The sequence below is a fragment of the Ancylobacter sp. 3268 genome (genome assembly GCF_031456575.1).
GTDB lineage: Bacteria > Pseudomonadota > Alphaproteobacteria > Rhizobiales > Xanthobacteraceae > Ancylobacter.
Genome location: NZ_JAVDUX010000021.1, coordinates 1 through 104990 on the forward strand (window position 1 = coordinate 1; position 104990 = coordinate 104990).

General features: G+C 66.9%; 92 protein-coding genes and 3 pseudogenes. 39 read left to right on the plus strand and 56 right to left on the minus strand.

All coding sequences use genetic code 11. From position 1 onward, the window contains the following. Positions 1 to 885: 885 nt before the first annotated feature. Positions 886 to 2163, minus strand: coding sequence for an MFS transporter (locus J2X65_RS23395; protein WP_310206934.1), 1278 nt, complete (start codon positions 2161 to 2163; stop codon positions 886 to 888). Between the two features lie 98 nt (positions 2164 to 2261). After that, positions 2262 to 2663, minus strand: a complete 402-nt coding sequence (locus tag J2X65_RS23400; protein ID WP_310206673.1) for a MarR family winged helix-turn-helix transcriptional regulator — start codon at positions 2661 to 2663, stop codon at positions 2262 to 2264. A 220-nt stretch (positions 2664 to 2883) separates the two neighbouring features. On the opposite strand from J2X65_RS23400, the gene J2X65_RS23405 reads away from it, so the two are divergent. Next, a complete protein-coding gene (locus J2X65_RS23405; RefSeq protein ID WP_310206676.1) occupies positions 2884 to 4380 on the plus strand; it encodes a DMT family transporter in 1497 nt (498 codons plus the stop codon). Between the two features lie 77 nt (positions 4381 to 4457). Here the strand turns inward: J2X65_RS23405 and J2X65_RS23410 are convergent, their stop codons facing one another. From J2X65_RS23410 to J2X65_RS23435, 6 genes are all read right to left on the minus strand, one after another. After that, positions 4458 to 6068, minus strand: coding sequence for a thiamine pyrophosphate-dependent enzyme (locus tag J2X65_RS23410; RefSeq protein ID WP_310206678.1), 1611 nt, complete (start codon positions 6066 to 6068; stop codon positions 4458 to 4460). A gap of 17 nt (positions 6069 to 6085) precedes the next feature. Next, positions 6086 to 6859 (minus strand): class II aldolase/adducin family protein, encoded by a 774-nt coding sequence (locus J2X65_RS23415; protein ID WP_310206681.1) that lies wholly within the window; start codon positions 6857 to 6859, stop codon positions 6086 to 6088. A gap of 31 nt (positions 6860 to 6890) precedes the next feature. Beyond that, the gene (locus tag J2X65_RS23420) at positions 6891 to 7556 is read right to left on the minus strand and encodes a nitroreductase (RefSeq protein ID WP_310206684.1); all 666 of its coding nucleotides are present in this window, start codon (positions 7554 to 7556) and stop codon (positions 6891 to 6893) included. A gap of 32 nt (positions 7557 to 7588) precedes the next feature. Then, a complete protein-coding gene (locus tag J2X65_RS23425) occupies positions 7589 to 9187 on the minus strand; it encodes an amidohydrolase (protein ID WP_310206687.1) in 1599 nt (532 codons plus the stop codon). A 2-nt stretch (positions 9188 to 9189) separates the two neighbouring features. Continuing rightward, positions 9190 to 10194 (minus strand): arginine deiminase-related protein, encoded by a 1005-nt coding sequence (locus tag J2X65_RS23430; RefSeq protein ID WP_310206689.1) that lies wholly within the window; start codon positions 10192 to 10194, stop codon positions 9190 to 9192. Positions 10195 to 10315: 121 nt separating this feature from the next. Further along, positions 10316 to 10903: a helix-turn-helix domain-containing protein gene (locus tag J2X65_RS23435; protein ID WP_310206692.1), complete on the minus strand. Its 588-nt coding sequence runs from the start codon at positions 10901 to 10903 to the stop codon at positions 10316 to 10318. 317 nt (positions 10904 to 11220) lie between these two features. On the opposite strand from J2X65_RS23435, the gene J2X65_RS23440 reads away from it, so the two are divergent. The 5 genes from J2X65_RS23440 to J2X65_RS23460 all read left to right on the plus strand — a co-directional run bounded on the left by J2X65_RS23440 (position 11221) and on the right by J2X65_RS23460 (position 16008). Beyond that, positions 11221 to 12135: a polysaccharide deacetylase gene (locus J2X65_RS23440; RefSeq protein ID WP_310206696.1), complete on the plus strand. Its 915-nt coding sequence runs from the start codon at positions 11221 to 11223 to the stop codon at positions 12133 to 12135. Between the two features lie 61 nt (positions 12136 to 12196). Beyond that, positions 12197 to 13042, plus strand: coding sequence for an ABC transporter substrate-binding protein (locus J2X65_RS23445; protein WP_310206699.1), 846 nt, complete (start codon positions 12197 to 12199; stop codon positions 13040 to 13042). Between the two features lie 41 nt (positions 13043 to 13083). Next, on the plus strand, positions 13084 to 13923 hold the full coding sequence (locus J2X65_RS23450; protein WP_310206937.1) for an amino acid ABC transporter permease: 840 nt from the start codon (positions 13084 to 13086) through the stop codon (positions 13921 to 13923). Then, entirely contained in the window at positions 13920 to 14705 is a 786-nt protein-coding gene (locus J2X65_RS23455; protein ID WP_310206702.1) for an amino acid ABC transporter ATP-binding protein, read from the plus strand. Before J2X65_RS23450 ends, J2X65_RS23455 begins: the two co-directional genes overlap by 4 nt. Positions 14706 to 14772: 67 nt before the next feature. Continuing rightward, on the plus strand, positions 14773 to 16008 hold the full coding sequence (locus J2X65_RS23460) for a Zn-dependent hydrolase (RefSeq protein ID WP_310206705.1): 1236 nt from the start codon (positions 14773 to 14775) through the stop codon (positions 16006 to 16008). A 27-nt stretch (positions 16009 to 16035) separates the two neighbouring features. On the opposite strand, the gene J2X65_RS23465 is transcribed toward J2X65_RS23460, so the two are convergent. From J2X65_RS23465 to J2X65_RS23505, 9 genes are all read right to left on the minus strand, one after another. Beyond that, on the minus strand, positions 16036 to 17583 hold the full coding sequence (locus tag J2X65_RS23465) for a PLP-dependent aminotransferase family protein (RefSeq protein ID WP_310206708.1): 1548 nt from the start codon (positions 17581 to 17583) through the stop codon (positions 16036 to 16038). 86 nt (positions 17584 to 17669) lie between these two features. Then, on the minus strand, positions 17670 to 18500 hold the full coding sequence (locus tag J2X65_RS23470; RefSeq protein WP_310206710.1) for an ABC transporter permease subunit: 831 nt from the start codon (positions 18498 to 18500) through the stop codon (positions 17670 to 17672). Next, a complete protein-coding gene (locus J2X65_RS23475; protein ID WP_310206713.1) occupies positions 18500 to 19375 on the minus strand; it encodes an ABC transporter permease in 876 nt (291 codons plus the stop codon). The genes J2X65_RS23470 and J2X65_RS23475 overlap by 1 nt, the downstream gene beginning before the upstream one ends. After that, a complete protein-coding gene (locus tag J2X65_RS23480) occupies positions 19372 to 20448 on the minus strand; it encodes an ABC transporter ATP-binding protein (RefSeq protein WP_310206719.1) in 1077 nt (358 codons plus the stop codon). The genes J2X65_RS23475 and J2X65_RS23480 overlap by 4 nt, the downstream gene beginning before the upstream one ends. A 66-nt stretch (positions 20449 to 20514) precedes the next feature. Continuing rightward, the gene (locus J2X65_RS23485; RefSeq protein WP_310206721.1) at positions 20515 to 21735 is read right to left on the minus strand and encodes an extracellular solute-binding protein; all 1221 of its coding nucleotides are present in this window, start codon (positions 21733 to 21735) and stop codon (positions 20515 to 20517) included. A gap of 126 nt (positions 21736 to 21861) precedes the next feature. Then, positions 21862 to 22803, minus strand: a complete 942-nt coding sequence (locus J2X65_RS23490) for an aminotransferase class IV (protein ID WP_310206724.1) — start codon at positions 22801 to 22803, stop codon at positions 21862 to 21864. A gap of 294 nt (positions 22804 to 23097) precedes the next feature. Next, the gene (locus J2X65_RS23495; RefSeq protein ID WP_310206727.1) at positions 23098 to 24333 is read right to left on the minus strand and encodes a biotin/lipoyl-binding protein; all 1236 of its coding nucleotides are present in this window, start codon (positions 24331 to 24333) and stop codon (positions 23098 to 23100) included. A gap of 1 nt (position 24334) precedes the next feature. Beyond that, complete coding sequence (locus J2X65_RS23500) at positions 24335 to 24748, minus strand: hypothetical protein (RefSeq protein ID WP_404977789.1); 414 nt, start codon at positions 24746 to 24748, stop codon at positions 24335 to 24337. Positions 24749 to 24896: 148 nt separating this feature from the next. Then, entirely contained in the window at positions 24897 to 25382 is a 486-nt protein-coding gene (locus tag J2X65_RS23505; protein WP_310206734.1) for a hypothetical protein, read from the minus strand. 560 nt (positions 25383 to 25942) lie between these two features. Between J2X65_RS23505 and J2X65_RS23510 the strand changes: the two genes are divergently transcribed. The 3 genes from J2X65_RS23510 to fabI are packed head-to-tail and all read left to right on the plus strand — an operon-like array spanning position 25943 to position 30000. Then, positions 25943 to 28189: a DUF3141 domain-containing protein gene (locus J2X65_RS23510; RefSeq protein ID WP_310206737.1), complete on the plus strand. Its 2247-nt coding sequence runs from the start codon at positions 25943 to 25945 to the stop codon at positions 28187 to 28189. Between the two features lie 6 nt (positions 28190 to 28195). Beyond that, positions 28196 to 29164 carry a phosphate acetyltransferase gene (locus J2X65_RS23515; protein ID WP_310206741.1) on the plus strand — a complete coding sequence of 323 codons (969 nt, stop codon included), beginning with the start codon at positions 28196 to 28198 and terminating at the stop codon, positions 29162 to 29164. Positions 29165 to 29214: 50 nt separating this feature from the next. After that, on the plus strand, positions 29215 to 30000 hold the full coding sequence (gene fabI / locus J2X65_RS23520; protein ID WP_310206744.1) for an enoyl-ACP reductase FabI: 786 nt from the start codon (positions 29215 to 29217) through the stop codon (positions 29998 to 30000). A gap of 217 nt (positions 30001 to 30217) precedes the next feature. On the opposite strand, the gene J2X65_RS23525 is transcribed toward fabI, so the two are convergent. Both J2X65_RS23525 and J2X65_RS23530 read right to left on the minus strand, forming a co-directional pair. Next, the gene (locus J2X65_RS23525; protein WP_310206747.1) at positions 30218 to 31279 is read right to left on the minus strand and encodes an aldo/keto reductase; all 1062 of its coding nucleotides are present in this window, start codon (positions 31277 to 31279) and stop codon (positions 30218 to 30220) included. A gap of 30 nt (positions 31280 to 31309) precedes the next feature. Further along, positions 31310 to 32398, minus strand: coding sequence for a LacI family DNA-binding transcriptional regulator (locus J2X65_RS23530; RefSeq protein ID WP_310206750.1), 1089 nt, complete (start codon positions 32396 to 32398; stop codon positions 31310 to 31312). A 502-nt stretch (positions 32399 to 32900) separates the two neighbouring features. Here J2X65_RS23530 and J2X65_RS23535 point away from each other — a divergent pair. The 6 genes from J2X65_RS23535 to J2X65_RS23560 all read left to right on the plus strand — a co-directional run bounded on the left by J2X65_RS23535 (position 32901) and on the right by J2X65_RS23560 (position 39414). Then, on the plus strand, positions 32901 to 33896 hold the full coding sequence (locus tag J2X65_RS23535) for an ABC transporter permease (RefSeq protein WP_310206753.1): 996 nt from the start codon (positions 32901 to 32903) through the stop codon (positions 33894 to 33896). Between the two features lie 110 nt (positions 33897 to 34006). Beyond that, positions 34007 to 34978 carry a substrate-binding domain-containing protein gene (locus tag J2X65_RS23540; RefSeq protein ID WP_404977790.1) on the plus strand — a complete coding sequence of 324 codons (972 nt, stop codon included), beginning with the start codon at positions 34007 to 34009 and terminating at the stop codon, positions 34976 to 34978. A gap of 104 nt (positions 34979 to 35082) precedes the next feature. Beyond that, entirely contained in the window at positions 35083 to 36693 is a 1611-nt protein-coding gene (locus tag J2X65_RS23545) for a sugar ABC transporter ATP-binding protein (RefSeq protein WP_310206759.1), read from the plus strand. After that, positions 36690 to 37721, plus strand: coding sequence for an ABC transporter permease (locus J2X65_RS23550; protein ID WP_310206762.1), 1032 nt, complete (start codon positions 36690 to 36692; stop codon positions 37719 to 37721). The genes J2X65_RS23545 and J2X65_RS23550 overlap by 4 nt, the downstream gene beginning before the upstream one ends. A 41-nt stretch (positions 37722 to 37762) precedes the next feature. Continuing rightward, complete coding sequence (locus J2X65_RS23555; RefSeq protein ID WP_310206765.1) at positions 37763 to 38764, plus strand: dihydroxyacetone kinase subunit DhaK; 1002 nt, start codon at positions 37763 to 37765, stop codon at positions 38762 to 38764. 11 nt (positions 38765 to 38775) lie between these two features. Beyond that, on the plus strand, positions 38776 to 39414 hold the full coding sequence (locus J2X65_RS23560) for a dihydroxyacetone kinase subunit L (RefSeq protein ID WP_310206768.1): 639 nt from the start codon (positions 38776 to 38778) through the stop codon (positions 39412 to 39414). Positions 39415 to 39521: 107 nt separating this feature from the next. On the opposite strand, the gene J2X65_RS23565 is transcribed toward J2X65_RS23560, so the two are convergent. Continuing rightward, on the minus strand, positions 39522 to 40325 hold the full coding sequence (locus tag J2X65_RS23565) for an inositol monophosphatase (protein WP_310206771.1): 804 nt from the start codon (positions 40323 to 40325) through the stop codon (positions 39522 to 39524). 297 nt (positions 40326 to 40622) lie between these two features. Here J2X65_RS23565 and J2X65_RS23570 point away from each other — a divergent pair, with 297 nt between their 5' ends. The 10 genes from J2X65_RS23570 (at position 40623) to J2X65_RS23615 (ending at position 50953) form a co-directional block, all read left to right on the plus strand. Further along, positions 40623 to 41972, plus strand: coding sequence for a sugar ABC transporter substrate-binding protein (locus J2X65_RS23570; protein WP_310206773.1), 1350 nt, complete (start codon positions 40623 to 40625; stop codon positions 41970 to 41972). Between the two features lie 122 nt (positions 41973 to 42094). Beyond that, the gene (locus J2X65_RS23575) at positions 42095 to 42649 is read left to right on the plus strand and encodes an SIS domain-containing protein (RefSeq protein WP_310206776.1); all 555 of its coding nucleotides are present in this window, start codon (positions 42095 to 42097) and stop codon (positions 42647 to 42649) included. A gap of 72 nt (positions 42650 to 42721) precedes the next feature. Further along, positions 42722 to 43624 carry a sugar ABC transporter permease gene (locus J2X65_RS23580; protein ID WP_310206778.1) on the plus strand — a complete coding sequence of 301 codons (903 nt, stop codon included), beginning with the start codon at positions 42722 to 42724 and terminating at the stop codon, positions 43622 to 43624. After that, on the plus strand, positions 43624 to 44433 hold the full coding sequence (locus J2X65_RS23585; protein WP_310206782.1) for a carbohydrate ABC transporter permease: 810 nt from the start codon (positions 43624 to 43626) through the stop codon (positions 44431 to 44433). Before J2X65_RS23580 ends, J2X65_RS23585 begins: the two co-directional genes overlap by 1 nt. Then, on the plus strand, positions 44430 to 45344 hold the full coding sequence (locus tag J2X65_RS23590) for a TIM barrel protein (protein WP_310206786.1): 915 nt from the start codon (positions 44430 to 44432) through the stop codon (positions 45342 to 45344). The genes J2X65_RS23585 and J2X65_RS23590 overlap by 4 nt, the downstream gene beginning before the upstream one ends. A gap of 12 nt (positions 45345 to 45356) precedes the next feature. Next, positions 45357 to 46331: a sugar-binding transcriptional regulator gene (locus J2X65_RS23595; protein WP_310206789.1), complete on the plus strand. Its 975-nt coding sequence runs from the start codon at positions 45357 to 45359 to the stop codon at positions 46329 to 46331. 49 nt (positions 46332 to 46380) lie between these two features. Next, complete coding sequence (locus tag J2X65_RS23600) at positions 46381 to 47463, plus strand: sn-glycerol-3-phosphate ABC transporter ATP-binding protein UgpC (RefSeq protein ID WP_310206793.1); 1083 nt, start codon at positions 46381 to 46383, stop codon at positions 47461 to 47463. Positions 47464 to 47501: 38 nt separating this feature from the next. After that, on the plus strand, positions 47502 to 48539 hold the full coding sequence (locus tag J2X65_RS23605; RefSeq protein WP_310206940.1) for an NAD(P)-dependent alcohol dehydrogenase: 1038 nt from the start codon (positions 47502 to 47504) through the stop codon (positions 48537 to 48539). A gap of 78 nt (positions 48540 to 48617) precedes the next feature. Then, positions 48618 to 49346, plus strand: a complete 729-nt coding sequence (locus J2X65_RS23610; RefSeq protein WP_310206795.1) for an SDR family oxidoreductase — start codon at positions 48618 to 48620, stop codon at positions 49344 to 49346. Positions 49347 to 49348: 2 nt separating this feature from the next. Further along, complete coding sequence (locus J2X65_RS23615) at positions 49349 to 50953, plus strand: FGGY-family carbohydrate kinase (RefSeq protein ID WP_310206798.1); 1605 nt, start codon at positions 49349 to 49351, stop codon at positions 50951 to 50953. Between the two features lie 71 nt (positions 50954 to 51024). Here the strand turns inward: J2X65_RS23615 and J2X65_RS23620 are convergent, their stop codons facing one another. The 11 genes from J2X65_RS23620 to J2X65_RS23670 all read right to left on the minus strand — a co-directional run bounded on the left by J2X65_RS23620 (position 51025) and on the right by J2X65_RS23670 (position 63326). After that, positions 51025 to 52626 (minus strand): gamma-glutamyltransferase family protein, encoded by a 1602-nt coding sequence (locus J2X65_RS23620; protein WP_310206800.1) that lies wholly within the window; start codon positions 52624 to 52626, stop codon positions 51025 to 51027. 4 nt (positions 52627 to 52630) lie between these two features. Further along, a complete protein-coding gene (locus J2X65_RS23625; protein WP_310206802.1) occupies positions 52631 to 53506 on the minus strand; it encodes an amidohydrolase family protein in 876 nt (291 codons plus the stop codon). Then, positions 53503 to 54492, minus strand: coding sequence for an NAD(P)-dependent oxidoreductase (locus tag J2X65_RS23630; protein ID WP_310206804.1), 990 nt, complete (start codon positions 54490 to 54492; stop codon positions 53503 to 53505). The genes J2X65_RS23625 and J2X65_RS23630 overlap by 4 nt, the downstream gene beginning before the upstream one ends. A 1-nt stretch (position 54493) precedes the next feature. After that, complete coding sequence (locus J2X65_RS23635; protein WP_310206806.1) at positions 54494 to 55639, minus strand: aromatic ring-hydroxylating dioxygenase subunit alpha; 1146 nt, start codon at positions 55637 to 55639, stop codon at positions 54494 to 54496. Between the two features lie 16 nt (positions 55640 to 55655). Then, the gene (locus J2X65_RS23640) at positions 55656 to 56609 is read right to left on the minus strand and encodes an arginase family protein (protein ID WP_310206809.1); all 954 of its coding nucleotides are present in this window, start codon (positions 56607 to 56609) and stop codon (positions 55656 to 55658) included. Further along, positions 56606 to 57373: an ABC transporter ATP-binding protein gene (locus tag J2X65_RS23645; RefSeq protein ID WP_310206812.1), complete on the minus strand. Its 768-nt coding sequence runs from the start codon at positions 57371 to 57373 to the stop codon at positions 56606 to 56608. The genes J2X65_RS23640 and J2X65_RS23645 overlap by 4 nt, the downstream gene beginning before the upstream one ends. Before the next feature lie 5 nt (positions 57374 to 57378). Then, positions 57379 to 58161, minus strand: a complete 783-nt coding sequence (locus J2X65_RS23650) for an ABC transporter ATP-binding protein (RefSeq protein WP_310206815.1) — start codon at positions 58159 to 58161, stop codon at positions 57379 to 57381. Then, the gene (locus tag J2X65_RS23655) at positions 58158 to 60185 is read right to left on the minus strand and encodes an ABC transporter permease subunit (protein WP_310206818.1); all 2028 of its coding nucleotides are present in this window, start codon (positions 60183 to 60185) and stop codon (positions 58158 to 58160) included. The genes J2X65_RS23650 and J2X65_RS23655 overlap by 4 nt, the downstream gene beginning before the upstream one ends. 306 nt (positions 60186 to 60491) lie before the next feature. Then, positions 60492 to 61613: an ABC transporter substrate-binding protein gene (locus J2X65_RS23660; RefSeq protein WP_310206820.1), complete on the minus strand. Its 1122-nt coding sequence runs from the start codon at positions 61611 to 61613 to the stop codon at positions 60492 to 60494. Positions 61614 to 61697: 84 nt separating this feature from the next. Then, positions 61698 to 62192: a RidA family protein gene (locus J2X65_RS23665; protein WP_310206823.1), complete on the minus strand. Its 495-nt coding sequence runs from the start codon at positions 62190 to 62192 to the stop codon at positions 61698 to 61700. A 237-nt stretch (positions 62193 to 62429) separates the two neighbouring features. Further along, entirely contained in the window at positions 62430 to 63326 is an 897-nt protein-coding gene (locus J2X65_RS23670) for a LysR family transcriptional regulator (protein ID WP_310206827.1), read from the minus strand. A 315-nt stretch (positions 63327 to 63641) separates the two neighbouring features. Here J2X65_RS23670 and J2X65_RS23675 point away from each other — a divergent pair, with 315 nt between their 5' ends. Continuing rightward, positions 63642 to 70115, plus strand: coding sequence for an autotransporter outer membrane beta-barrel domain-containing protein (locus tag J2X65_RS23675; protein ID WP_310206830.1), 6474 nt, complete (start codon positions 63642 to 63644; stop codon positions 70113 to 70115). A 324-nt stretch (positions 70116 to 70439) separates the two neighbouring features. Here the strand turns inward: J2X65_RS23675 and J2X65_RS23680 are convergent, their stop codons facing one another. From J2X65_RS23680 to J2X65_RS23710, 7 genes are all read right to left on the minus strand, one after another. Further along, positions 70440 to 71333, minus strand: coding sequence for a polysaccharide deacetylase family protein (locus tag J2X65_RS23680; RefSeq protein WP_310206833.1), 894 nt, complete (start codon positions 71331 to 71333; stop codon positions 70440 to 70442). A gap of 10 nt (positions 71334 to 71343) precedes the next feature. Further along, positions 71344 to 72867, minus strand: a complete 1524-nt coding sequence (locus J2X65_RS23685) for an amidohydrolase family protein (protein WP_310206836.1) — start codon at positions 72865 to 72867, stop codon at positions 71344 to 71346. Next, positions 72864 to 73616, minus strand: coding sequence for an aspartate/glutamate racemase family protein (locus J2X65_RS23690; RefSeq protein WP_310206840.1), 753 nt, complete (start codon positions 73614 to 73616; stop codon positions 72864 to 72866). The genes J2X65_RS23685 and J2X65_RS23690 overlap by 4 nt, the downstream gene beginning before the upstream one ends. After that, positions 73613 to 74734, minus strand: a complete 1122-nt coding sequence (locus J2X65_RS23695; protein ID WP_310206843.1) for an ABC transporter ATP-binding protein — start codon at positions 74732 to 74734, stop codon at positions 73613 to 73615. Before J2X65_RS23695 ends, J2X65_RS23690 begins: the two co-directional genes overlap by 4 nt. Before the next feature lie 5 nt (positions 74735 to 74739). Beyond that, positions 74740 to 75846 (minus strand): extracellular solute-binding protein, encoded by a 1107-nt coding sequence (locus J2X65_RS23700; RefSeq protein WP_310206846.1) that lies wholly within the window; start codon positions 75844 to 75846, stop codon positions 74740 to 74742. Between the two features lie 80 nt (positions 75847 to 75926). After that, positions 75927 to 76730, minus strand: a complete 804-nt coding sequence (locus J2X65_RS23705; protein ID WP_310206849.1) for an ABC transporter permease — start codon at positions 76728 to 76730, stop codon at positions 75927 to 75929. Next, positions 76730 to 77713: an ABC transporter permease gene (locus tag J2X65_RS23710; RefSeq protein WP_310206852.1), complete on the minus strand. Its 984-nt coding sequence runs from the start codon at positions 77711 to 77713 to the stop codon at positions 76730 to 76732. Before J2X65_RS23710 ends, J2X65_RS23705 begins: the two co-directional genes overlap by 1 nt. 146 nt (positions 77714 to 77859) lie before the next feature. Between J2X65_RS23710 and J2X65_RS23715 the strand changes: the two genes are divergently transcribed. The 8 genes from J2X65_RS23715 (at position 77860) to J2X65_RS23750 (ending at position 84848) form a co-directional block, all read left to right on the plus strand. Then, a complete protein-coding gene (locus tag J2X65_RS23715) occupies positions 77860 to 78594 on the plus strand; it encodes a GntR family transcriptional regulator (RefSeq protein ID WP_310206856.1) in 735 nt (244 codons plus the stop codon). 259 nt (positions 78595 to 78853) lie between these two features. Beyond that, positions 78854 to 79714, plus strand: a complete 861-nt coding sequence (locus J2X65_RS23720; RefSeq protein ID WP_310206860.1) for a DUF2189 domain-containing protein — start codon at positions 78854 to 78856, stop codon at positions 79712 to 79714. Between the two features lie 52 nt (positions 79715 to 79766). Beyond that, positions 79767 to 80600, plus strand: coding sequence for a cytochrome c oxidase subunit II (locus J2X65_RS23725; protein ID WP_310206862.1), 834 nt, complete (start codon positions 79767 to 79769; stop codon positions 80598 to 80600). 30 nt (positions 80601 to 80630) lie between these two features. Further along, entirely contained in the window at positions 80631 to 82403 is a 1773-nt protein-coding gene (locus J2X65_RS23730; RefSeq protein ID WP_310206865.1) for a cbb3-type cytochrome c oxidase subunit I, read from the plus strand. Beyond that, entirely contained in the window at positions 82400 to 83107 is a 708-nt protein-coding gene (locus J2X65_RS23735; RefSeq protein ID WP_310206868.1) for a cytochrome c oxidase subunit 3, read from the plus strand. The genes J2X65_RS23730 and J2X65_RS23735 overlap by 4 nt, the downstream gene beginning before the upstream one ends. A gap of 27 nt (positions 83108 to 83134) precedes the next feature. Beyond that, the gene (locus tag J2X65_RS23740; RefSeq protein ID WP_310206872.1) at positions 83135 to 83872 is read left to right on the plus strand and encodes a heme-copper oxidase subunit III family protein; all 738 of its coding nucleotides are present in this window, start codon (positions 83135 to 83137) and stop codon (positions 83870 to 83872) included. A gap of 5 nt (positions 83873 to 83877) precedes the next feature. Further along, positions 83878 to 84207 (plus strand): cytochrome C oxidase subunit IV family protein, encoded by a 330-nt coding sequence (locus J2X65_RS23745; protein ID WP_310206875.1) that lies wholly within the window; start codon positions 83878 to 83880, stop codon positions 84205 to 84207. Between the two features lie 77 nt (positions 84208 to 84284). Continuing rightward, positions 84285 to 84848 (plus strand): methylated-DNA--[protein]-cysteine S-methyltransferase, encoded by a 564-nt coding sequence (locus tag J2X65_RS23750; protein ID WP_310206878.1) that lies wholly within the window; start codon positions 84285 to 84287, stop codon positions 84846 to 84848. A gap of 226 nt (positions 84849 to 85074) precedes the next feature. Here the strand turns inward: J2X65_RS23750 and J2X65_RS23755 are convergent, their stop codons facing one another. The 3 genes from J2X65_RS23755 to J2X65_RS23765 are packed head-to-tail and all read right to left on the minus strand — an operon-like array spanning position 85075 to position 87814. After that, positions 85075 to 86427 carry an NAD(P)/FAD-dependent oxidoreductase gene (locus tag J2X65_RS23755; protein WP_310206882.1) on the minus strand — a complete coding sequence of 451 codons (1353 nt, stop codon included), beginning with the start codon at positions 86425 to 86427 and terminating at the stop codon, positions 85075 to 85077. Positions 86428 to 86441: 14 nt separating this feature from the next. Beyond that, positions 86442 to 86864, minus strand: coding sequence for a DUF3830 family protein (locus J2X65_RS23760; RefSeq protein ID WP_310206885.1), 423 nt, complete (start codon positions 86862 to 86864; stop codon positions 86442 to 86444). Positions 86865 to 86887: 23 nt separating this feature from the next. Beyond that, positions 86888 to 87814 carry a dihydrodipicolinate synthase family protein gene (locus tag J2X65_RS23765; RefSeq protein ID WP_310206888.1) on the minus strand — a complete coding sequence of 309 codons (927 nt, stop codon included), beginning with the start codon at positions 87812 to 87814 and terminating at the stop codon, positions 86888 to 86890. Between the two features lie 205 nt (positions 87815 to 88019). Between J2X65_RS23765 and J2X65_RS23770 the strand changes: the two genes are divergently transcribed. From J2X65_RS23770 to J2X65_RS23785, 4 genes are all read left to right on the plus strand, one after another. Then, a complete protein-coding gene (locus tag J2X65_RS23770) occupies positions 88020 to 88829 on the plus strand; it encodes a transporter substrate-binding domain-containing protein (RefSeq protein ID WP_310206891.1) in 810 nt (269 codons plus the stop codon). 91 nt (positions 88830 to 88920) lie between these two features. Continuing rightward, positions 88921 to 89595 (plus strand): amino acid ABC transporter permease, encoded by a 675-nt coding sequence (locus J2X65_RS23775; protein WP_310206894.1) that lies wholly within the window; start codon positions 88921 to 88923, stop codon positions 89593 to 89595. Then, complete coding sequence (locus J2X65_RS23780; protein WP_310206943.1) at positions 89595 to 90290, plus strand: amino acid ABC transporter permease; 696 nt, start codon at positions 89595 to 89597, stop codon at positions 90288 to 90290. Before J2X65_RS23775 ends, J2X65_RS23780 begins: the two co-directional genes overlap by 1 nt. Then, positions 90262 to 90999 (plus strand): amino acid ABC transporter ATP-binding protein, encoded by a 738-nt coding sequence (locus J2X65_RS23785; protein ID WP_310206897.1) that lies wholly within the window; start codon positions 90262 to 90264, stop codon positions 90997 to 90999. Before J2X65_RS23780 ends, J2X65_RS23785 begins: the two co-directional genes overlap by 29 nt. Before the next feature lie 170 nt (positions 91000 to 91169). On the opposite strand, the gene J2X65_RS23790 is transcribed toward J2X65_RS23785, so the two are convergent. The 3 genes from J2X65_RS23790 to J2X65_RS23800 all read right to left on the minus strand — a co-directional run bounded on the left by J2X65_RS23790 (position 91170) and on the right by J2X65_RS23800 (position 94172). Continuing rightward, the gene (locus J2X65_RS23790) at positions 91170 to 91835 is read right to left on the minus strand and encodes a GntR family transcriptional regulator (RefSeq protein ID WP_310206900.1); all 666 of its coding nucleotides are present in this window, start codon (positions 91833 to 91835) and stop codon (positions 91170 to 91172) included. Next, on the minus strand, positions 91832 to 93256 hold the full coding sequence (gene hydA / locus J2X65_RS23795) for a dihydropyrimidinase (protein WP_310206947.1): 1425 nt from the start codon (positions 93254 to 93256) through the stop codon (positions 91832 to 91834). The genes J2X65_RS23790 and hydA overlap by 4 nt, the downstream gene beginning before the upstream one ends. 199 nt (positions 93257 to 93455) lie before the next feature. Next, positions 93456 to 94172, minus strand: coding sequence for an SDR family oxidoreductase (locus J2X65_RS23800; protein WP_310206903.1), 717 nt, complete (start codon positions 94170 to 94172; stop codon positions 93456 to 93458). Between the two features lie 133 nt (positions 94173 to 94305). Here J2X65_RS23800 and J2X65_RS23805 point away from each other — a divergent pair, with 133 nt between their 5' ends. After that, positions 94306 to 95211 carry a LysR family transcriptional regulator gene (locus J2X65_RS23805; RefSeq protein WP_310206905.1) on the plus strand — a complete coding sequence of 302 codons (906 nt, stop codon included), beginning with the start codon at positions 94306 to 94308 and terminating at the stop codon, positions 95209 to 95211. A gap of 183 nt (positions 95212 to 95394) precedes the next feature. Here the strand turns inward: J2X65_RS23805 and J2X65_RS23810 are convergent, their stop codons facing one another. The 12 genes and pseudogenes from J2X65_RS23810 to J2X65_RS23865 all read right to left on the minus strand — a co-directional run. Continuing rightward, positions 95395 to 95916, minus strand: a complete 522-nt coding sequence (locus tag J2X65_RS23810; protein WP_310206908.1) for a GNAT family N-acetyltransferase — start codon at positions 95914 to 95916, stop codon at positions 95395 to 95397. 66 nt (positions 95917 to 95982) lie between these two features. Further along, a pseudogene (locus J2X65_RS23815) lies at positions 95983 to 96108 on the minus strand (molybdopterin-binding protein); the annotation flags it as partial. Positions 96109 to 96122: 14 nt separating this feature from the next. Beyond that, complete coding sequence (locus tag J2X65_RS23820) at positions 96123 to 96704, minus strand: TetR/AcrR family transcriptional regulator (RefSeq protein ID WP_310206912.1); 582 nt, start codon at positions 96702 to 96704, stop codon at positions 96123 to 96125. A 168-nt stretch (positions 96705 to 96872) separates the two neighbouring features. Next, a pseudogene (locus J2X65_RS23825) lies at positions 96873 to 97207 on the minus strand (IS3 family transposase); the annotation flags it as partial. A 17-nt stretch (positions 97208 to 97224) separates the two neighbouring features. After that, positions 97225 to 97920 (minus strand): flavin reductase family protein, encoded by a 696-nt coding sequence (locus J2X65_RS23830; protein ID WP_310206950.1) that lies wholly within the window; start codon positions 97918 to 97920, stop codon positions 97225 to 97227. A 2-nt stretch (positions 97921 to 97922) separates the two neighbouring features. Next, complete coding sequence (locus J2X65_RS23835) at positions 97923 to 98705, minus strand: GntR family transcriptional regulator (protein ID WP_310206917.1); 783 nt, start codon at positions 98703 to 98705, stop codon at positions 97923 to 97925. Positions 98706 to 98735: 30 nt separating this feature from the next. Continuing rightward, a complete protein-coding gene (locus J2X65_RS23840) occupies positions 98736 to 99245 on the minus strand; it encodes a nucleoside deaminase (protein WP_310206919.1) in 510 nt (169 codons plus the stop codon). A 45-nt stretch (positions 99246 to 99290) separates the two neighbouring features. Further along, positions 99291 to 100373 carry an ABC transporter ATP-binding protein gene (locus J2X65_RS23845; RefSeq protein ID WP_310206922.1) on the minus strand — a complete coding sequence of 361 codons (1083 nt, stop codon included), beginning with the start codon at positions 100371 to 100373 and terminating at the stop codon, positions 99291 to 99293. Position 100374: 1 nt separating this feature from the next. Beyond that, positions 100375 to 101193, minus strand: coding sequence for an ABC transporter permease (locus tag J2X65_RS23850; protein ID WP_310206925.1), 819 nt, complete (start codon positions 101191 to 101193; stop codon positions 100375 to 100377). Next, on the minus strand, positions 101190 to 102119 hold the full coding sequence (locus J2X65_RS23855; protein ID WP_310206928.1) for an ABC transporter permease: 930 nt from the start codon (positions 102117 to 102119) through the stop codon (positions 101190 to 101192). Before J2X65_RS23855 ends, J2X65_RS23850 begins: the two co-directional genes overlap by 4 nt. Positions 102120 to 102145: 26 nt before the next feature. Further along, positions 102146 to 103276, minus strand: coding sequence for a spermidine/putrescine ABC transporter substrate-binding protein (locus tag J2X65_RS23860; protein ID WP_310206931.1), 1131 nt, complete (start codon positions 103274 to 103276; stop codon positions 102146 to 102148). A gap of 502 nt (positions 103277 to 103778) precedes the next feature. Then, positions 103779 to 104897: pseudogene (locus J2X65_RS23865) on the minus strand (heavy metal translocating P-type ATPase); the annotation flags it as partial. Positions 104898 to 104990: the final 93 nt, after the last annotated feature.

The window sequence follows — 104990 nt, forward strand, 5'->3', positions numbered from 1 at the left end:
CACCGGCCACAGTCCCCGCCGCCTAGCCCTTCCCGCTCCCGCCGCGCCAGACAAATACCTCGTCCGGCGCAAACCCATCCCGGTCATAGCCGGCGCCGCAGAACGTCCCCCCCTGGTAGCGAGACGACACCGGGTCCGATTCCGACGCCCCAGACACTACCACCCCGGCAAAGGCCTCCGCCTCATCCACCGGCTCGCCGCCGATCACCTCGTTGCGCCGCTGACCTTCCTTGCTTCTGCATGCTGAGACGAAATCTCCCTGCCTTCGAGCGCTTCGAAATGAGAGCATCCGAGGGGCGAGTGGCGCCGGGGAGTGCTAAGATTGCGGCTGTGCAGAACTCCCTTCGCACCCACGTTTACCCCTAGGGATGCCCGCGGCGTCGATGGTCGGAACGACAATCTCCACGGCAACTCGCCGGGCCCGCAGGCGGTAACCCAGCGGCCAGATGTGCTGGAACGTGGTGTGCTCGATGTGGATCGGTAATTCAATCTTCCAGAACAGCAATCTGTTGCTGATCGCCAACCAGGTGTCGAACCTGCATATGCCCTACCGTCAGCCGGTGACGGTGGTCCTGTTCGACTGATCGAGGACCGGTGAAATAATTCGCCGTTCGCCGTGGTGGCGCCGTTGGCAGCTGGGTTGATCGATCAGCGATCCCGCGCCTTGGCTGCGTGCTGCCGCCGCTCTTCCTTTATCGTCCGGACGAACTGGACGAGAAATTTCGCCGCGCCATGCTGGTAGCCTATGGCGACGCCATGAACTTCGTCCATAAGCCGGTTGGCCTGACGCCTTTGGCCGTGCCGGCTGCGCTCGTTCTCCTCGCAGTGCTGCCATCGGTGTCCCGCTGCCGGGAGGAGATGTTCGGGGGAGCAGGCCGGTGCGGCTCAGCGCGCCGCCATAGCGCGGCGTGGGCTGCGCTCGCGCACCGCGACGATGGCGAGCGCAGCTGCCAGGCACAGCACGCCGGCGACGAAGAAGGCCGGCAGATAGGTCGCGTAAAACGTGCGGCTGAAGCCGGCGCCATAGGCGGCGGAGGCGGCGCCGAGCTGGTGGCCGGCGAAGATCCAGCCGAATACCAGATTCGCCCGGTCGCCGAACTTATCAGCCGCGAGCTTCACCGTCGGCGGCACGGTGGCGACCCAATCGAGGCCGTAGAATACCGCGAAGATCGACAGGCCGTAGAAGCTGAAATCGCTGAACGGCAGGTAGAGCAGTGACAAGCCGCGCAGCCCATAATACCAGAACAGCAGCCAGCGGCTGTCGAAGCGGTCGGACAGCCAGCCTGAGCCGACGGTGCCAATGAAATCAAACACCCCAATCAGCGCCAGCATGCCGGCGGCGGTAACCGCCGCCATGCCGTAATCGCCGCACAATGATACGAAATGGGTCTGCACCAGGCCGTTGGTCGAAGCACCGCAGATGAAGAAGGTGGCGAACAGCACCCAGAAGGTGCGCGACTTCGCAGCATCGCGCAGCGCCAGCAGCGGCGAGGCGAGCATGGCCCTGAATGTGGTGGGATGGGCGAGGTGGGGCGGCGGCTCGCTGGCCCCATAGGGAAGCAGCCCAATATCCGACGGCCGGTCACGCAGCAGGACGAGTACGGCTGCGGCGGCCACCAGCAGCATGGCGAGCACGATCGAGAGGGCGCTCCGCCAGCCGAGCGTGTCGGTGAGCTGGGCGAGCAGCGGCAGGAAGACAAGCTGCCCGGTGGCGGTCGAGGCGGTGAGCAGACCCACCACCAAGCCACGCCGCTGCACGAACCAGCGCGTCGCCACCGTGGCGCCGAGCACCATGGCGGTGAGCCCGGTGCCGAAACCGACCACCACCCCCCAGAGCAGCATCAAGTGCCAGATCCTGGTCATGAAGAAGGAGCCGAATACCCCTGCACCGATCAGGCCGAGGGCGACGGTGGCGACCGGGCGCAGTCCGAAGCGGTTCATGAAGGCGGCAGCGAACGGGCCCATCAGCCCGAACAGCACCAACCGGATGGCAAAGCCGGAGGAGATGTCGGCGGTGGCCCAGCCGAATTCGCGTTCCAGCGGGCCGATGAGTATACCGGGCGCGCCGACGGCGCCTGCCGTCACCAGCATGGTGAGGAAGGTGACGGCGACCATCACCCATGCATAGTGAATGCCGCGCCGGGCGAAGAACGCCGGCACCATCGGGGCATCGGCGGCAGAAGTGCCGGCCGCGGAGGAGCCGGTGGACTGAAAGCTCATGGCATTGTTCTCCGGGTATATGCCCGTATATCGGCGCAAAGTCAGATGCAATCGAGGAGGGTGCGTAACGTATCGATCTTGCCGGCGCCGAGTTTCGCCTCGATGTCGCGCTGGCAGTTCTCCCAAGCCGGAAACGCCCGGTGGATGGTGTCGGCGCCCTGCGCGGTCAATAAGACGACGGCTTCGCGCTGGTCGTCCTCGCTCCTGCGGGTGACCACCAGGCCGAGCTTTTCCAGCACCCGCACATTGCGTCCGACCGTGGAACGATCGAGCTCGGTGCGGCGCCCCAGCGTCGTCAGGCTCAGCGGCTGCTCGCGCGCGATCGCCCGCAGCAGCGAATATTGCGCGATGTTGATGGCGAAAGGCTCCAGCGCCAGGTCATAGACCGCGCTCAGCTTGCGGGTAGCCCGGCGCAGAATGGTGCAATGGCAAAGCGTCGACATAGTACGTGTATATGCCCGCATATAGCCTTTGTCCAGCCGGCTTTGTCGCGTGTCGAGGAAACCGCGGCGAGGATCGTGCCGATCCCCATTGACGACGAAAGATTCGCAAAGCAAACTCCAAAAATAGAGTTGGATATAAATTTCATCGGCCCCATTCGTGGGAGCTGCCGGTCCTGCGGATTGGACGCCCGTCGATGAGCACGTCGGAAGGATATGCCGAATGACCGCCGGTCGCGCGCAACGCGGCGGGACCGCTGCTGCACCCGCCGTCGGGGGCGTCGCGTTCCTGTTCGCGGTCGGCTGCGTCATGGCCGCCAATGTGCTGCTGCCGTTGCAGGACGCGCTCACCAAGCGCTTCATCGAGGAGCTGCCGGTGGCGCAGGTGTTGCTGGTGCGCAGCTTCACGGTGATGGCGCTCGCCCTCGCGCTCGGGCGCGGCAAGGTAGCGGGACGGGTCCTTCGGTCGCGGCTGAAGCGGACAATGGTGATCCGTGCGCTGGTGATGTTCGCCGCTTGGACCGCGTTTTACCAGGCGTTGGCGACGCTGCCTCTGGCCCAGGCAGTGACGCTGTACTTCGTCTCGCCGATCTTCGTCGCTGTCGCCTCCGGTCCAGTGCTCGGCGAATGGCCGAGTGGGCGGCACTGGCTGGCGATCGGCGTCGGCTTCCTTGGCGTGGTGCTGGCAAGCGGGATGGTGCGCTTCGAGCTCTCTGCCGCGGTGGCGCTGGCGCTCACCTCCGCCGCGCTGTGGGCGGCCGCACTGCTGATGCTGCGCTCGATGGCGAGCGAGGAGAGCAGCCTGGTGCAGGTGACGGTGGTCAATGGCGTGTTCGTGCTGGCGGCGGCGGCGCAGTTGCCTTTCGCCGACTGGCAGCTTTCGGCGGCTGATATTTTCGGCATCGCGCTGATCGGCATGATCGGCGGCGTCGGCCAGTTCACCCTTTATGAGGCAGCACGGCGCATCCCGGCGCATCTCATCGCGGTGCTGGAATATGCGGCGCTTATTCCGGGCTTCGTGCTCGGCTACCTGATGTTCGGCGACGTGCCGACCGCGCTCGTCACCCTCGGCGCGGTGCTGGTCGTCATTTCCGGCGTGCAGGCGGTGCTGCTGGAGAGCCGCCGCGCCGCCGCTGCCGCCGGCACCTCCGCCGCAGGGGAGTTGTCCCCCGGCGAGCTGGCGGCCCTGCCGGCGCTTCCCTTCGCCCCCTTCCTTCCCCCTTCGCAACAGGAGACAAGCATGTCGAAGGAAACCCACGACCTCGTGGTGAACTACATCGCCAAGTACCGCTTTCCCTTCCCGGGCCAGACCACCTGGCCGGAAGGCTATGTCACCACCACCAACGTGCCGGAAGCCAGGATCGCGATCCCGACCCCGGCCGGCGACCACTATCCGGACATCGTCATCACCGACAAGACCGGCCGCGTGCGCGAGCTCGGCGAGGTGGAGATGAATATCGGCCCGCAGGCGCTGCCCTATCTCAAGGCCGGCTCGGAGCTGACCGACAACGACACCCCCACCCATGTGAAGCACTTCTTCGTCTATGTGCCGGCCGGCCAGGAGGATGTGGCGCAAAAGCTGCTCGAGGACAACGCCATCTCCTATGCCGGCGTGCGCGGCTTCACGGTGACCGCCGACGGCACGGTGAAGGTGGTGCCCTCGGTGACCAAGGGCGACCCGTACGACCACCAGGTAACCGATCCGGCGGCGGCAGCCTGACGCGCGACGGCCGGGCCCGCGAGTGGCCCGGCCATTTTCGTCCGCGTGGGAAGCCTTCCGCAGCACTCTTGACGGGATCAGGGTTCGAGCAGGTCCCACGGGTCGGGGAACGTCGCCACAGGCACCTCGATTAGCGTCGGGCCGGTCTCGGCCATCGCCCATTCCAGCGCCGCGGCGAAGGCTTCCGGGCCTTCGGCTCGGCGCGCCCTGGCGCCGAAGCTCTCGGCATAGCGCACGAAGTCCGGGTTGGTGAGGCCGGTTGCGACAACCTTGCCACCATAAAGCTCTTCCTGCATGCGCCGGACATTGCCATAGGCGCCGTCGACGAACACCACCCCAATGGCCGCGATGCCGTGCTGTACGGCGGTGGCGAGTTCGTTGCCGGTAAACAGGAAGCCGCCATCGCCGCACAGCGCCACCACCGGCACCTCGGGATTGGCGGATTTGGCGCCGAGCGCGGTGGCATAGGCGAAGCCGAGCGTGCCCTGATAGCCCGGCGTAAGCAAAAGGCGCGGCGCCGCGACGTCAAAGGCGGCGGTGGAGACGTAGCCGATCTGGGTGTAGTCAGCGACGATGCGGGCATCGGCCGGCAGAACCGTGCGCAGCGCCCGCACATAAGCCATCTGCGGTGCCAGGCGGGTGGCGAAGGCCTGGGCGATCTCCGTCTTCAGCGCGGCGATCGTCTCGGCGCGCCCGCTCTTCGCCGGGCCGGCGGCGACCGCCTCGCCGAGGGTGGCTAGGGTGAGTGGGGCGTCGGCCTCCATGGCGATCTCCGGCGGGAGGCCGCGGGAAAATTGCGCCGGGTCGGTGTCGACGCGGATGACGCGCAGCCCGGCACGCTCGCCCCAGTTGCGCCGCGCTTCGTGGAAACGGGTGCCGATAGCGAGTACCACATCGGCCTCGGCCCAGAGCTTCTGACCCTCTGCGAAACCGACCGCCAGCGGATGCGTACTGGGTAGCACGCCGCGTCCCTGCAGATGGGCGACGACCGGCGCTTCCAGATGTTCGGCGAGGCGGGTGAGCGCCGCCTCGCCGCCATAGGCGCCGGAGCCGACGACGATCAGCGGCGCCTTGGCCTGCGCGAGCAGGGCCGCAGCGCGGGTGACGGCATGGGGGATGGGCGCGCGCGGCGGCGCGGCGACGGCGGGCCGGGCCGGCGGCAGCTCGGCCGCCGCCTTCAGCACGTCGGCCGGCAGCTCGACCGCTACCGGCGCGATGCCGGCCTTCAGCTTGGCGAAGGCGGTCTCCATCAGCGCCGGGATCTCCTCCGGCGTGCGGGCGATGCCATTCCAGCGCGTCAGTCCCTTCACGATGGCGGTCTGGTCTGGCAACTCGTGCAGCTCGCCGCCGCCGACCCCGATGGCGGTGGAGGCGATCTGGCCGATCAGTGCCAGCACCGGTGCGCGCACCGCATAGGCTGTGGACAGTGCGGCGGCGGTGTTGAGGAAGCCGGGGCCGGGCACGCAAACGTAGACACCCGGTTCGCCGGTCGACTGCGCATGGCCGAGCGCCATGTAGGCGACGCCCTGCTCGTGGCGGGCATTGACGATGGTCAGCCAGTTCTGCACGCCATGGAGCGCGTTGAACAGATGGTCGAGCTGGATGCCGGGAATGGCGTAGAGCGTCTCGACGCCATTGGCCTTCAAGGCGTCGACGACAGCCTCGCCGCCGGTCATGCGCGCCGTCACGGGATCGCCTCCGGCGCTCACGAGCGGTAGTCCGGCTGGTCGCGGTCGAGCTTGCGGCGCAGCGCCTGCCAGGGCAGCCAGCCCTTGTTGGTCTCGCCGCCGAACTGCTTGGCGGTGCGTGCCACCACCTGGGTTGGCGGAATCGACAGCGGTACGCCGGTCGATTGCGCCGCCACCTGGATACGGCAGGACTGTTCCAGATAATACATCCAGTAGAACGCTTCGGCGACGGTGGCGCCGACGGTGAGCAGGCCGTGATTACGCAGGATCAGCGCATGGCCGGTGCCGAGGTCGCGCACCAGCCGCTCGCGCTCGCTCAAGTTGTCGTCGGCGGCGATGCCCTCGTAATCGTGGATGCCGACCTCGTCGTAGAACTCGATGCTCATCTGGTTGAGCGGCAGGAGTCCGCCCTGCTGCGCCGCCACCGTCATGCCTGCCAGCGTGTGGGTGTGCATCACGCAGGCAGCGTCGTGCCGCTCGCGATGCACCGCCGAGTGGATGACGAAGCCGGCCGGGTTCACCGGCCAGGCGGTGGCCTGCGCCGGCTCGCCATCGGCGTCCACCACCACCAGCGAGGAGGCGGTGATCTCCTCGAACAGCAGGCCATAGGGATTGACCAGGAAGCGGTGGCCATCGCCCGGCAGCCGCACCGAGAGATGGGTAAACACCGTGTCGGACATGCCGAAATGGGCGATCAGCCGGTAGGCGGCGGCGAGGTCCTCGCGCAGCTCCTGTTCGGTGGGCTGATGGTCCGGGGTGGGCGGGACGGGCGGTTGGGCGGGGATCGGCATGGGCGGCTCCGAGGCAGGCGAGGGCGGCGGGTCAGCTTATGGCGAAGGCGGCGAGCGGGTCGTCGCGCTCTGTGCGGACAAAATTCTCCGGGCGGTTCGGATCGGCATGGCCGATGGCGATGCCGCAGATGAGCATGAGGTCGGGCGGCGCGTCCAGAAACGCCGCGACCGTCGCCGCGTACATCGCCCAATCCGCCTGCGGGCAGGCATCGAGCCCGGCCTCGCGCAGAAGCAGCAGCACGGTCTGCAGATAGATGCCGAGATCGATCCACTGATACGGCGTCGAACTGCGCTCGATGAACAGCAGGACGCCCGCGGGGGCGCCGAAGAACTGGAAATTTTCATCGATCCACGCCTTGCGGGCGACCGGATCGCGGCGGTCGATGCCGAGCGCGCCGTAGAGGATCTCGCCATTGCGCCGGCGGCGGGCGAGATAGGCGGGTTTTAGCGTCGGCGGGTAGAAGCCATGCGCCATCGGCTCGCCGTCCGGCAGCTCGGCGACGCGGGCGCGCATCCGCGTCTTCAGCGCAGCGATCTCCTCGCCTTCGACGAGGCGTGCCAGCCAGGGCTGGAGATTGCCGCCGGAAGGCGCTCGCGCCGCCCGGCGCAGAATATCCTCGACGAGGGTGCGAGGCACCGGCCGATCGAGAAAAGCGCGGGCGGAGACGCGGCTGTCGACTGCCTCCGAGACGCTCATCCGCACGCTCGTCCCCGCCGGAGGCCGCGCCATCAGGGCACGCTCCATTCCCGCCCGCGCGGGGTGTCGACATATTCCGGCCAGCGATAGCCGATGGGCGCCGCGAAATCGGCCGGCAGCAGCGGTGCCACCCATTTGGTGCCGCCGACACCGCCGCCGGTGCGCTCGCGGAACTCGGCCTGGATCGCCGCCAACGCCGCCGGATCGGTCATCAATTCGAGGATGGTGGTGGCGATGACCGCGGCGGCCTTGCTCCACATCGGATCGATGCAGGCCGGCACTCCGCCCATGGCGTTGCGGGTCCATTCCGGGTAGCGGTAGCCTGGCTCCGGCGGCTGCAGGGTCGGGCGCGCTACATAGAGCCGCACCGTCGGCGCGTGCCAGGTGTAGTCGACATAGTCGTCGGCGGCGTAGTTCAGCTGCCAGGCCGGAAGCTGGGCGCGGAATGCTTCCTCCGCCTCCCAGGGCGGTGTCAGCTTTTCCATGCCGGTGAGGAACGGCTCGTCCATCGGCTCGAGCCCGAGCCCGGCTTGCAGCTGGCGGGCGAACTCCTTCGCCTCCTCGCTCCACACCGGCGCGCCGAGCTTTTCGAAATTGCCGAAGGTCAGCTTCGCCATCGCGGTGTTGGGCAAGCCGGCGCGGGTCTTGGTGATCCACGCCTTGGTGACAGTGCAATGGGTCATCGCCGCGATATGGTCGGCGTTGCGGTCCAGCACCGCGAAGGCGGCTTCGCACATGGCGAGGTTCGGCGCACGCATGGAATACTGGATCTGGCCAATGCCGGGGGCGATATTGTCGGCGGTGGCTTGCCCGGCGATGGGGATGAACTCGTTGAGCGTCCACGAGCCCGAATGGGGCAGCATGGATTCCTTCATCATCTTCGAGTTGGTGTACATCAGGCACACCGCGTCGATGGCGCCCGGCGCCCGCGCCATGGCATGCACATGGCTCACCGTGCCGCCGGCCGCCTCGTTCTGCCACATCTCCGGATTCTCACACTCAAAGGTGTAGACGCGGCTCCAATAGGGAGCGCTTGTGGTCTCCCAGAAGCAGCCATTGGTCAGCGCCGGGAAGCTGTGCGGGTGGAAGCTGAAGGAGGCGTCCAGCCCGTCATAGAAGCCATGCGCAGCATGCACCGGCTTGGCGCCGCACATCTTCTCCGCCGGCTCGCCGAAATAGACCAGCGTGCCGCCGATACCGTGCAGCTCCATCGCCCGCTTGGCGGCAAGGAAGCCGGCAAAGGACCCCATGCCCAGGGCCGAATGTGGATCGGTGTGGCCGGCGGCGCGCGGGCTCTCGCCGGGGCGCGGGGCGCGGTAGGGCACCGGCGCCTGAGTCTGGCCGGGCACCGCGTCATATTCGGCATAGCCGGCGATCACCGGACCCGGCCCGTTCGACCAGTGGGCGCGGAAGGCGGTCGGCATGCCGGCCGTGCCGCGCTCCACCGTGAAGCCTTCCGCCTCCAGCCGGTCCATGTACCAGGCGGAGGACTTGTACTCCCGCCAGGACGGCTCGTGCAGGTTCCAGATGGTCATGTGGTCGGCGGAGAAATCCGCCTGCTTCTCGTGGAGATAGGCGAGGGCGGCCGCCTGCGCCGCGCTCCAGTCGCCAGCCGGGTGGTGATCCGCCATAGTCACACCTCGTCGCGGATCAGCGGAGCTGTCGAGCAGTGCAGCCCGCCGCCGCCGGAGATCACCTTGTCATAGGGCACGGTGATCACCTCGACGCCGGCCAGCGCCAGCCGGTCCATGGTGTAGCCGGAGACTCCCTCCGGCATCATCATGCGGTAGGGGGCAATGGCGAGCGAGTTGATGATCGCGCCATCATCCTCGTGGTGGATCTCGATCAGCCGGATGCCGAGTTCGTTCAGCCGCTCGATGAACCAGTAGGGCAGCAGGGTGAAGTTGGCGATGGCGAGGTCAGGGCCGATCATCACGAACAGGCCGTCTATGTGCAGCCGGTAGCCGGTGAGCGGCACCTTGATCAGCTCGACGCCCTGCGAGCGCATCACTTCCTCGATCTGCCGCGCGCCCTCGTCATTGGTGCGCGAGGAGACGCCGGTGGCGGCGACCTTGGAGTTGAGCCAGCAGAAGCTGCCGCCCTCGGCGACGCCGGTGCCGGAAATGGTGCGCAGGATCGGGCAGCCGATCTTGGCCAGCGTGCGGGTGGCGGGAAGCTCCTCGCCGCGGCGGATGCGCGGCCCGAGCCGCATCACCATGGCGCCGCCGCCGATGCCGACCACCGCGTCGCGGGTGTAGCAGGTCTTCATCCGGCCGGGCGCCGGCGCATCGATGAACACCACCTCGACGCCCTCGGCGCGTAGCGCCGCGACATAGCCGTCGTGCTGGGCCTGCATCGCCGGCAGGTCCGGCGGCTCGTCGCCGCGCCAGTACCAGCCGGCCTGGGTGTCGCCGAAGGCGTTGCTGTCGAGCCGCCTGGCGGTGTCGACGACGTTCACCTCCTCGCCGGGCCGGTGCATCAGCACCACCCGCAGCTTGCCGACATCGTTGGTGCAGCCCCATTTGCGCCCCCACCAGCGGGTCAGCTGCTCCTCATCCTCGAAAGCCGGCTCGGGCTCGGAAGGGAACTGCTTGATCAACTGGTTGTAGCGCCATTCGTTCTCGGTGATCGCACCCACGTCAGGCTCCCGGCATCGTCATGCTGTCACGCACCGCAACGGCGCTCGGGTAGGAAGCCTAGGAGCGGGGCGACCGCGTTGCAATATAAATTTAGAGTTGACTCCAAATTTATCCGAGGCCTTACACAGGATCGGCAGCGGGCTCGCGGAGGATTTGGCTGAGGATGAAGCGGATGTTGCGCGCGCCCTGTGCCAGCATTTCCTCCACCGTGCCGCTCGACCGGGCGACGAAGTTGCCGAAGTCGAAGGTGGTGACGCCGACGATCAGGTCCGACAGCGCGATGGGATCGACGCTGGGATCGAGGCGGCCGCGCTGCTGGTAGGTGCGGATCAGGCGGATATAGTGGCGCTTGATCAGCGTGTTGAGCCGGGCGCCGGTGCGGCTGGCGCGACCATCCGGCTCCAGATATTGCGCTGACATGATCACCCGCCAGCACTCGCGCGAGAGGTGGCGCATCGCCTGCTCGGCCAGTAGCCGCTCGAAGGCGAGGATGCCCTCCACCGGGTCCTCCGGCAGGTTGCGAATGAAGCTGCGCCGCTCCGGCAGCGCGGCGTGCACATGGCGCAACGCCAGCTCCATCAGCAGGTTCGGCTTGGTGGCGAAGTAGTTGTAGACCGTCGCCGGCGCCACTGAGGCCTTTTCGGCGATGGTCTCGATCCGCGTGGCTTCGTAGCCCTTCTGGCTGAACAGCCGCTCTGCCGCGTCCAAAACTTGTTCAGCCCTGCGCCGCTTGTGCTTTTCTCTTAGGCTGCCGCCGGCCATTTTCTCGACCTTTCCCGAAACGTCGCTCTTTTTAGCCGAGCCGCACCGCCGTGGCGATATATATTCTGCTCTAAAAATAGAGTTGACGATAAAATTCCTAGACCGAATTATACGACGTGCCGGTCGGGTGGCCATGGGCTTCGTGAGACCACGGGTCCGGTCCTCGCTGCCGGCGGCCGTTCGGTCGCAGCCGGCGTTTGGCGGGCACAGGTCGATCTCCCCCTGCCAGCGCGCCCGGCGCGCCGTGATCTCGAGTGTGGTGCATGCTTCAGCTGATCGACAATCCTCCCCCCTGGCCGAACGGCGCCCGTTGCGCGGTGTGCTTCTCGTTCGACTTCGATGCCGAAAGCCTGCTGCATCTCTACTACCCGCAGGATTCCGCCCGCCGGATCAGCCTGTCCTCCTCGCTGCGTTATGGCGCGCGAGTGGCGGTGCCGCGCATCGCCCGGATCTGGAAGCATTTCGGCATGAAGCAGACGGTGTTCGTACCCGGCTGGTGCATCGAGACCTATCCGGCCGCCATCGAGGCGCTGCTGGAGGAAGGCCACGAACTCGGCCATCACGGCTGGCTGCACGAGCGGCCGAACCAGCTGGCGGCGGCGGACGAACGCAAGGTGCTGGAGCTCGGCATCGCCGCCATCGAGAAGGTTACCGGCAAGCCGCCGGTCGGCTATCGCTGCCCCTCGGGCGCCTTCTCCGAGCACACGCTCGACCTGCTGATCGAACACGGCTTCACCTATGACGCCTCGCTGCCCGGCGACGACGTGCCCTATCTGCTGGAAGGTGCCCGCGGGCGCCTGCTCGAGCTGCCTTCCGACCATCCGCTCGACGACTGGCCGCAATACGTCAACCTCAAGGAATTCAACATGGGGATGACGATTCAGTCGCCGGCGCGGGCGATGGAGGTGTTCCGTGCCGAGTTCGACGCTGCCTGGAACCATGGCGGCCTGTGGGCGGCGATCTGGCACCCCTTCGTCTCCGGCCGCCTGGCGCGCGCCGAGGCGATGGTCGAGCTGATCGAGCACATGCAGGCCAAGGGTGGGGTGTGGTTCGCTACCCTCGCCGAGATGGCGGCGCACATTAACGAGGTGATCGCGCGCGGCGAGTGGACGCCGAGCGTCGAGCGCCTGCCCTTCTGGCCCGAGCCCGTGCCGCAGGCGGTACGGCCGAGCCGCTGAGTGCCGAACCCTTCCTTCCGAACAAGGCCAAAGGCCACCTTCCAGACAACAGGGGACTTCGATGCTTAATAGGACCATCCTTACAGTGCTCGCGACGCTCGGTCTGGTCGGCCAGGTCGCGGTCGCCTCGACTGCCTCGGCACAGGCGCTGCCGCCGGAGATCGCCAAGAGCAAGGTGGTGCGCGTCGCCATCGAGGCAGCCTACCCGCCGCTCGAGGTGCGCAACACCGCTGGCGAGCTCGAAGGCTTCGACATCGACCTGATCCGGGCGATGGGCAAGGTGCTCGGCGTCACCATCGAGCATCAGGACGGCGCCTTCGAACAGATGACGCCGTCGCTGCAGTCGGGCCGCGTCGACATGATCATGAGCGGCTTCTACGACACGCCCAAGCGCCGCGCGATGTTCGACTTCATCGACTATCTCAAGGCCGGCGCGCAGTTCTATTCGCTGGCCGACAACAAGGAGGTGCAGAAGCTGGAGGACCTGTGCGGCAAGACCGTCTCCAGCGTCCGCGGCACCTCCTATCCCGACACCATCAAGGCGTTCTCGGACAAGATCTGCGCCGGCAAGGAGCCGATCACGGTGATCCTGGACACCAATCTCGGCCAGCAGATCACCAATCTCAAGACCGGCCGCATCGTCGCCGGCGTGCAGGGCCTGGAAGCGGTGCCGACCATCGTGCAGACCGAGCCGGGCACCTTCATGATCCTCGGCGAGCCGATCTCGCTGGCGCTGATGGGCATGGCCTTCAACAAGGGCGAGACCGACGTCGTGCTGCGCGACGCCTTCGTCTACGCGCTGAAGCAGGTGATCGCTGACGGCACCTATGACCAGCTGATCAAGAAATGGAAGCTCGACATCTCCAGCTACAAGGACGTCACCGTCAACGCCGGACCGCAGCCGTGAGCGCCACCCCCCTCGCCGATATCGCGCGCGGGGGGCCGACCATGGCGGAGGAGCTTGACATAGCGCGCCTCCGCCATGTCAGGCGCCCGCACTACGGACGGATCGCGGCCATCGTCGCGATCCTCTTTCTCGCCTTCCTGCTGGTCCGCGCTTTTGCTCACGGCAAGATCGACTGGGCGACGACGTGGGAATTCCTGTTCTGGCCGACCATCTTGTGGGGGCTGTTCAACACGGTGTGGATGTCCTTCGTCTGCATGGCGGTGGGCATCGCCATCGGGCTCGCCTGTGCGGTGGCGCATGCCTCCGCCAATCCGGTGCTGAAGAGTGCGGCGATCTTCTACGCCTGGTTCTTTCGCGGCGCGCCGGTGATCCTGCAATTGCTGATCTGGTTCAACTTGGCGCTGGTATTTCCCGTCATCGGCATTCCCGGCCTCATCGAGTTCAAGACCGTCGTGATCATCACCCCGGCGGTGGCGACCATATTGAGCCTCGGGCTCAATGAGGGAGCCTACGTGTCGGAGATCATCCGTTCCGGCATGCTCGGGGTCGACCGCGGGCAATATGAAGCTGCCAAGGCGATGGGCATGACCAATGGCACGGCGCTCCGGCGTATCATCCTGCCGCAGGCGATGCGCATCGTGGTGCCGCCGCTCGGCAACGAGTTCATCGGCCTCGTGAAGATGACCGCGCTGGCCTCGATCATCGGCTTCGGCGACATCGTGCGCAGCGCCCAGGACATCTACTACTCGAATGCCAAGGTGATCGAGCTTCTGATGGTGCCGACCTTCTGGTTCCTGGTGGTGGTGACGGTGCTCACCCTCGGCCAGCGGGCGTTGGAGCGGCGCTTCGGGCGCGGCTTCGGCAGCGGAGGCGCGCGATGATCGATGTGAGCCTCACGCCCATCGTCTCGGCGGTGAAGGTGGGCAAGAAATTCGGCGGCCACCAGGCGCTGGCCGATGTCACCATGGACGTCATGCCGGGCGAGGTGGTGTGCATCATCGGCCCTTCCGGTTCGGGCAAGACCACCTTCCTGCGCTGCATCAACCAGCTGGAGAGCTTTGACAGCGGCGGTTTGTGGCTGGACGGCGAACTGCTTGGCTATCGCCGGGTCGGCGACGCGCTGCATCCGATCAACGACAAGGAGATCGCCCGCCAGCGACGCAAGACCGGCATGGTGTTCCAGCGCTTCAACCTGTTTCCGCATATGACGGCGCTGGAGAACGTCACCGAGGGCCCGGTGCAGGTGCTGAAGCGCCGGCGCGACGAGGTGCACGACGCCGCCATGCTGCTGCTCGACCGGGTCGGGCTGGCCCACAAGGCGGGCGCCTATCCCTCCGAGCTGTCGGGCGGCCAGCAGCAGCGCATCGCCATCGCCCGCGCGCTCGCCATGCAGCCGAAGCTGATGCTGTTCGACGAGCCGACCTCGGCGCTCGATCCCGAACTGGTCGGCGAGGTGCTGGCGGTGATGCGCGACCTCGCCGCCAGCGGCATGACCATGATTGTCGTCACCCATGAGCTCGCCTTCGCCCGCGACGTCGGCGACCGGGTGGTGTTCATGGACCAGGGGCGGGTGGTCGAGACCGGCACGGCCGAGGCACTTATGAGCGATCCCAAGGAACTGCGCACCCGCAACTTCCTCAAGACCGCCTTCCCGCGCGGCTGACGCCGCCAACCGCTATGCTCCGGAGATTCGGAGCCGCCCGCGACCGAGCCTGCCAGGGAGCCCTACCGTGTCGAACCTGACGATCGACGCCGACCGCCTGTGGTCGAGCCTGATGGAAACTGCCCGCTTCGGAGGCACGCCGGATGGCGGCATCCGCCGCCTCACCCTCACCGAGGAGGATCGGCAGGTGCGCGACTGGCTGCGAGCGCAATGCGAGGCGCTCGGCTGCACCGTCACCGTGGACGCGCTCGGCAACATGTTCGCCACCCGGCCGGGTGGCGATCCCGATGCGCTTCCCATCGCCATGGGCAGCCATCTCGACACCCAGCCGACCGGCGGCAAGTTCGACGGCGTCCTGGGCGTGCTCGCCGGGCTCGAAGTGCTGCGCACGCTTGACGCCGCCGGCTACGTCACCCGCCGGCCGCTGATGCTGGTGAACTGGACCAATGAGGAGGGCTCGCGCTTCTCGCCGGCGATGATCTGCTCCGGCGCTTATGCCGGCGCGTTTGCCGTCGAGGACGTGCTGAAGCGGCCGGATGCGCAGGGCATCCGCTTCGGCGCCGCGCTGGAAGGCATCGGCTATGCCGGAACGGCACCGGTCGGCTCGGTGAAGTTCGCCGAGATGTTCGAGCTGCACATCGAGCAGGGTCCGGTACTGGAGCACGAGGAGACCACCATCGGCATCGTCACCGGCGTGCAGGGCATGCGGTGGTACGATCTGGTGGTGGAAGGCGTCGCCGCCCATGCCGGCACCACGCCGATGAAACTGCGCCGCGACGCGCTCGCCACCGCTGCCGAGCTTGTCCTCGCCTTCCGCCGTATCGGGCTCGCCCATGGCGGCGTCGCCACCGTCGGTGAGATCGGCGTCGTCCACGCCTCGCGCAACGTGGTGCCGGGCGAGGTGCACCTCACCCTCGACCTGCGCCATCCCGAGGCCGCCGCCCTCGAGGCGATGGAGCGGGCGGTGGAGGCCGAGCTGGCGCGACCGGATCTGGCGGGCACGCCGGTGCGGCTCACCCGGACATGGGACAGCCCGCCGGTGGTGTTCGACGCCGGCTGCGTGGCGGCGGTGGCGGCCGGCGCCGCGGCGGCGGGTTATTCCGCGCGGGAGATCGTCTCGGGGGCTGGGCACGATTCGGTCTATGCCGCCCGCGTGGTACCGACCTCGATGATCTTTGTGCCATGCAAGGACGGCCTCAGCCACAACCCGGCCGAGAGCGCCACCCCGGCTGATTGCGCCGCGGGTGCGCAGACCCTGCTCAACGCGGTGCTGGCGCGGGCCGACCGGACGGATCCGGAATAGGCCGCGCCGCCGGCCGGTGCTGCGGGTTTAGTCTCGTGCTGTCAGGCCGGCGAGCACGCCGCGCAGCCGCTCGACGCCGTCGTCGATCTGCCGCGCGGTGAACGGGCTGAAGCCGAGGGTGATGTGGTCGTCGACATCCACCTCCACCTCGGGGCTGCGGGCGAGCAGCGACAGCGGCATGATCTCCAGCCCCTCGCGCGCCGCCGCCTTGGCGAGCGCCCGGGCGCTGATGCCGGGGGCGAGCTGGGCAACGATTTCCATGCCGGTATCGGTCGGGCGGGTGGTCATGTAGGCGCCGAGGAGGGACGCCACCGCCTCCAGCAGATACTCCTGCCGCTGGGCATAAAGCTTGCGCATTTTGCGGACATGGCTGGCGAAGTGGCCCTCCTTCATGAAGCGAGCGACCAGCACCTGCTCGAGGATCGGCGAATAGCGCCCCACCACGGTGCGGGCGGAGACGAACGCCTCCACCAGCGTCGCCGGCACGATGGCGAAGCCCAGCCGCAAGGCGGGGAACAGCGTCTTGCTGAAGGTGCCGAGATAGATCACCCGGCCGGCGCGGTCCATGCCGTAGAGCGAGGGCAGTGGCCGGCCGGCGTAGCGGAACTCGCTGTCGTAATCGTCCTCGATGATCCAGCCATCCGAGTGCACCGCCCATTCGACCAGCCGATGCCGGCGTTCGAGCGACAACGCCATTCCGAGCGGGAACTGCTTGGAGGGCGAGACATAGGTCATGCGCGCATCCGGCGCGCGGGCCAGCGCCGCATCGATATCGAGCCCGTCGGCATCGACCGCCACCGGCACCGGCACCCCGCCGGTGGCGATGGCGGAGGCGTAGATGCCGTCATAGCCGGGATCCTCGCACACCACCTTGTCGCCCGGCATCAGCAGCAGCCGGCAGGCGAGATCGACCGCCTGCTGCGCCCCGGCGAAAATGATGACGTTTTCCGCCGTGCATTCGATGCCGCGGCCGAGAAACACATGCTCGGCGATCGCCGCGCGCAGCGGCTGGTAGCCCTGCGGATCGCCCTCGCCCATCAAATGGTTGGCGGTGTTGGCGTCGAGCTTGCGATAGAGATCGGCGGCGAGCTTTGCCCATAGCTGCACCGGAAACGCATCGAGCGCCGGGAAGTTGGAGCGGAACGGCACCGGGCGGCGCATGTGGCGCAGGGTTTCCGGCGCATGGGCGAGGGAGACGCCGAGCTCGACGCCGACCTCTACAGCGAGCCCGGCACTGAACTCGGCGCTGCGGTCGAGACTGCCGGCGGCCCGGATCGCCGGATTGATGCGCGGCGGCGAGGGCTCGACGATCTCGGCCGGCGGCTGGCGCGAGACATAGGTGCCGGAGCCGGACAGTCCTTCCAGATAGCCCTCGGCAGCCAGCTGCTCGAAGGCGAGCATGATGGTGTTGCGCGAGACGCCAAGCGCTTGGGCGAGGTCGCGGGTCGAGGGCAGGCGCTGGCCGGGCTTGATCGATCCGCCGGTGATCTCGGCGGCGAGGCCGTGATAGATCTGCCGATACAGCGGGGCGTCCGGCCGGCGTTCCAGGTTCAGGCCCAGCGCATCGAGCAACACGTCCGCAACTCCGCGATCACCGTTCTCGCGCGCGACGACGCAATAGCCATGCCAATCCTGCGACCTCCGATCCTGCCGCTCCGGCTTCAGACCGCGCGCTCCCGCTCGGGCCGGTGGCCGAAGGTGGCCTTGCCGGTGAACATCAGCACGAACATGATGCCGAGCCCGAGAACCACGACGAGGTTGACCGCGGTGGCCAACGCATAGAGCTCCGGCTTGACACCGTAGCGCAGCGCGCCCCAGGCGACCGAGGGCAGGGTCGGCGTCGCGCCGAGCAGATAAAACGAAATCTCCAGATTGTTGAAGGCCATGATGAAGGTGACGATGAAGGCGCCGAGCAGGCCCGGCCAGATCAGCGGCAGCGTCACTTCGAAGAAAGTGCGCAGCGGCGAGGCGCCGAACACCATCGCTGCATCGTCGAGACGCCAATCGTAGCGATAGAGCTGCGTCGCCATGATCAGCAACGCGTAGCTGAAGCAATGCACCGCATTGGCGAGAATCGCCGAGACGAGGTTGCCCTGCAGTTCAAGGAACAGTCCGTTGAAGATCAGCGAGGCGATGCCGACCAGCACCTCGGCGACGAACAAGGGCGCGACGAACAAGGTAAGCAACAGCCCGGTGCGCCGGCCGGCATGCCGGATCAACCCGAGCGTCGCCGCTGCCGCCAGCAAGGTGGAGAGTGCCCCGGCGCCGATGCCGAGCATCAGGCTGTTGAGGAAGGCGCCCTGGTACAGCGAGTTGCCGAACAGCCGGCCGAATGTGTCGAGCGTCCAGCGCGGCGGATAGGGGAAGTTGGCGTTCTTGGCGAAGGCGGCGAGGCCGATATGCAGGATCGGCAGATAGAGGAAGAGATAGGACAGCGCCAGCGTTGCCAGCAGGGCGTATCGGGTGGCGGCTTTCGCCAGTCTGCCGCGCATCAGCCCCTCCCGAAGCCGGTGAAGCCGGTGCGGCGCAGATTGACCCGCATGCCGATGGCGAGCACCGCCAGGATGGAGGTGAGGAACAGCACCACCCCCATCGCCGCGCCGAGTGCCCAGGTGCCGGATTCTCCGAATTGCTGCGCCATCGCCATGCCGTAGAGCGTGCCGTTCGGCCCGCCGAGGAAGCGCGGCGCCAGCGTCGCCGACAGGCAGGGGATGAAGCACAGCGCGAAGCCGATCAGGGTGCCGAACAGGTTGAGCGGCCAGGTCACCTCGAAGAAGGCGCGCAGCGGGCTGGCGCCGAAGATCTTGGCGGCGTCGATCAGCCGGGCGTCGAAATTGAGCAGCGACAGGTAGATCACCGTCACCACGATCGGCAGGTAGAGATAGACGAGGCCGATGGCGCTGGCGATATTGGTGTACATGATGAAGCGCAGCGGCGCGGCGCCGAGCGCCATCAAGACGCCGTTGATCAGCCCGAGCGGCCCGAGCAGGCCCTGCAGCGCGATGACGCGCAGCACCTCGCCGGTGAGGAAGGGCACCGCGAAGGCGAGGGTGAACAAAAGCCGGTAGCGTCCGCCATACAGGATGATGGCGTAGCTCACCGGCCAGGCGATCACTATCGAGATGACTGAGACCACGGTTGCCATCACCAGCGAGCGGATGAGGAAGGTGACATAGGGCCCGCCGGTGGCGAGAGTGATGTAGTTGCCGAGGTTCCAATCCTGGACGATGTGGTAGTTCTCGGTGCGCCAGAAGCTCAGCACCACCATCGAGGCGAGCGGCACCACGAACAGCGCCAGCAGGAACAGCGTCGGCACGCCGAGCAGCAGCGGGCCGGCGGCGCGGGAGGCGAAGTTGCGCCGGGTCATGCCGCCTGCTCTCCCTTTACGTCGAAGACGTCGATGTCGCCCGGCTCGAAGCTGGCCAGCACCGCTTCGCCGGCGAGGAAGCTGCGCTCGGAGCGCGGGCGGCTGGCATTGAGCTCGCGCGCGCCGAAGGCGAGGATGTAGTCGGCATAGGCTCCGCGTAGGATCACGTCCTTCACCGTGCAGGCGAGGCGGTTGGGTCCGCTTGCCGCGCCGACGCCGGCCGCGTCCAGCCGCAGCTTCTCGTTCTTGACGAAGGCGAGCGCGGGGCTGCCGGGGGAAAGGACCGGCGCCGGCAGCGCGAGGCTGGCGCCGCAATGTGTGGCGAGGCCGTGCCCACCGGCATCGGCCGTGCCCTCGAAGCGGTTGGAGCGGCCGACGAACTGGGCGATGAAGGCGGTCTTCGGCCGGTCGTAGATCTCGGTGCGGGCGGCGAAATCCTCGATGCGGCCCTTGCGCACTACCGCGATGCGGTCGCTCATCGAGAGCGCCTCTTCCTGGTTATGCGTGACATAGATGAAGGGGATGCCGAGCGCGGTCTGGTGCCGGCGGATCTCCACCTCCATCTCCTGCCGCAATTCGCGGTCGAGATTGGCCAGCGGCTCGTCGAGCAGCAGCGCTTTCGGCCGGCCGACCAAGCCGCGGCCGAGCGCGACGCGCTGCTGCTGGCCGCCGGAGAGCTGATTGGGGTAGCGCTTTTCCAGGCCGCCCAGCGACAGGATGCCGACCACCCATTGCACCCGCTCCTCGATCTCCGCCGCCGGCAGCTTGAGCATGCGCAGCGGGAAGGCGAGGTTTTCCCACACCGTGCGATGGGGAAAGAGCAGGAACTCCTGGAACACCATGGCGACGCCGCGCTTGTGCGGCGGCAGTTCTGTGACGTCGACGCCGTCGATCAGCACGCGGCCCTGGCTGGGGCGTTCCAGCCCGGCGATGATGCGCAGAAGCGTGGTCTTGCCGGAACCGCTAGGACCGAGGAGCGAGACGAACTCGTTCCTGGCGATTCCCATCGTCACGCGGTCGATCGCCCAGACGCTGCCGTACTGGCGCGAGACCCCGTCGAGGGTAATGTACACTGTTGAAGGCTCCCGGATTCAGCTCGAAGGATCGGCGGCGGCCGGGCGAACAGGCCGCCGGCCGGCTCAGGCGGCCTGCATCCGCGACCAGACCCGTTCCCATTTTTCGGTCGAGGAAGGCTGGTCGAACATGTACATGCTCGCGAGCTCGCCGGTGCGGTCCATAAGGTAGAGCTTCTGTTCCTCCGGCGTCGACAGGCTGCGGATGTCGATGGTGGTCGAGCAGCCGCTGGCCAGCGCGATCTTCTTCATCGTCTCCTTGGAGGTCATGGTGTCGATGAAGCTCTGGCAGACATCGAACTTCGCGCCATCAGCCACGCCCGACGACACCAGCCAAGTGTCGACCCAGCCGAGGCCGCCCTCTTTCGGCACCAGCGTGTGGGCGAAGGTGGTGTCGATCTCGCCCTTGGCCTGCTTGTTCAGCAACTGGCGGTAGACCTGCGCGAATTCCGGCGCCGCCACTACCGCGCCGCTCTCCAGCAGCTGCGCCAGCGTCGCATTGTCCTGGTAGCGGGTAAGCAGCAGCTTTTTCTGCTCGATCAGCAGCTTCTCGACGCCGTCCAGCTCCTCGTCGGTCAGCACGTAGGGGTTGAACGGCTTGCCGTCCGGGCGCGGCTTGTCCTTGGTGCCCAGACGGGTGGCGACCAGGATGCCGGTGAGGGCGATGTTCTCCTCGAAGCGGGCGCTGGTGGAGAGCTTGCCGCCGAAAGCCGGGTCGAACAGGCACTCGATGCTGGCCGCCTTCTCCGCCGGCATCTGTGCGGTGTTGTAGGTGATGCCGTAGCTGCCCCAGCAGAAGGGTACGCCGAACTGCACCCCGGTCGCGTCGTCGGTGAGCAGCTTGTACTGATCCGGCTTGAACACCGGAAACAGCTCCTGCGTGCTGGGGATCTTGGCGTAGTCGACGGCCCGGATCAGCTTCTCGCGGAAATACAGGCTCGGCCAGAAACCATCGGCCTGCACCAGGTCGAAATCCTTGGTGCCGCCGACGCGCAGCTTGTTGTAGGCCTCGGAGTTACCGTCGAAGAAAGTCGGGGCGAACGTGACCTTGTGCTTCTCCTCGAAGGCGCCGATTACCTCCGGCAGCAGATAGCCTTCCCACATCAGCGCGCGTAGCGACGACGGAGCGGCCGAAGCCGGGCGGATATACGGCGCGGCCACCGCCATGGCGGTGCCGGCGGCCAGCGTCTTGAGCATCCGGCGGCGGTCGATGCCGCCACCGGACCCGCCGGAAGCCTGCGTTGCGGAAAGCCGGTCGGCGGCCGGATTGGATCCGTGCGGTTTCATCTACCTGTCCCCTTTGTCGTTGTGACGTTGGCCATCGGCCGGAACCGCCCGTCCTGTCGTCTGTCCCCTGGAGACGGCCCCGGGCTGCATCGGCCCGGGGTCCGGCATGCCCGTGCGTCACCGCGCTCAGGCGGCGGCGCTGAACGGGTTGTCGGCGTCGGCATAGTTGACCGGCGTCATGTGCCAGCCTTCCTTGTGCTTGCGCCAATAGGTGTCCTTGATCTTCGCGCTGATCGGACCAGGACGGTCATTGCCGTAAATGCGGTCATTGACGCGGGCGCAGGGCATCACGCCGCCGGCGGTGGTGGTGGTGAACACCTCGTCGGCGTCCATCAGATCCTCGAAGGTGATCGGCCCGACGATCGGCTCCAGCCCGAGCTCGGGGCAGAGGTCGAGCACGGCGAGCCGGGTGATGCCCCGCAGCGCGCCGCGATCCGGCGTGATCACCTTGTTGTCCTTCACGATGAAGACGTTAAAGCCCGCGCCCTCGGTGAGATAGCCCTCGCTGTCGAGGAGCACGGCGGTGTCGAAGCCCTTGTCCTTGGCCTCGAACATGCCGCGGGTGAAGTCGCGCCACATGTAGTTCTTCAGCGTCGGGTCGAGCGAGTTCTGCGAGATGCGCGGCACCGAGGCCACCAGCAGATGTGCGCCGCGCTCCTGCACGTCCGGCTTGATCACATCGACCCACGGCACCGCATAGGCGATGAAGGTGTTGTCGCAGTCGGCCGGATCGCGCGAGCCATAGACGCGCGGCACGCCGCGGGTGGAGATCATGGCGACGAAGGCGTCCTTCAGGCCGGACAGCGCCACCACCTTGCCGAGGATGGCGCGCATCTCCTCGCGCGTGACGCCGGGGTCGAGCCGGTAGCCCTCCAGCGAGCGGTGGAAGCGGTCGAGATGATCCTCCAGCCGGAAGAAGCCGCCATCGGTGACGTGAACCACGTCATAAGTGACGTCGGAATGAGTGAAGCCCCAGTCGCCGACCGGAATCTTGGCCTCGGCAATCGGCACGTACTGGCCGTTCATATAGGCGGCGCCTTTCGAGAAGTCGGGTTTCGCCTCAATCATCGCATGCACTCCAGGCAGTGATCGGTTGCTCCATTGCGACGCGAGGGTGGCGCAAAGGCGAAGGTGCCAAAAGTGCCGTTTGCCTGGAAAATGACAGTGCCAATTTGAATGGCAGCGTGCCGGCCTTGTCGCCGCAACGGTGTTGCTGCGCGGGCGGGCGCTGGTGGATGGCCGGCCGGCGGGTGCAAACCCGCTCAAGCGGTCGCGCCCCGCCGGCGGCCACGAGCCGCTGCGTGCGGTGCGTGGCCGACGTGCCGGCCGGCCGGACCGATCACGGGCCCACTCGGCTGCGGGTCAGTGGCCGCCGCTGAAGACCAGGGTCTGGATGGGCAGGATCAGTGCCTGGAGGCGCAGCAGCAGCGCATGCACCAGCGCCACTGTGTCCACCATGTGCAGGTACAGCCATTGGGCCGGGCCGACGTCACCGGCGGCCAGGCGGTCATGATTGCTGGAATAGGCGTTGGCGATGCAGCTCGATCCCGGCGGCACGCCGTCGAGGCCGCCGGGATAGAGCGGCTCGAGGATAACGGTGATGGTGCCGGGCTGCATCACCTGCTGGGCGTCGAGAAGCTGTTCGCCGGCACGGAACTGGCCGGCGGCGATGAATTCCTGCACTCCGGTGACCACCATCGGAATGATCGTCCAGGGTTTCGATATGCAGGTGGCCTCCGCCACCATTCCCGGCTTCATGACCTGTGCTTCGATCTGGCCGAAGCCGGCGACCAATCGCTCACGGCCGGCATCGTCGGGAATGAGCAGGCCGGCGGAGCGGATCATTGGATTGACGAGATCGCCCACCTGCAGGGTGAACTGCTCGACACGTCCATCCACCCCGGCGCGAATCACCGTCTTGGCGAGCGCCGCATCCGCCTCGGCGAGCGCGGCCTGGGCGCTCGCCTTCTGCGCCGGTAGCAGCGCGGCGAGACGGGATTGCGCACCCTCTCGGGCCGCGAGCGCAGCGGCGAGGCCGCCCTCGCGGCCTTCGACGACATTTTGCAAGCGCTCGATCTCGCGCCGCGTCACCACGTCGGCATTACGCGTGACGAGCTCCTGCTTGGTCTGCAATTCGTCGCGCGCCTGTTGCAGCGCTTCGGTGGCTTGGGTGATCTGGCCTTCGGCGGCGGCGACGTCCGAGCGCGCCACCACCATCGCCGCGTCGGTCTCTACGATGCGCCGGCGGGCGGTTTCGACGGCAGCCTGCTGCGCGCTGCTGTCGAGGCGGAGGATCGGCTGGCCTTTGGTGACGTGGTCGCTCACCCCGGCATAGACCTCCGCCACCCTGCCGGTGGCTTCCGGCAGGATGGAGACGGTGCGGAAATAGGCGGTGACGTTGGTGGAGGAGGGATGGTTGTAGAAGATGATGGTGATCAGCGAGACCGTCAGCATCAGGCAGGTGGTGATGCCCCAACGCAGCTCGTACCAGACGGAATAGAGCGTGATCTCGTGGCCGAGCCGCTTGCCCTGACCGAAGCGGCGGTAGAGATAATCCGGCAGCACGGTCAGCATGGAACACAGCAGCAACTCGAGCATGTCAGGCTCCCGTCGAGGTGCTGGGCGCGGCGGGATGCGGCGCGGCGGGGCGTTCGGGCTCGGGCGGGGGTAGATCGGCGAGCTTCTCCGAGGCGCGGGCGATGCGGTTCAGCGGTGCCAGGAAATCCGGCAGGTCGATGAAGGCCAGCAGCAGCGCCGCCACCCAGAACAGGTGCACATGGGTGAACAGCGCCAGCAGGCACAACACCGCGACGATCTCGAATTGCAGCTTCTGCCCCTTATGCGCCAGGCGCTCGGGCAGGGAATGCACGGTGAGGAAGATCACGCCGGCCAGCAGAACCGCGCCGATGAGCGTCACCACGGCGATGACCATCAGTACGTCGGTGTCGCCCGGAGCGGTGATGAAGAACGGCAGATGGCCGGGGGCGGACGGGTGGGCTTCGGTCATGATCATGCTCTTTCACGAGGCCCTGCCGAGCCGCTTTCAATCAGGCTCTTCACTCGCCCCCCTTAACGTGCCGGCGCCACACCGTGCAACTGCCGCCCGGGCCGGGCCGGCAGCCTGCCGATTCTGGCACTGCTCGCGGCGTCCCGGCGTCCGGCTATTTCGGGCTCCAGCTCAGGAAGAAGCCGACATCGCCCGGCATGCCGTTCGGCCAGTCGACGATCATCGCCTTCAGCCCGTAGCCGGCCGGCTTCAGCCGGTCCCGCCAGAGTTCATAGGCCTGGCGCGGGCGCCCGGTGAGCGTATCGGGCCAGCCTTGCAGAGTGTTGTTGATGGCACGGCCATGGTCGGTACACAGCAGGTTGGGGAAGCGCATCACCATGATCTCAGTGTCGCCCCGCTCCGCCGCGGCGCGTAGCTTCACCTGCAGGGAGGCAGTGATTTCCTCCAGCTTCTGCGGCGTCAGCTCCATCGGCTCGGACAGCGTCTTGGCGAGCTGTTCGCGCGCCTGGGTGGCGCGGTCCATGGCTTCCAGCGCCTCGTTGGCATGGGCCATGGCGACCTTGTCCATGTAGTTCCGCAGATCCGCCGCGGACATGAAGGTCTCGTCCGCCAGGGTGGCGTGGTTGGTGGTATCGGTCATAGTCTCCCTCCATGCGGATGCGTTGTCACACGACCGGGCGCTCGGGCAGCGTCTCGGCGCGCCGCATAGCTGCGGCATTCATGCCGTCTGGCCGTTCGTGTGGCATCTCAGTTGGCTGTTTGCCAGCGCTGCAGAAGGCGCGGTCACGCCTGCAGGTTCTGGCGTCACGGAACGTGTGAAAGTCTTCGAAAGACGGATCGGCAGCCGGTTTGGAAGCGTTCCCCGCCGCTACGGATGTGCCCCTCGGCGATCCGCAAGCGAGGCGATGCCGTTCGAGATTTGTACGCCGTTCCTGGGCAAACTTCCCGTTTAGACGCATAGGGCACCGTTGCCGCCGCCACCCGATCCAGCACTGAACATCCGGATCGCTGGTACAATCCTGCGTAAGTCTGCGCCAGACTCGTAGCTGCCGCAAGAGCTTGTCGCAGGTATCCGGATGCATGGCAGGCGCCGACACTCCGTCGCGGCCATTGCGTTTGACACCGATCAAGCCAACGGCCAGTGTCATTGGGCATACTTGGAAGCAGGACTACCATAACCGCAATTTTCCGGAGGGTGTCATGTCCAGTGCTCCAAACATTTTTGCCGACGCTGGGGCTTATCTGGTCGATGCGGCGCAGCGGTGGACGCTGTTTCTCGACGCCATGCACCGCCGCGGGCTGCAATATGAGCAGCACATGGCCGAGCCGGCGCCGAACGTGCTGGACTACCAGGCCGAGCTCATGTGCGACGGGCGCAGCCTGTCGCGGCCGGTCAACTATCTGCTGGCACGGATCGTGCCGCCGGAAGGCCTCGCGGTCGATGAGGTCAAACGTCCTTTCGTGATCGTCGATCCGCGCGCCGGGCACGGTCCGGGCATTGGCGGCTTCAAGGCCGACAGCGAGATCGGCGTGGCGCTGGCGGCAGGCCATCCCTGCTATTTCGTCGGCTTCCTTCCCAGCCCGGTTGCCGGCCAGACCATCGAGGATATCGGCCGCGCCGAGGCACGATTCCTGGAAATCGTCGCGGCGCGCCACCCGCTGGCGGAGGGCCGGCCCTGCGTGATCGGCAACTGCCAGGCCGGCTGGGCGGTGGCAATGGCGGCGGCGGTACGGCCGGAGCTGTTCGGGCCGCTCATTCTGGCTGGGGCGCCGCTGTCCTACTGGGCCGGCGTGAAGAGCGTCAATCCGATGCGCTATTCCGGCGGCCTGCTGGGGGGCAGCTGGCTCACCGCGTTGACCAGTGATCTCGGGGCCGGCGTGTTCGACGGTGCCTGGCTGGTGCAGAACTTCGAGAACCAGAATCCGGCCAACACGCTGTGGACCAAGCAGTACAACCTCTATTCCAAGGTCGATACCGAGACGGAACGCTATCTCGGCTTCGAGAAATGGTGGGGCGGTCATGTCACGCTGAACGGCGAGGAAATCCAGTTCATCGTCGACCAGCTGTTCATCGGCAACAAGCTGGCCTGCGGCGAAATCCGAACTTCCGACGGCTTGCAGGTCGACCTGCGCAACATCCGCTCGCCGATCGTGGTGTTCTGTTCGCGCGGCGACAACATCACCCCGCCACAGCAGGCGCTCGACTGGATCCTTGACCTCTACGACAGCGTCGACGAGATCCGCTCCTACGGCCAGACCATCGTCTATGCGGTTCACGACACCGTCGGCCATCTCGGCATCTTCGTCTCGGGCAGCGTCGCCAAGAAGGAGCATGACGAGTTCGCGTCCAACATCGATTTCATCGACGTGCTGCCGCCCGGCCTCTACGAGGCGACCTTCACGCCGAAGACCGGGGCGGATAGCGACCCGGAGTTGATCACCGGCGAGTGGATCATGCGTTGTGAGGCCCGCGACCTCGACGACATCCGGGCGCTGGGCGGCAACGACATCGCCGACGAGCGCAGCTTCGCCGCGGCGGCGCGGGTGTCGGAGATCAACCTGTCACTCTACCGGGCGCTGGTGCAGCCGGCGGTGCGGGCGATGGCAAATCCGGCCGCCGCCGAAACGCTGCGCAAGCTGCATCCGCTGCGGCTTTCCTATGAAATGTTCGGCTCGCGCAATCCAATGCTGGCCTGGCTCGACGCGGCGGCCGAAAAGGTGCGCGAGGACCGCCAGCCGGCGGCGGCGGACAATCCGTTCCTCAAGGCGCAGGAACAGGTTTCCCGCCAGATCGTCGAAAGCCTGGAGGGCTGGCGCCAGGCGATGGAGCACCAGGCCGAGCTGGTGTTCCGCACCGTCTATGGCTCGCCGGTACTGCAGGCGGCGGTCGGCGTCGATTCCACCTCCGGCCAGCGCCCGCGCAATGCCGCCAAGAGCCCGCTTCATGCCGAGCTTCTGGCCAGAAAGATCGAGGAGCTGCGCGCCGGCTTCGGCCGTGGCGGCCTGCTGGAGGCGGCGATACGGGGTCTGCTCTATGTCGGCAGCGCCCGCGGCGGTGCCGACGAGCGCAGCTTCCAGGCGATCAAGCGGCTGCGCCGCAGCGCCGAACGCGCCGGACGGCTGACGCTCGGCGAGTTCAAGGCGCTGGTGCGCGAGCAGTTCTTCATGCTGCGAATCGACCGTTCCGCTGCCCTGCATGCGCTGCCCGACCTGTTGCGGACGCAGGACAGCGAGGCGAAGGCGGCGGCGTTTGCGATGATCGAGCAGATATTGGCGGCGAGCGGTGCGCTGCAAGACGAGGCGGCCGAACGTCTCGCCGAGGTCCGGCGGCTTTTCAGCCTCGATGCCGTGCCGGCACTGGCGGCGGAAGAGCAGCCCGCGCAGGAGGCGCCGGTGGTGGACAAAACGCGCGGCAGGCTGACCATCGCCACGCGCCGCGAGGGGTAGGAGTGCATGCCAGATACGCGGACCCCGACACCGGACCCGACGGCACCTTCCAAATATGACCGGTTGATCGCTGCCGCCCGCGCGGAGACCGCGGCGATCACCGCGGTGGCGCATCCGTGCGACGAAACGTCGTTGCGCGGCGCGTTGGAGGCGGCAGAGGCGGGATTGATCGTGCCGATCCTTGTCGGGCCGGAAGCGAAGATTCGCGCCCTCGCCCAGCAGCACGGGCTGGACCTCGCCGGCATCGAGATCGTCAATGCTCCGCATAGCCATGCGGCGGCGGCGAAGGCGGTGGAGCTGGTACGCGAGGGCCGCGCCGAGCTGCTGATGAAAGGTAGCCTGCACACCGACGAATTGATGAAGGAGGTGACCGCCTCCGCCACCGGGCTGCGCACCGAGCGGCGTATCAGCCATGTGTTCGTGATGGATGTGCCCGGCCACGCCGAGACGCTGTTCATCACCGATGCGGCGATCAATATCTTTCCCGACCTCGATGCCAAGCGCGACATTATTCAGAACGCCATCGACCTGTGGCGCGGGGTTGGGCTCGGCACGCCGAAAGTCGCCATCCTCTCGGCAGTGGAGACGGTGACCACCAAGATCCCCTCCACCATCGAGGCGGCGGCCTTGTGCAAGATGGCCGAGCGTGGGCAGATCACCGGCGGGCTGCTGGAAGGCCCGCTGGCCTTTGACAATGCGGTGGATCCCGAGGCGGCCGCCATCAAGGGCATCGTCTCGCCGGTGGCGGGCCACGGCCAGATCCTGGTGGTGCCGGATCTCGAGGCCGGCAACATGCTGGCGAAGAACCTCACCTTCCTGTCGCGGGCCGATGCGGCGGGCATCGTGCTCGGCGCGCGGGTACCGATCATCCTGACCTCCCGAGCGGATTCGGTGCGCACGCGGCTGGCTTCCTGCGCCGTCGCGGCTCTCTATGCCGGCCGCCGTCGCCATGCCACTCCCGCCGTCGCCGAATAGGCTGCGTGCCGCGATCCCCGTCCCCGCCTGCCGTTGAAGGAAGCGTCGCGATGCCCATTCCCGCCGTGAAGGCGAAGCTGCTCGAAGGCAAGAAAGGTCTGATCGTCGGGATCGCCAATGACCGTTCGATCGCGTGGGGCTGTGCGCGGGCGTTCCGCGCCTTCGGCGCCGATCTGGCGATCACCTATCTCAACGAGAAGGCGCGCCCCCATGTCGAGCCGCTGGCGACCGAGCTGGGCGCGCCGATCTTTCTGCCGCTGGACATGGCCGTGCCCGGGCAGGTCGAGGCGGTGTTCGAGGCCGTCGCGGCAACATGGGGCAAGCTCGATTTCGTGGTGCACTCCATCGCCTTCTCGCCGCGCGACACACTGGCCGGTCGGGTGACCGATGCGTCGCGCGACGGCTTCCTGACTACGATGGAGATTTCCTGCTGGTCGTTCCTGCGCATGGCGCAACTGGCCGAGCCGCTGATGACGGACGGCGGCACGCTGTTCACCATGACCTATTACGGATCCGAACGGGTGGTGGAGAACTACAACATCATGGGCGTGGCCAAGGCCGCCCTGGAAAGCGCGGTGCGCTACATGGCCGCCGAACTCGGGCCCAAGGGCATCAGGGTGCACGCGATCTCGCCCGGCCCGCTGGCGACGCGTGCGGCCTCGGGCATTCCGGAGTTCGACGCGCTGCTGGAGAAGGCGAAGACCAAGGCGCCGGCGCGCGAGCTGGTCTCGATCGACGATGTCGGCGCCGCCACCGCCTTTCTGGCCCATGATGCCGCCCGCCTGATCACCGGGCAGGTGCTCTATATCGACGGTGGCTATCACATCATCGATTGAACATCGCCTGACGCCTCACGCGATCCGAGAGGGGGGCCTTGCAGCCAGCGCCGGCGAAGGCCGGCCGCTCGCGCACCTCCCGACGCACGGCGCGTATCGTCGTCTGTTCGCCGGTGTCCCGAAGGATCGCCGCGGCCGTCCAACAGGCCGGGGAGCAGGCCCATCCGCACACGCCGCCGGAAGGGAGGGAGCAACGGGCCGGTGTCCGCGGTGGGGCTCAGATCTTGCCGAGATCCTCGTAGCTGGCATGCAGTGCCCAGTCGCCGGGGCTGAAGCGGTCGCGGGCGAAATTGTGCTGGTGCCAGTAGGGGTAGATATAGGGCGGGCGGCTGACGAGGTTCAGCCGCTCCAGTTCCTCGACGGTCAATTCGAGATCGACGGCGGCGATATTGTCGCGGAAATGAGCTTCTTCGGTGCCGCCGACCACCAGCGAGGCGATGCCGGGGCGCGACAGGGTCCAGGCGATCGAAATCTGCGCCGCCGTCACCCCGCGCGCGGCGGCGATATCGTCGAGCACGTCGACGATGGACCACAGGCGCTCGCTGTCGCGGATCGGCGGCTCGGTCCAGCCGGCGGCCTGGCGCGAATCGGCCGGGAACTTATCGCGGCCGAAGCGCCCGGACAGCAGGCCGGCGGCGAGCGGGCTCCACACCATCACCCCGACCCCCTGGTCGACGGCGATGGGGAGCAGTTCGTATTCCGCTTCGCGCGCCTCCAGCGTGTAGTGGATCTGCTGGGTGACGAAGCGCGGCAGGCCCTTTGCCTCGGCGATGCCGAGCGCCTTCATAACGTGCCAGCCGGAATAGTTGGAGCAGCCGATATAGCGGATCTTGCCCGCCCGCATCAAAGCGTCCAGCGCCGAGAGTGTCTCCTCGAGCGGCGTCGCCCCGTCCCATTCGTGCAGGAAATAGATATCGATATGGTCGGTGCGCAGGCGCTTCAGGCTGCGCTCGCATTCGCGGATAAGGTGGTAGCGCGACACGCCCTCGTCATTCGGCCCGTCGCCGATGCGCATGCGCGCCTTGGACGACAGCAGCACCCGCTCCCGCCGACCCTCCAGCACCTCGCCGACGATCTCCTCAGAGCGGCCGAGCGAATACATGTTGGCGGTGTCGAGCACGTTGATGCCGCCGTCGAGGCAGACATCCACCAGGCGCTGCGCCTCGGCGACGCCGTGGCTGGCTACCTTGGCGAAATCGCCGACCCCGCCGAAGGAGAAGGTGCCCATCGAGAGCGCCGAGACCTTGAGGCCGGAGCGGCCGAGCGTGCGATACTTCATGAAGGCATCTCCCAGGGCATGACGGCGTGCTCAGGCGGTTTCGGCGATGCCGCGCCGGCGGACCGCCTGCGGCGCCGGCCCCGGCTCGCCCGGACCGCGATCGCTGGCGCGGGTGACGAGGCGGGCGCCGACGAGAATCTTGACCGGCGGCTGCGGCTCGGCGGCATGGATCAGGTCATCGAGGACGGTGACGGCGAGATCGCCGATCTTGCGCTTCGAGACATCGATGGTGGTCAGCGCCGGCTCCATGGTGGCGCTGAGCGGCAGATTGTCGAAGCCGATCACCCCGACATCCTCCGGGATGCGGATGCCGAAATCGCGCAGCGCCTTGATGAAGCCATAGGCGATCACGTCATTGGTGCAGAAATAGCCGTCCGCCAGCGCGATGCCTTCGCCCAGAGCCTTCAGCGCGTCGGCATGGGCGCCGTCATGCGTCGATTCTACCGAGAGGATATGCGCGGGATCGATGGGCAGGCCGAGCCGGCCCATGTTGCGGTGGAAGGCTTCCTGCCGCAGGCGGAAATTGGTGGTGTCGACATGGCTCGCCACGAAGCCGATGCGCTCGAAACCCTGCTGGCGCAGTCGTGCCAGCACCTGATGGACCGCATCCTCGTTGTTCATGTTGACGAAGTTGGCTTCCACCACGTCGTAGAAGGTGTCGATGAACACGATGGGGCGGCCGACGCCCTGCAACACCCGGATGTCGGTTTCCGATATCTCGGTACCGAGCGCGATGACGCCGCTCACCGGCGCCACCGCCAGCGTATCGGCGACGGAAATGATGCTCTGGCCCTCGTGGCTCACCACTTCCAGCGTGTAGCCGCGCCGGGTCGCCTCGGCCGACATGCCATCGATGTAGTCCGAGACGAACACGCTGTGGTCGCGGTTCACCGTGTGGCCGTGCTTGGCGATCTTCAGGAAGCGGATGGTGCCGGCCGCCTCGATCCGCGGCCTGGCGAGGCGCGGCACGTAGTTGAACCGCGCGGCGGCCTCGAGGACGCGGGCGCGGGTGACTCCGGAAATCTCGCCCTTGCCGTTCAGCACGAGCGAGACCGTCGCCGGCGATACGCCCGCCGCGCCGGCAATGTCCCGGATGGTGAAGGACTTCTTTTCTTTCATGGCCCGACGCGTGTCCTCACGGAGCCGATGGTGCGCCTGAAGGCACTTTTTGTTTAGTAAACATTGAGGCTCCCTTTTGAGGGTTAAGCCAAAAGAATCGGGCTGGCAACTGCCCTGCAAGAGCAATGCAACGCCGACGGGCGATGACGGCGATAGTGCCCGGAATTTGCGCGAAATCCGATGTGAAATCGGGCGTCCGTCCGATGCGGCAGGCGTGCGCTTTGCCGCGGCGCACACCCCGATCTGTGGCTCATATGAGTGAGAAGTGCTGTCCTATAAGGGCTTGGTATTATGAATGCCGGGCGCCGGCTTGCCGTCGCCGTGTCCGCTCGACCTGGCGCGATTTTAATCGTCGCCCTGCACGAGGCGGCGGAAGTGTCGCCGGCGGAGTCGGCTGTGCGGCACCGGAAGGCGGCTTGCACCTCGCCAAAGGCTTTGCTAGGGATTTAGTGAAGCTGGTCATAATTTAGTAAAAAGCTCGAAGCGCTCCCGGGAGGAGACCATGCGGACCACCGGCGGACAGCTGGTCATGCTTGTCGCCATCAACGTCGCGCTGCTGGTGTTCGGCGCCGCGATTTCCGGTGGCACCTTCCTCTCGCCGTTCAATCTGCAGTCCATGGCCGGGCAGTTGCCGGAGATCGGCTTTCTCGCCATCGGCGTGATGCTGGCCATGTGCGCCGGCAATGGCGGCATCGATCTCTCCGGCATCGCGCTCGCCAATCTGTCGGGTGTCGTCTCCGCGGTGGTGATCGGCTCGTTCCTGTCGAGCGTCGACCAGCAGGCCGCCTATTCGCTGGCCTTCATCGCCGGCGCCCTGGTGGTGGGCGTGCTGGGCGGCATCTTCAACGGCCTGTTGATCAGCCGGCTTAACATTACCCCGATCCTGTGCACCCTCGGCACGCAGATGCTGTTCACCGGTCTTGCGGTGGTGGTGTCCGAGGGCCGGGCGGTGGCGGTCGGCAGTCCGGACCTCCTGTCCGAAATCGGCAACGGCCTGTTCCTCGGCGTGCCGATCAGCTTCGTGATCTTCATCGCCGTCGCCGGCCTCATCGCGGCGCTGCTGAAGTTCACCCCTTTCGGCCTGTGGTTGATGCTGATGGGCACCAACCCGAAGGCCGCGATCTATGCCGGCTTTCCCCGCACCAAGGTGCTGATCGCCACCTATGCCACCAGCGGCCTGCTCTCCGGCCTTGCCGGGGTGATCATCGCCGCCCGCAACGTCAACGTGAAGTGGGACTACGGCACCTCTTACCTCCTGATCGCCATCCTGATCGCGGTGATGGCCGGCGTGCGCCCCGAGGGTGGCTATGGCCGGGTGGTCTGCGTGGTGCTGGCGGCGATCGCGCTGCAGCTCATGTCCAGCATGCTGAATTTCGGCGGGCTGTCGAACTTCGTGCGCGACTTCGCCTGGGGCGCGCTGCTTCTGACCTTCCTGGCGGTCGGCCGCTACAACGTGGTCGGCCTCCTGACCCCGAACAAGAGCAAAAAGCTCGTGTGATGCGAACCCCTCACGCATCGATCCGGCCAATCGATCCGGCCATGAGGGTGGCAACAAAAGTGGAGGAAACTGTGGGCGTTCTTTCGAAGAAGATCCTGCTGGGTTCGGCAATGGCCGTGGCTATCGTCGCCGGTTCCGCCGGCGCGCTGATGGCGCAGAACAAGCCGGTGATCGCCACCGTGGTGAAGATCAGCGGCATTCCGTGGTTCGACCGCATGGAAACCGGCGTCAAGCAGTTCCAGAAGGACAATCCGGACGTCGTCGCCACCCAGTACGGCCCGGCCACCGCCGATGCGGCGCAGCAGCTCCAGATCGTCACCGATCTCATCGCCAAGGGCGTCAACGGGCTCGCCGTGGTGCCGATGGACCCGTCGGTGCTGGAAGGCACGCTGAAGCGCGCCATGGATCGCGGGATCATCGTGGTGACCCACGAGGCCGACAACCAGAAGAACACCCATGCCGATGTCGAGGCCTTCGACAATGCCGATTACGGCAAGGCGCTGAACGAGCGCCTCGCCCAGTGCATGGGCGGCAAGGGCAAGTGGACCACCTTCGTCGGCTCGCTGGGCAGCCGCACCCACATGCAGTGGGTCGGCGCCGGTGAGGCGAACGCCAAGATGCATCCCGAGATGGTGCTGGTCGACCCGAACAACGAATCCTTCGACGACGCCAACGGCACCTATGAGAAGGCCAAGGAGATCCTGCGCAAGCACCCGGACATCAAGGGCTTCCAGACCTCGGCCGGCAACGACGTGCTCGGCGTCGGCCGCGCCATCGACGAGGCCGGCCTCGCCGGCAAGGTGTGCCTGGTCGGCACCGGCCTGCCCAACCCCTCGGCCGACCTGCTCGACGCCGGCGCCATCACCGCCATCGGCTTCTGGGATCCGCAGAAGGCCGGCATGGCGATGAACGCGGTTGCCAAGAAGCTGATCGCCAAGGAGAAGGTCGAGGATGGTGCCAATCTCGGCGTGCCCGGCTACGAGAAGGTGAAGGTCACCAAGGGACCGGGCGAAGGCGTGCTCATCGTCGGCAACGGCATGGTGATCGCCGACAAGAAGAACTACAAAGAGTTCCTCTTCTGATCGGTGGTTCGACCCGGATGCCCGGAGGCGCTTCGCTCGCCTCCGGGACGTTCCAAACGCGCAGTCTCGCGGCATGCGCCGCCAATCGGTGAAGGGGATCGCCCGTGTCCCATGTCTCAACAGCCCGTCGGCCGGCCGCCTCCGCCAAAGCGGAGCCGTTCCTCGAATTGCGCGGCATCCACAAGCGCTTCGGTGGCGTGCACGCCCTGCGCGGCGTCGGTTTCACCATCGAGCCGGGCGAGGCCTATCACCTGCTCGGCGAGAATGGCTGCGGCAAGAGCACCGTCATCAAGATCATGTCCGGCGCCCATCCGCCGGACGAGGGCGAGATCGTCCTCGAAGGCAAGGTCTATCATTCGCTGACCGCCATCCAGTCGCTGAGCGCCGGTATCGAGACGGTCTATCAGGACCTCTCCCTGCTGCCGAACCTCACCGTGGCGGAGAATGTCGCGCTCAACGAGCAGCTGGTCGCCGGCGGCGGCCGGCTGGCGCGGCTGTTCGACCGCACCCGCCTGAGCGAGACCGCCGCGGCGGCACTCGCCACCGTCGGCCTGCCGGCCGACAGGGCCTTCCTCGGCACCGTCGTCTCCGACCTGCCGCTGGCTCAGCGCCAGCTGGTCGCCATCGCCCGCGCCATCGCCACCAAGGCGAAGATGGTGATCATGGACGAGCCGACCACCTCGCTCACCCGCCGCGAGGTCGACAATCTCATCGCCGTGGTCGAGCGGCTGCGCTCCGAAGGGGTGGCGGTGCTGTTCGTCACCCACAAGCTCGACGAATGCTACCGCATCGGCGGCCATGCCATCGTGTTCCGCGACGGGCAATGCGTGGAGCAGGGGCCGCTTGCCAACTACACCAAGCACCGGCTCACCGAGCTGATGACCGGCCGCAAGATCGACGCCGAGCGCTACCGCACCGGCGCGCCGATGGACGGGGAGCTGTTCGCGGCACAGGGGCTTTCGCTGCCGCCGAATGTGCGCGATGTGAGCTTCGCCGTCCGCAAGGGCGAGATCCTCGGCATCACCGGCCTCGCCGATTCCGGCCGCAACGAGCTCGCCATGGCGATCGCCGGGGTGATGCCGGCCACCGGCGGCCACCTGCGCGTCGACGGCAAGGTGGAGAAGGTCCGCCATCCCTCGGAAGCCATCAAGCTCGGCATCGGCTATGTGCCGGAGGACCGGCTCGCCGAGGGGCTGTTCCTCGACAAATCGATCCTCGAGAACGAGATCGCCCTGGTGGTGCGCGGCCTCGCCAACCGCCTCGGCATCGTCGACAAGGCGAAGGGCCGGGCGCTGGCCGACAAGCTGTCGCAGGAGATGCGGCTGAACACCCGCAATCTCGACCTGCCGGTCGGCGCGCTCTCCGGCGGCAACCAGCAACGCGTGCTGATCGGCCGCTGGCTGTCGATCCTGCCGAAGCTGCTGGTGCTGCACGGCCCCACGGTCGGCGTGGACGTCGGCTCCAAGGACACGATCTACCGTGTCATCCAGCAGCTTGCCGAGGCCGGGATGGGTCTGGTGATCGTCAGCGACGACCTGCCGGAGCTGTTGCAGAACTGCGACCGCATCCTAGTGATGAATGGCGGGCGCGTGGTCGCCGAATATGACGCGCGCGAGACCGACGAGGACCAGCTCTACAAGGCGATGCTCTCGTCCAAGACGTCAGCGGCGACATCGGCGGTCTCGGCCGTGGTCAATCCGGAGACCGTCCAATGAGCGCCACCCATCTGCACGAGGGCGTCGCGGCTCCCCTTACAAAGCCGAACCCGCTGCTGCAGCTGGTGCGCCGGCGGCCGGAGATCATCACGCTGGCGCTGCTGGTGGCGATCTGCGTGGCGGTGTCGATCATCAACCCGGCCTTCCTGCAGCCGTCCTCGCTGATCGACATCGGCCGGGCCAGCGTGGTGATGGGGCTGTTCGCGCTCGGCGTGTTCATCATCCTGGCGGCGGGCGGTATCGACGTGTCGTTCACCGCGATTGCCGCCTTCACCATGTATTCGATGACGCTCTTGGTGAAGAACCACTGGCCCGATGCGCCGATCGCGCTGGTGCTGATGGCGGCAACGGCCGGCGGGGCGCTGCTCGGCGTCGTCAACGGCTTGCTGGTGCACTCTCTGCGGGTGCCGTCGCTAATCGTGACCATCGGCACGCAATATCTGTTCCGCGGCATTCTGCTGGCCTTCATCGGCACGGTGTGGATCATGTCGCTGCCGCCGACCATGGGCGCCTTCGGCCGCCTGCCGCTGTTCCAGTTCGAATCGGCGGACGGGCGCACCATCACCCTGCCGTTCTATTTCCTGGTGCTGCCGGCGGCGGCACTGGTCACCTGGTGGATGCTGAACCGCACGCTGATGGGACGGGCGATCTTCGCCGTCGGCGGCAATGCCAATGTAGCGGAGCGGCTCGGCTACAGCCTGCGCACCATCCATATTTTCATGTTCGCCTATGCCGGCGCGCTCGCCGGCCTTGCCGGCATCATCCACACCGCCGCCAACCGGCAGGCCAACCCGTTCGACCTCGTCGGCACCGAGATCAACGTCATCGCTGCCGTGGTGCTCGGCGGGGCGCGCATCACCGGCGGCACCGGCACGGTGATCGGCACGCTGCTCGGCGTGCTGCTGGTGGTGGTGGTGAACAGCGTGCTGGTGATGGTCGGCATTCCCTCCACCTGGCAGCGGGTGGTGGTCGGCGGCTTCATCCTGCTCGCCGCCGCCTTCTTCGTGTTCTGCCAGAAGAAGAACTGACTCCAAAGATACGCCAACGCTTCGAGCCCAAGAGGACCGAGATGAAGAAGTTTCTCAACGATCCGGCGAATTTCGTCGACGAGATGCTCGAGGGCATCTACCGGGCTCATCCCCAGGTGACCTATGTCAACGACGACAAGCGCTGCCTCGTCGTCGCCAAGCCCAAGGCCGGCAAGGTCGGCATCGCCACCGGCGGCGGCTCGGGGCATCTGCCGCTGTTCCTCGGCTATGTCGGCGACAACATGCTGGACGGCTGCGCCGTCGGCGGGGTGTTCCAGTCGCCGAGCGCCGACCAGATGCACGAGGTGACCAAGTACATCGATCAGGGCGCCGGCGTGCTCTACATCTACGGTAACTACACCGGCGACATCATCAATTTCGACATGGCCGCCGAGCTTGCCGACATTGACGGCATCACGGTGAAGCAGGTGATCGGCAACGACGACATCGCTTCCTCGGTGGTCGGCGAGGAGCACAAAAGGCGCGGCGTCGCCGGCATCTTCTTCGTCTACAAGGCGGCCGGCGCGGCGGCGGCCAACGGGCTCTCGCTCGATGAGGTGGCCCGCCTCGCCGACAAGGCGCGGGCCAACGTGCGCACCATCGGCGTCGCGCTGTCGAGCTGCGTGGTGCCGGAAATCGGCCACGCCACCTTCTCGGTCGGCGAGGACGAGATGGAGATCGGCATGGGCATCCATGGCGAGCCCGGCATCAGCCGCAAGAAGCTCGCCCCGGCCGACGCCGTCGTCGACGAGATGATGGAGCGGGTGTTCGCCGAACTGCCGGCCGGCGAGGGCGACGCGTTCGCCGTGCTGGTCAACGGCCTCGGCGGCACGCCGAAGGAAGAGCTCTACATCCTGTTCCGCCGCGTCTCGCAGCTGTTCGAGGCCAGGGGCTCCAAGGTGAAGTATGTGTGGATCGGCGAGTTCGCCACCGCCATGGAGATGGCCGGCGCCTCGATCTCGGTGCTCAAGCTCGACGCCGAGCTCGACCCGCTGATCGCCGCGCCGGTGAACACGCCGTTCTTCGCCCACTACAAGGCCTGAGGAGCGCGAGAATGGATGCGATCCGTGCCGACGAACTGATCGGCCTGTTCCAGAGCTGGCGCGACATGTTCGCCGCCGAGCGCGAAGCCCTGATCGCGCTCGACGGCAAGGTCGGCGACAGCGATCTCGGCATCACCATGTCGAAATCCTTCGCCGCCGCCTATGACACGGTGGCGGCCGAGGGCGCGGCGGCGGGGCTGACCAAGCTGCTGCGCTCGGCCGGCGCCATCATGGCGAAGACCGCGCCCTCCACCATGGGCACGCTCACCGCCACCGGCTTCCTGCGCGGCGCCAAGACGCTGGAGGGCAAGGATGCCATCGGCACCGCCGAGATGGCGGCGTTCTGGCGTGCCTATGCCACCGGAATCGCCGAGCGCGGCAAGGCGAAGCTCGGCGACAAGACCATTCTCGACGTGCTCGATCCGGTCGCCGGCGTGCTGGAGGCTCAGGCGGCGGCCGGCGCGGCGCTCGCTCCGGCACTGAAGGCGGCGGCCGATGAGGCGAAGGCGGCACTGGAGCGCACCAAGTCCATGAAGGCGCAGCATGGCAAGGCGGCCGTCTTCCAGGAGCAGACGGTGGGCCTGCAGGATGCGGGCGCGACCGTCGGGGTGCTGCTGGTGACGACGATGAGCGACTTCGTCGCCGGCTGACGGCGCGGCACGCGACACGACGTGATGCGGGGGAGCGGCGATGCCCTCCCGTGATCCGCCGGCAACGCCAAGCCGGGCGATACGCCGTTATCTGTCGGCGAGCGCGCTCAGGGCGCGGCGCGGCTGAGGCGCCGCAATTGGTCATGCACGCGGCGATTCCCGGCCCAGATCGGTCCGGGCCGGCTGAGATCGCCGTCGAACGTCGCCACGCCGCCGGCCTCCCGCACCAAGATCATGCCGGCCCAGCAATCCCAGCAGTGCAGCTTTGGGTCATAGTAGCCGGCGATCCGGTTGGCTGCGACATAGGCCAGCATCAGCGCTCCCGAGCCAACGCGGAACAGCACCCCGCCTTCGCGATAGAGCGCCTCGACGAAGGCGCCGGCCTCGCCGGGGTCGGCCTTTTGCGTCGCGCCGAAGCCGATGGTCGTCGAGGCGACGGTCCAGTCCGGGTTCATCGTCACCAGATGACCGTTGAGGCGGGCGCCACCACCTTCCATCGCCGAATAGCACTCGCGCAACATGGGAGCGTAGACGACGCCCACCACCGGCGCGTCGCCACGGGCGATGCCGATCGACACGGTCCAGTTCGGCTGGCCGACCAGGAACGGCATGGTGCCGTCGATCGGATCGATCACCCAGACGAAACCGGAACTTCCCTCGGTCGCCGCCTCTTCCTCCCCGACGATGCCGTCCTGTGGAAATCGCCTGCGTATCGCCCGGCGCAGCCAGGCTTCGACCGTGCGGTCCGCCTCGCTGACGAGATCCTGAGAGGCGGATTTCAGCTCCGGAATCAACGTATCGCGCGCGAGAAAGAAGGCGCGGGCCTTGTTGCCGGCGGTTCGGGCCATCCTCTCGGCGGCAGCCAGCCGGCTGGCGAGCGGATCGGCTTCATCACCCTGTCGCGATTCCATCCCGAGCCTCCATGCCCTGCCTGCGCCTCGTAGCGGAAGATACTGCGTCACGATGCTATTGCATATTTGAGATTACAAATGTATCGATTTCACGTCGAAAGACGGACGCACGCCACATCGCCGGCCGCGAGCATTTCGCGGGCTCGGCGGGAAGAGGGGTACGTCGCGCGGGTATGCGGATAAAGGCGGCGCCTGACAACGGGTTTCGCCTGTCCGCCAATAATCAGAGACGGCCCCCAGCCGTCCCTATGTCGGCCTCGCCCAGCACTTGGCGCTGTGCCATCTCAGGAGGAAAACATGAAGCGTGCATTGAGAATCTGCGCCAGCGTCGTGGCTCTTACCGCAGCGACGGCGGCCATGCCGGTCGCCGCCATGGCGGACTGGCTCGAAGACGCCGCCAAGCCGCTGAAGGGTACCGAGGTCAACGGTATCTTCCTCGATCGCCCCGGCTACCGGGCCATCATCAAGCTGCTGCCCGAATTCGAGAAGAAGACCGGCATCAAGGTCAATTACGAGATCGTCCCCTACGAGAACGCCCGTGAGAAGGAAGTGCTGAACTTCACCTCGCGCGGCGATCTCACCATGGCGCTGGTCGACCTCGTCTGGATCGGCGAGTTCGCGGAGAATGGCTGGCTGGTGCCGGTGGACGAACTCGCCAAGGACAAGGCGATCACCGATCCCGACCTCAACCTCAAGGGCTTCTTCCCGCTGCTGCTGGACGCGTTCGGCTCCTGGGGCGGCGTCACCTACGGCCTGCCCTTCGACAACTATTCCGGGCTGCTGTTCTACAATTCCTGCAAGCTGAAGGAAGCCGGCTTCGACAAGCCGCCGGCGAGCTGGGCCGAGTTGAAGGACGTCTATGGCCCGAAGCTGACCGACGCCTCCAAGAACCAGTATGCCTATGCCCTGCAATCGCGCCGCGGCGAGACGCAGTCGGCCGACAGCTTCATGCGCTTCCTCTGGCCGTTCGGCGGCTCGCTCCTCAACAAGGAGTTCAAGTCGAACCTCACCAGCAAGGAGAGCCAGACGGGCCTCACCTTCCGTCAGGACCTGATGAAGTACATGCCACCGGGCGACGTGTCCTTCGATCACGCCGAGGCGGTGAACGCGCTGGCGCAGGGCCAGGTGGCGATGATCACTGAATGGTCGGCCTTCTATTCGACCCTCGCCGACCCGGCGACCTCCAAGCTCGGCGACTGCCTCGCCGTGGCGCCCGAGCCCGCCGGCCCGGCCGGCCGCCTGCCGGCGCTGGGCGGCTTCTCGCTCGCCGTCGCCTCGCAGGCCACGCCCGAGCAGCAGAAGGCCACCTGGCTGTTCATCCAGTGGGCGACCTCGGAAGCCATCGCCAAGGCCTATGTCGATGCCGGCGGCGTGTCCGGCCGGATGGCCGTCTACCAGGACCCCGAGGTGAAGGCGAAGTACAAGTTCGTCGAGCCTCTGGTCGCCTCCTGGCAGGCCGGCGTGCCGGAATATCGTCCGCGCTTCCCGGCCTGGCCGGCGATCTCCGAGATCGTCGCCGAGTGGGGTTCGAAGATGATGCTGGGTGAGGTCACCGTCGAAGGTGGCGCCAAGGAGATCGGCACCCGCATGGAGCAGATCCTCGGCAAGGAAGGTTACTACGACGGGAAGAAGAAGCTTCTCCAGTGAACTGAAGCCGGCGAAGCCCGCGGTTCTCCCCCCGGGATTTGCCGACCTCGACGGGCGGACGCCCTCTCCCGCGAAGCGGCGTCCGCCCCCTTCTATCTGAAACCGTGCCGGGATCCGACGACATGACCACTCTCCATGGCCGGGCGCTGGACGAATTGCGCGGCTGCCTCGATGCGATCAGCGACGAGGAGTTCGATGCCGCCGTCGCCGAGATCGCCGCCGCCGGACGCATCGCGCTCTACGGCGTCGGCCGCGAAGGGTTGCAGATCAAGGGCCTCGCCATGCGGCTATTCCACCTCGGCCTCAAGGCGGCGGTGGTGGGCGACATGACGACCCCGGCGATTGGCACGGGCGACCTGCTCGTGGTCTCCGCCGGTCCGGGGAATTTCTCCACCGTTTCCGCCCTGATCGGCGTGGCGCATGGCGCCGGCGCCCGGGTGCTGGTGGTGACCGCCGAGCCGACCGGGGCTGCGGCGGAGCAGGCGGACCTCGTGCTCGCCGTGCCGGCACAGACCATGGCGCGCGACCAGAGTGCGGCCGCCACCTCGGTACTGCCGATGGGGTCGCTCTATGAGGGCGCGCTCTACATCCTGTTCGAGCTCCTGATCCTCAACCTGCGCGAGCGGCTGGGCGTGTCGCCCGCGCAGATGCGCGCCAACCATACGAATCTGGAGTGACCGGGCGCGCTGCCGCTATGCGGCCGTTCCCGCTCCGCACCGTTTCATCAGGACGACGCCATGAGTGAAGCCATGCGTGCTGCCCCTACCAAGCCCAACCGAGGTTATGGCCGCTGGACGCCGGCGTGGTTCCTGGCGCCCGCCGTGCTCACGCTGTTCCTGATCGGCATCTACCCGACCCTGTTCGCGCTGGTGACCTCGTTCCGGCGCTACAACATCACCCGGCCGCGCGAGGGTTTCCCCTTCGTCGGTTTCGAGAACTATATTTCGGTGCTCACCGACAGCACCTTCTGGTCGTCGCTGTTCCTCACCGCCAAGTTCTACGTCACCGTGCTGCCGATCCAGGTAGTGCTCGGCCTCGTCATCGCGCTCCTGCTGCACAAGCCCGGCATGGGATTTTTGAAATCGCTCGCCCGCGTGACGCTGGTGGTGCCGCTCGCCACCACCTATGCGGTGGTCGGCCTGATCGGGCGGCTGATCTTCAACCGCGATTTCGGCGTCGCCAACCAGTTCCTCGGCTTTGTAGGCTTCGGTCCCCTCGACTGGCTCTCGACGCCCGGCGGTGCCTTCGCGGCCATTGTCATCATGGACGTCTGGCAGTGGACGCCGTTCTGCGCGCTGATCTTCCTCGCCGGCCTCTCCATGGTGCCCGGCGAGATCGAGGAGGCGGCGCGGCTGGAGACCTCGTCCAAGCTCGCCTTGCTGCGCCACGTGCAGCTTCCCTACCTGCTGCCCGGCCTGACGGCGGTGATGATCTTGCGCTCGGCCGACGTGCTGAAGCTGTTCGACATGGTGTTCGTGATGACGCGCGGCGGGCCGGGCTCGGCCACCGACCTCATCTCGATCTACATCCAGCGCGTGGGCTTCCGCATCTTCGATCTCGGCACCGCCTCGGCGCAGGCGATCCTGCTGCTGATCATCACCATCGTCATCAGCCGGCTGTACATCCGCCTGCTCTACCGGGAGGTCCAGTGATGCGTGGCAAGATCCTTCACGCCATCGGCCTGGCCGCCATCGTCGTCTTCACGCTGTTCCCGTTCGCGTGGATGGTGATGGCGAGCTTCAAGACCCAGTCCGACATTCTCGCCTCGCCGCCGGTGTGGTTCTTCACCCCGACGCTGCAGAACTATGTCGACATCTTCGCCGACACCAAGGTTTCCGGCGCCATCGTCAATTCGCTGATCGTGGCGACGCTGAGCACGCTTTTGTCGGTGGTGCTCGGCACGCCGGCGGCCTTCGCGCTCGCCCGCTATGATTTCCGCGGCAAGTCGGATTTGTGGTTCTGGTTCATCTCCAACCGCATGACGAGCCCGATCGTGCTGGCGCTGCCGGTCTACCTGCTCGCCATGTATGCCAACCTGCTTGACACCCATCTGGTGCTGATCCTGATCTACCTGACCTTCAACATCCCGATCGTCGTGTGGATCGTCACCGACCAGTTCAAGTCGATCCCGCCGGATCTCGAGCAGGCGGCACGCCTCGACGGCGCCGACCAGTTCACCATCTTCCGCAAGATCTACCTGCCGCTCGGCGCGCCGGGCATCGCGGTATCGGCGATCTTCTCCTTCATCTTCTCGTGGAACGAGCTGCTCTATGCGCTGGTTCTGACCCGCCGCAACGTGCAGACGGCACCCGTCGTCGCCACCTCGTTCATGTCCGGCTACGAACTGCCCTGGGGCAAGATCATGGCGACCGGCACCGTCATCGTGCTGCCGGTGACGATCTTCGCGCTTATCGTCTCCCGTCACATGGTGCGCGGCCTGACCATGGGAGCGACCAAGTGACGGGTGAGCGTCAGCCCATCCCCTTCGGCATCAACCTGTCCTTCTGCGTGAAGCGCTGGGTGACGCCGGAGCTATGGGCGCCGCTGGTGCGCGAGCGTCTCGGCCTCGACCTGGTGCAGTTCTCCTTCGACCTCGTCGACCCGATGTGGCCGGACGCGATCGTCGAACGCCACGCCGCCGCTGTCCGGCGGGAGGCGCAGGCGAGCGGCATCACCCTCCACAGCGCCTTCATCGGCCTCGCGCACTACACCTTCAACCAGCTGCTGCATCCCGACCCGGCGGTGCGCGACTATGCAGAAGAGTGGCTCGGCCGTGCCTATCGTTTCGCGGGGCTGGCCGGCATCCCGCGCGTCGGCGGGCCGCTCGGCGCCATTCCCGCGCGGCTCGACGGGACCGAGGCGGAGGCGCTCGATGCCGCCGACTATGACGACCTGATCGCCCGCATGCGCCGGCTCGGGGCGCGTGCCGCCGCCGAGGGCCTCGCCGAACTCTATGTCGAGCCGACGCCGCTGCGCCGCGAATGGCCGTGGACGGTGGCGCAGGCGCGGCGGATGATGACCGACGTGGCGGGCAGCCCGGTACCGTGGCGCCTCTGCGCCGATTGGGGCCATGGCACCTTCGAGCCGCTTTACGGGCCGGATCACGGGGCGATGGAGCCGTGGTTCCGCGACCTCGGCGACGTCATCACCGCCGTCCACATCCAGCAGACCGATTTCCTCCTCGACCGCCACTGGGACTTCACCGTACCCGGCAAGGTGGATCCTGCGGACGCCGCCGCGCTGCTGCGCCGGACCGGCATCGCTCCGGCACCGGTGTTCCTTGAGGTGTTCTATCCCTTCGAACACGACAGCGGGTCCATCCTGAACGCGCTCGAGGTCACCTCGGCGCGGATCAGGCAGGCCTTTGCCTGAGGGGGAAACAGAATGAACGGCGGTGTACGCGAGCGCGGCAAGCTGACAGGGGTACAGGAGATCGAGGCGGCGCAGATCCGCGCCCGCGTCGCCTGGCTGTATTTCATCGGCGGGCTGACGCAGCAGGACATCGCGGACCAGCTCGGGCTCACCCGCCTGCGCATCAACAAGATCCTCGGCCAGGTACGCTCCGACGGCTCGGTCTTCATCGATATCCGCCTGCCGATGGCGGAGTGTGTGGAAGCCGAACAGCGTCTCAAGCAGCGATACGGCCTCGCGGAAGCGACGGTGGTGCCGAGCCTGCCCGATGAGGCCGAGCAGCAGCGGGTAATCGGCGAGGCCGCCGGGGCGGTGCTCGACGGTCTCCTCGACGACGGCATGGGTCTTGGCGTCGGCTGGGGCAAGACGCTTGCCGCCGGCCTCAAGCGCGTGACGGCGCGCCCGATGCCGCAGAGCTGGGTGACGTCGGTGATGGGCGGGCTCACCCGCGGCTCCGGGGCCAGCACTTTCGAGGTGGCGACCGGCTATGCCCGCTCGATCTCGGCGGAATGCTACTATCTCGCCGCGCCGCTGTATTTCCCGACGCCGGAGAGCCGCACCATGCTGCTCTCCCATCACGGCATCAGCGAAACCATGCGCCGGGCGCGCACGGTGGACGTGGCGCTGCTGTCCTGCGGCGACATGACGACCCGCTCGCTGCTGGTGCAGACGCAGACCGTCTCGGAAAATCTTGAAAGCCTGCGTTCGGCCGGTGCCGTCGGCGATCTGCTCGGGGTGTTTCTCGATGCGGATGGCCGGCCGGTCGACCATCCGCTCAACGAGCGCGTGCTGTCGCTGGCGCCGCATGAGCTGAGCCCGGTGCGCCACTCGATCCTCGCTTCCGGCGGCCTCTACAAGGTGCCGATCGTGCGAGCGATCCTGCGGGCGGGATATGTGAAACGACTGGTGACGGACGAGCGATGCGCCGCCGCACTGCTGGAAAGCTGATGGACGGCGCCCGCCATGCCGGGGCCGGCCCTATCTGGAGTTTGAGCCGATGACTTTCTTGCGACTGGACAACATCAAGAAGAACTATGGCGACGCCTCGGTCATCAAGGGAGTCAGCTTCACCGCGACAAAGGGCGAGTTCGTGGTGTTCGTCGGCCCGTCGGGCTGCGGCAAATCCACATTGCTGCGGATGATCGCCGGCCTGGAGGATGTCAGCGAGGGCCAGCTCTATATCGACGGCAAGGATGTCACCTATGAGGAGCCGGCCAAGCGCGAGGTCTCGATGGTGTTCCAGTCCTATGCGCTCTACCCGCATATGAACGTGTTCGAGAACATGGCGTTCGGCCTGCGCATGGCCAAGCGTCCCGAGGCCGAGATCAAGGCGCAGGTGATGGAGGCGGCCCGCATCCTTCAGCTCGAGGCGCTGCTGGAGCGCAAGCCGCGCGCGCTTTCCGGCGGCCAGCGCCAGCGTGTCGCCATCGGGCGCTCAATCGTGCGCCATCCCAAGCTATTCCTGTTCGACGAGCCGCTGTCGAACCTCGACGCCGAGCTGCGCTCGCAGATGCGCGTGGAGATCGCCAAGCTGCATCGCAGCCTCGGCGCCACCATGGTCTATGTCACCCACGACCAGGTGGAGGCGATGACGCTCGCCGACCGCATCGTGGTGCTGCGCGCCGGCCTGGTCGAGCAGATCGGCTCACCCACCGAGCTTTATGACAGGCCTGCCAATATCTTCGTCGCCGGCTTCATCGGCTCGCCGAAGATGAACTTCATCAATGCCAGGGTGGTGTCAGCGATGGGTAGCTCGCTGCTGCTGGAGCATCCGTCCTTCACCGGCGGCAAGCTCGCCGCCGACACCGCTGCCGCCTCCAACGCCAAGGCCGGCGACACGGTGATCGTCGGCATGCGGCCGGAGCACCTCTCCATCGGCACCGCCCAGCCGGTGCTGTCGCTGACCCTCGATTTCGCCGAGAGCCTGGGCGGGTCGACGCAGCTTTACGCCCGTTCCGAGGGCGAGCCGGTGATCGTGCTCACCTCCGGCCGGCCGGAACTCAAGCCGGGCGATACGCTCAATCTCGGCATCGACCCGCGCCACATCTATCTCTTCAACGCCGCCGGCCTCGCTCTTTAGAGCCGCCGACGACGGCAACCCAGCAGGAAAAGCCCATGGTGCAGGCACTGGTTCTCGAAAAGAAGGGCGAGCTTTCCCTTCGCGACATCGATCTTCCGCTGGAGGTCGGGCCGGACGACGTGAAGATCGCCATCGATACTGTCGGCGTGTGCGGCAGCGACGTGCACTACTACACCCACGGCGCCATCGGCTCCTTCGTGGTGCGCGAGCCCATGGTGCTCGGCCATGAAGCGGCCGGCACGATCACCGCGGTCGGCGCCCATGTGAAGAACCTCAAGGTCGGCGACCGGGTGTGCATGGAGCCGGGCGTTCCCAACATGAATTCCCGCGCGACCAAGCTCGGCATCTACAATGTCGATCCGGACGTGCGGTTCTGGGCGACGCCGCCGATCCACGGCGTGCTCACTCCCGACGTCGTGCATCCCGCGGCGTTCACCTACAAGCTGCCGGACAACGTCTCCTTCGCCGAAGGGGCGATGGTCGAGCCCTTCGCCGTCGGCCTGCAGGCGGCGACCCGGGCGCGTATCACCCCCGGCGACGTCGGGCTGGTGATCGGCTGCGGGCCGATTGGTATCATGACGGCGCTGGCCGCGCTCGCCGGCGGTTGCTCGCGGGTCTACATCTCCGACCTCTCGGCGCCGAAGCTGGCCATTGCCGGGCAATATGCCGGCATTCACCCGGTCAACATCACCGAGCGCAGGCTCGCCGACGTCATCGCCGCGGAGACCGAGGGCTGGGGCGCCGACGTGGTGTTCGAGGCCAGCGGCTCGCCGCGCGCCTATGACGGCATCTTCGATCTCGTCCGCCCCGGCGGCACGCTGGTGCTGATCGGCATGCCCGTCGAGCCGACCAAGTTCGACGTCGCCGCCGCGATCATCAAGGAAGCACGGATCGAGACCGTGTTCCGCTATGCCAATAATTTCGACCGCGCGGTCAACCTTATCGCTTCCGGCAAGGTGGACCTCAAGCCGCTGATTTCCGAGACCTTCGACTTCGCCCGCAGCATCGAGGCGTTCGACCGTGCGGCGAAGGGGCTGCCGGACGACGTGAAGCTGCAGATCAAGCTGCGCGGCTGAGAGGCCGGCGATCTTCCTATCACCCGGCCGCCGCGCGCGGCCGGGCTTCGTCTGTTCCTGAAAAGATCGAGGACTGAAATGGCTAGAAGGCTTCAGGGCAAGGTCGCCGCCATCACCGGCGCGGCCTCGGGCATCGGCCTCGAATGCGCGCGGGCAATGCTCGATGAGGGCGCGACGGTGGCGCTGGTCGATCGCGCCGCCGACGCGCTGGATTCCATCTGTGCCGAACTCGGGCCGAAGGCCGTGCCGGTGGTGGTCGACCTGCTCGACCCGGCGAGCGTGGCCACCATGCTGCCGCAGATCCTCGACGCCTGCGGTCCGCTCGACATCTTCCACGCCAATGCCGGCGCCTATATTGGCGGCGACGTGGTGGAAGGCGATCCGGATGCGTGGGATCGCGTGCTGAACCTCAACGTCAACGCCGCCTTCCGCACCGTGCAGGCGGTGCTGCCGCACATGGCCGAACGCAAGACCGGCGACGTGATCTTCACCTCCTCCATTGCCGGCGTGGTGCCGGTGGTGTGGGAACCGATCTACACGGCGTCGAAATTCGCTGTGCAAGCCTTCGTCCATACGACGCGCCGGCAGGTCGCCAAGCACGGCATCCGCGTCGGCGCCGTGCTTCCGGGACCGGTCGTCACCGCCCTGATCAAGGACTGGCCGCAGGCCAAGCTCGACGAGGCGCTTGCCTCCGGCGCCCTCATGGAGGCAAAGGAGGTGGCGGACTGCGTCGTCTTCATGCTGACCCGCCCGCGCAACGTCACAGTTCGTGACCTGGTGATCCTGCCGAACGGAACGGACCTTTGAGCATGAGCGGATGTTTCGCTGGAATCGATGTCGGCACCGGAAGCGTGCGCGCCGGCATCTTCGACAGCAGCGGCCGGCAGTTGGCCGTCGCCAAGCGGGACATTCGCATCTGGAAGGAACATGGCGACGTCGTCGAGCAATCCAGCGACGACATCTGGGCCTGCGTCTGCGCCAGCGTGCGGGAGGCCATCTCCCGCGCCGGCATAAAGGCGGGGGACGTCAGGGGCATCGGCTTCGACGCCACCTGCTCGCTGGTGGTGCTGGGGGCCGAGGGGCGCCCGCTGCCGGTCGGGCGCCACGGTGATCCGGCCCGCAACATCATCGTCTGGATGGATCACCGCGCCACCGGGCAGACCGACCGCATCAACGCTCTCGGCAGCCAGGTGCTCGACTACGTCGGCGGCATCATCTCGCCGGAGATGGAGACGCCGAAGCTGCTCTGGCTGAGCGAGGAACTGCCGGAGACCTTCGCCGGTGCCTGGCAGTTTCTCGACCTCGCCGACTTCCTCACCTGGAAGGCGACCGGCAGCCTTGCCCGCTCGGTTTGCACCGTCACCTGCAAATGGACCTATCTGGCCCATGAGCAACGCTGGGACGAGGACTATTTCCGGCGCATAGGCCTCGGCGCGTTGGCCGACGAAGGCTTCGCGCGGATCGGCACCGAGATCGTCGCCGCCGGCACGCCGCTCGGGCAAGGCCTCACCGCACAGGCCGCAGAGCAGCTCGGGCTTGCACCGGGGATCGCCGTCGCGGCGGGCCTGATCGACGCGCATGCGGGTGGCATCGGCACCGTCGGCGCGCGCGGCGGCAATGGCAGCGCGCTGAACCGCATGGCCTATGTGTTCGGCACCTCCGCCTGCACCTTGCTCACCACCACCGAGCCGGCCTTTGTTCCGGGTGTATGGGGCCCGTATTTCTCTGCCATGGTGCCGGGCTTCTGGTTGAACGAGGGGGGCCAATCGGCGGCCGGCGCCGCCATCGACCGTCTGGTCCGGCTGCATCCGGCGGCGCCGCAGGCGCTCGAGCTTGCCAAGACCGATGGTCAGAATCTCAGCATGTGGCTGGCGCACCGGGCCGAGGCGGCGGGGGGAGCGGCGGCGATCGCCGAGCTTGCCGGCACGCTTCACGTGGTGCCGGAATTTCTGGGGAATCGCGCGCCCTTCGCCGATCATCTGGCGCGCGGCATCGTCGCCGGACTGGGCATGGACGAGGATCTCGACAGTCTCGTCGGCCTGTACATGGCCGGCCTTGCCGGCATCGGCTACGGCCTGCGACAGATCCTCGACGCCCAGGCAGCGAAGGGAGCGCGCACCGACACAGTGGTGGTGTCGGGTGGCGCCGGCCAGAGCGCACTGGTACGGCAGGTGCTGGCGGATGCGGCGGATGTGAACATCGCCGCAACCAGTTCGCCCGAGCCGGTGCTGCTCGGCGCCGCCATACTCGGTGCGGTCGCCGCGGGTGTCTATGACGACTTCGGCAAGGCGATGTCGTCGATGTCGGAGATCGAGGTCGTCTATCCGCCAAATGCTGCTACCCGAGCCTGGCACCAGCGGCGCTTCAAGGGGTTCGAAGCCTTGCAGGCCGCGTATCGCAGCCTGCGCGACTGAGGGCGGGCGGGGTCTCGCCGGCCCATGCGCCACCCGACCCAGAAATCCCGCAGCGGCGAATGGCCGTCGGGTCATACGCCCAGCGCGCAGCCATCCTTGCGGGGATCTGAGGCGGCGAGCAGCAATCCGCCCTGTTCCCGCACAATCAGCTGGGCGCCGCCGATCGGTTCGACCGCGACCTTCACGTGATGCCCACGGGCCGCGAGATCCGCCAGAACCTCCTCGGGATAGGTCGGCTCGACTTCCAGCACGCCATCGAAGGCGAAGGAGCGCGGTGCGTCGACGGCGGTCTGCGGGTCGAGTCCGCGGTCGAGCAGGCCGGAGAGCAGGGCCGCCTGGCCGGCGGCCTGATAATGCCCGCCCATGACGCCGAACACGCCGACCGCCTCGCCGTCGCGGCGCAGCAGGCCGGGGATGATGGTGTGCATCGGTCGCTTGCCGGGGGCGATGGCGTTGGGATGTCCCTCGATCAGCCGGAAGGAGCTGCCGCGCGAATGCAGCAGCACGCCGGTCGCCGGGTCGATCCGCGTCGATCCGAAGGCGTGGAAGATCGAATTGATGAACGACACCATGTTGCCGTCGCGGTCGACGACGCAAAGATAGACGGTGTCCGCATGCGCCGGCTCGTCCCACGGCACCGGCGGCTGCGCGCAGCTCATGTCGATGCACGCGGCGAGGCGCCGGGCGGTCTCCGGGGCCAACAGCGTCTCCACCGGCACGGTCATCGCGGACGGATCGCCCAGCAAGGCATCGCGGTTGTGGTAGACGAGCTTGGTCGCCTCGGCGTGGAGATGGACGCGGTCGGCCAGCGACAGCCCCTCGCCGAGGTCGAACTCCCGCAGGATGTTGAGCAGCATCAGTGCCGCGAGTCCCTGCCCGTTGGGCGGGCACTCCTCGATGGTGAGGCCGCGATACTCGGTGGAGATCGGCGTCGTGTAGAACGCGCCGTCCGTCATCGCCGCGAAGTCGTCCAGCGTATGCAGCCCGCCCAGGCTGTTGAGGTAGCGCACCAGCGACTCGGCGGTCGCGCCCTCGTAGAAGGCGGCCGCGCCCCGGCTGGCGATGTCGCGCAGGCGCTGGCCGAGCAGCGGCTGGGCGTGGCGCTGGCCCGCCCGGAGCGGGGCACCGCCCGGGAGGAAGAAGGCGCTGGCATTCTCGTCCTGCGCCAAGAGCGGCGCCTCGTCCGCCCAGTCGAAGGCAACGCGCTGGGCGATCGGGTAGCCGTTCTCGGCATAGTCGATGGCTCGCGTGAAGAGGCGGTCGAGCGGCAGGCTGCCATGATCGGCGTGCAGCCGCGTCCAGGCGGAGACGGCGCCGGGAATGGTGACGGCATGGGCGCTGGTGCGCGGGATCTCATCGGTGAGGCCGGCGGCCTTCAGCGCCTCGACGCTCGCTGCCGCCGGCGCGCGGCCGCTGCCGTTCATCGCCACCGTCGGCTTGCCCCGCGGCGCATAGAGCACGAAGCAGTCGCCGCCGATGCCGGTCATGGCGGGTTCCACGACGCACTGTGTCGCCACCGCAGCCAGCGCCGCGTCCATCGCGTTTCCGCCCGCCTGGAGAATCTCCAGCCCCGCCGCGGTTGCCAGCGGGTGCGAGGTGGCGATGGCGGCATCGCGGGCAAAGACGGTCGGGCGCGAGGGACCGAAGAAGTCGGCGCGGCGGGTCGAGATCACGTGGCTACTGCCCTGTTCCGGTGAGTGACGGAAATTCATACAGTTCCGCCGCGTTGTCGACCATGATCCGTTTGGCGACGGCGTCGCCGCCGCACCAGTCGCGGAACAGATCGATGAGCCCGGCATCGTCCGGCGGGCTGTCCGGCTTCGACGGGTGCGGCCAGTTGGTTGCGAACAGGCAGCGCTCGGGGGCGTGGGCGATCAGCGCGCGGGCAAGCGCGGCAACGTCCGGGTAGTCCGGCGCACCAATGCGCGATGTCTCGTATACGCCCGACGTTTTTACCCAGGTGCGTCCATTGTCGATGAGGCGGCGGAGTGCGGCGAAGCCGGGATGGTCGAGGCCGACCGGTTCCAGGAACTTGCCATTATGGTCAATGACCAGCCCGCCCGGAAGCCGGGCCAGACGTTCCTCGACCTCATGCAGCCGCCGTCCATCCATCTGCATCTGCACATGCCAGCCGAAGGCGGCGGTCTTCGCCGCAAGCGTCTCGAGATCGTCCCAGCCGAGCAGGCCGCCGCCGATCATGAAGAAGCGTATGCCGCGTATGCCGAGCCGGGTCAGCCGATCGATTTCGGCGTCACTGACATCAGGCGGGACGACGGCGACTCCCCGCGCATCCGCGCCGAGTACCGCCATGGCGTCCAGCGTCGCCCGATTGTCGAAGCCGTACACGGAAGGCTGTACCACCACCGCGCGGGTGAGGCCGAGCACTTCCCTCGTCTTGAGATAGGCGGCGATGTCGCCGCCGGCGACCGGGGGAAACGGCGAATTCGGCGCCGGCGGATACATCTCCGGCGGTCCATAGATGTGCATGTGGCAGTCGCAGGCGCCGGGTGGCGGGCGAAACACAGGGCCCTGCGCGGGAACGAGCACGCTCATTTGCTCAGCCATCCGGGCACGCGGTCGGGGTTCTTGGCATGGATCGGCAGGCGTCCCGCCAGCACCGCCTTGACCTGCTCGACCGTCTCCATCGCCTGATGTTCGGAGGGTTCGATCATCAGCGCCGCGGAATGCGGCGTGGCGACGACATTGGGCAGGCGCGCCAGCCGCAGCGACGGCTGCTGGTCCGGCCCGTCGCCGACATCGAGGCCGGCGCCGGCGATGGTGCCGGAGGTCAGTGCCGCCTCGAGCGCGTCCTCGTCGACGAGGATGCCGCGCGAGATGTTGATGAAGAAGGCATCCCGCCGCATCTTCGCGAAGGCCGAGGCGTTCATCATGCGCTCGGTCTCGGGCGTCGCATAGGCGGCGCAGACGACGAAATCCGGCTGCGACAGCACCTCGTCGAGGCTGACGGCATTCACCGCGCCATTATCCATCCGCGCATAGGGATCATAGACGGACACCTTCATCTTGAAGGCCAGCGCCAGCTCGACGATGCGGCGGCCGATCGACCCGTAGCCGATCACCCCGACATGGGCACCCGCCATCTGCCGGCCGAACACCATCGGGTGGCCGGCATCGCCGGCGTGATAGCGCTCGGCGTCGCGGGTGATGTTGCGGGCGAGGTCGAGCATAAGGGCGAGCGCGTGTTCGGCCACCGCATCGTTGTAGCCCGAGGAACAGTTGCAGACGAGGATGCCGGCGTCGGAGGCGGCAGCGACGTCGATGTTGCGCATGTCGACGGCGCAGCGCGTGAACATCTTCACGTCGGTGAGCCGTTCCATCACCTCGCGGGGGCCGGCGGCGAGGCGATCGGAGATCACCACCGCGCAGCCTTCCGCCGCCTTTACCAGCGCGTCGCCGAACAGCGGCGCGTCGCTGTCGTTCATGACGAGGTCGATCGGCAGGGCTTTCAGCGCCTCCACGGCGCGCAGGCCGTAGAAATGCGTGAGCAGATCGCGGTTGTGGGTCAGCAATACGCGCATGTCAGGCCATTCCGTCAACGATATGGGCCGGCAGTTGCGCCATCACCCATCGGTTCATCGCTAGCACCATGTCGTCGCGCCAGGAGAGCGGGCCGGGGCGGGCGAGGCAGGAGGACAGGCCGATCTGCTGCTTTTCGAGAATGCCGACATCCTCCAGCGCCACCGCCTCCCAGCGCTTATAATAGGGCGCGGCGCGCTCCTCGAAGTCGGGCAGTTGCGTATAGGCCTTGGGGAAGCAGCCGCCGACCGAGAGTACCGAGCGGTCCACCGCGATCGGCCGCACCGCCAGCCACCACATGCAGTCCTGCGCGCAGGCGAACTGGACTGTCGGCTCGATGACGGTGAAGTAGGTGCCCTTGCGCGACTGCTCCGAAAGGCCCTCGATGACCGGAAAAGGCGGCTCCTGGCCGAGCACCGCAATGGAGCGGTTCGACTGCACCTGGATGACGTGCCACTCGCCCTGCGTCGGAAAGCTCACCGAGCGCTGCGCGCCGACGGTGGCGGCATGGACGATGCCGGTGTGGTAGGTCTCCATGGCGTTTTCGAGCAGAAGCTTCCAATTGCACTTCGTCTCGATCTCGACATGCCAGGTCTTCACCATCTCGCCGAGCCTGTGGCTGCCGATCAACTCCGGCATGTTGCCGAGATGAGTCATCAGGTCGGGGGCGTGATCGTCATAATTGAGGAAGATCGAGCCTTCCCAGACCTCGAGCCGGATGGGGATGAGCCCATGCGGCGGCTTCTCGAACTTCGGCACTTCCCGCATGCCCGGCGCCCCGGCCAGCGTGCCGTCGAGCCGGTAGTTCCAGGCGTGATAGGGGCAGACGATGTTCTTGGCATGCCCGCAGCCTTCCAGCAGGATCGAGGCGCGATGCCGGCAGACATTGGCGAAGGCGCGCAACACCTCGTCCTCGCCGCGCACCAGCAGCACCGGGCCGCCGACGCTGTCGAGCGCCTTGTAATCGCCGGCGTTCGGCACTTCCTCGACGCGCCCGGCAAAGAACCATTTCTTGAGATGGATGTGCTCCACCTCCGCCTTGAACACTGCCGGATCGGTATAGAAGCGCGTCGGCGCGCTCTTGGCGTCGCCGAGCGGCGGCTCGGTCCAGACATAGGGTTCGGGAACCAGAGTGGTCTCAACGTTCATGACCGGGTGCCTCCGTTCAGCGGTGCCCGGCATTCAGGCGGTGTTCCGCCTGGCCGAGCTGGACGAGATGAAGGGCGATGACGGCGACGTGGCCGGCCAGCATGGCCGCCATGCCCTGGACGTCGTGCGGCGGGCTCAGCGTATTGATGTCGACCCCGACGAGGTCGAGCCCCTTGAGCCCGTGCAGCAGGTCGAACACCTCCGCCACCGGCGGGCCGCCCCAGGTCGGGGTGGCGACGCCGGGTGCGGCCGAGGGGTCGAAATAGTCCATGTCGAAGGACAGATGCACCGGGCGCGTGCCGACCACCGTGCGTACTTCGGCGGCGATGGCGGCGGCGCCGCGCTGACGCACCTCCTCGCCAGTGACGAGCCGGAAGCCGAGCCCGCGCGTATGATCATAGGCGCCCGGCACGGGCATTGTGCCGCGGGCACCGATGTGGAAGGAGCGGCGGGTGTCGATCAAGCCTTCCTTGGCGGCGCGGGTGAAGGTGGTACCGGTGTTGACCTCCTCGCCCGGATAGGCGTCGGTATGGGCGTCGATATGGATCAGCACCAGCTCGGGATAGCGCCGGGCGAGGGCGCGCAACACCGGCAGGGTCACGGTGCCGTCGCCGCCGACGCAGAGGGGCACCGCATCGGCCTTCACCACCTCGTGGACCGCCGCCTCCATGTTTGCGAGCGATGGGCCGATATCCGAGGCGATCACGTCCACATCGCCGAGATCGACGACCCGGCCGCCGGCGCGCGGATCGACATCGGCGAGCGGGGGATAATAGGGGCGCACTTCGCTCGACATGGCACGAAACGCCGCCGGCCCCTGCCGTGCGCCGATGCGGGTGGCATGGGTGCCGCAGTCGAAGGGCAGGCCGATCACCGCGATCTGCCCGGCGCTGGCCGTGGTGGCCTGCGGCACGCCGAGAAAGGTGCCGAGGCGCATCCGGGGCGCCGCGGCGCCAGAAGAATCCGTCATGTGTCGGCTCCCATGTAGAAGGCTTTCACGCGCTCCGGATCAATATTGGTGCCGCTGTCTTCATGGACGATACGGCCGAGGCGCATGATGTAGACGTGGTCGGACAGGCGGATAGCTTCCACGGCATTCTGTTCGACCAGCAGAACCGTGGTGCCGAGCTTGCGGATTTCCAGCACCGTGTCGAGGATCAGATCGATCATCTGCGGGGCGAGGCCCATGGTGGGCTCGTCCATGATCAGCAGTTGCGGCCGGGACATGAGCCCGCGGGCGATGGCGAGCATCTGCTGCTCGCCGCCCGACAGCGTGCCCGCCGCCTGGTGCATCCGCTTGCCGAGGATGGGGAACAGGCCGGTGAGCTTCTCGATGTCGCCGGCGATCTCGGTGGCGTCGCCGCGCGCATAGGCGCCGAGCGCCAGGTTCTCCCGCACGCTCATGCCGGCGAAAACCCTACGCCTTTCAGGGACATGGGCGATGCCGCGGCCGACGCGCAGCTCCGGTGCCAGAGCGGTGATGTCCTCGCCGGCGAAGACGATCCGGCCGGCGGCGAGCGGCAGCAGGCCCGACAGCGCCATCAGCGTCGTGGTCTTGCCGGCGCCGTTGGAGCCGACCAGCGAGACGATGCGGCCCGGCTCGACCGCGAGATCGACCGCTTCGACGGCGCGGATGCGGCCATAGGCGACCGACAGGCCGGAGACCTTCAGCAGCGGCTCGACCGGCCGCTCGGCACGTGCAGTGGGATGGATGATGGGAACGATCTCCGCCATGTCGATCACCTCGCACGGCCGAGATAGGCGGCCTGCACTGCCGGATCGGCCAGCACCGCATCGGGAGCGCCATCCGCCAGCCGCTTGCCGTATTCCAGCACCGTCAGATGGTCGCACAGGCTGCGGACGATCTGCATGTCGTGCTCGATGAGCAGCACGGCGATGCCCTGCGTCCGCACCTGCCGGACCAATGCGGCGATCTCCAGCTTCTCCACCGCGTTCATCCCGGCGAGCGGCTCGTCGAGCAGCAGCAGCTTGGGCGAGGACATCAGCGCGCGGGCGATCTCGACGCGGCGCTGGTGGCCATAGGAGAGGGTGGTGGCGACGCGGTCGGCAATGTCGCGCCGCAAGCCGACGAAAGCGAGCAACTCATAGGCGCGGGCGATCATCGCCCGCTCGGCGGCGCGCGCCGTGCGAGCGCCGAAGATCAGCGCCGGGCCCGAGGCGGAAAACCGCTGATGCGCGCCCACCAGGACGCTCTCCAGCACCGTCATGGAGCCGAACAGGCGGATGTTCTGGAAGGTGCGGGCAAGGCCGCGACGGGCGAAGCCGTTGACGTTCAGCCCGCCGATCTCCTCGCCATCGAAGACGAGGCGGCCGGCGGTCGGGCGGATAAAGCCGGTGAGCACGTTAAGGACCGTGGTCTTGCCGGCGCCGTTCGGTCCGATGAGGCCGTGAATCGCTCCTCGCGCCACCGCCATGTCGAGGCCGCCGACCGCTTCCAGCCCGCCGAAGCGGACCACCACCTGCCGGGCTTCGAGCAGGGCGCCGCCTTTCAGCGCGGTCATGCGGCCTCCTTCGCCCGCGCGCCGGGCATGGTGAGGCCGACGCGGGCGCTGGCGGCAAGACCCTGCGGGCGGAACACCATCAGCACGATGAGCACCACGCCGAGCAGGGCGAAGCGGGTTTCGGGATAGGCCTGCACGAAGGGCAGGTCGAGCGCCAGCTGCAGGAACACGATCCAGATCAGCGCGCCGACAAACGGGCCGATGAAGGTGCCGAGCCCGCCGAGCACCACCAGCATCAGCAGGAGGATGTTCTCGAACAGGCTGAAGTTCAGCGGGCTGATATAGTGCTGGGAATGGGCGTAGAACACGCCGACGAAGCCGCCGACGAAACCGCTCGCGGCATAGGCATAGAGCTTGTAGCGGGCGGTGGGCACGCCCATGGCCTCGGCGGCCTCCTCGTCCTCGCGGATCGCCACCCAGGCGCGGCCGACATAGGAGCGCACCAGCCGGGCGACGGCGAACACCACTACCGCCGCCAAGGCGAGGGCGAAGAAGAACTGCGCCCGTGGCGAGCCGAGCGAGATGCCGAACAGGTTCGGCGCCGGGATGCCGCGAATGCCCATCGGGCCGCGGGTCAGGTCCATCCAGTTGATGGCGACGACGCGGACGATCTCGCCGAAGCCCAGCGTCATGATGGCGAGGTAGTCGCCGCGCAGCCTGAGCGTCGGCGTGCCCAGCAGCACCGCCAGCCCCGCGGCGAGCAGGCCGCCGAGCGGCAGGTTGAGGTAGAGCAGCCACCACACCTCCTGCGGCGCGATGCCGTAGCCCTCCTTCAGCACCAGCACGAACAGGATGGAGGTGAGGTAGGAGCCGACCGCCCAGAAGGCGACGAAGCCAAGATCGAGCAATCCGGCGAAGCCGACGATGACGTTCAGCCCGCTCGCCAGCATGCCGTAGATCACCACCATGGTGAGGATGCGCAGCCAATAGTCGGACGGTACCAGCAGGCCGACCACGACGGCAGCCGCCAGCAGGCCGAGCGCTGCCGGCGCGCCGGCGGCCGCGCTCCGGGCCAGCAGCGCATCGAGGCGGGCGAAGACGGCGTGCAGCCAGCCGACGCCGGCCGACGAGGCACCGCCGAGCAGGCTGCCACGCCCGGCGGAATTCAGTTCCGGCCGCCCGAGCAGGCCCTGCGGGCGCAGATAGAGCAGGCCGACCAGCAGCACGAAGCTGATGGCGTCCTTCCAGGCGGTGCCGTTCGGCAGGTAGCCGGCGCCCAGCGCCTCGACGAGGCCGAGGATGAGGCCGCCCAGCGCCGCGCCGGGGATCGAGCCGATGCCGCCGAGCACGGCGGCGGTGAGCGCCTTCAGCCCCGGCAGGAAGCCCATGCTGGAATGGGCGAAACCGTAGGTCTGCGCATAGAGCAGCCCGGCGAGCGCCGCGAAGCCGGAGCCGATGGCGAAGGCCGCCGCCACCACCCGGTTGACGGGGATGCCGACCAGCATGGCGGCGGTCTGGTCCTCGGCGCTGGCGCGCATGGCGCGCCCCAGCGAGGAGCGGGCGATGAACAGCGACAGGCCGAGCATGGCGAGAAGCGCGGTCGCCATCACGACGAGGTCCATCACCGACAGGTAAATGGAATCGAACAGCACCACCGGCGGCAGGATGGCGAGGTGGAAGGGCGGGAAGCGCAGCTCCTCGGCGCCCCAGGCGGTTTGGGCGAGACTCTGCAGCACCACCGAGACCGCGATGGAGGTGATGAGCGGGGCGAGGCGCGGGGCGTTGCGCAGCGGCCGGTAGGCGATGCGGTCCACCGCCACGCCGATCGCCCCGGTGATGAGGATGGCGCCGAGCGCGGCGATCGGCAGCGGGAAGCCGGGCATCGGCACCACGGCGCCGAACAGCCGCACCTCCGGCAGCATCAGCGAGGTGGTGAGGAAGGCGCCGAGCATGAACAGCTCGCCGAAGGCGAAGTTGACCAGCCGCACCACGCCATAGACCAGCGTGAACGCCACCGCGGTGAGGGCATAGATCGCCCCGAGCACCAATCCGTTCGCCAGCAGCTGTCCGAAATAGTCCATCATGCCTCTTCGTGTGGCCCGGCGGGGCCAATGCCCGTCAGGATCTTCGGCGCCGCGCGTCACGCCCGGGGCCGGTCGATGGTGGGGGCGCCTTACAGGAGAAGGCTCCTTGCTTTCCTATCCTCTCCCCGTCGGGGAGAGGTGGCCCGCGCAGCGGGTCGGCGAGGGGCTCCAACGATTGGGTAGCCGGGAAGACCCCTCACCCCATCCCTCTCCCCCACGGGGAGAGGGAGCCTCTCTAACTTGTCACCATTGCCTCGACGGGCGGCGGTTGAAGCGGACGCCTCCCGCCGCCCGGCCGTCACGCGCTCAGGGCTGCTTGGGTGCGAGGCCGAACTTGCCGTCCTTCACCGCGAGGAAATACAGCGTGCCGGCGCGGTCGCCGCTGGGGTCGAAGCTGGTCGGGCCGGTGACGCCGGGTACGTCCTTCAGCCTGCCGAAGGCGGCGTTGAGACTCTCACGGGTGACCGGGCCGTCCTTGGCGGCGAGATCGACGGCGGCGCCGAGCGCCATGCCGGCATCATAGCCCAGGGCCGCCCAGGCGCTCGGATCCTCCTTGTAGGCCGCCTTGTAGGCGGAGAGGAACGCTTCCGTCGCCGGGGTGGCGACCGCCGGATCGAACATGCCATAGACGACCATGCCCTCGACGGCGCCGCGGCCGAGCTTCACCAGATCGACGTTGAGCGCGCCATCGGTCGACAGCAGCTGCGCCTTGATGCCGAGCGCGCGGGCCTGCTCGGCGATCTTCGCCGCCTCGGTGTAGAAGCCGCCGATGAAGATCGCGTCGGGCTTGGCGGAACGCACCTTGGTCAGCAGGGTGCGGAAGTCCTTGGCGCCGAGCAGATAGGATTCGCTGCCGACCACCTTGGCGCCGCCCTTCTCGGCGGCCTCGGAGAACGCCTTGGCGACGCCGATGCCGTAATCGTCCTGCTGGTTGAGCACGTAGATCGACTTCAGGCCCAGCGTCTTGGCGGCATAGGTGCCGGCCATGGCGCCCTGCACCGCGTCGGTGAGCACGTTGCGGCGGAAATACGGGCTGACATTGGACAGCGCCGGGCTGGTGACCGCCGAGGCGAGCACCGGCAGCCTGCATTCGGTGAACACCGGGATCGCCGCCAGCGCGATGGAGGAGAAGGAATAGCCCATCACCACGTCGACATTCTTGTCGGAGCAGAAGCGCTGGGCGATCAGCACGCCCTCGCGCGCCTCGCCGCGGTCGTCCACCGCGTCGATCCTGTAGGTGGCGCCGCCCTTCCTGTTGAGCTCGGCCACCGCCAGGTCGAGGCCCTTGCGCATGTTGAGGCCGAAGGCGGCGAAGTCGCCGGACAGGGCGGCGGTGAAGCCGATGGTGATGTCCTCCGCCCGGGCGTGGCCGGGGGAGGCGAGAAGGCCGATGCCGATCAGGGCAGCGGCGATGCGTTTGACCGTCATGCGTGTTCTCCTCTGGAGGAAGATCCGTGCGTTTGCCGCACGCTGCCTTGTTGTGATGGGCGAGGTGTCGATGGGCGCCGGCGATCAGTGGAGTTCGACGGTCATCCAGGTTTCGAAGCAGTAGTCGTCGGCCAGCGACATCACGCCGATGGAGGCGCGGCCGCCGACGCCGATCTCCGGGCCGAACACCTGCTCGAACAGGTCCGTCAGCCCGCTCGCCACCAGATGCGGCTGGGTGAAGGCCGGGTCGCAGGCGATGAAGTTGAGCGAGCGCACCAGGCCCTTGACGCGGTCGAGGTCGCCCACCGCATCGAGGATGCAGCCGAGGCAGTTGAGTCCGGTGAGCCGGGCGGCCGCATAGCCCTCCTCGACGGTGACGTCGCGGCCGAGGCGGCCGGGATACAGCACCTTGCCGTGGGCATCGATGCCGGCGGTCTGGCCGGAGAGGAACAGCAGCCTGTCGCTGAGGTAGTGCGGCTTCATCCTGCCGTAGAGCGTGCCGTAATAACCGTCGCCGCCGCCGGCCGACGGAATCGCGAGCCCGAGCTCCGCCACGCGCTGCGTCGCCGACATCACCATCCCACACCTCTCACTCACCGTGCCTTGCCTTCGATCTCCCTTCGATTCCGTTGCGGCGTCAAACGTAAAAACAGCGATTGTCCATAAAGCAAAGTTATAGGCCGGCGCCTGCCGGGGGTGGGCGGGGGCCGGGGGAGCGGAAGCATCCTTCCCGTGTCGCGCCGCGTTGGGGCGTGCGCGGGCGCCGCGATCCCGCTGCCCCAACTTTGGGCGTCGCGACGGCCTCTGCGCCAGGTTTCAGCGCGGGGCGAGCAGATCGGGGGCGATCGCCTTGCGGAAGCGGTCCATGAAGGCGACCGAAATGCGCGAGGGCGGCCGGGTGCTCGGGCGGAACATGCCGAAGCGGTAGGGCAGCACCGGGCGGAACGGCACCGCCACCAGGCCCGTCGCCTGGAAGAAGCGAGCCGTGGCGGGGTCGACCAGCGTCACCGCACCGAGCTGCTGCACCAGCACGCAGGCGGTGCCGAAGAACTCCACCTCCGCCACCACGTTCCAATGCGCATGCGCCTCGAAGAACGCCTCGGCGGCGGCGATGTGGGTGATGTGCTCGGGGAACAAAGTGACGAAGGGCATGGAATCCAGCTGGGCCGGCCCGACGACCGTCTCGCGCGCCAGCGGGTGATCGGCGCGCATCACGCACATGCAGCCGACCTCGAACAGTTCGAGCGAGGCGACATGGATGTCGATCGGCAATTCCGCGAAGCCGACATCGAAGGCGCCGATGGTGCCGAGGTCGCGCACCGCATAGGAGGAGCGGGTGATGAACCGCGCCGTGGCGCCGGCATTCTCCCTGAGAACGCCGGCGATGATCGGCGGCAGGAGATAGGTGGCGAGGCCGGGCGGCGAGGCGATCAGCAGCGTCGCCGAGGACAGGCCCTTGAGATTGCGGGAGATCGCCAGCGTGCGGTCCATCGCGTCCAGCGTGCGCACGATGGCGGCGAAGAAGGTCTCGGCCTCGGGCGTGGCCTCCAGCCGCCCATGGGCGCGATGGAACAGCTTCAGGCCGATCTCGTCCTCCAGCCGGGCGATGAGGTTGCTGATGGCCGGCTGCGATTTGCGCAGCACCGCCGCCGCGGCGCTCATCGAGCCGTTCTCATAGACGGCGCGGAAGGCTTCGAGATGCCGTGTATCCATCGGGGCTGGGCCCACCCTGTTGCCTGGCTTGCCGGGCGTCCGGCCGACGCCCGGCGACGCTCGGCGCCGGTGCCGAAGGCCGCCTGTTGCTTATCAGCGATGCGCCCGCGCCGGAATATCGGGATGCCCACCCGGGCTGCCGCCGCCGGAGTGTGCTGAAACGGTAACAAGCTGCCCGCAATTCCATCTGGTGATGGCTCCGCCCGTCCTATCGCCTTGGCCGCGAAGCTCAATAGTGATCACATGGCGCCCCCGATGGAAGGCCGCCCGGGCGAGGCGCCGGTGTCGGGAAGCGGGGCCGGGGGGACGTGCACGATGAGCCGACACGCGTATATGAGGCAGCGGCGCCAGCTTCTCCTGACCGGCGCGAGTTGCCTCGTCATCGCGTTATGCGCGCAGACCGCCACGCTCGCGCAGGCCGACGAGCGGATCGGCAAGGTCGAGCGGGGCGCCAGCGGCACATCCTACACCAATGATCACGGCGCCACGGCCGGGCAATCGGCCGGGCCGGTGTCCATCGTCGTGGAACAGGGGTTCGGCGCCAAGGACAGCCCGCTCGTCCAGGCGGGATCGATCGGCGGCGATGGCGGGATCGGCGCCCCGCCGCGCACCCGGCTCGACGAGCTTCTCGGGCATGCGGGCGACGTATCGGGCAAGGATGGCGGCGATGCCGGCGATGTCCACGTCACCATCCGGGAAGGCGCGGGGCTGTATGTTCCCTACATCTACCGCGCCAATAACGACCGGGCGGTGGTCGAGGCCTATTCCATCGGCGGGTATGGCGGCGTCGGCGGCGACAGGATCGGCCGCGGCGGCAGTGGCGGGGCGGTCACCGTCGACCTCGACGGGAGTTTGTTCGAGAGCGGGGCCGAGAATTGGTCGGTGATGGGAATCTGGGCGCTGTCGAAAGGCGGGCAATCCGGCCGCAACCGCGCCGGCGATCCGATTGCCTTCGCCTTCGACCGCAACGAGGCCTGGGAGGCCAGCCAATATGCCGGCGGCGCCGGCGGCGCGGTGACGGTCAATATCGGCCGGACCGGCCGTGTCGAGACCTGGAGCGAATTGCCCGCTCTCCTGGCGGAATCCATCGGCGGCGCCGGTCTCGAAGCCGGTTTCGACAATGAGAGCAGGCTCACGCCGGGCGGCGGCGGCGGCGATGTGGCCGTGACCAATGACGGTGAGATCCGAACCCATGAGCAGCGGGCACATGGCGTCATTCTTCGCTCCGTGGGCGGCCAGGGTGGCAATGCCATCACCCATTTCAACGACGACGGCGTCGCCATCGGCGGCACCCCCGGCGCCACCGGCGGCCTCGGCGGCCATGTGCAGCTGTTCCAGAACGGCAGCATCACCACATCCGGCGACTATGCCTTCGGCGCCTACGCCGCCGCCATGGGAGGACCCGGCGGCAATGGCGGCAGTTCCGAGGACATCTTCACGCGCGGCGGCAATGGCGGGGACGGCGGCCGCGGCGGCAGCGTCGACCTGTTCAATACCGGCACCATCACGACGACCGGGCAGGGCTCCATCGGGCTGGCGGGGCAGAGCCTCGGCGGCGGTGCGGCGCTGGCGGCGGTGCGGCTGTCGCGGATAGTGCCGGGTTCCTATGTCGGCGGCGGCGCCGGTGGCGACGGGACCTTCTTCTCCAAGGGCGGAACCGGCGGCTATGGCGGCGACGGCGGACGGGTGGTGATCACCCATGACGGCAGCATCACCACATCCGGCAAGGATGCCTATGGCCTGCTGGCCCAGAGCGTCGGCGGCGGCGGCGGGGCCGGTGGCGATGCCGGCGGCTTCGCCATTCTGCTGGGCGTCGCGCGCGGCGGCGACGGTGGTGCCGGCGGCAATGGCGGCACGGTCAGGATCCGGCCGACCGCCGACGGCAAGCATGGGAGCATCGTCACCTCGGGCAACAATGCGAGCGGCATCGTCGCCCAGAGCATCGGCGGCGGCGGCGGCGTCGGCGGCAGCGCGACCAGCAAGACCGGCGGCCTGGTGGCGGCCATATCGGTGTCGATCGGCGGCGACGGCGGCGATGGCGGCACCGGCGGCCGGGTGAGCATCGACAACACCTCGAACATCACCACGCACGGCGTCGGCGCGCACGGCATGGAGGCGAGCAGCATCGGCGGCGGCGGCGGGCGAGGGGGCGATGCCTCCGCCTATGCGGTGGCTGTGGGCCTGCCGGACATTCCGAACTTCAGCCTGACCTATTCGCTGGGCGGATCGGGCGGCAAGGGCGGCAATGGCGGCACCGCCACGGTGGTGAATCGCGCCGACATCACCACCACCGGCGACAGCTCCGTCGGCATGCTGATCAGCAGCATCGGCGGCGGTGGCGGCAATGGCGCCGCTGCCAGCTCGATCAGCGACATGCTGGGCGTCAGCTACAATTTCGGCGTGTCTGTGGGCGTCGGGGGCACCGGCGGCGGCGGCGGCAATGGCGAGGACGCGCTGGCCACCAACAGGGGGGCGATCACCACCTCCGGCGCTTTCTCCCCGGCGATGCAGGTGGTGAGCATCGGCGGCGGCGGCGGCAATGGCGGCCCCGGCTCCTCATCGGTGAAAACCGGGCTCACCACCGATTCCAGCCTTGGCGGCCATCTGCTGGAGACGGTGGCGGGCGCGATCCCGAACGGGGCCTCCCTCGGGGTCAGCATCGGTGTCGGCGGCAACGGCGCCGGCGCCGGAACGGGAGGCAAGGCCGACGCGACCAATGCCTCGAGCCTGCTGACGCGCGGCTCGTCCTCCACCGGCCTGCTGGTGCAGAGCGTCGGCGGTGGCGGCGGCAATGGCGGCGGCTATCTGACGGCGAGCTCGGCCGACGGCAACGTGCAGCTCGGCGTCGGCGGCAGGGGCGGCAAGGGCGGCGACGGCGGCGCGGCGAACGCCACCAACAGCCGCGCCGCCAGCATCACCACCCATGGCGACGGCTCCTTCGGCATGCAGGCCCAGAGCGTGGGCGGCGGCGGCGGCAATGGCGGCGCCTATGGCGATTCCACCGAACCGCACGGAGACGCGGTCACCGACATCGCCTCGAGCGTCGTCAAGATCGCCAACCACCTGGTCCAGGGCAACGATCTGCTCTCGAAGATCGCCGGCAACAAGGTCGGCTGGCTAAACGAGAATTCGTCGTTTCAGCTCAAGCTGCTCACCGCCAAATCGATACTGACCGGCATCAAGGCCGGACTGGCCCAGGCCAAGCAGGACATCGACGACGCCCGGCGAAACGCGGCGCGGCAGATCGCGGCCGGCAATGATGGCTCCCTGTCGGCCAAGGCGGCGCTCGAGGAGGTGGAGCGGCGGATCGACTACAAGAAGATCTATACCGACGCGCTCGTCGAGGCGGTGAAGTCCGCCGCGGTCTCGGACCTGACCGCCCGCGTGAACAGCGTGACGCAATATCTCGCCAAGGAAGGCTGGGCGAACGGCAAGGTGAAGGAATCCCCCGTTCCCGTGCCGATCACGCTCGATCTGCGGGTCGGCGGCAGGGGCGGCGCCGGCGGCAAGGGCGGCGAGGTCACCGCCACGAACGAAGGCACCATCACCACGCGCGGCGCCATCGCCCACGCCATGCTGGCGCAATCGATCGGCGGCGGCGGCGGCACCGCCGGCGGCTCGGTCACGGTCGGGCCCGGGGTGTTCGACATCAACATGACCATCGGCAACCGCTCCGGCAGCGCCTCCGGTGCCGGGGGCGGCGCCACTCTGACCAATGGCGGAACGATCACGACCACCGGCAATGCGGCGTTCGGCATGCTCGGCCAGAGCATCGGCGGCGGCGGCGGCCTGGTGGCGGCGACCTCCAGCAAGGCGATGACGGCGGACATGAACGCCAGGGTGAACCTTGGCGCCCGCATCAATACGCAGGCCGATGGCGGCGCCGTCACGCTGAAGAATTTCAGCTCCATCACCACCGGCGGCAAGGAGGCGCATGGCATCGTCGCGCAGAGCATCGGCGGCGGCGGCGGCGTCTATGTGATCAACCGGCGCGATCCCGCGCAGGCCGACGCGCTGGCCGCCAGCGTCGAGGAGGCCGAGGCGCTCAAGGAACTCGATGCGCTGCTGGCGGATGTCGCCGTTGAAGCCGGCGACTCGCGCCTGGACCTGAAGGCGCTGCGCGAGGCCGAGACCAGGGGCCTGTCCGCCGCGAACGTCACCGCCCAGTTCGGCGGGGCGGCGAACAGCTTGTACGACCCCTTCGGCGGGTCGGGCGGCGAGGTGAAGGTGACGACCACCGGCGCCATCACCACCGCCGGCCTCGGCGCCATCGGCGTGGTCGCCCAGAGCATCGGTGCGGGCGGCGGCCTCGGCGCCGATGCCAGCAGCCAGCAGAAGCCGGTCCACTTCAACCTCACCTTCGGCGGTCTTTCCAGATCGGACGAGGAGCGCAACGCCGGGGGAGACGGCGGCAATGTCACCCTCACCATGGGTGCGGGCGCGCGGATCACCACGGCCGGCGACGGCGCCTATGGCGCGCTGCTCCAGTCGATCGGCGGCGGCGGCGGATATGGCGGCGTGGGAACCGGCCAGATCAAGATGGCGTCTATCTTCGACCTCGCGGAGACCACGCGGCGGGTCAATGGCTGGGTGCCGTCCTACGGGCATGGCGGCAACGTCACCGTGGGCATGGACAGCCCGGATTCGCGCATGTCCATCGCCACCTCCGGTGCGCGGGCGCACGGCATGTTCATCCAGAGCCTGACGGGGGGCGGCGGCGCCGCCTTCGACGTCAACGGCAGCGACGTGGCGCCGATCACCAGCGCGCTGAGCCGCCCGATACGCCGGTTCAAGACCTTCGTCTGGGGAATCATCGAGGACACCTATGACGAACACACCGACCCGCCCGGCCGGGCCGACCATTTCCTTGCGAACTGGCGCACCGGCCATGCCGGCAAGGTGACGCTGGACACCCGGGGCGACATCATCGCCACCGGCAGGGACGCCTATGGCGTCTTCATCCAGGCCGGCCGCCAGAAGACGGACGGCTCGATCGACAATCGCGTCGCCTATTGGAACGGCAGCGTCGACATCACGCATGACGGCAAGATCTGGGGCGGCACCCGCGGGGGAGCCGGCATCCGGATCGATTCGCCCGGCCAGAATACCGTCAAGCTCGCCAGCGGTTCGCTGCTGGGGGCGGCCTCCGAGCTGGCGCTGCTCGCGCGGCTGGGTACGACCAGCGTCACCAATTGGGGGACGATCGAGGGCGACGTGCTGCTGTCGTCGGGCGCCAACCAGTTTTCCACCGAGGCCGGCGGCACCTACAGGAGCCGGGCCGGCCTCGGCACGGTCGAGATGGGCGGAAGGGGCTCGAGCTTCGAAAGCAAGGGCACGCTCGACATCGGCGGCCGCAGCAAGCACGGCACCCTCAACGTGACCGCCGAGAAAGTCGTGCTGAGCGGCGAGATGCTGGCCGACGTCACCAGCCTCGCGTCCCCCGCCTCGCTGCAGGACAGGCTCCATGCCAGCGGAACGGTCACGGTGCGCGACCTGCTGATCTCGCCCTATGCCGTTGACCAGCTCGTGCCGCAGTCCTTCCAGCTGATCTCCTCGACCGGCCGGCTCTCGGCGAGCCAGATCACCACGCTCGCCCGCGAGGGCAACCCGATCTCCTGGTCGGCAAGCTCGTCCGACCACTCGGTGTCGGTGGCGCCATCGGCCAGCTTCCGCACCCCCGAGAGCCAGACGGCGGCCTGGAACGACAATGAGCGGCGGCTGGCCGACGGACTGCAGCAGGCCTGGGACCGCGATCCCTGGCCGAGCGCGGCGATCTTCGCCCAGATCGCCAATCTCGGCTCGGCGGAAGACTACCGGCAGGCGGTGGACAGCCAGTCCAGCGAAGGCCAGCAGGCGCCCGCTATCACCCAGACCCTGGCTGCCCGCAACGCGCTGAGCGCGGTGATGAGCTGCCCCATCTTCGTCGATGACGGGGTGATGATCACCGAAAGCCAGTGCGCCTGGGGCAAGGTGACGGCGTCGCGGATCACCATGGACGACAGTTCCGCCGCGGACGGCTTCTCGCAGAACGCCATCACCATGCGCGCCGGTGCCCAGTGGGAGGTCGCCAAGGACTGGTTCATGGGCGTGTCCGGCGCCTACAGCACCACCGATCTCGACGCCAATGACGGCTACACGAACAGCAGCGGCCAGGCCGGCGACGTGTCGGTGGCGATCAAGCACCAGACGGGGCCGCTGCTGCTTTCCGCCGCGATGCAGGGAAGCTATGGCCGGTTCGACACCACCCGCCTGTTCGATTTCGACACCGAGACCTGGCGCGCCGCCAATACGAGCGATGTCTGGACCGCCGGATGGCGGCTGCGGGCGGCGTATGAGTTCGTGCTGCCCAATCCGAGCTTCTATCTGCGGCCCTATGTCGATCTCGACGCGCTCTATACCTATATGCCGGGCGTCGTCATGGACACCGGCGAAGGGGTGAGCCTCGCCAGCGACGCCATGCGCGAGTGGAGTTTCGCCGTCAGCCCGGCGGTGGAGGTCGGCGCCCGGATCGATCTCGCCGAGGGCGGCTGGCTGCGGCCTTTCGCCATGATGGGGGCGAGCTTCCTGTCGAATGACGGGATGAGCCAGGCACTGAGTTTCGACACCGATTCCCGTGAGGGCATCGACTTCGTTTCCGAGGTCCGCCTGCCCGACACGCTGATCGACCTCGGCGCCGGCCTGCAATTCGTCGCCGGCAACGGCTATGAGCTGCGTGGAGAATACCGCGCCCAGATCGGCGACGACTACCTCGCTCAGGAGGCGAGCATCCGCCTCTCCGTACCCTTCTGAACGACGCCTGCTTCAGGGCGGATGGCGGCGCCGGCCCGTCCGGGAGCGGCGACCTGCCACGCATCGTTCGTTGGCTAAGGGGATGGCGCCCGTGATGGGGCCGGGCGCGTTCATCGGCGAGGCCGGCCAGGGTCGCCGGAAGCGTCGCCTCGCGGGCGGCGGCATGCACGCCATTCCCGCCGCGTGAGCCGTGCCTGCAACGTGGCCGGCCGGATCCGCGCCATGCCGCCATCGCCGAACGGTTGGGCGCCATTGGCCGAGGACGTGCGTCGACCCGGGCCACTCGCCCGAGGCGGCCGTCATCCCCTGACCCCTGGCGGAGGGTCACGCGCCCGAGTTCATCCGCTCCCCGGCCCAGGTGGCGATGTCGCGGGGGCGGGCGAGCCATATCGCGTCCTTCCGCGCGGCGATGTGTTCCAGCGCCCTTGTGAGGGCGCGCAGGCGAAAGGGCTGGCCGGAAATGAAAGAATGCACCACGACGCTCATCACCAGCGGCTGGGTGCGCGAGGCTTCCAGCATCTCGTCGAACTCGTCGACGATCATCTCGGCGAAGTCGCGGGCGCTGGCCTGACGGCCGATGATGGTGGTGCTGTCATTGAGCTCCAGTGCATAGGGCATCGACAGCAGGCGGCCCGCCTGCGTCGCCAGCCACACCGGCTGGTCGTCCATGCGGAAATCGGCGACATATTCGAAGCCTTCTGCCGCCAGCAGATCGAGCGTTGCCGGGCTGTGGGCGAGCCATGGGCTCGACCAGCCGGCGGGCGGGCCGCCTTCTTCGCGGGTGATGCGCTCGACCACGGCACGCAGATAGGCGGTCTCCTCCTGCGGATTCATGCCGGCCAGCGTGTCGGAATTGCTGACGCCATGCGCCACGAACTCGGCGCCGATCTCCCGTGCCGCCGCGATGACGGCGGGCGCGTGGTCGTAGACTGCCGTGTTCAGCAGCACCGCCGGCCTGATGCCGAACGAGGCGAGGCGGTCGAACAGCCGGAACGCGCCGACGCGGTTGCCATAGTCGCGCCAGGAGGCATTGACCAGATCGGGCTTGGAGGCGCCGGGGAACAGGTCCTCGGTCAGGCCCTCGCCGAACGAGTATTCCTCGACGCCGACGGCGACATAGACCGCCAGACCTGCGCCATTGGGCCAGCGATAGGTCGGGCGATCCTTGATCGCGGAGAAGCGGTAGCGGCCATGGGTAGCAAGCGGGATGGCGGACATCGATGCATTCCTAGTGACGCGGACCGGCATCGCCGACCCAGCGGTTCATGCCGACGTCCGAGGCCGCGGCCCTGGCGTACATGGCGCGATAGTAGGGAAGCAGCCGCTCGGCGGCCTGCGAGGCGGTGCGCAGCGCCGCGGCGCGGGCGGCGAAGAGCTGGCGCGCCTCGGCTCGCAGCGCCGGCTCGTCCATGGTGGCGAGGCGGCCCTCATCGAACACGATGCGGCCGGCGACCATGGTGAGCGCGACCGAGACGCCGCTCTCGCAATAGACCAGCTGGCGGTGGAGATCGTTCAGCGGGGTAAAGGGCAGGGTGTCGAGGTCGAGGAGCGTCAGGTCGGCGAGGCGGCCGGGCTCGATGCTGCCAAGTTCGTCCTGCAATCCCATGGCGCGGGCGCCGCCGCGCAGCAGGCAGTCGAGGACCTCGCCGGCGCGGGGCCAGCTTTCATAATCCGGCCCGGCGATATTGTGGATCAGGCCGGTCATCTTGGCGACGGCCCACATGTTCACCGCATCGTCGGCGATGGCCTCGTCGGTGCCGAGGCAGATCGGAATGCCGCGCCGGCGGATGGCACGGAACGGCATGACGCCGCTGCCGAGCCGCAGATTGCTGATCGGGTTATGGGCGACGACCGAGCCGGCGGCGGCGATCAGGTCGAGATCGTCCTCGTCCACCCAGATGGCGTGGATGATGTTCATCCGCTCGGACAGCAGGCCGAGATCGGATACGTAGCGGATCAGCGAGCGTCCGTCGAAGCGTTGATGCCCGAGCACGCGCTGCAGCTTGGTCTCCAGCATATGGGCATAGAAAGGCAGGCCGTGCGTGCGGCTGAGGTCGTCCAGCGCGTGGAAATAATCGCGCGAGACGCGCTGCGGCGCCGAGCAGGAGACCGCGGCGCGCAGGCGCCCGCCCTCCGCGCCGTGCCAGCGCGCGATGAGGTGACGGTACATGCCGAGCAGGCCTTCCATGCCGAAGGCGCGGGGTCTGGCAAGTTCGGCCCGCATGCCGGACGGCAGCAGATCGGCGAGAAAGGGCAGCTTGTCGAGTTCGGGCAGGTTCGGCTCGTCGAGGGCGAGCGTCACGCGGATGCCGCTATCGGCATAGGCCTGCATCACCGCGTCGATGATGTCGGCGGTCGGCTCCGGCACGAAGAACGCGTCGTCCTGCACGGCGGTGACGCCGGTCTTCAGCATTTCGGCGCAGGCGAGGAGGGTCCGCACATAGGCTTCGCGCGGGTTTGGGCGCAGTGCCTCCAGGGCCGGGGATTCGTACAGCATGAAGATTTCCAGCGGCAGGCTGTCGAGCCGACCCTTCATGTGGTTCACCGGCGAATGGAAATGCGCGTTGACGAGGCCCGGCATCAGCAGCTTGCCGCGCCCGTCGATGACGCGGGTCGCGGCCGGTGCATGAGCGGCGGCAGCGGCGCCGACCGCTTTGATGCGCTCTCCCTCGACCAGCACGTCGGTGGACGGTGACATGCCGCGATCGCCGTCGAGTTCCAGCACGTGAACGCCACGGAACAGCGTGCTCATTGCGTGGGCCTATCGAACAGCCGGCCCCAGCGCCGCCCGCGCGGATCGGCACGGCCGGCCATGTGCAGCCCATGCCACACCGCCAGCGTGACGGAATCGAGGATCGGGATGTCGAGGTCGCGCTCCAGCGCATCGACCACATAGGCGGCGGGGAAGTTGGTGCACCAGGCGAGGATGGCGTCGGGCCGGGCGGTGGCGACGGCGCGGATCATCCCGGCGATGGCGGCGTCCGGCACGGCGGCGTAGTCGAGATTGTCGGCGATGCCGGAATGCGCTTCCGCCACCACCTCCAGCCCTTCGCGCTCGAAGCCGGCGACGAGCTTGCGCTGATAGTCGCTGGCATAGGGAGCGACCACGGCGATGCGGTGCGCGCCGAGGCTGCCGAGGGCGGCTTCCAGTGCCAGCGTCGATGTGGTGGCGGGGATGCCGGTCTGCTCGGTCACGCGGCGGCAGAGTTCGCGGTCGGCGGAAAAGCCCAGCGTCGCGCCCTTGCTGCCGTTCCAGACGATCACATCGGGCCGCGCCTGCGCCAGCAGCCGGGCGGCGCCCAGCATGCCGTCCCAATCGTAATCGTCGGGATGAAGGTCCCTGGCGCCGAAGACAGGCGTGCGGGAGAAATGGGCGGACACCTCGGGGAAATCGGACAGGATGGCGCAGGTGACGCGCTCGACCACCAGATTGGCCGAGGGCGTGATCATGCCGAGGGCGGCACGATAATCCGGGCGCAGCGGCGAGGAGGTGATGCTCACGCCGCGTCCTCCCGCACCAGCCGGTTGCGCTCGGGCGCCCAGCTTGCCAGCACCTCGCTGCCCGGCCCGATCTCGGGTCCGACGGCATCGGCGACATCGTTCTGGCGGACCGCGATCAGCGGCTCGTCGCCGGGGCGGCGCAGATAGTAATGCGTGCTGACGCCGTGATAGACGACCTGCTCGACGGTCGTACGCATCGCGTTCGGTCCCGCCTCGCCATGGGCCGGCGCGATCCGCACCGATTCCGGGCGCAGCGCGATGGTGGCCTGCCCGCCCGCCGGCGGGGTGCCGTCAAGGGCGAGGGTGAGGCCATCGCCGGTGGTCACGAGATAGCCGCCGGCCTCGCGGCGGGTGACGCGGCCCTGGAAGAAGTTCGAGGTGCCGATGAAGCTGGCGACGAAGCGGGTCGCCGGATTCTCATAGACCTCGCGCGGCGTGCCGACCTGCTCGATGCGGCCGTTGTTCATCACCGCGACCAGGTCGGACAGGGTGAGCGCCTCGTCCTGATCGTGGGTGACCATCAGCGTGGTGATGCCCAGCCGCTGCTGCAACTGGCGCATCTCGATCTGCATGTTCTCGCGCAGCTTCTTGTCGAGCGCGCCGAACGGCTCGTCGAGCAGCAGCACGGACGGCTCGACGATCAGCGCGCGGGCGAGGCCGACGCGCTGCTGCTGGCCGCCGGAGAGCTGGTGCGGCAGGCGGTCGGCGAAGGAGGACAGCCGGACGGTATTGAGCGTGGTCGCGACGCGGCGGGCGATCTCGTCCTTCGGCACCTTCCGCATTTCCAGCCCGAAGGCGAGGTTGCGGGCGACGGTGAGATGGGGGAACAGCGCGTAGTTCTGGAACAGCATGCCGATATTGCGGCGATGCACCGGCGTGCGGGTGACCGAGCGGCCGGCGATACGGATATCGCCGGCGCTGGGATCGATGAGGCCGGCGATCATCCGCATGATCGTCGTCTTGCCGCAGCCGGAAGGGCCGAGCAGGGACAGCACGTGCCCCGGCTCGATGGTGAAGCTGACGCCGTGCACCGCGCGATGGGCGCCATAATCCTTCCGCACGTCGTCCACCGCGATGTCCGCCGCGCGGACCGCCCGTTCGGGATGCGGGTTCGCCATGGCCGTCACGCCGTGAAGATCTGGTTGAGGTTCTCGATCCAGCTGGAGCGGACCGAGTTCACATAGGCCCAGTCCGGGCTGAACAGGCCGAGCTCGTCCATCTTCGATTCGGGGTAGGCGAGCAGGCCGGCGATCTCCGGCTTGAAGCTGAGGCCGCCGACCGCCGGGGCGGCGAGCGCGGTCTCGGCGAGGCCCTGCTGGATCGCCGGATCCAGCATGCGGTTCATGAACGCCGCGCCGAGATCGGCATTCGGCGCGTTCTTCACCAGGATCTGGCAGTTCACGCCGGCGAAGGCCCCCTCCTTGGGGAAGCACATGTCGATGCTCGCGCCCTTCAGCTTGTAGGGATAGACATATTTCGAATATTCCGGGCCGCCGATGGCGCCCTGGCCCTGCGCCACCAGCAGCGGCGCGTCATCCGTGCTGTAGAGATTCAGCACGTTCGGCTTCAATTCCTTCAGTTTCGGCCAGGCCTGGTCGGCCAGATACTGCGCTTCCTTATAGGGCTTGCCGCTGGCGATGGCGGCGGCGATGATCACCATGAAAACGCTCGGCGTGGTCTTGGTGCCGACCAGCGAGACCTTGCGGGCGAAGCGCGGGTCCCACAATTCGGCATAGCTCTCCAGCGCCCTGGTGGCCTGCGGATTGTAGAACAGCCCGGCCGAGGAGATGGCGAGCGCGACGCCGTAGCCGTCATTATAGATGAAGCGCGGATAGACCTTCGCCAGATTGGGCATCCTGTCCTTCGGCAGCGGGTCGATCAGGCCCTCGCGCTTGGCGATCTCGACGCCGAGATCGTCGACGAACATCACGGTGAATTTCGGCGCGTCCTTGCCGGCGCGCAGCAGCGCGATCTGGCCGAGCGTCGAGCCCTGCTGGGCGTCGATCTTGCAGTCGAACTCCTTCTCGAAAGCCGGAAGCACGGATTTGCGGATGTATTCGCCCTGCACCCCGCCCCAGATGCCGATCTGCATGGTCTTGCCGGCGGCCCAGGCGTTGCGGACGAAGAAGCCGGGGGCGGCAAGGCCGGCGGCGGTGGCGGCGCCCGCCTTCAGGAGGTTGCGGCGGCTCAGTGGCGTAGAGAGCGGCGTGGTCGTCAGCTTGGTCATCATGGCAAAGCTCCGGGTTCGCGCTCCGGCCCCGGGCCGCGCGCAGCGATCGAGAGGAAAGGCGATGCGGGGAAGAGGCGGTTTCAGAAGCTCATGGCGCGCCTCAGGCCGGCGAGGCGTTCCAGCACCAGCACCATGAGCAGCGAGAAGAAGATCATCAGCGAGGCGATGGCGGCGATGCCGGGATCGAACATGCGGCTGATGAGCGAGAGCATCATCATCGGCAGCGGCACGTGCGAGGCATCGAACAGCCACATCGAGACGGCGTAATTGTCGAAGGAGGTGACGAAGGCGAACAGCGCGCCGGCCACCAGCCCCGGCATGATCTGCGGCCGGGTGATGCGCCAGAAGGCGGTGAACCGGCCGGCGCCCAGCGTGCGGGCGGCTTCCTCAAGACCGGGATCGACGACCACGAGGCTGGCCGAGACGGTGCGCACCACATAGGGCGTCGTTACCAGCACGTGGCCGATCCACAGGTTGAGGAACGCATCGTTCGAGCCGATGGAGGAGAACAGCTGCAGCAGCGCGATGCCGGTGACCAGCGAGGGAAAGATCAGCGGCGACAGCACCAGAGCCTGCACCAGCCCCTTGCCGGGGAAGGAGAGCCGTACCAGGCCGATGGCGGTCGGCGTGCCCAGCAGAACGGCGCCGCAGGCGGCCGTCGTGCTCAAGAGCACGCTGAAGCCGAAGGACGAGGTGAAATCCGGATCCTGCAGCACCTTGCCGTACCATTGCAGGGTGAAACCCCTGGGCGGGAAGGTGACGAATGGCGTGTCGGAGATCGACAGCACGATCGGGAAGATCAGCGGCAGCAGCAGGAAGAGAACGATCAGGCCGGTGAGCGTGTAGATGAGCGGCGCGGCGCGCCCGAGACCGTTCTCCGACATCACGCGGCCTCCGTTGCGCGGGAGCGGAAGCGGCGTTCGATCAGCGCCATGTAGAGGAGGTTGATCGCCATCACGATCAGCACCATCGCCGTGGCGATCGCGGCGCCGAACGGCCAGTCGAACACCGTCAGCACCTGCTCCTCAACCAGTGTGCCGAGCATCTTGGTGAAGCTGCCGCCAAGCAGCGCCGGCAGGATGAAGGACGAGGCGGTGAGCGAGAACACCAATGTGCAGCCGGCGCCGAGGCCGGGCAGGCTGAGCGGCAGCGTCACCCGCCGGAACACCGCCAGGCTCGACCCGCCGAGCGTGCGGGCGGCATCCTCGACCGCGGGATCGATGCGCCCGATGGCGGCGGCGAGCGGCAGCACCATCATCGGCAGGAACACCTGTATCGAGCCGATGATCACCGCCCATTCGGTGTAGAGAATCTCGACCGGCCCGAGGCCGAGAGAGGACAGCGCCCAGTTGAGCACGCCGCTATTGCCGTTGCCGAGGATGATGCGCCAGCCATAGGCGCGCACCACCACGTTGACCAGCAGCGGCGCGATCACCAGCACGGTGATGGCCCGCCCGATCACCGCCGGGCCGCGTGCGATGACCATGGCCAGCGGGTAGGCCAGCAGCATGGCGCCGAGGGTGGTGAACAGGCTGATGCGCAGCGTGGTGACGACGACGTTGCGGTAGAGATCGACCGCGCCGAGCCGGACATAGTTGGCCAGGGTGAAGCCGCCGGCCAGCGTGCCGTCGGGCAATTGCTGCAGGAAGCTGTAGCGCACCATCAACCCGACCGGGAGGACGAAGACGGCGAGTAAGAACATCACCACCGGCCCGAGAAGAACAAGTGCCGGCAGCAGGTTCCGGCGGCGCGCGGCCACGCCGGATGCCGCAGCCGAGGCGGGCATCGATGCGGAAGGGCCGGAGAGATCGAGCGACACGAGGGCACCCTCAGCGACGAGGAGGCGGCGCCAGCGCGCCGTTTTCATGTCGATAATCGTATACTAGATTGTCGACAAAACAATGCAACAATGTGCACGAATTATTTGCTCAAGATGCTACAAAATTGAGCATTCCACTCGACATCCGATCGGCTACATGTCTACATGCCGGGACGATTTCGATACGGTGGGCGATGACACGCAAGGGCACGGCCGGCGAGGCGGGAGCGGGGGGCGGCCCGCAGGACGACGAGCGTGGCGGCGGCACGGACGACGCCATCTACGCGAAGATCCACGCCGCCATCGCCGCGCAGGATCTGCCGCCGGGCACGCGTCTGCGCGAAGACGAGATGCGGCAGATCTTCGGTGTCAGCCGGGCGCGCATCCGCAAGGTGTTCTCGCGGCTGGCCTATGCCGGGCTGGTGACGATCGAGCCCAACAAGGGCGCCTCGGTGTTTCAGCCGACCCCGAAGGAGGCGCGCGAGATCTTCGCCGCCCGGCGCGGCATCGAGGGCACCATCGTGCGGCTGCTGGCCGGACGACTCGGCAAGGCCGAGCTCGCCACCTTGAACCGGCATATCGCCTTGGAGGTCGCCGCCGAGGCGCGCCGCGACTGGCACGAGATGGTCCGGCTCTCGGGCGAATTCCATCTGCTGCTGGCCGAGATCGCCGGCAACGACATATTGCTGCGCTTCCTGCGCGAGCTGATCACCCGCGAGGCACTGGTGATCCTGGTCTATGAGAAGCCCGGCCAGCCGAGCTGCTCGCACCACGAACACCAGATGATCCTCGAGGCCGTTCTGGCGGGCGACGCCGCGCGGGCGATCGCATTGATGGAAGAGCATCTCGGCAATGTCGAGGAGCGGCTCGACCTGGACCGCGACACCCGCAAAAGCGTCGACCTCGGACGGTTGTTCGCCGGCGGGTGAGGAGCGGCCACGCCGGCCGCCGATCTCTGCGCGCGCCGGCGGGATTGATGCTGGCGGGAGTCCTCCTGGCGAACCGATCTGCCGACACGTGCCGTTGACGCGGTGAGCCGTCGCGCGTGCAGAAGAAGCAAGCTGACAGGGGATGTCGCGCGGCGTATAATAATTTCAGATAGTCGCGGTACGTCCGTGATCTGTATTTCTTGGGCGCGTCCAATCGCGACGGATATTTCCTCGGGCGAAACGTTCGGGAGGAATGGCGATGACGGTCCGAAATCCTGTTGAATGGAGCTTCGATCAGATCCGGCACACCTTCAGTGCCGTCAAATCGATGGAGCATGCGTTTCACTCCCCTGCGGAAGAGGCGGGCCTGATCGTCCCCCATGTGCGGCGGATCACCCTCGCCGATCTCAAGGATGTGCTGAGACGGGGATTCAGCGACTTCGGCGCTTATCGGACGGATGTGATGTTCATCTGCCTGATCTATCCGCTGGCCGGCCTGCTGATCGGGGCGGCGACGCTCGGCAGCGGCCTGCTGCCCTTGCTGTTCCCCCTGGTCTCCGGCTTCGTGCTGATCGGTCCGTTCGCTGCCGCCGGGCTCTATGAGATGAGCCGGCGCCGCGAGCAGGGCCAATCGGTTGCCTGGACCGACGCCTTCGGTGTGTTCAACTCGCCCTCGCTCGCCGCCATCATCGAACTCGGCCTGCTGCTGGTCGGCATCTTCCTGGTCTGGCTGCTCGTGGCGATGGGGATCTATCGGATGACGCTGGGGCCGGCGCTGCCGGAATCGGCGTCCGCCTTTATCACCGCCGTCTTCACCACCCGACCGGGCTGGGCGCTGATCGTGCTCGGCCTCGGTGTCGGTTTCCTGTTCGCGGTGGCGGTGCTGGCCATCAGCGCCGTGTCCTTCCCGCTGCTGCTCGACCACCGGGTCGGCGTGTCGGTCGCGGTGCGCACCTCGGTCCGCGCCTTCATGGTCAATCCGGTGCCGATGCTCGCCTGGGGCCTTATCGTCGCCGGCGGGCTGGCGCTGGGTGCCCTGCCGCTGCTGGTCGGCCTCGTCGTGGTGATGCCGGTGCTCGGACATGCCACGTGGCATCTCTATCGCAAGGTCGTCCAGTAGCAACGGACAGTAACGGGGATTTCGGATCGAACGGCGGCCAAGGAGATATGTGATGCATGTCGTCCTGGTTCTTGTTCTGGTGGCGGTCGGCTCCGTGCTGTTCCACTTGCTGAGCCCATGGTGGTGGACGCCGATCGCGTCGAACTGGCAATATATCGACGACACCATCATCATCACCTTCTGGATCACCGGCGTGGTGTTCGTCGCCGTGCTGCTGTTCATGGCCTATTGCGTCTGGCGCTTCCGCCACCGCGAGGGTCATCGGGCCGCTTTCGAGCCGGAGAACCGGAGGCTTGAGATCGGCCTCACCGTCGTCACCGGCCTCGGCGTCGCGGCGATGCTGGCGCCCGGCCTGCTCGTGTGGAACCATTTCATCACCGTCCCGGCGGATGCTTCGGCGATCGAGATCGTCGGCCAGCAATGGCAATGGAGCTTCCGGCTGCCGGGCGAGGACGGCAAGCTCGGCAGGACCGGCATCGACAGCATCGCCGACGACAACCCGCTCGGGCTGGACAGGAACGATCCCGACGGCCGGGACGATGTCGTCCTGCAGGGCGAGGACTTGCACCTGCCGATCGGCAGGCCGATCAAGGTTCTGCTGCGCTCCACCGACGTGCTGCACGATTTCTACGTGCCGGAGTTCCGGGCCAAGATGGACATAGTGCCGGGCTCCAGCACCTATTTCTGGCTCACCCCGACACGCACCGGCACCTTCGACATCCTCTGCGCGGAGCTTTGCGGCACCGGCCATCCCTATATGCGCGGATCGGTCGTGGTCGAGGAGCAGGTGGCCTATGACGCCTGGCTGGATGGCCAGCAGAGGCGGATGGTCGCGCGTGAGGACGGCACGAAGGATCAGAAGGGCGAAGTCAGGGCGCAGCAATAGGCAGGGCGACCTTGCCGAGGGAGGGTGCCGATGGTCGATGTTCCGCTTGGCGTGGCCGGCGTGCCGCCGGCCGAGGTCGAAGATGTCGAACTCTACCATCCGAAGAGCTGGCTGACGCGCTATGTGTTCAGCCAGGACGCGAAGATCATCGCCGTGCAATATTCCGTCACCGCGCTGTCGATCGGCCTGGTCGCGCTGATGCTGTCCTGGCTGATGCGGTTGCAGCTGGCGTTTCCCGGCGCGCTCTCCTTCATCGACGCCGATGCCTATTACCAGCTCATCACCATGCACGGCATGATGATGGTGGTCTATGTGCTGACCGCGCTGTTCCTCGGCGGCTTCGGCAACTACCTGATCCCCCTGATGCTCGGCGCGCGGGACATGGTGTTTCCCTACGCCAACATGCTGAGCTTCTGGTTCTACCTGCTGGCGGTGGTGGTGCTGTTCGCCAGCTTCGCGGTGCCGGGCGGGCCGACCGGCGCCGGCTGGACGCTCTATCCGCCCCAGGCGATCACCACCGGGACGCCGGGCCTCGCCTGGGGCATCATCATGATGCTGGTCTCGCTGATGATCTTCATCGTCGGCTTCACCATGGGCGGCCTCAACTACGTGGTCACCGTGCTGCAGGGCCGCACCCGCGGCATGACGCTGATGCGTATGCCGCTCACCGTGTGGGGCATCTTCACCGCCAGCGTGATGGCGCTGCTCGCCTTTCCCGCGCTGTTCGTCGGGGCCGTGATGATGCTGTTCGACCGGCTGCTCGGCACCAGCTTCTTCATGCCGGCGATCATCGAGCAGGGCGCGCGCCTGCCTTATGGCGGCGGCAGCCCGATCCTGTTCCAGCACCTGTTCTGGTTCTTCGGCCACCCCGAGGTCTATATCGTCGCGCTGCCGGCCTTCGGCATCGTCTCCGACCTCATCAGCGTCCATGCCCGGCGCAACATCTTCGGCTACCGGATGATGGTGTGGGCGATCGTGGCGATCGGCGCGCTCAGCTTCGTGGTGTGGGCGCACCACATGTATGTCAGCGGCATGAACCCCTATTTCGGGTTCTTCTTCGCGACGACCACCCTGATCATCGCGATCCCTACGGCGATCAAGGTCTATAACTGGGTGCTGACGCTGTGGCGCGGCGACATCCACCTCACCGTGCCCATGCTGTTCGCGCTCGCCTTCATCGTCACCTTCGTAAATGGCGGGCTGACGGGGCTGTTCCTCGGCAATGTGGTGGTGGACGTGCCGCTGTCCGATACCATGTTCGTCGTCGCCCATTTTCACATGGTGATGGGCGTGGCCCCCATCCTGGTGATCTTCGGCGCCCTCTATCACTGGTATCCGAAGGTGACCGGGCGGCTGCTCAGCGTGCCGCTCGGCCAGATCCATTTCTGGGTCACCTTCCTCGGCGCCTATCTGATCTTCTTCCCGATGCACTATCTCGGGTTGATGGGCGTGCCGCGGCGCTATTACGAGATGGGCCAGACCGCCGTCTATCCGCCGTCGGCGCACGACCTGAACATCTTCATCACGGTGATGGCGCTGCTGGTCGGCGCCGCGCAGTTCGTCTTCCTGTTCAACCTGATCTGGAGCCTGCGCCACGGGCGCGCGGCCGGCGGCAATCCGTGGCGCGCCTGCTCGCTGGAATGGCAGACCCCGGTGACGCCGCCGCCGCACGGCAATTTCGGCAAGGACCTGCCGGTCGTCTATCGCTGGGCCTATGACTACAACGTGCCCGGCGCGCCGGAGGATTTCATTCCGCAGAATCAGCCGCCGCTGGCCGGCGAGATCGCGAGCCGGGCGCCATGAGCATCGTCGTCGCCCTCCTCGCCATTTTCATCGGCATCGCCGCCTGGTGGCTGGCGACGCAGCGGATCATGTCCAAGCCCTGGCTGGAGATCGGCGTCGTCGACACGCCGCCCGGCGTGCGCCCTCCGACGGCGAAGATCGGGCTCGGCGTGTTCCTGGCGGTTGCCGGCGTGCTGTTCGCGCTCTCGATCAGCGCCTATTCGATGCGGCTGCAGGCCGCCGACTGGTGGCCGCTGCCGGCGCCACGACTGCTCTGGTTCAATACCGGCCTGCTGATCCTCGCCAGTGCCGCGCTGGAATGGACCAAGACGCAATCGCACCATGCGGACCTCGATGGCGTGCGCTTCGGGCTGGTCGCCGCCGGCGTCTTCACGTTCGCCTTCGTCATCGGTCAGCTGGCGGTATGGCGGGAACTGGCGGGCGAGGGCTATTTCCTGGCCTCCAATCCCGCCAATGCCTTCTTCTATCTGATGACGGGGCTGCATGGGCTGCATGTGCTGGGCGGGCTCGTCGCACTGGTCCGCGTCACGTTGCGCGCGTTCGGCGCCGATCAGGTTGGCGGCGACCGGAGCAGGCTGCGGCTCGGTCTCGAACTGTGCGCCATCTACTGGCATTTCCTGCTGGTCGTGTGGCTGGTGCTGTTTGCGCTGATCGCCGGCTGGGCCGGCGATGTCTTCGAGATCTGTCGTCAGGTGTTGAGCTGAACATGTCCTGAGCCGAAGGAGCGATCGATGGTGCAGATCTGGCTGAGGAACGAGGCGGACGAGGCCCGGCCATCCTTCGGCCGAGCATCCTCCGGCCTTGCCGGCATCGCCGCCGATCTCTCCTCCGACCAGCGGGCGTTCAAGAACGTCTCCTGGGGGAAGGCCATGATGTGGATCTTCCTGCTGAGCGACACCTTCGTCTTCAGCTGCTTCCTGATCTCCTACATGACGGCGCGCATGTCGACGACGGTGCCCTGGCCCAATCCCAGCGAGGTGTTCGCGCTGGAGATCGGCGGCACATCCTTCCCGCTGCTCCTGATCGCCATCATGACCTTCGTGCTGATCAGCTCGAGCGGCACCATGGCGATGGCGGTGAATTACGGCTACCGGCGCGACCGCGTCACTACCGCCAGGCTCATGCTGGCGACGGCGGCGCTGGGTGCCACCTTCGTCGGCATGCAGGCCTTCGAATGGACCAAGCTGATCCATGAGGGCGTCCGGCCATGGGAGAATCCGTGGGGCGCCGCGCAGTTCGGCTCCAGCTTCTTCATGATCACCGGCTTCCACGGCACGCATGTCACCTTCGGCGTGATCTTCCTCGTCGTTATCGCGCGCAAGGTTTGGCGCGGAGATTTCGACACCGGGCGGCGCGGCTTCTTCACCAGCCGGAAAGGGAATTACGAAGCCGTCGAGATCATGGGCCTCTACTGGCACTTCGTCGATCTGGTCTGGGTGTTCATCTTCGCCTTCTTCTATCTGTGGTGAGCAAAATGACCCATGTTGCAACCCATGACACGGCGCAGCACCCGATCCGGCTCTATCTGGTGGTGTGGGCTTGGCTGTTCGTGCTCAGCACCTGCTCCTACCTGGTCGATTATTTCCATCTTGAGGGCCACCTCAGATATTCGCTGATCCTGCTGTTCATGGTGCTCAAGGCGGGGCTGATCGTCGCCGTCTTCATGCACATGGCCTGGGAGCGCCTGACCCTGATCTATGCCATTCTGCTGCCGATCGGCGCGGTGCTGGTCTTCGTCGCCATCATGGTACTGGAATCCGACTACACGCTGTCGAGCCGCACTCCTCATCCCGGCCTGTTGTGAACGGCCGACGAGATCGGGTTGAACGTGCCGCCCTTGCCGACGATTTTCATGCGGGTCGGAAGATCGGGGGCCATGCCATGGGCCAGTCAGCGCAGCGCTATCTCGTCTTTGAAACCGCGGGCGGCTATTGCGGCATCGCCTGGAGCGACGCCGGCATCACCCGTTTCCAACTGCCGACGCGCAGCGCCGAGTCGACCGAGCGCAATCTGCTGCGGCGCGTGCCGGAGGCCATGCCCGGCACACCTCGCGGCGAGATCGACGAGGCGGTCGCCGCGGCGAAGCGCTATTTCGCCGGCGAGGCGGTCGATTTTTCGCGCTTCACGCTCGACCTAGGCGATCAGGACGACTTTTTCCGGCAGATCTACGACGCTGCGCGGCAGGTCGGCTGGGGCGAGACCACGACCTATGGCACGCTGGCGAAAGAGCTCGGCGCCGGACCGGAGGCGGCGCGCGATGTCGGGCAGGCCATGGCGAAGAATCCGGTGGCGCTGCTCATTCCCTGCCACCGCGTGCTCGCGGCCGGTGGCAAGGTCGGCGGCTTCTCCGCCCCGGGCGGCTCCGCCGCCAAGATCCGCATGCTGGAGCTCGAGGGCGTCCATGTCGGCCCACCGCCGCCGGCGCAGCAGTCCTTCGGGTTCTGAACCAGCATCTATTGGCTGCCACGCCGCGCGGTTGCCGAAGCAATGAGGGTTTGCCTGGAGATGCGAGCCTGTCGTCGATCCTCGGCCGCCGCCCCAGGCCGGATGCGGCAGCAAGGATGCGCAAGTTGCGTTCGGCCCACCGCCTCGCCCCACGGATGGAGGGCTCGAAGGCGATCGCGCCGCCACCGCGCGCTATGGCCCATCGCATGATCCGCGGAGCGGTCCACTACGCCGGATGAGTGAGCGCGAGCTCGATGGCGGCCGCAGCCTCTCCAGCCGTCGCGATCGCCGCGTCCATGCAGGGGAATTCGAGATAGTCGCCGGCAAGGTGCAGCCGTCCCAGATCGCGCGTCAGGGCCGACTGAAGCGCCGCGCGGCCGGGGAATGAGTAGGGAGCGCCCAGCGGCCAGCGCTGGATGACGATCTCCTCAACGATGCCGCGCGCCTGCGGAAAGAGTTTCTCCAGATCCGCCTTGAACCGCCGGGCGATTTCATCGTCCGACAGCTTGATGAGTTCGTCGGCTCCGCGTGCGCCCCGGAATAACATCAGGCTGCCGCCGGCTTTGCGTGGACCCACGCGCAATGTGCTCGCCTGATTGAAGAACACACCAAAGGAAAGGCCGGGCGTGGCGATCGCATAGTTTGCATCCCAAGGCATCGGGCCGGTTTCGGAGGTGAGGACGGCGGCCGAGAGGAAGGTGCCGTAGCGGATCCTGCCGAGCGCTTCGGCCGTCTCGGCCGGCAGTCCGCGCAGGATCTTCGCGGACACCGTCGCCGGCGTCGCGACGATGGCGTGCCGGGCGCGAACGAGGCGCAGTTCGCCGCCCTGCCGGTAAGCGATTTCCACGGCCTCGCCCTTCTGTTCGACGCTGATCGCCTCGGCATTCAGATGCAGCCGGTCGCCAAGTGCCGAGGCGATGGCTTCCGGAAGCCGGGACGAACCGCCGAACAAATTGCGGCCGAAGGAATGCTTCGACCAGACCTGGGCGAAGGAGGTCAGCCCGTAGCCGGCCGCCATCTCGCTTGGATCGGCTGCGGTACGCTCGGTGATGGTGCGCAGGATCAGCTCGGTGTCGGGCGTGAGCGCGCCCACATAGTTCTCCAGCGTCCGCCCGTTCTCGAAAGAGAGTTGGCGCATGCGGCGCGTGCCCGGCGGCTCACCCGGAACCGCCTTCTGCACTTCGAGCAGCCGCATGACGCCGGAGCGCAGCTTCAGCCCCATCTTCACGAAGGACAGGCGGGCGCCAAGATCCAGCGGCAGGCGCAAGGGGAAGGTTTCGGAGCGCCCGCCCGCCACGACCTTCCCCTTGAAGGCGATCCCCATCCGGTCTCCTGGAATAGGCCGTGCCTCAAGGCCGAGTTCATCCGCCAGCGCACCGGCGGGCGAGGCCGACTCGCCGAACAGGTGCGCGCCGAAGTTCAGCCAATAGTCGCCACGTCGCTCGGAGCGCAGCCGCCCGCCGGGACGGGCACCCGCCTCCAGGACCAGCACGTCGCGGTGTCGAAGGCGCCACGCGCCGCTCAGGCCCCCTATCCCGCCACCTATGATAACGACATCGTGCATCCCGGTTTCAGCCATGTCGGGCGCCCCGGTCAGTTGCCGTCGATCCGCTCGAACAGAATGTCCTGAGCGCCCTCCCACAACGTCTTCCTGCCCAGCGCCGGAAGGTTCTCCTGCCCCTTGGTGACGGTGAGAAAGTGGTTGCCGGCGAGCTGGCCCATCTTGCTCGCGAAACACACGCTGCCATAGGCGAGCAGGAGTTCCGTTTCGCTGTACCCACCCGGATAGAGGAGGAACTGTCCGGGAGCCGGGAAGCTGGTCGCGTTTTCGAAACCGATGCCGAAATCGGTGTCGCCGAGCGGGATCCAGCAGCCCTCGCCGCTCCATCGCACATGAATGATGCGCTGCCGATACGGCAACAGGCCGAGGAACAGCGCGCAGGTCTTCGGAGCGGCCTCGGTCTCGAGCTTGGCCTCCAACTCATAGGGGCCGGCGGTGATGCGCAGGGAGGTCATCAGGGGCTCTTTTGCAGGGATGATCAGGCGAGGGCGTGGTCGAGAGCGCGCTTCAGCGTCTCGGTTTCGGATGGGGTCGAGGGGAATTGCGGGGGGCGCAGCGTGTCGTTGCCGAGCTGGCCCAGGAGTTTCAGGCAGGTCTTCAGCCGCGCCGTCGCCCGTCCGCCCGGCGCGTGCCGGTAGATGGCGGCCGCAAGCGGATAGAGGCGATCATGGATCCGCCGCGCGCATGTCCAGTCCTGCGCCTGAGCCGCTTCCCACAGATCGACAATGAGGTGCGGCACGACGGCCGCGAGCGATACCTGACTGCCAACGGTGCCGATCAGATAGCAGGCGAGCAGGTGCTCGTCGCCGGAGCCGAGCACCTTGAAAGCGGGCCGCTCGCCCTGCAGGAGGCGCATATTCTCCTCATAGGCGGCGACCTCCCAGCTTCCTTCCTTGATGGCGACGATGCGCGGCTCGCGGGCGAGGCGCGACAGGAGGTTGCCGGAATAGGACATGGTCCCAGCGGCAATGGGCGCGCCATAGAGCATCAACGGCACGCGGGTGGCATCGCGGATCATCCGATGATGCAGCATGACGCAGTCGTCGTCATGGTTGAGCGCCCAGCTGTTCGGCGGGAAGACGAGGAGCCCGTCCGCGCCCGCCGCCTCCAGCGCGGCCCCCTCCTGGGCGGCCTCCAAGCTCGATTCGTGATTCACGCCCGAGACGATGAGCAGGTCCGGCGCCATCTCGCGCGCCAGTGCGACGACCCGCATCTTCTCGTCGCGCGAGAGCACGAAGTTCTCTCCGGCATGGCCGTTCAGCAGCAGGCCCCGAATGCCCCGCACGGCCGCGACCCGCGAAATGTGGTCCTTGAGCGCGGCCTCGTCGATCGAGAAATCATCTCGCATCGGCACAATCGTTGCCGCGTGGATACCCGTCAAACGATCCGTGAATGACTGCGCCATGAATGTCCAGATTCTCCGCGTCGCATCAAGTGTCGCTCGGATCCCATAGGCGCCGGCGCCTTCGGCGCGCGCGATTCGAACGTTCCGTGCTCACTTTTTGCACTTTACATATCGGCAATATGTATACAAATTGTCGACCAACAAGCAATAGCCGCCTCGCAGCCGTCGCTGCGCCCGAGCGGCCCTTCCACTGAGGAGAATGTTGATGCTGAAGAAACTAGCCCTCGCGGGGCTCGTCGCGCTGACGGCATTCGTCGCGACCGTGGCGCCCGCCGCCGCGCGCACGCTGGACGACGTGATCTCGTCGGGCGTCATCCGCGTCGGCGTCAACCCGACGCTGCCCCCGCTCGGCAAGTTCGACGAGAAGAATCAGATCGTGGGCTTCGACGTCGATTTCGCCACCGAGATCGCCAAGATGCTGGGCGTGAAGCTCGAGGTGGTTCAGGTCGGCTCGCCGGACCGCATTCCCTTCGTGGCCTCCGGCAAGATCGATGTCGTAATGGGCGCCATGACGCGTAATCCGGAGCGGGCCAAGGTCATAGACTTCACCGTTCCTGCCCACACCGAAGTGCTCGGCATCCTCACCACCGAGGACAAGTCCTTCAAGGACTGGAAGGAGATGAACTCGCCGGACGTGACCTTCGTTCAGGTCCGCGGCTCGACCCCGGTGAAGTTCATCGAGGACAATCTGCCCAACGCGAAGGTGACCCTGCTCGACAACTACCCCGACGCGGTGCGGGCGCTCGCCCAGGGGCGTGGCACGGCCATGATCGACGTCATGGACTTCATGCAGGAGCATATGGACCGCCACAAGAGCACCAAGTGGAAGATCGTCGAGACCCCCGTCGATATCTACTACTGCTCGCTCGGCGTGGCAAAGAACTCGACGGGTCTCAAGGACTGGCTCAACGTCGCGATCTTCGAGATGCACCGCCGCGGCAAGACCGACGAACTGTGGAAGAAGTGGTTCGGCATGGACATGATCGCCCCCGTCAAGGTCACGCCCTACTTCTGAAACCCGCAAGCAGGGCTCGATCCGGCCGGGGCCTCCTTCCCGCCGGATTGTCGTCCAGCGGAGTTGTTTCACGCATGAGCCAGATTCAGCAATGAGCTACGTCCTGCAATATGGTCAGGTCTGGCCCTATCTGCCCCGTCTTCTGGAAGGCGCGCTGCTGTCGATCCAGATCGCCGTCCTCGCCTTCAGCGGCGGCCTGCTGATCGGCACGGCGTGCGCCGCCGTGAAGAGCTTCGGCCCCCGCTGGGCGGTTGCGGCCGTGGGTGTCTATGTGACGTTCTTCGTCAACACGCCGCAGCTCGTGCAGATCTATTTCCTGTACTTCGTGCTTCCCGATAGCGGTATTCTGCTGTCGTCCTACAATGCCGTGCTGCTCGGCATGACGCTTAATGCCGGGGCCTACCTCACCGAAATCCAGCGCGCCGGCTTCGAGAGCTCGCGGCGCTCCGAGATCGAGGCGGCCGAGGTGCTCGGCTTCTCGCGTTTGCAGCAGATCCGCTACGTGATCCTGCCCCATGTCGCGCGGGTGCTGTTCCCGCCGCTGTCGAACCACTTCATCATCATGACGCTCGGCACCTCGATGGCCTCGGTGTTCGGCGTCGAGGAACTGACCGGCGAGGCGCTGAACGTCAACGCGCTGACCTTCCGCTCCGTCGAAGTGTTCACGATCACGGCCGGCATTTATGTCGTGCTCACGCTGGTCGCCTCGACGCTGCTCGCGCTGTTCGGCCGCTATGCCTTCCGGGTACGGACGAGGGCCGCGTGATGTTTTCGCAGATCGCCTCCGAATGGCCCGACTTCGCCACCTACTACAACATGCTCTTCCTGGCGCAGGCCGCCGGGACGACGCTTGCGCTCTCGGCGCTCGGCGTCGTCCTGGGAAGCCTGCTCGGTCTGGCGCTCGCGGTGACGCGCACGACGCGGGGCCGGCTGCTCGCCCCGCTGCGGACGCTGGCCTTCACCTTCACCGAGATCTTTCGCCGGGTGCCCTTCCTCGTCACCCTGATGCTCGCCTTCTTCGTCTTCCAGATGTTCTTCGCCGACACCTCGCTGTTCGTGGTGGCGGCCGTGACGACGACGCTGATCGCGGCGGCGTTCTTGTCCGAGATCATCCGGGGAGGGCTGAACTCGGTTCACCCGAACCAGTGGGAAGCGGCGGCGGCGATGAATTTCTCGCTGCTGCAGACCATCCGCCATGTCGTGCTGCCGCAAGCGTGGCGGATCATCCTGCCGCCGGCCTTCGGCTTCTTCGTGCTGTTCATCAAGGATACGGCGCTTGCCTCGCAGATCGGCGTGGTCGAGCTGACCTATGCCGGCAAGGTGCTGAACAACAAGGGTTTCTCGCCGGCTCTCGCCTTTGGCGCGATCCTGATCATCTATTTCTTGATTTCCTATCCGCTCGCGCGGCTCGGCGCGGCGCTGGAGGCTCGTCTTGCATCATCTCGACATCACCGCTCTTGAGGCCCGTTACGGGGCGCATACCGTGCTGTCCGGCATCAACCTCAGCGTCGGCCGCGGCGATGTGATCGGGCTGATCGGGCCTTCCGGCTCCGGCAAGAGCACGATCCTGCGCGTGCTGATGGGGCTGCTCCCGCCGGGTTCCGGCAGTATCAAACTCGACGGCGTAGCGGTGAACTACGCCAATGCCCGCGAGGTGCGACGGCTGCGCGACCGCATCGCCATCGTGTTCCAGCAATACAACCTGTTCCAGAACATGACGGTGCTGCAGAACGTCACGATCACGCCGATCAAGATCAAGAAGCGCCCCAAGGCCGAGGTCGAGGAAGAAGCGAAGGCGCTGCTCGCCAAGGTAGGGCTCGCGGACAAGTTCAATTCCTATCCGGACCAGCTCTCCGGAGGCCAGCAGCAGCGGGTCGCCATCGCGCGTGCCCTCGCGCTGCGGCCGGAGATTCTCCTGCTGGACGAAGTGACGGCCGCTCTCGATCCCGAACTGGTGTCCGAGGTACTGGATTCGATCCGCCTCCTCGCCAAGGAGGGCATGACGATGATGATCGTCTCGCATGAGATGGGCTTCATCCGCGAAGTCGCCTCGCGCGTGGTGTTTATGGCGAGCGGCAAGATTGTCGAGGAAGGGCCGGCGGCGCAGATCTTCGACGCACCGACGCAGGCGCGCACGCAGGACTTCGTCTCGAAGATATTGCGACACTGAGTGGTTCCGCGCGTTGCGCGGGGCGGCGTTCAAGCGGGCCGGCGGGGACCCGCACTCACCAACGCATCGGCCGGCGGCACCGGCGCCGCGGGCCGGCTCGCCGTGGGCTTGCTCGCCGTGACCCTGACTCGCTATGGCCCTGATTCCGATATCGGAACGCCCGCGCGACGCTAGCGCACGGTGGCGATGGCAAAATCGCCGATGCTGCGAATATGGGACTGGACAGCCCTACGGGCGGCCTTCGCGTCTTCGGCTTCCAGCGCTTCGAGGATCGCCAGATGCTCGACGGAATCCGGCTGCACCCGGTCGGCCAGCCGCGCGATCTCGAACAGGCGTGTCGTCACCCGGAAGCCGCGAATCGCCTTCATCAGCACCTCGTTGCCGCAGTGCCGCGCGAACAGTTCGTGAAGATTGTCGTCCGAGCGCCAATGGGCATCGGTGTGATAGGTGGTTGCGGTTTTCAGGCTATTGATTTCGGCGCGCACGGTCGCGAGTTCCATCCGGGGAATGTGTCCGGCGGCCATCGCAGCGGCTTCAGGTTCCAGGATTTCACGAACGCGCAGGCTCTGCAGATACTCGCCGAGGTCGACATGCCGCACCTTGAAGGAGCGTCCGTTGCCCTTCACGACCAGTCCCTCGCCCTCAAGCCGTTGCAACGCCTCGCGCAAGGGGGTGCGCGAGATGTTCAGCTGATCCGCAAGGCGCAGTTCCACGATGGTTTCGCCGCCGCGCAGGCGCCGGTCCCGGATCAACTCCGTCACCGCCTTGTAGGCGAGATTGGAGAGGTTGTCGCTGCGCGTACCCGGCTCGATGTCCTTGGCGGCACTTTCGCTCATAGATCGACTCTCGACGCCGGAGACGCGAAGGGCGAACGGTTTCGGGGCAGATAGGCGCCGAAATCCTTCCGACCGACCAACTCCCCATTCTCCACCACCTTGGTGCCGCGTACGAGTGTCAGCGTCGGCCAGCCGGTGAGCTCCGCTCCTTCATAGGGCGTGTAGTCCGCCCCGTCCTGCAGCATCTCGTGGCGCAGCACGACGCGCTTCGTTGGATCCCAGACGACGATGTCGGCATCCGAACCCACCGCGATCGTCCCCTTGCGCGGATAGAGCCCATATGTCTTGGCGGGGTTCGCCGCGGTCACCGCGACAAATTGTTCGAGGCTCATCCGTCCTTTGCTCACGCCTTCCGAGAACAGGATAGGCAGGCGCGCGCCGATGCCGGGAATGCCGTTTGGCACCCAGCGGAAGCTGGAGCGGCCCCTGGGGTTCAGCTTGCCCTGTTCGTCGTCATAGCGATATGGACAGTGATCGGAGGAAAACACCGAGAATACGCCGGACCTCAGCCCCTCCCAGCAGGCCTCCTGGCTCTCGACGTCGCGGGGTGGCGGCGAGCACACATATTTGGCGCCCTCCATGCCCAAACCGTCGAGATCGTCCTCGGTGAGGACGAGATATTGCGTGCAGGTCTCGCCGAACACGCGGAGCCCGCGCTGCTGCGCCCAGCGGATCTGCTCCATCGCCTCGCGGTTGGAGACATGGACGATCATCACCGGAACATCGACGAGTTCGGCGAGCGATATGGCGCGATGCGTCGCCTCGCGTTCCACCACCTTCGGGCGCGAGGTCGCGTGATAGCGCGGCGCGGTCTTGCCGGCTTTCTCCAGTTCCTCGGTCATGAAGCGGATGGCGTCGTAATTCTCCGCATGTACCATCACCAGCGCGCCGGTCTCACGCGCGACCGACATGACGTCAAGGATCTGGCGATCGTTCAGCTTCAGATCGTCATAGGTCATGAAGATCTTGAAGGAGGTGTAGCCATCCTCGACGAGAGCCGGCAGATCCTGGCCCAGAAGCTGCTCGTTCGGCTGGTTGATGATCAGGTGAAAGCTGACATCGACATAGGATTGGCCCTCAGCTTTGGCATGATAGGCACGCAGCGTCTCGCGCAGCGGCACGTCCTTCTCCTGAAGGCAAAAGGGCATGACGGTCGTGGTGCCGCCGAACGCGGCCGAGCGGGTGCCGGTTTCGAAATCGTCGGCCATGACGATGCCGTTACCGGAAGGCTGGGCGATATGCACATGAGAATCGACGCCGCCGGGCAGCACCAGCTTGCCCGTCGCGTCGATCATCTCGCGGCCCTCCAGCTCGTGGCCGAGCGCCACTACCTTGCCGCCGCGTATGCCGATGTCGCAGTGGACGCGATCGCCCGCCGTCACCACAAGCCCGCCAGAAACAACAGTATCGAAAAGCGGCATCGACATCCCTCAGTTTTCTCGCGATTGTATACATATCGAATGCAAAGTAGAAGCCGGATTCGGCTGCTCGTAGGAAACAATCGCTGCGGCTGGACCGGAATTGGCTCGGGGCGGGCCATCCGGACCTGGAGGCTCGAAACCCGGAACTCCCGATGATCCCGGCCGAGCCCGTCAAGGAGCAGGCACCGGCCGGCTATGCTCACCACGGCACGGGATGTCCCTCGCGGTCGAGATAGTGGAGGCCGGGCTGGCCCCGCTGCGCGAGAAGCGTCGACACGATCTGCGGCACGGTCTCTTCCATGGTGAAGGGCGCGTCGGGGCCGCCGAGCCCGGTGCGGATCCAGCCCGGCGCCATCAGGATCAAGGCGCGTGGTTCGCCCGCGTGGCGGGCGGCATAGCTGCGCATATACTGGTTCAGCGCCGCCTTGGAGCCGCGATAGACCTCGTGACCGCCCTTGATGTTGTTGGCGATGCTGCCCTGTCCCGACGACATGATGCCGATCATTCCGGCCGGCGACACGAGATCCTGCAAGGCTTCGACGACGCGCATCGGGCTCAGCGCATTGGTGACCATCACGCGGGTGAATTCCTCGGTCGTAACCTCGGCGATGGTTTCGTCCTGGTTGGCATTGGCCGTGCCGGCGTTCACGAACAGGATGTCGATGCCGCGCCCGGTCAGGCGCTGACGCAGGGCGGCAATCTCAGGCGGTTGGGTGATGTCGAGCGGCTCGATCTCGACGCGGCCGGGATGGGCCTGCGCCAGATCGTGCAGCGGTGTCCGGTCGGTGCCGCGCACGGTGCCGATGACGGTCCAGCCTCGTGCCACGAACTCGGCCGCCATGGCATGGCCGAGGCCACGCGACGCGCCGACGAGAAGCACGGTGCCGGTTGCCTTGCTGGGGTCAATCGGGGTCATGGATGGTGCCTTTCCTCTTCGATATCTCCGGCGAAGATGCGAGCGACAGAGGCAATGCACCAGGCGCACAGGATGCAAACTATTATTGTGTTCGGCGCTATGCCTGATCTGCCGGAGGGTCTAAGGTCGGACGATGGACGCCGCCGATCTCAACCTGCTTCCCGCCCTGGACGCTCTCCTCGCCGAGGGGAGCGTGACGCGCGCGGCGCGGCGCCTCGGCCTGAGCGCCTCCGCCATGAGCCGGACACTGGCGCGGCTGAGGGCCGCGACCGGCGATCCGTTGCTGGTGCGCGCCGGTCGCGGACTTGTGCCGACGCCGCGCGCGGTCGCGCTGCGTGATCGGGTGCACGCGCTCAACCGGGAGGTGCAGGAGGTGCTTCGCCCGCCGGATGATCGGCTTGAACTCGCGACGCTCGACCGCACCTTCACCATTCGCGCCAATGAAGGTTTCGTCCGGCTGTTCTCCGCCCCTCTCGTCGCGGCCGTGACGAAAGCGGCGCCGCGCGCACGGCTACGCTTTGTGCCGAAGCCCGCCAAGGACGCCGGGCCTCTGCGGGAAGGCGCGGTCGACATCGAGATCGGGGTGCTGGGCAACTTCGCCCCCGAAGTGCGCACCTGTCTGCTCTTCCGCGACCGCTTCCTCGCCGTGGTGCGGGCGGGGCATCCGCTGTTGTCCATGCCGGTGACGCCGGAACGCTATGCCGGCGCTGGGCATGTCGTGGTCTCGCGCAAGGGCGACTCTGCGGGGCCGGTCGACGAGGCGCTGGCGGCGCTGGGGCTTCGGCGGGACATCGTCGCCGTCGTGCCGGGCTTTCCGGATGCCGTGCGCATCGCCCGTCACTCCGACCTGGTCGCCCTCATACCCCGGTCGTGCCTTGGCGATGCCTCGCTCATGGACGGCTGTGCCAGCTTCGAGCTTCCGGTCGAAACACCCGAAATCGTCGTCTCGGCGATGTGGCATCCCCGCATGGAGGCCGACCTCGCGCACCGTTGGCTGCGGGACACGATCCTGTCGATCTGCCGTTCACCACCCTTGTGAATGGGATGAGCATCGCTCTATGGCGTTGAAAGCGCGTGGGCCACGTCGCCAGTTGGCAATTGGCGAGGCCGGCGGGCTGCGAGCCACCAGGAAGGCGAATCATGTGTTCGCCAGCCCTATGACGGGGCATCGGATGGATCCGAGCCGGTACCATGTACCGTGCTTTGGGCATCGAGAGGCCGATCAAAGCGCCTTGATCAAAACCTCAAACCGGAGGTTTGGCAGAATCGGTGTGCCGAACCGGGTGTCAGTCGACGGAAAGGGCTCTGTCTGACCGGTTCGGATGTAACCGCGCCGTTCGTACCAGTCGAGCAGGGTTTTGCGTTCGTCGATGACGGTCATCTTGACCCTCTGCCCCCCTCTTTCTCTGATCCAATCTTCCGCCGCGCCGAGGAGCCGTCGGCCGAGTTGATTGTTCTGCTGCTTCGGATCGATGGCCAGCGAGCCGAGATACCAAGTCGCCCCATCGGCGTCAGGCTCGACCCAAACACAGCCGAGAACCTCTTCCTCACTCTTGCAGACCAGCAGGAAGGCCTGAGGCTTTCGGGCGATCTCGTCACGCAGCGTGGCTTCGCTGATACGATCTCCCGCGAGCAGCCCGACCTCAGTAGTCCAACCAGCCTCGCCGCCAGTCGCACGGTAGGCGCGGTTCAGCAATGAGACGACCGAGACGATTTCCCTATCGGAGGCAACGTTGATTTGCATAATTCGTCCTCTCGCCCGTCAGGGGCGGACTGTTAACATCTCGCGATAGCAGCGGCCGCTGCCCTCGAGCGGGACGCCGGTGCATTTGCCGATCGCGGTCCAGCCTTCAACGCAGTCGTGACGCGTTATCTGGGTGGGCGAAGGAAACCGCTTGATATCCGCCGGAGAAAGCTGGAGCGGCCGATCCACGAGGGGGGCACGGCTCTTTACTGTCGCGGCGCCGTAAGGCGTTCGATCAGGGGCCGGGTGATGGCTGCGTAGATTGAGGGTTCGCCATAGGCCCGTGCCGACAGCATGGCCCCATGCACGGTTGCGATGAACGTCTCCGCTTCGGATCGGGCCGTACCGGACAGCGTCAGCGTCCCCTGCTTCGCGCCCTGCTCCATGAGCGACGTCAGCCAGGCGGAGAACAGGCGAAAATAGGCCCGTACTTCCAGGACGACATCTGGCGGTAGCACGGGGATTTCGCTCGCAAGCAAGGCGCAAACGCAAAAAGGCCTGGTCCCGTCGCCGATGCAGGCGGCCCAATACTCCGTATAGGCGCGAAGCTGATCAGCGGGCTCCTGACGCGCGAGTTGGGCAATCGCCGCCTCGGCCTCCTCGCGATATCGCGCCACAAGGGTCCGGACCAGATCGACCTTGCTCGGGAAATGGTGATGAATGCTTGCCTTGCGGATGCCGACGACCTCGGAGATATCAGCGTAGCTGAAGCCATTGTAGCCACCCGCCACGATGAGCGCGCGTGCGCAACCAAGTATCTCGTCGGAGGTGCTTGTCATGTTTGCCATGGCTTTGTCTACCTTCTGGTAGGGAGTGCGTCAAGCGGGGCTAACAGGGGCCGTGCGAATCGGACGCTAAGGTCGAACAGAGTGAGTACCTCCATCGCTCGACGTAGCCTAACCGGGAGTCCAAGCGACCGGAAAACCCTTGGTCGGACTGCTGCCGGTTCTGTGGACGACGACACGTGGTGAGAACAGGTCGACGACGGCGGCAACATAGAGCCAGCCCTCCGCGGCCCAGATGTCGGTGAAGTCCGCCACCCATTTCTGGTCTGGAGCCGAGGCCTCGAAGGCGCGGTCGGGCAGATTGTCCGACGCGGCGGCCCGCACGCCGGCATCCCTCGGCAGCCCACGACGGCGCGGCCGGGCCCGCAACCCAAGCTCCCGCATGATACGTTCGACCCGAATGCAGCCCACAGGAGAGCCCTTCCGCCAGCACATCGGGGCCAGACGCGTCGTGCGCCATAGGTTCGATCGCTGCTGTTGAAGCTCCGGTCGATCGCCGTCGCGAGCACGTCCCTACAGGTGTTCACCTAATCGATGCGGCGATCGGCGCGACGATCTCTTCTTGCGGGGCTAACGCCGACCACTCGGCAAAGCTCGGCGTCGGCATGTCGAAACGATCGCGAATTGTCGAGCAGGTGCTCCCGCCAAGCCGTGCGATGGCATCTAGCCGCGCTGGATCAATGCGCAGGCGCTCGGTGTCCACGACATCCGAGCGATAATGCGCGTAGACGATCTCACCGAGGATGATCTGCCGCGACTTGCCAAGTTCGAGTGTGAGATGTCGCCGGCATTCGAAAGCGGCGGGCGCCTCCCTGATCCAGGGCGATGCCACCTTCACTCCCGGCACGGCGGTGAAGCCGGCTGCGGCGAGTTCATCCTCCCCCGGCGGGAACTCCGCCGCGCACAGATGCATGCCCTCGGCGATGGTGTGGGAGACGATGTTGACCGTGAACACTTCGGTAAGCCGGATGTTCAGCGCCGTGTCCTTGAACGACATGTCGGCGTGGTTCTCGACGCCCAGCGCCACGATCGGCGGATCAGCCGAGAGGCAGTTGAAGAAGCTGAACGGCGCCGCGTTCACCCGCCCCTGCGGGTCGACCGTCGTCACCAGCGCGATCGGGCGCGGCACGATGGTGCCGATCATCAGCTTGTAGCGCTCGCGCTCGCCAAGCTCACGAAAATCGAAGGCGATGGAATCGGTGTCCGGCTCGGGATGCATGCTCATGCTTCGAGCCCCCTGATGCGTGCGGCATAGGGCGCGAGCACGTCGCGAATGTCGCGTTCCGCCTTCTGCTGGAGCAGCGCGCGGCTGGCGACGGCTTCCAGATGGTGGTCCATGAGTTCGACGGCGCGCGCGCCATTGCCTGCGATCAGCGCGTCGACGATCTCGCCATGCTCGCTCACGCCACAGTCGGAAGAGTGCGGGCGGCCATACATGGCGAGGATGAGCGAACAGCGCGACACGACTTCGGTGACATAGCGCACCAGCACATGGTTGCCGGTCAGGCGCGCGAGCAGAAGATGGAACTCGCCGGCAAGGCGGATCGATTCCACCTCATTATGGCCGGAGACCTCGCGCTCGCGGGCGACGTGGTCGCGCAGCACGGCGATTTCGTCGGCTTTCAGCTTGCCGGACAGGCATTCGGTGACGATCCGCTCAAGGCCCCGGCGGACGACGAACACATCGCGTCCTTCATCGAGGCTCGGATTGGCGACGAAGGCGCCGCGATTGGGTTTCAACTCGACCAGTCCTTCCACGGCGAGCCGCCCGAGCGCCTCGCGCGCGATGGTGCGGCTGGTACCGAAGGCGTCGCCGATGGCGTCCTCCGGGAGCTTGGCCCCCGGCTGGAGCCGCTGCTCGATAATGGCTTGGCGAAGCGCGTCCTGAACCGCCTCGGTGCGGGAGATCGCCCCGCTTTCGCCAGCGGCAGGAGGACCTTTCCCCTTCGCGGTCGGATCGTTCACCGAGCGCGAGGCGCCCTTCTTTACGCGCGTGATGTTCATGCGAGCACTCTATGTTTCGTATGCATTGAATCAGCCAGCCGAGGCGGTCGCAGCCTTACGCGCTTTCACCCAACTGTCGAGGATGGCGACCGCATCCGCGTCCATTGCCTGCTGCGAGGGCATGGCGCGATCCTCGACGAGGGCGCCGGCTTCTGCACGCAATCTATCGACATCGATCGGATGGCGCTCGCGGCGGGTCAGCGTGGCGAAAGCCGCGCCAGCCTGATTCATTGAAGCGGCGTAGTAGAGCTTGGAGATGCCCGCGACTTCCATGGTCGCCACGCACATCGCGCAGGGTTCGCAGGAGGTGTAGAGCTCACAGCCGGTGAGGTCGACGCATTCCAGCCGTCGGCAGGCGTCGCGGATCGCCTCCACCTCGCCATGCGAGGTCGGATCGAAGTGGGCGAGCGAATGGTTCAGACCCTCGCCGACAATGGCGTCGTCCTTGACGATGACGCAGCCAAACGGCTCGGTGCCCGGCGTGTCGAGCGCCTGCCGCGATATCTCGATGGCCCGGCGCATGAAGTTCTCACGGTACATATCTTCCTCCTTGAAAGTCAGGCGGCCTGCGGCAGCAGCCAGTCTTCAATGCATCTGACCTGGCAGCGGCAGCAGCCAGGCGTGTTCGGGGTTCCAGCTCAGCTTGACCTTGCGGCCCGGCACAAGGTTCAGCGCCTCGATTTCGTGTTGCTGCTTCTGCACGCGGAATTCCGCGCCACCTTCGATCTCGACAAACACAGTCTGGGTCGAGCCGACGAATTCCAACCCGAGCACCGTACCGGGCAGGCCCTCGCCATCGGCTGCCAGCGCGATGCGGTCGGCGGCGATGACGAAGTCGCCCCTGCTCCCCTGCGGACGGGCCGCTGTGGCCGGCACGCGGAAATCGCCGACCGCGCCGGTAATGTCGAGCAGCCCGTCGCGTGAGCCGCGCACCTCGCCGCGCACCAGGTTGTTCATCCCCATGAACTCCGCGACAAAGGCGTTGGCCGGCGCGCGGTAGACATCCTGCGGGCGGCCGACCTGCTGGATGTGTCCCTCGCTCATGATGACGATGCGGTCGGCCAGCGCAAAGGCTTCGGACTGGGCGTGGGTCACATAGACGAAGGTGATGCCGAGTTCGCGGTGAAGCCGCGACAGCTCGGTTTGCATACGCACCCGCAGATGCGCGTCGAGCGCCGAGAGCGGCTCGTCAAGCAGCAGCACGGAAGGCTCGGTCACCAGCGCCCGGGCAATCGCCACGCGCTGGCGCTGGCCGCCGGAAAGCTGGGCGATGTTGCGTTCGGCCATGCTGGCGAGGCCGAGCCGGTCGAGCCATTCCAGCGCCCGCTTGCGCCGCTCGGCCGCTCCGACCTTCTGCATGCGCAGGGGAAAGGCAACATTCTCGGCAACGGTGAGGAACGGGAACAGCGCAAGGCTCTGCCACACCATCGGGGTGTTGCGCTGGAACGCCGGCACGCCGCGCATGCTGTCGCCGCCGATGCGGATCTCGCCACCGGTCGGCTCATCCAGGCCGGCAATGAGCCGCAGCGTCGTCGACTTGCCGCAGCCAGAAGGACCCATGATGGCGATGAACTCGCCGGCGTCGATGTCGAGGTCGATGGATTTGACGGCGTGGTGGTCGGGATAGCGCTTGTCGAGTTGATCGAGCGCGATGAACGGGGTCTTCATATCACTCTCCTTCGGGTGTGGGGCGGCGCCCGGCGCGCACGCCGGTGAAGCGCTGGGCGATCAGGACCAGCGCCACGCTGATCACCAGCACCACGGTGCCGATGGCATTGATCTTTGGGTTCACCTGCCCCTGCAGCAGGTTGAGGATGCGCACCGGCAGCGTCTCGTGCACGCCGCCGACGAACCAGGCGATCAGGAATTCGTCGAACGACACCGCCGCCGACAGGAAGAACGAGGCGACCAGCGCCGGCTTGCAGAACGGCAGCACGACATGGATCAGCGCCGCCGCCGGCGAGGCACCGAGATTCCACGCCGCCGGCTCCAGATCGCGGCTGAGATCGTTGAGCCGCAGCCGGATGATGGCCATGGCAAAAGAGGTGGCGATGGCGACATGGCAGGCCATCACGGTCTCCAGCCGCCCGAACAGGCCGATGCGCGAGAGAAAGGCTAGCATCGCCATGCCGAGGATGGTGGCTGGCACTGCTGGCGGCACTGCGACCAGCAGCACGAAGGGCAGTTTGAGCCGGAAGCGGTAGCGGAAATCGATATAGGCCGCGGCAAAGCCGAGCACGGTCGAGAGTACTGCGGTGCCAAGCCCGACCAGCATGCTGTTGAGGAAGGCATTGCGGATCATCGGATCGTCGAGGATGGCGCGATGCCATTGCAGGCTGAAGCCGCCCCACGGAATGGTGGGAAAGCGGTTGGCGTCGAAGGAGAACACGACGATGACCAGCATCGGCGTGGCGATGAAGCCGAACAGCAGGCTGAGGAAGCCGTATTGGGCGAGGCGCGACAGGCGCGTGGCGAGGACCCGGTTCATCGCGCCGCCTCCCTCCGCGCCGCGCGGCCGCGCGACAGGGACTGGCCGAGACCGAGCACCAGCGCCAACATCACCAGCATGGAGACGCCGATCACCGAGGCGCGCGGCCATTGCGAGCCGGACTTCACCGTGTCGACGATCAGGATGGAGAGCGTCGGCGGCTTGGAGCCGGTCATAAAGAGCGGGCTGATATAGTCGCCGAAGGCCAGAAGGAAGCTGGTGGTCGCGGTGAGCGCGATGGCCGGGCGCAGCGAGGGGACGATCACATGGGCGACCACCCGCGCGCGGCGGCAGCCGAGGTTTTCCGCCGCCTCGACCAGCGTACGGTCGATGCCGGCCATGGCGAAGACGAGGATCAGCACCGCGATCGGCAGGGTGAGCGTGAGCAGCCCCACCTGTAGCGAGAACGCCCCGCCCAGCAGCGGCAGCGGGTCGATGCCGATCCCGCCGAGCAGCGCATTGGTAATGCCCTCCGGGCTCAGCACGATCTGCCATGCATAGATGCGCAGCATGTAGCTGGAGAACACCGGGACCACGAGGGCGGCGACGGCGAGGTCCCGCAGCCGCGGGCTCAGCCGGAAGGCGATGGTATAGGCGGCGGGAAAGGCGATCGCCACCGCCAGCACCGTCGTGGTGCCGGCGACGGCGAAGGTGTGCGCGAGCGCGCGCTGGAAGGTCGCAGAGAACAGGATCCGCGACCAGTTGTCGAGCACGAAGGCGGGTTCCAGCCGGAACGCCTTCACCTGCCAGAAGGTGACCACAACCAGGAAGACCAGCGGCGCGGCGAAGAAGACCGCCTGCCAGATGAGTACGGGCAGGCCGAGCATCGACGGCAGCACGGCGGGAGACCCCGCCATGCGCGGCCGGCGCAGCCAGGACCAGCGCCCGAGGGCGCCGGCACGCGTCGTCACGGAGGCGGCCGTCATGGCGGGTCCCCTTGGTTCGCGTTGAATCAGAGGCTCTTGAACTCGCTCCAGGCGTCGTTCCAGTCCGAGATCTCCTGCTGCTTGGGCAGCTGCCGGAACTGGATGCGCTTCGCCTTGTACTCGTCCATGACATTGGGGCCGGTCAGCGTCATACGCAGGGTCTCGGCTTCCTTCGGCATGGTCTCGTTGAGCAACTTCCAGCCGGCGATCGAGGGGATCGACTTCTTGTTGTCGACCTTGGTCGCCATCTTCACCTGGCCCTCAGGCGAGGTGGTGTACTGGATGAATTTGCGGGCGAGGTCACGCTTGGGCGTGCCCTTCACGATGGACAGCGATTCCGTCCATTGCAGGCCTCCCTCCTCCGGGATGATGGTGTCGACCGGTACGCCATTCATCCGCAGGCCGAGGGTGATCCACTCGCCGATGCCCGGCACCAGCTGGGCGCGGCCATTGGTAAGCGAGGAGAAGATGTCGGCGATGGTGTAGAAGCCGGAGGCCTGCGGCTTCAGCGAGAACAGCTTCTCCTTCACCGCCTCGAAATGCGCCTCGTCGATATCGAAGGGCGGCCGGTTGCCGTTGGAGAGGCTGATCGAGCCGATGGAGGGCAGGTACCAGTCGAAGAAGCCGACCTTGCCCTTGGCCTTCTCGCTCCACAGCGCGGCATAGGAGGCGACCTCCTTCGGCGTGAATTCCTTTGTGTTGTAGGAGAGGCCGAGATAGCCGAAATCGGTCATCACGCCGTAGAGCTTGCCGTCGAACCAGTGCAGCGGGAACTTCTGGAATTCCGGCCAATAGTCCTTGAGCGGGTAGTCGGCCGGGTCGAGCTCCTCGATGAAGTCGGCTGCATGCAGCAGGTGCATGTACTCGGCGTCGGCCAGCACCACGTCGAACGAGCCGGGCGGCGACTGGTTGATGACAGCCAGCATCTGGTCGCCGCCGACATACTCCTTGATGCGGATCTTGACGCCGTTTTCCTTCTCGAACTGCTCGACGAGATAAGGATCGGCATTGCCCGGCCAGGACAGATAGTTCAGCACCTTGGGATCGTCAGCCTGCGCCGACGTCCAGCGGGAGGTGGCGGCAAGGGCACCGGCGGCGACGCTGGCCTTGAGGAAGGAGCGGCGACTGATGTCGCCCGGAAGGATGGGAGTGCGCATCGGGTCTGTTCCTGCTTCTGGATTTTTCGCATGCATCAAGTGCATGCAATTCATAAAGCAAGGTGCGTGCCAAAAACGAGATCTAATGTCACCGCAACAAAAGCAATGGCTTGTGAAATGGAGCGCGCGGCGGCGAAATCCAAGCCTGCATCGGAAACGCGCTGGATGCCATAATCACATGCACTAATTGTGTGCGATGCGTGGGCAGCGGGGCAACATCACGATGTGGCCTGACATTCGTTTTCGAACGACGGATTGACGCTCGGCTTGTGGTGCTGACGGCTGGGATCACGAGCGAGCTCGGGAATGCCCGGCTGGCTCCTCCATGCCGAACGCTGCTAAAACCAAGCACTCTTGGGCGCCAGGCACGCGGTGGCAAATTGCGGATCAAGTATTGCCGCAGCACAGCAGCAACCCTTCAAGCGCGCAGGGCATCACTGGAAGTTCGCTTCCCTGCCAGCATCGTCGCGTGTCGGTGGCATGGTCGCCGGCGAGGATGCCATCACTCTTTTGCCGCGACCTGTTCGAAGATCTCCTCTTCCTGCGCATTGTGAAGGCGAACGAGCGCTTCGATCGTCTCCATCACCCTTTGTGCGTCGCGAATGAGGTAGAAATCGACGTGAGCAGGATCGAGGCCGTCGGCGATGCGGCCGAGCAGCCGCGATTGGTGGAGAATCTCGCGATGCGCGCGGGTCATGGCGCCGAGGCCATGTTTGTCCGCCAAAAACTCCAGCAAGCGCGGATAGACGTCGGTCTCGTCGTTGCGCTCGTGACCGACGATGGGACCGGATACAATGCGCCCCGCTTCGAGGATGAGCGGCACGGCATCATCCGGCGTGGCGGTATCGAGCGCGTCGGCAATCGCCCTGAGCCGGTCGAGCGAAATCTCAAGCCGTTCGTGCTCCTCTCGCAGGCGGTCGGCCGCTCGCGCCGGCATATGCTGCCGGCTCGAGCCGAGCCCAGGTCCGAGCGCGCGCAGCGCATTGAGGATGACGGCGACGTCGATGACTTCCTGCGTCAGGGCGCCAGCAACGGGCGCTAGCCAGCCCGCTGCCGCAGCCAGCATCGCCACCCCCGACATTGCCATCCCGGCGAGAATGCTCTGCATGGCGATGCGGCGGGCGCGCCGGGCGATGCCCACCGCGTCGGAGACCCGATCGAGGCGGTCGACGAGAATGACGACGTCGGCCGCTTCCGAGGAGGCGCTGGCTCCCCGAGCCCCGATGGCGATGCCGACATCCGCCCGCGCAAGCGCCGGCGCGTCATTGATGCCGTCGCCGACCATGACGGTGCAGTGAAGCCTCTGTTCCGCCGCGACCGCATCGACCTTGTCCGCCGGCCCGCGATCGGCCAGCACCGCGTCGAGATCGAGGGCGATACCGATCGCTTCTGCCGCATCCGCCCTGTCGCCGGTGAGCATGAGGATGCGCCTCACCCCGCAGCTGCGCAGGGCCTGGATGGTACGCGGGCTCTCGCGGCGCAGTTCATCGCCGAGCAGCAGCGCGCCGATGACTTCGCCGTCGACCGACACGAACACGGCAAGGGCCGAGCGCCAGGCCGCGCGTCTGAGCACGCGCAGCGCCCAGTCGTCGGGCTTTGTCGCACCATAGACAAACGGATAGCCTGCCCCTATTGAGTGGTCCGGTTTGACTCTAATGCATAGTGGGCCTTTCGGCCTGGCTTGATTGGCAGGGCTTCAGGGACAGGATGGCCG

Bases quoted from the DNA above. Each gene is read 5' to 3' on its own strand.
- J2X65_RS23395 (WP_310206934.1), bottom strand. From the start codon at position 2,163: ATGGTGCCGGCGTTCTTCGCCCGGCGCGGCATTCACTATGCATGGGTG.
- J2X65_RS23400 (WP_310206673.1), bottom strand. From the start codon at position 2,663: ATGTCGACGCTTTGCCATTGCACCATTCTGCGCCGGGCTACCCGCAAG.
- J2X65_RS23405 (WP_310206676.1), top strand. From the start codon at position 2,884: ATGACCGCCGGTCGCGCGCAACGCGGCGGGACCGCTGCTGCACCCGCC.
- J2X65_RS23415 (WP_310206681.1), bottom strand. From the start codon at position 6,859: ATGCCGATCCCCGCCCAACCGCCCGTCCCGCCCACCCCGGACCATCAG.
- J2X65_RS23420 (WP_310206684.1), bottom strand. From the start codon at position 7,556: ATGAGCGTCTCGGAGGCAGTCGACAGCCGCGTCTCCGCCCGCGCTTTT.
- J2X65_RS23425 (WP_310206687.1), bottom strand. From the start codon at position 9,187: ATGGCGGATCACCACCCGGCTGGCGACTGGAGCGCGGCGCAGGCGGCC.
- J2X65_RS23440 (WP_310206696.1), top strand. From the start codon at position 11,221: ATGCTTCAGCTGATCGACAATCCTCCCCCCTGGCCGAACGGCGCCCGT.
- J2X65_RS23445 (WP_310206699.1), top strand. From the start codon at position 12,197: ATGCTTAATAGGACCATCCTTACAGTGCTCGCGACGCTCGGTCTGGTC.
- J2X65_RS23450 (WP_310206937.1), top strand. From the start codon at position 13,084: ATGGCGGAGGAGCTTGACATAGCGCGCCTCCGCCATGTCAGGCGCCCG.
- J2X65_RS23455 (WP_310206702.1), top strand. From the start codon at position 13,920: ATGATCGATGTGAGCCTCACGCCCATCGTCTCGGCGGTGAAGGTGGGC.
- J2X65_RS23470 (WP_310206710.1), bottom strand. From the start codon at position 18,500: ATGCGCGGCAGACTGGCGAAAGCCGCCACCCGATACGCCCTGCTGGCA.
- J2X65_RS23475 (WP_310206713.1), bottom strand. From the start codon at position 19,375: ATGACCCGGCGCAACTTCGCCTCCCGCGCCGCCGGCCCGCTGCTGCTC.
- J2X65_RS23485 (WP_310206721.1), bottom strand. From the start codon at position 21,735: ATGAAACCGCACGGATCCAATCCGGCCGCCGACCGGCTTTCCGCAACG.
- J2X65_RS23490 (WP_310206724.1), bottom strand. From the start codon at position 22,803: ATGATTGAGGCGAAACCCGACTTCTCGAAAGGCGCCGCCTATATGAAC.
- J2X65_RS23495 (WP_310206727.1), bottom strand. From the start codon at position 24,333: ATGCTCGAGTTGCTGCTGTGTTCCATGCTGACCGTGCTGCCGGATTAT.
- J2X65_RS23500 (WP_404977789.1), bottom strand. From the start codon at position 24,748: ATGATCATGACCGAAGCCCACCCGTCCGCCCCCGGCCATCTGCCGTTC.
- J2X65_RS23505 (WP_310206734.1), bottom strand. From the start codon at position 25,382: ATGACCGATACCACCAACCACGCCACCCTGGCGGACGAGACCTTCATG.
- J2X65_RS23510 (WP_310206737.1), top strand. From the start codon at position 25,943: ATGTCCAGTGCTCCAAACATTTTTGCCGACGCTGGGGCTTATCTGGTC.
- J2X65_RS23515 (WP_310206741.1), top strand. From the start codon at position 28,196: ATGCCAGATACGCGGACCCCGACACCGGACCCGACGGCACCTTCCAAA.
- fabI (WP_310206744.1), top strand. From the start codon at position 29,215: ATGCCCATTCCCGCCGTGAAGGCGAAGCTGCTCGAAGGCAAGAAAGGT.
- J2X65_RS23525 (WP_310206747.1), bottom strand. From the start codon at position 31,279: ATGAAGTATCGCACGCTCGGCCGCTCCGGCCTCAAGGTCTCGGCGCTC.
- J2X65_RS23530 (WP_310206750.1), bottom strand. From the start codon at position 32,398: ATGAAAGAAAAGAAGTCCTTCACCATCCGGGACATTGCCGGCGCGGCG.
- J2X65_RS23535 (WP_310206753.1), top strand. From the start codon at position 32,901: ATGCGGACCACCGGCGGACAGCTGGTCATGCTTGTCGCCATCAACGTC.
- J2X65_RS23540 (WP_404977790.1), top strand. From the start codon at position 34,007: ATGGCCGTGGCTATCGTCGCCGGTTCCGCCGGCGCGCTGATGGCGCAG.
- J2X65_RS23550 (WP_310206762.1), top strand. From the start codon at position 36,690: ATGAGCGCCACCCATCTGCACGAGGGCGTCGCGGCTCCCCTTACAAAG.
- J2X65_RS23555 (WP_310206765.1), top strand. From the start codon at position 37,763: ATGAAGAAGTTTCTCAACGATCCGGCGAATTTCGTCGACGAGATGCTC.
- J2X65_RS23560 (WP_310206768.1), top strand. From the start codon at position 38,776: ATGGATGCGATCCGTGCCGACGAACTGATCGGCCTGTTCCAGAGCTGG.
- J2X65_RS23565 (WP_310206771.1), bottom strand. From the start codon at position 40,325: ATGGAATCGCGACAGGGTGATGAAGCCGATCCGCTCGCCAGCCGGCTG.
- J2X65_RS23570 (WP_310206773.1), top strand. From the start codon at position 40,623: ATGAAGCGTGCATTGAGAATCTGCGCCAGCGTCGTGGCTCTTACCGCA.
- J2X65_RS23575 (WP_310206776.1), top strand. From the start codon at position 42,095: ATGACCACTCTCCATGGCCGGGCGCTGGACGAATTGCGCGGCTGCCTC.
- J2X65_RS23580 (WP_310206778.1), top strand. From the start codon at position 42,722: ATGCGTGCTGCCCCTACCAAGCCCAACCGAGGTTATGGCCGCTGGACG.
- J2X65_RS23585 (WP_310206782.1), top strand. From the start codon at position 43,624: ATGCGTGGCAAGATCCTTCACGCCATCGGCCTGGCCGCCATCGTCGTC.
- J2X65_RS23595 (WP_310206789.1), top strand. From the start codon at position 45,357: ATGAACGGCGGTGTACGCGAGCGCGGCAAGCTGACAGGGGTACAGGAG.
- J2X65_RS23600 (WP_310206793.1), top strand. From the start codon at position 46,381: ATGACTTTCTTGCGACTGGACAACATCAAGAAGAACTATGGCGACGCC.
- J2X65_RS23610 (WP_310206795.1), top strand. From the start codon at position 48,618: ATGGCTAGAAGGCTTCAGGGCAAGGTCGCCGCCATCACCGGCGCGGCC.
- J2X65_RS23615 (WP_310206798.1), top strand. From the start codon at position 49,349: ATGAGCGGATGTTTCGCTGGAATCGATGTCGGCACCGGAAGCGTGCGC.
- J2X65_RS23625 (WP_310206802.1), bottom strand. From the start codon at position 53,506: ATGAGCGTGCTCGTTCCCGCGCAGGGCCCTGTGTTTCGCCCGCCACCC.
- J2X65_RS23630 (WP_310206804.1), bottom strand. From the start codon at position 54,492: ATGCGCGTATTGCTGACCCACAACCGCGATCTGCTCACGCATTTCTAC.
- J2X65_RS23635 (WP_310206806.1), bottom strand. From the start codon at position 55,639: ATGAACGTTGAGACCACTCTGGTTCCCGAACCCTATGTCTGGACCGAG.
- J2X65_RS23640 (WP_310206809.1), bottom strand. From the start codon at position 56,609: ATGACGGATTCTTCTGGCGCCGCGGCGCCCCGGATGCGCCTCGGCACC.
- J2X65_RS23645 (WP_310206812.1), bottom strand. From the start codon at position 57,373: ATGGCGGAGATCGTTCCCATCATCCATCCCACTGCACGTGCCGAGCGG.
- J2X65_RS23650 (WP_310206815.1), bottom strand. From the start codon at position 58,161: ATGACCGCGCTGAAAGGCGGCGCCCTGCTCGAAGCCCGGCAGGTGGTG.
- J2X65_RS23655 (WP_310206818.1), bottom strand. From the start codon at position 60,185: ATGATGGACTATTTCGGACAGCTGCTGGCGAACGGATTGGTGCTCGGG.
- J2X65_RS23660 (WP_310206820.1), bottom strand. From the start codon at position 61,613: ATGACGGTCAAACGCATCGCCGCTGCCCTGATCGGCATCGGCCTTCTC.
- J2X65_RS23665 (WP_310206823.1), bottom strand. From the start codon at position 62,192: ATGGTGATGTCGGCGACGCAGCGCGTGGCGGAGCTCGGGCTCGCGATT.
- J2X65_RS23670 (WP_310206827.1), bottom strand. From the start codon at position 63,326: ATGGATACACGGCATCTCGAAGCCTTCCGCGCCGTCTATGAGAACGGC.
- J2X65_RS23675 (WP_310206830.1), top strand. From the start codon at position 63,642: ATGAGCCGACACGCGTATATGAGGCAGCGGCGCCAGCTTCTCCTGACC.
- J2X65_RS23680 (WP_310206833.1), bottom strand. From the start codon at position 71,333: ATGTCCGCCATCCCGCTTGCTACCCATGGCCGCTACCGCTTCTCCGCG.
- J2X65_RS23685 (WP_310206836.1), bottom strand. From the start codon at position 72,867: ATGAGCACGCTGTTCCGTGGCGTTCACGTGCTGGAACTCGACGGCGAT.
- J2X65_RS23695 (WP_310206843.1), bottom strand. From the start codon at position 74,734: ATGGCGAACCCGCATCCCGAACGGGCGGTCCGCGCGGCGGACATCGCG.
- J2X65_RS23700 (WP_310206846.1), bottom strand. From the start codon at position 75,846: ATGATGACCAAGCTGACGACCACGCCGCTCTCTACGCCACTGAGCCGC.
- J2X65_RS23705 (WP_310206849.1), bottom strand. From the start codon at position 76,730: ATGTCGGAGAACGGTCTCGGGCGCGCCGCGCCGCTCATCTACACGCTC.
- J2X65_RS23710 (WP_310206852.1), bottom strand. From the start codon at position 77,713: ATGAAAACGGCGCGCTGGCGCCGCCTCCTCGTCGCTGAGGGTGCCCTC.
- J2X65_RS23715 (WP_310206856.1), top strand. From the start codon at position 77,860: ATGACACGCAAGGGCACGGCCGGCGAGGCGGGAGCGGGGGGCGGCCCG.
- J2X65_RS23720 (WP_310206860.1), top strand. From the start codon at position 78,854: ATGACGGTCCGAAATCCTGTTGAATGGAGCTTCGATCAGATCCGGCAC.
- J2X65_RS23725 (WP_310206862.1), top strand. From the start codon at position 79,767: ATGCATGTCGTCCTGGTTCTTGTTCTGGTGGCGGTCGGCTCCGTGCTG.
- J2X65_RS23730 (WP_310206865.1), top strand. From the start codon at position 80,631: ATGGTCGATGTTCCGCTTGGCGTGGCCGGCGTGCCGCCGGCCGAGGTC.
- J2X65_RS23735 (WP_310206868.1), top strand. From the start codon at position 82,400: ATGAGCATCGTCGTCGCCCTCCTCGCCATTTTCATCGGCATCGCCGCC.
- J2X65_RS23740 (WP_310206872.1), top strand. From the start codon at position 83,135: ATGGTGCAGATCTGGCTGAGGAACGAGGCGGACGAGGCCCGGCCATCC.
- J2X65_RS23745 (WP_310206875.1), top strand. From the start codon at position 83,878: ATGACCCATGTTGCAACCCATGACACGGCGCAGCACCCGATCCGGCTC.
- J2X65_RS23750 (WP_310206878.1), top strand. From the start codon at position 84,285: ATGGGCCAGTCAGCGCAGCGCTATCTCGTCTTTGAAACCGCGGGCGGC.
- J2X65_RS23755 (WP_310206882.1), bottom strand. From the start codon at position 86,427: ATGGCTGAAACCGGGATGCACGATGTCGTTATCATAGGTGGCGGGATA.
- J2X65_RS23760 (WP_310206885.1), bottom strand. From the start codon at position 86,864: ATGACCTCCCTGCGCATCACCGCCGGCCCCTATGAGTTGGAGGCCAAG.
- J2X65_RS23765 (WP_310206888.1), bottom strand. From the start codon at position 87,814: ATGGCGCAGTCATTCACGGATCGTTTGACGGGTATCCACGCGGCAACG.
- J2X65_RS23770 (WP_310206891.1), top strand. From the start codon at position 88,020: ATGCTGAAGAAACTAGCCCTCGCGGGGCTCGTCGCGCTGACGGCATTC.
- J2X65_RS23775 (WP_310206894.1), top strand. From the start codon at position 88,921: ATGAGCTACGTCCTGCAATATGGTCAGGTCTGGCCCTATCTGCCCCGT.
- J2X65_RS23780 (WP_310206943.1), top strand. From the start codon at position 89,595: ATGTTTTCGCAGATCGCCTCCGAATGGCCCGACTTCGCCACCTACTAC.
- J2X65_RS23790 (WP_310206900.1), bottom strand. From the start codon at position 91,835: ATGAGCGAAAGTGCCGCCAAGGACATCGAGCCGGGTACGCGCAGCGAC.
- hydA (WP_310206947.1), bottom strand. From the start codon at position 93,256: ATGCCGCTTTTCGATACTGTTGTTTCTGGCGGGCTTGTGGTGACGGCG.
- J2X65_RS23800 (WP_310206903.1), bottom strand. From the start codon at position 94,172: ATGACCCCGATTGACCCCAGCAAGGCAACCGGCACCGTGCTTCTCGTC.
- J2X65_RS23805 (WP_310206905.1), top strand. From the start codon at position 94,306: ATGGACGCCGCCGATCTCAACCTGCTTCCCGCCCTGGACGCTCTCCTC.
- J2X65_RS23810 (WP_310206908.1), bottom strand. From the start codon at position 95,916: ATGCAAATCAACGTTGCCTCCGATAGGGAAATCGTCTCGGTCGTCTCA.
- J2X65_RS23820 (WP_310206912.1), bottom strand. From the start codon at position 96,704: ATGGCAAACATGACAAGCACCTCCGACGAGATACTTGGTTGCGCACGC.
- J2X65_RS23830 (WP_310206950.1), bottom strand. From the start codon at position 97,920: ATGCATCCCGAGCCGGACACCGATTCCATCGCCTTCGATTTTCGTGAG.
- J2X65_RS23835 (WP_310206917.1), bottom strand. From the start codon at position 98,705: ATGAACATCACGCGCGTAAAGAAGGGCGCCTCGCGCTCGGTGAACGAT.
- J2X65_RS23840 (WP_310206919.1), bottom strand. From the start codon at position 99,245: ATGTACCGTGAGAACTTCATGCGCCGGGCCATCGAGATATCGCGGCAG.
- J2X65_RS23845 (WP_310206922.1), bottom strand. From the start codon at position 100,373: ATGAAGACCCCGTTCATCGCGCTCGATCAACTCGACAAGCGCTATCCC.
- J2X65_RS23850 (WP_310206925.1), bottom strand. From the start codon at position 101,193: ATGAACCGGGTCCTCGCCACGCGCCTGTCGCGCCTCGCCCAATACGGC.
- J2X65_RS23855 (WP_310206928.1), bottom strand. From the start codon at position 102,119: ATGACGGCCGCCTCCGTGACGACGCGTGCCGGCGCCCTCGGGCGCTGG.
- J2X65_RS23860 (WP_310206931.1), bottom strand. From the start codon at position 103,276: ATGCGCACTCCCATCCTTCCGGGCGACATCAGTCGCCGCTCCTTCCTC.